The 95,884-nt window shown below is 46.8% G+C and carries 84 protein-coding genes; 49 read left to right on the top strand and 35 right to left on the bottom strand.

The annotated features are described in order from the left end of the window. Positions 1-114 precede the first annotated feature (114 nt). The 3 genes from METPAY_RS08535 to METPAY_RS08545 are packed head-to-tail and all read right to left on the bottom strand — an operon-like array spanning position 115 to position 3,403. On the bottom strand, positions 115-2,310 hold the full coding sequence (locus METPAY_RS08535; RefSeq protein ID WP_048151376.1) for an elongation factor EF-2: 2,196 nt from the start codon (positions 2,308-2,310) through the stop codon (positions 115-117). Between the two features lie 30 nt (positions 2,311-2,340). Continuing rightward, positions 2,341-2,970: a 30S ribosomal protein S7 gene (locus METPAY_RS08540; protein WP_084600740.1), complete on the bottom strand. Its 630-nt coding sequence runs from the start codon at positions 2,968-2,970 to the stop codon at positions 2,341-2,343. A 4-nt stretch (positions 2,971-2,974) separates the two neighbouring features. After that, positions 2,975-3,403 (bottom strand): 30S ribosomal protein S12, encoded by a 429-nt coding sequence (locus METPAY_RS08545; RefSeq protein WP_048151377.1) that lies wholly within the window; start codon positions 3,401-3,403, stop codon positions 2,975-2,977. A gap of 418 nt (positions 3,404-3,821) precedes the next feature. On the opposite strand from METPAY_RS08545, the gene METPAY_RS08550 reads away from it, so the two are divergent. Genes METPAY_RS08550 through METPAY_RS08595 form a run of 10 tightly spaced genes read left to right on the top strand, consistent with a single transcriptional unit; the run spans position 3,822 to position 13,550 of the window. Beyond that, a complete protein-coding gene (locus METPAY_RS08550; protein ID WP_048151379.1) occupies positions 3,822-4,226 on the top strand; it encodes a 6-carboxytetrahydropterin synthase in 405 nt (134 codons plus the stop codon). Positions 4,227-4,254: 28 nt separating this feature from the next. Then, positions 4,255-4,869: a 7-carboxy-7-deazaguanine synthase QueE gene (locus METPAY_RS08555; protein ID WP_048151384.1), complete on the top strand. Its 615-nt coding sequence runs from the start codon at positions 4,255-4,257 to the stop codon at positions 4,867-4,869. A gap of 25 nt (positions 4,870-4,894) precedes the next feature. Beyond that, positions 4,895-5,560: a 7-cyano-7-deazaguanine synthase QueC gene (gene queC, locus METPAY_RS08560; protein ID WP_048151386.1), complete on the top strand. Its 666-nt coding sequence runs from the start codon at positions 4,895-4,897 to the stop codon at positions 5,558-5,560. Between the two features lie 21 nt (positions 5,561-5,581). Next, positions 5,582-6,094 carry an NUDIX hydrolase gene (locus tag METPAY_RS08565; RefSeq protein ID WP_048151389.1) on the top strand — a complete coding sequence of 171 codons (513 nt, stop codon included), beginning with the start codon at positions 5,582-5,584 and terminating at the stop codon, positions 6,092-6,094. Between the two features lies 1 nt (position 6,095). Continuing rightward, the gene (locus tag METPAY_RS08570) at positions 6,096-7,019 is read left to right on the top strand and encodes an alpha/beta hydrolase family protein (protein ID WP_048151391.1); all 924 of its coding nucleotides are present in this window, start codon (positions 6,096-6,098) and stop codon (positions 7,017-7,019) included. A 53-nt stretch (positions 7,020-7,072) separates the two neighbouring features. Further along, positions 7,073-8,344 (top strand): peptide chain release factor aRF-1, encoded by a 1,272-nt coding sequence (gene prf1, locus METPAY_RS08575; protein ID WP_048151393.1) that lies wholly within the window; start codon positions 7,073-7,075, stop codon positions 8,342-8,344. 17 nt (positions 8,345-8,361) lie between these two features. Next, the gene (gene argS, locus METPAY_RS08580) at positions 8,362-10,026 is read left to right on the top strand and encodes an arginine--tRNA ligase (protein WP_048151394.1); all 1,665 of its coding nucleotides are present in this window, start codon (positions 8,362-8,364) and stop codon (positions 10,024-10,026) included. Further along, on the top strand, positions 10,007-10,906 hold the full coding sequence (gene twy1, locus METPAY_RS08585) for a 4-demethylwyosine synthase TYW1 (protein ID WP_048151397.1): 900 nt from the start codon (positions 10,007-10,009) through the stop codon (positions 10,904-10,906). The genes argS and twy1 overlap by 20 nt, the downstream gene beginning before the upstream one ends. Before the next feature lies 1 nt (position 10,907). Next, entirely contained in the window at positions 10,908-12,491 is a 1,584-nt protein-coding gene (sepS, locus tag METPAY_RS08590; RefSeq protein WP_048151398.1) for an O-phosphoserine--tRNA ligase, read from the top strand. A 39-nt stretch (positions 12,492-12,530) separates the two neighbouring features. Next, on the top strand, positions 12,531-13,550 hold the full coding sequence (locus tag METPAY_RS08595) for a DUF1848 domain-containing protein (RefSeq protein WP_048151401.1): 1,020 nt from the start codon (positions 12,531-12,533) through the stop codon (positions 13,548-13,550). Between the two features lie 436 nt (positions 13,551-13,986). Here METPAY_RS08595 and METPAY_RS08600 read toward each other — a convergent pair whose 3' ends face one another. From METPAY_RS08600 to METPAY_RS08620, 5 genes are read right to left on the bottom strand one after another with little or no spacing between them, the layout of a single operon-like run. Next, on the bottom strand, positions 13,987-14,958 hold the full coding sequence (locus METPAY_RS08600) for a hypothetical protein (RefSeq protein ID WP_048151403.1): 972 nt from the start codon (positions 14,956-14,958) through the stop codon (positions 13,987-13,989). Further along, positions 14,955-15,389, bottom strand: a complete 435-nt coding sequence (locus tag METPAY_RS08605; RefSeq protein WP_048151405.1) for a type IV pilin N-terminal domain-containing protein — start codon at positions 15,387-15,389, stop codon at positions 14,955-14,957. Before METPAY_RS08605 ends, METPAY_RS08600 begins: the two co-directional genes overlap by 4 nt. Positions 15,390-15,423: 34 nt before the next feature. Next, on the bottom strand, positions 15,424-17,235 hold the full coding sequence (locus tag METPAY_RS08610) for a type II secretion system F family protein (RefSeq protein ID WP_048151406.1): 1,812 nt from the start codon (positions 17,233-17,235) through the stop codon (positions 15,424-15,426). Beyond that, a complete protein-coding gene (locus METPAY_RS08615; RefSeq protein WP_245611585.1) occupies positions 17,219-19,339 on the bottom strand; it encodes a type II/IV secretion system ATPase subunit in 2,121 nt (706 codons plus the stop codon). Before METPAY_RS08615 ends, METPAY_RS08610 begins: the two co-directional genes overlap by 17 nt. Before the next feature lie 3 nt (positions 19,340-19,342). Continuing rightward, on the bottom strand, positions 19,343-20,191 hold the full coding sequence (locus tag METPAY_RS08620; RefSeq protein WP_157199047.1) for a hypothetical protein: 849 nt from the start codon (positions 20,189-20,191) through the stop codon (positions 19,343-19,345). 592 nt (positions 20,192-20,783) lie between these two features. On the opposite strand from METPAY_RS08620, the gene METPAY_RS08625 reads away from it, so the two are divergent. After that, positions 20,784-21,437, top strand: coding sequence for a type IV pilin (locus tag METPAY_RS08625; RefSeq protein WP_048151410.1), 654 nt, complete (start codon positions 20,784-20,786; stop codon positions 21,435-21,437). Positions 21,438-21,441: 4 nt separating this feature from the next. Here METPAY_RS08625 and METPAY_RS08630 read toward each other — a convergent pair whose 3' ends face one another. The 7 genes from METPAY_RS08630 to METPAY_RS08660 form a co-directional block, all read right to left on the bottom strand. Continuing rightward, positions 21,442-23,511, bottom strand: coding sequence for a putative cobaltochelatase (locus METPAY_RS08630; RefSeq protein ID WP_048151412.1), 2,070 nt, complete (start codon positions 23,509-23,511; stop codon positions 21,442-21,444). Positions 23,512-23,634: 123 nt separating this feature from the next. Continuing rightward, complete coding sequence (cobN, locus tag METPAY_RS08635; RefSeq protein WP_048151413.1) at positions 23,635-27,333, bottom strand: cobaltochelatase subunit CobN; 3,699 nt, start codon at positions 27,331-27,333, stop codon at positions 23,635-23,637. A gap of 13 nt (positions 27,334-27,346) precedes the next feature. Further along, entirely contained in the window at positions 27,347-28,120 is a 774-nt protein-coding gene (locus METPAY_RS08640; RefSeq protein WP_048151416.1) for an ABC transporter ATP-binding protein, read from the bottom strand. Next, complete coding sequence (locus METPAY_RS08645) at positions 28,114-29,205, bottom strand: FecCD family ABC transporter permease (protein ID WP_048151418.1); 1,092 nt, start codon at positions 29,203-29,205, stop codon at positions 28,114-28,116. Before METPAY_RS08645 ends, METPAY_RS08640 begins: the two co-directional genes overlap by 7 nt. A 21-nt stretch (positions 29,206-29,226) precedes the next feature. Further along, positions 29,227-30,492 (bottom strand): ABC transporter substrate-binding protein, encoded by a 1,266-nt coding sequence (locus METPAY_RS08650; RefSeq protein WP_048151420.1) that lies wholly within the window; start codon positions 30,490-30,492, stop codon positions 29,227-29,229. Between the two features lies 1 nt (position 30,493). Continuing rightward, positions 30,494-31,018, bottom strand: a complete 525-nt coding sequence (locus tag METPAY_RS08655; RefSeq protein ID WP_048151422.1) for a hypothetical protein — start codon at positions 31,016-31,018, stop codon at positions 30,494-30,496. Between the two features lie 274 nt (positions 31,019-31,292). After that, positions 31,293-32,042, bottom strand: a complete 750-nt coding sequence (locus METPAY_RS08660; RefSeq protein ID WP_048151424.1) for an ATP-binding protein — start codon at positions 32,040-32,042, stop codon at positions 31,293-31,295. Positions 32,043-32,354: 312 nt separating this feature from the next. On the opposite strand from METPAY_RS08660, the gene METPAY_RS08665 reads away from it, so the two are divergent. The 5 genes from METPAY_RS08665 to METPAY_RS08685 all read left to right on the top strand — a co-directional run bounded on the left by METPAY_RS08665 (position 32,355) and on the right by METPAY_RS08685 (position 36,335). Further along, positions 32,355-33,131, top strand: coding sequence for a type IV pilin (locus METPAY_RS08665; RefSeq protein ID WP_048151426.1), 777 nt, complete (start codon positions 32,355-32,357; stop codon positions 33,129-33,131). A gap of 2 nt (positions 33,132-33,133) precedes the next feature. Then, the gene (locus METPAY_RS15340) at positions 33,134-33,757 is read left to right on the top strand and encodes a type IV pilin N-terminal domain-containing protein (protein ID WP_084600773.1); all 624 of its coding nucleotides are present in this window, start codon (positions 33,134-33,136) and stop codon (positions 33,755-33,757) included. Between the two features lie 42 nt (positions 33,758-33,799). Then, positions 33,800-34,708 (top strand): type IV pilin N-terminal domain-containing protein, encoded by a 909-nt coding sequence (locus tag METPAY_RS14240; protein ID WP_084600775.1) that lies wholly within the window; start codon positions 33,800-33,802, stop codon positions 34,706-34,708. Next, positions 34,705-35,334, top strand: a complete 630-nt coding sequence (locus tag METPAY_RS15345; RefSeq protein ID WP_052418746.1) for a type IV pilin N-terminal domain-containing protein — start codon at positions 34,705-34,707, stop codon at positions 35,332-35,334. Before METPAY_RS14240 ends, METPAY_RS15345 begins: the two co-directional genes overlap by 4 nt. A gap of 95 nt (positions 35,335-35,429) precedes the next feature. Further along, the gene (locus METPAY_RS08685; RefSeq protein WP_048151427.1) at positions 35,430-36,335 is read left to right on the top strand and encodes a class I SAM-dependent methyltransferase; all 906 of its coding nucleotides are present in this window, start codon (positions 35,430-35,432) and stop codon (positions 36,333-36,335) included. Between the two features lie 491 nt (positions 36,336-36,826). Here the strand turns inward: METPAY_RS08685 and METPAY_RS08690 are convergent, their stop codons facing one another. Beyond that, on the bottom strand, positions 36,827-38,029 hold the full coding sequence (locus METPAY_RS08690; protein ID WP_048151429.1) for a cytochrome c biogenesis CcdA family protein: 1,203 nt from the start codon (positions 38,027-38,029) through the stop codon (positions 36,827-36,829). 388 nt (positions 38,030-38,417) lie between these two features. On the opposite strand from METPAY_RS08690, the gene METPAY_RS08695 reads away from it, so the two are divergent. The 18 genes from METPAY_RS08695 to METPAY_RS08780 all read left to right on the top strand — a co-directional run bounded on the left by METPAY_RS08695 (position 38,418) and on the right by METPAY_RS08780 (position 59,497). After that, positions 38,418-39,503 (top strand): FmdE family protein, encoded by a 1,086-nt coding sequence (locus METPAY_RS08695; RefSeq protein ID WP_048151430.1) that lies wholly within the window; start codon positions 38,418-38,420, stop codon positions 39,501-39,503. Between the two features lie 30 nt (positions 39,504-39,533). After that, complete coding sequence (locus METPAY_RS08700) at positions 39,534-40,430, top strand: class I SAM-dependent methyltransferase (RefSeq protein WP_048151432.1); 897 nt, start codon at positions 39,534-39,536, stop codon at positions 40,428-40,430. A 163-nt stretch (positions 40,431-40,593) separates the two neighbouring features. After that, positions 40,594-41,748, top strand: coding sequence for an ABC transporter substrate-binding protein (locus tag METPAY_RS08705; RefSeq protein WP_048151434.1), 1,155 nt, complete (start codon positions 40,594-40,596; stop codon positions 41,746-41,748). Positions 41,749-41,897: 149 nt separating this feature from the next. Then, positions 41,898-43,052, top strand: a complete 1,155-nt coding sequence (locus tag METPAY_RS08710) for an ABC transporter substrate-binding protein (protein ID WP_048151606.1) — start codon at positions 41,898-41,900, stop codon at positions 43,050-43,052. 315 nt (positions 43,053-43,367) lie between these two features. Then, positions 43,368-44,450: an FmdE family protein gene (locus METPAY_RS08715; protein WP_048151609.1), complete on the top strand. Its 1,083-nt coding sequence runs from the start codon at positions 43,368-43,370 to the stop codon at positions 44,448-44,450. Between the two features lie 292 nt (positions 44,451-44,742). Then, positions 44,743-46,392 (top strand): ABC transporter substrate-binding protein, encoded by a 1,650-nt coding sequence (locus METPAY_RS08720; protein WP_048151436.1) that lies wholly within the window; start codon positions 44,743-44,745, stop codon positions 46,390-46,392. Next, positions 46,376-47,251, top strand: a complete 876-nt coding sequence (locus METPAY_RS08725; protein ID WP_211251527.1) for a class I SAM-dependent methyltransferase — start codon at positions 46,376-46,378, stop codon at positions 47,249-47,251. Before METPAY_RS08720 ends, METPAY_RS08725 begins: the two co-directional genes overlap by 17 nt. Positions 47,252-47,255: 4 nt before the next feature. Further along, the gene (locus tag METPAY_RS08730) at positions 47,256-48,239 is read left to right on the top strand and encodes an ABC transporter permease (RefSeq protein ID WP_048151440.1); all 984 of its coding nucleotides are present in this window, start codon (positions 47,256-47,258) and stop codon (positions 48,237-48,239) included. Further along, a complete protein-coding gene (locus METPAY_RS08735) occupies positions 48,236-49,165 on the top strand; it encodes an ABC transporter permease (protein ID WP_084600742.1) in 930 nt (309 codons plus the stop codon). Before METPAY_RS08730 ends, METPAY_RS08735 begins: the two co-directional genes overlap by 4 nt. A 2-nt stretch (positions 49,166-49,167) precedes the next feature. After that, on the top strand, positions 49,168-50,997 hold the full coding sequence (locus METPAY_RS08740; RefSeq protein WP_084600743.1) for a dipeptide ABC transporter ATP-binding protein: 1,830 nt from the start codon (positions 49,168-49,170) through the stop codon (positions 50,995-50,997). Positions 50,998-51,083: 86 nt separating this feature from the next. After that, positions 51,084-52,079, top strand: coding sequence for an ATP-binding cassette domain-containing protein (locus tag METPAY_RS08745; protein WP_048151442.1), 996 nt, complete (start codon positions 51,084-51,086; stop codon positions 52,077-52,079). Beyond that, positions 52,076-52,840, top strand: a complete 765-nt coding sequence (locus tag METPAY_RS08750) for an ABC transporter permease (protein ID WP_048151444.1) — start codon at positions 52,076-52,078, stop codon at positions 52,838-52,840. Before METPAY_RS08745 ends, METPAY_RS08750 begins: the two co-directional genes overlap by 4 nt. A 392-nt stretch (positions 52,841-53,232) precedes the next feature. Beyond that, positions 53,233-53,991, top strand: a complete 759-nt coding sequence (locus METPAY_RS08755; RefSeq protein ID WP_048151446.1) for a slipin family protein — start codon at positions 53,233-53,235, stop codon at positions 53,989-53,991. 11 nt (positions 53,992-54,002) lie between these two features. Continuing rightward, the gene (locus METPAY_RS08760) at positions 54,003-55,115 is read left to right on the top strand and encodes a FecCD family ABC transporter permease (RefSeq protein ID WP_048151447.1); all 1,113 of its coding nucleotides are present in this window, start codon (positions 54,003-54,005) and stop codon (positions 55,113-55,115) included. Then, the gene (locus METPAY_RS08765; protein WP_048151449.1) at positions 55,112-55,903 is read left to right on the top strand and encodes an ABC transporter ATP-binding protein; all 792 of its coding nucleotides are present in this window, start codon (positions 55,112-55,114) and stop codon (positions 55,901-55,903) included. The genes METPAY_RS08760 and METPAY_RS08765 overlap by 4 nt, the downstream gene beginning before the upstream one ends. Before the next feature lie 95 nt (positions 55,904-55,998). Further along, positions 55,999-57,855 (top strand): ABC transporter ATP-binding protein, encoded by a 1,857-nt coding sequence (locus METPAY_RS08770; RefSeq protein WP_052418749.1) that lies wholly within the window; start codon positions 55,999-56,001, stop codon positions 57,853-57,855. A gap of 208 nt (positions 57,856-58,063) precedes the next feature. Further along, positions 58,064-58,945 (top strand): flavodoxin family protein, encoded by an 882-nt coding sequence (locus tag METPAY_RS08775; RefSeq protein ID WP_169743655.1) that lies wholly within the window; start codon positions 58,064-58,066, stop codon positions 58,943-58,945. Positions 58,946-59,062: 117 nt separating this feature from the next. After that, positions 59,063-59,497, top strand: a complete 435-nt coding sequence (locus METPAY_RS08780) for a hypothetical protein (RefSeq protein ID WP_048151451.1) — start codon at positions 59,063-59,065, stop codon at positions 59,495-59,497. Between the two features lie 32 nt (positions 59,498-59,529). Here the strand turns inward: METPAY_RS08780 and METPAY_RS08785 are convergent, their stop codons facing one another. The 6 genes from METPAY_RS08785 to METPAY_RS14250 all read right to left on the bottom strand — a co-directional run bounded on the left by METPAY_RS08785 (position 59,530) and on the right by METPAY_RS14250 (position 66,190). Next, positions 59,530-60,099: a DJ-1/PfpI family protein gene (locus METPAY_RS08785; protein ID WP_048151453.1), complete on the bottom strand. Its 570-nt coding sequence runs from the start codon at positions 60,097-60,099 to the stop codon at positions 59,530-59,532. A 118-nt stretch (positions 60,100-60,217) separates the two neighbouring features. Then, positions 60,218-61,612, bottom strand: a complete 1,395-nt coding sequence (locus tag METPAY_RS08790) for an NEW3 domain-containing protein (RefSeq protein WP_245611587.1) — start codon at positions 61,610-61,612, stop codon at positions 60,218-60,220. Positions 61,613-61,676: 64 nt separating this feature from the next. Continuing rightward, the gene (locus METPAY_RS08795) at positions 61,677-62,762 is read right to left on the bottom strand and encodes an ABC transporter permease (protein ID WP_048151457.1); all 1,086 of its coding nucleotides are present in this window, start codon (positions 62,760-62,762) and stop codon (positions 61,677-61,679) included. Beyond that, positions 62,759-63,685: an ABC transporter ATP-binding protein gene (locus tag METPAY_RS08800; protein WP_048151625.1), complete on the bottom strand. Its 927-nt coding sequence runs from the start codon at positions 63,683-63,685 to the stop codon at positions 62,759-62,761. Before METPAY_RS08800 ends, METPAY_RS08795 begins: the two co-directional genes overlap by 4 nt. A 308-nt stretch (positions 63,686-63,993) precedes the next feature. Next, on the bottom strand, positions 63,994-64,407 hold the full coding sequence (locus METPAY_RS08805; RefSeq protein WP_048151458.1) for a hypothetical protein: 414 nt from the start codon (positions 64,405-64,407) through the stop codon (positions 63,994-63,996). Between the two features lie 40 nt (positions 64,408-64,447). Further along, the gene (locus METPAY_RS14250) at positions 64,448-66,190 is read right to left on the bottom strand and encodes a PAS domain S-box protein (protein ID WP_052418751.1); all 1,743 of its coding nucleotides are present in this window, start codon (positions 66,188-66,190) and stop codon (positions 64,448-64,450) included. A gap of 225 nt (positions 66,191-66,415) precedes the next feature. Between METPAY_RS14250 and METPAY_RS08815 the strand changes: the two genes are divergently transcribed. The 5 genes from METPAY_RS08815 (at position 66,416) to METPAY_RS08835 (ending at position 70,823) form a co-directional block, all read left to right on the top strand. Continuing rightward, the gene (locus METPAY_RS08815) at positions 66,416-67,405 is read left to right on the top strand and encodes a phosphoribulokinase (RefSeq protein WP_048151459.1); all 990 of its coding nucleotides are present in this window, start codon (positions 66,416-66,418) and stop codon (positions 67,403-67,405) included. A gap of 310 nt (positions 67,406-67,715) precedes the next feature. Beyond that, positions 67,716-68,444, top strand: coding sequence for an ABC transporter ATP-binding protein (locus tag METPAY_RS08820; RefSeq protein ID WP_048151461.1), 729 nt, complete (start codon positions 67,716-67,718; stop codon positions 68,442-68,444). Continuing rightward, entirely contained in the window at positions 68,432-69,544 is a 1,113-nt protein-coding gene (locus METPAY_RS08825; RefSeq protein WP_048151463.1) for a SufD family Fe-S cluster assembly protein, read from the top strand. The genes METPAY_RS08820 and METPAY_RS08825 overlap by 13 nt, the downstream gene beginning before the upstream one ends. A 44-nt stretch (positions 69,545-69,588) precedes the next feature. Next, the gene (locus METPAY_RS08830; RefSeq protein WP_048151465.1) at positions 69,589-70,212 is read left to right on the top strand and encodes a cyclase family protein; all 624 of its coding nucleotides are present in this window, start codon (positions 69,589-69,591) and stop codon (positions 70,210-70,212) included. A 2-nt stretch (positions 70,213-70,214) separates the two neighbouring features. Further along, positions 70,215-70,823, top strand: a complete 609-nt coding sequence (locus tag METPAY_RS08835) for a hypothetical protein (protein ID WP_048151467.1) — start codon at positions 70,215-70,217, stop codon at positions 70,821-70,823. Between the two features lie 172 nt (positions 70,824-70,995). On the opposite strand, the gene METPAY_RS08840 is transcribed toward METPAY_RS08835, so the two are convergent. After that, positions 70,996-71,271: a hypothetical protein gene (locus METPAY_RS08840; protein ID WP_048151469.1), complete on the bottom strand. Its 276-nt coding sequence runs from the start codon at positions 71,269-71,271 to the stop codon at positions 70,996-70,998. Between the two features lie 228 nt (positions 71,272-71,499). Then, positions 71,500-72,141: a class I SAM-dependent methyltransferase gene (locus METPAY_RS08845; RefSeq protein WP_048151471.1), complete on the bottom strand. Its 642-nt coding sequence runs from the start codon at positions 72,139-72,141 to the stop codon at positions 71,500-71,502. A 211-nt stretch (positions 72,142-72,352) separates the two neighbouring features. On the opposite strand from METPAY_RS08845, the gene METPAY_RS08850 reads away from it, so the two are divergent. Next, positions 72,353-74,104 (top strand): radical SAM protein, encoded by a 1,752-nt coding sequence (locus tag METPAY_RS08850; RefSeq protein ID WP_052418752.1) that lies wholly within the window; start codon positions 72,353-72,355, stop codon positions 74,102-74,104. Between the two features lie 24 nt (positions 74,105-74,128). Here METPAY_RS08850 and METPAY_RS08855 read toward each other — a convergent pair whose 3' ends face one another. Further along, positions 74,129-74,866 (bottom strand): hypothetical protein, encoded by a 738-nt coding sequence (locus METPAY_RS08855; protein WP_157199048.1) that lies wholly within the window; start codon positions 74,864-74,866, stop codon positions 74,129-74,131. A gap of 160 nt (positions 74,867-75,026) precedes the next feature. Here METPAY_RS08855 and METPAY_RS08860 point away from each other — a divergent pair, with 160 nt between their 5' ends. Continuing rightward, on the top strand, positions 75,027-75,470 hold the full coding sequence (locus METPAY_RS08860) for a hypothetical protein (RefSeq protein WP_048151476.1): 444 nt from the start codon (positions 75,027-75,029) through the stop codon (positions 75,468-75,470). Between the two features lie 88 nt (positions 75,471-75,558). Beyond that, positions 75,559-76,128 carry a pentapeptide repeat-containing protein gene (locus tag METPAY_RS08865; RefSeq protein ID WP_048151477.1) on the top strand — a complete coding sequence of 190 codons (570 nt, stop codon included), beginning with the start codon at positions 75,559-75,561 and terminating at the stop codon, positions 76,126-76,128. 7 nt (positions 76,129-76,135) lie between these two features. Here METPAY_RS08865 and METPAY_RS08870 read toward each other — a convergent pair whose 3' ends face one another. The 5 genes from METPAY_RS08870 to METPAY_RS08890 all read right to left on the bottom strand — a co-directional run bounded on the left by METPAY_RS08870 (position 76,136) and on the right by METPAY_RS08890 (position 81,747). Then, entirely contained in the window at positions 76,136-77,209 is a 1,074-nt protein-coding gene (locus METPAY_RS08870; protein WP_048151479.1) for a GHMP family kinase ATP-binding protein, read from the bottom strand. A 42-nt stretch (positions 77,210-77,251) separates the two neighbouring features. Continuing rightward, positions 77,252-77,797: a ferredoxin domain-containing protein gene (locus METPAY_RS08875; protein WP_048151481.1), complete on the bottom strand. Its 546-nt coding sequence runs from the start codon at positions 77,795-77,797 to the stop codon at positions 77,252-77,254. A 370-nt stretch (positions 77,798-78,167) separates the two neighbouring features. Beyond that, a complete protein-coding gene (locus tag METPAY_RS08880) occupies positions 78,168-78,878 on the bottom strand; it encodes a glycosyltransferase (RefSeq protein WP_048151630.1) in 711 nt (236 codons plus the stop codon). A 40-nt stretch (positions 78,879-78,918) separates the two neighbouring features. Further along, on the bottom strand, positions 78,919-80,325 hold the full coding sequence (locus tag METPAY_RS08885) for an MFS transporter (RefSeq protein ID WP_048151482.1): 1,407 nt from the start codon (positions 80,323-80,325) through the stop codon (positions 78,919-78,921). Between the two features lie 60 nt (positions 80,326-80,385). Beyond that, the gene (locus METPAY_RS08890; RefSeq protein ID WP_048151484.1) at positions 80,386-81,747 is read right to left on the bottom strand and encodes a protoporphyrinogen/coproporphyrinogen oxidase; all 1,362 of its coding nucleotides are present in this window, start codon (positions 81,745-81,747) and stop codon (positions 80,386-80,388) included. Between the two features lie 81 nt (positions 81,748-81,828). On the opposite strand from METPAY_RS08890, the gene eno reads away from it, so the two are divergent. Then, the gene (eno, locus tag METPAY_RS08895; protein ID WP_048151486.1) at positions 81,829-83,115 is read left to right on the top strand and encodes a phosphopyruvate hydratase; all 1,287 of its coding nucleotides are present in this window, start codon (positions 81,829-81,831) and stop codon (positions 83,113-83,115) included. Positions 83,116-83,220: 105 nt separating this feature from the next. Here eno and METPAY_RS08900 read toward each other — a convergent pair whose 3' ends face one another. Further along, positions 83,221-84,186, bottom strand: coding sequence for an alpha/beta fold hydrolase (locus tag METPAY_RS08900; protein WP_052418753.1), 966 nt, complete (start codon positions 84,184-84,186; stop codon positions 83,221-83,223). 206 nt (positions 84,187-84,392) lie between these two features. Here METPAY_RS08900 and METPAY_RS08905 point away from each other — a divergent pair, with 206 nt between their 5' ends. Both METPAY_RS08905 and METPAY_RS08910 read left to right on the top strand, forming a co-directional pair. Then, positions 84,393-85,037 (top strand): protein-L-isoaspartate(D-aspartate) O-methyltransferase, encoded by a 645-nt coding sequence (locus tag METPAY_RS08905; RefSeq protein ID WP_084600765.1) that lies wholly within the window; start codon positions 84,393-84,395, stop codon positions 85,035-85,037. Between the two features lie 84 nt (positions 85,038-85,121). Beyond that, the gene (locus METPAY_RS08910) at positions 85,122-86,732 is read left to right on the top strand and encodes a DEAD/DEAH box helicase (protein ID WP_048151490.1); all 1,611 of its coding nucleotides are present in this window, start codon (positions 85,122-85,124) and stop codon (positions 86,730-86,732) included. 300 nt (positions 86,733-87,032) lie between these two features. Here METPAY_RS08910 and dinB read toward each other — a convergent pair whose 3' ends face one another. After that, a complete protein-coding gene (gene dinB, locus METPAY_RS08915; protein WP_048151491.1) occupies positions 87,033-88,118 on the bottom strand; it encodes a DNA polymerase IV in 1,086 nt (361 codons plus the stop codon). Between the two features lie 126 nt (positions 88,119-88,244). Between dinB and METPAY_RS08920 the strand changes: the two genes are divergently transcribed. Then, entirely contained in the window at positions 88,245-88,622 is a 378-nt protein-coding gene (locus METPAY_RS08920; protein ID WP_048151492.1) for a cupin domain-containing protein, read from the top strand. Positions 88,623-88,637: 15 nt separating this feature from the next. On the opposite strand, the gene METPAY_RS08925 is transcribed toward METPAY_RS08920, so the two are convergent. From METPAY_RS08925 to purH, 3 genes are all read right to left on the bottom strand, one after another. Next, complete coding sequence (locus METPAY_RS08925) at positions 88,638-90,158, bottom strand: sodium:solute symporter family protein (protein WP_048151493.1); 1,521 nt, start codon at positions 90,156-90,158, stop codon at positions 88,638-88,640. Positions 90,159-90,546: 388 nt separating this feature from the next. Continuing rightward, positions 90,547-90,828, bottom strand: a complete 282-nt coding sequence (locus METPAY_RS08935) for a hypothetical protein (RefSeq protein ID WP_048151496.1) — start codon at positions 90,826-90,828, stop codon at positions 90,547-90,549. A 50-nt stretch (positions 90,829-90,878) separates the two neighbouring features. Continuing rightward, entirely contained in the window at positions 90,879-92,366 is a 1,488-nt protein-coding gene (gene purH, locus METPAY_RS08940; RefSeq protein ID WP_048151498.1) for a bifunctional phosphoribosylaminoimidazolecarboxamide formyltransferase/IMP cyclohydrolase, read from the bottom strand. Between the two features lie 244 nt (positions 92,367-92,610). Here purH and METPAY_RS08945 point away from each other — a divergent pair, with 244 nt between their 5' ends. From METPAY_RS08945 to METPAY_RS08955, 3 genes are all read left to right on the top strand, one after another. After that, positions 92,611-93,186, top strand: coding sequence for a nucleotide exchange factor GrpE (locus METPAY_RS08945; RefSeq protein WP_048151635.1), 576 nt, complete (start codon positions 92,611-92,613; stop codon positions 93,184-93,186). 17 nt (positions 93,187-93,203) lie between these two features. After that, positions 93,204-95,051, top strand: a complete 1,848-nt coding sequence (gene dnaK, locus METPAY_RS08950; RefSeq protein ID WP_048151500.1) for a molecular chaperone DnaK — start codon at positions 93,204-93,206, stop codon at positions 95,049-95,051. Between the two features lie 22 nt (positions 95,052-95,073). Next, on the top strand, positions 95,074-95,884 hold an 811-nt coding region (locus METPAY_RS08955), incomplete at its 3' end, for a DnaJ domain-containing protein (RefSeq protein ID WP_048151653.1).

Consider the following 95,884-nt stretch of genomic DNA (forward strand, 5'->3'; position numbering starts at 1 on the left):
CGGGAGAAGAATGGAATGTGAATGTCTCCTCACATGATTTCAGTACATAGTCATAACTGCCCCGATAAAAAATCAACAAAAAAAGTATTTGTTCGGTATTGATTTGAAAAGAAATTATGCGAGATAGTCTGAAGGTTCGGGTATCTGCTCCTTCAGTCCTTTTCTCTTTCTTATTCCTGTTACGATCTCCTTGAGCATTCCGCCGGGAACGGGTGCGAATCCTGCAAACTCGGTGGACCACATTGCACGGCCTTCAGTTGCCGAGCGGACATCTCCTGCGAAACCAAAGAGTTCTGCTACAGGTGCCTTTCCGACAACGGTAATCGTGTCACCTTCGGACTGCATGTCATAGACCTGTCCGCGGCGTCCCTGGACCATTCCCGTTGCCGAACCCATGTGTTCCTGCGGAACGGTGATCTGGAGGATCTGCATCGGTTCAAGGAGTGTGTCGTTTGCCAGAAGAAGTCCCGCCTTTACAGCCGAACGGACTGCAGGTATGACCTGTGCGGGACCACGGTGGATTGCATCCTCGTGGAGCTTTACGTCGACAAGGCGGATCTTGACGTTCTGAACCTGCTCGTCTGCGAGAGGTCCGCCGGCAAGGGCTTCGCGCCATCCGTCAAGGACAAGTTCCATCGTTTCGTTGAGGTACTGGATACCCTTAGTCATGTCGATGAACATGTTCGTTCCTTCGATGGCTTTGATATTCTTTGCCTCGTCCTTGTCGAACCCTGCTTCCACGAGTACGTCACGGCGCTCGAGTGCAGGCAGATCCATGGAGATGTCGCCGTCCTTGAGCATCTTAACGACATTGTCGGGCAGAGGTTCGAGTTCGATATAGAACCTGTTGTGGCGGTTCGGCGATTTTCCTTCGACCGGTCCGGCGGTGCCCGTAATTGTTTCACGGTATACGACGATCGGCGGTGAGGTAACAATCTCCACACCTTTGTCTCTCTCGATACGGTGGGTGATGATCTCGAGGTGGAGCTCTCCCATACCCGAGATCAGGTGCTCTCCGGTCTCTTCGTTGATTGTAACGTTTACAGTCGGGTCTTCCTTTGCGACCTGGCGCAGAACTGTGACCAGCTTCGGAAGGTCTTTCATGTTCTTCGCCTCGACTGCAACGGTCATTACAGGTTCCGAGTAGTGCTTGAGCGACTCGAACGGAGTCATCTCCTGGAGTGTTGTGACGGTCGAACCTACGATTGCATCCTTTAATCCTGTGACAGCGGCGATATTTCCTGCAGGAAGGGCTTCGACTTCGATTCTCTCTGCACCCATGAAGATACCTACCTGTGTCAGGCGGTTGACCTTCTTGGCTGTTCCCATGACATAGCACTCGGTTCCGCGTTTCAGTGTTCCCGAGAAGAGACGGCCTGTTGCAACCTCTCCGGCATGCGGGTCGAACGAGATATCGGTTACCATCAGGCAGGCAGGACCGTTCGGGTCACAGGTGAGCATTGATTTGCCCTCCACTGTGCTCTTGTCTCCATGCTGCCAGATAATTGGTACACGGCGCTTCTGTGCATCGAGCGGATCCGGAAGGTGACGTACGACCATGTCGAGAACAACGGCGCAGAGAGGGCTGCTCTTTGCTAGCCATTTCATGTCATTTGTCTTACACTTCTCGTATACGTCCTTGAAGGATACACCGCTCTTCTTCATGAACGGAACGGATACGGCCCAGTTGTATAGTGCCGATCCGAATGCGACAGTTCCTTCTGCCGCATCAAGCTTCCAGCCGCCTTTGTAGGCCTCCTCGCTCATTCCTTTGATGAGCTTGTTGACCTTGTCGATTACCTTGCCGAGGCGGATCTGCATCTCTATCTCGTCGACCTTGAGCTCGTTGATTAATCGGTCAACCTTGTTGATGAAGAGAACGGGCTTTACACCCTCTTTCAGTGCCTGCCTGAGAACAGTCTCGGTCTGCGGCATCGTCCCCTCGACTGCGTCGACGAGGACAACCGCACCGTCTACGGCACGCATCGCCCTTGTAACGTCTCCTCCGAAGTCGACGTGGCCGGGAGTATCGATCATGTTGATGAGATACTCCTGATTGTCGTAGGTGTGCACCATCGAGACGTTCGAGGAGTCGATTGTGATTCCTCTTGCCTGCTCCTCCTCGTCGGAGTCCATCCAGCACGCCTTTCCGGCGATCTCTTCGCTGATCATTCCCGCACCTGCAAGCAGGTTGTCGGAGAGTGTTGTCTTACCGTGATCAATATGGGCAACGATACCGATGTTCCTGATCTGCTCGGGCTTGTCCATCAGTTCCGTTACCTGTTCTACCATCTTTTTTCGTCTGGTCATCCTGATTTCACCTTAAAAAAGAATATTGGATTAGCGTGCAGATTTCGCAACACGCTCGCGTTCTTCCTTCTTGGAGACTGCAAAACTGCGTGCATCCCCGTCGGCAGCGGCGATAAGTTCGTCTGCGAGGCATGCTGCAACAGTCTTCTTCTTCTTGTGGCTTGCCTGCTGGACACCGCGTGCGATGAACAGAAGTGCGGTGTCGATCCTGCGCTGTGGAGCGGTATCGACAGACTTCGGTACGTTGATACCACCGTACTTCAGACGGACTGTTTCTTCACGGGGGCCTGCGTTTGCAATGGCGTCGACCAGAACCTGAACAGGGTTCTTCTTTGTCTTCTTGTTGATAATGTCGAATGCATCCTCTACAATGCGGGTAGTAAGCTCTTTTTTGCCTGTATTTGTCTCCGTCTGCATCAGCCTGTTGATAAGGCGCTCGACGATGAACATCTCGGACTTGAGGAACTGCTGCCCCTGCATTCTTCCGCTGCAGTGCGGAACGATCGCCGAGTCGATGCTTACGTAGCGGACAAGGCCGGGATCGTTGATCTGTACTTCAGAGAGATCCCATTTGTTGAAGAGAAGATAATTCGGCCCCTCTTTCTTTTCGGGCTGGGCCTGTGCTTCAACATTTTCTTCAATCATTTCTTCTGCGCTCATGAGATCACCTGCGTGGCTTCTCCTTCTTTCCTATAACCATTTCACGGAGAGATACGTTGTTGACCTCGGTTACCTGATAGCGGACACCGGGGATATCTCCCTTCGAACGGCCGAGACGTCCGCCGATACCTTCGATTGTCACTTCATCGTGTTCATCGATGAAGTTGATGGCACCGTCGCCTACCGCGAAAGCGGTGACCTGACGTCCGTTTTTGATTAGCTGTACACGGACACATTTCCTGATAGCCGAGTTAGGCTGTTTTGCCTCAACACCGACCTTTTCAAGGACAATGCCGCGGCCCTGGGGTGCTCCCTCGAGAGGGTCCGATTTTATATCGAGACCGAGCTGCTTTCTCGAATAGTTTGTGTCACGCCATCTGTTGTTTTTTGAATCGCGTTTACACTTTCTTGCTGCGAATTTACCATTACCCAAATGTGTTCACCTCTGTGTGATCTATTTCACTAAGGCTGCCTCTAATTTTTGCGCCTGATAGCGCATGAAATTGATATGTTATGGCAATGGAGTAATTCCCCAGATTCCGTAAGAGCGAGGCATTTTCCTAAGCAATCTGCTGAAAAACGGATAGATACCGATCCGCTGTCCTCTCCGCCGCTGCCACCTGATATCAGATCTCTTTACATATTTCGTCCTGAACTCTATTAAAAGTATTATTCCCGGTACTGTTTTCAGTGCGCGGCAGGATGCGGTGACGAAAGTTATTTTCTGCCGGAGGCCGGTTTTTGCACTCCGTCCTCCGGATCATTCTATGCGTAGTTCTCTGACCCAATATCTACTTTTATTTCTAATATATACTACATTATTATAGTACATTATATCAGGAACAGCTTCAATGTCAGTGAAAATATACAAGGAGACCTATTTCGAGGCAAGCCACAGGCTGATGCATTACGAAGGCAAATGTTCGCGCCTTCACGGACACCAGTGGCGTGTGGAATTCTGGGTCGAAGGAGATGTCCCGGCCGATACACGCATTCTTGTCGATTATAATCTTATAAAAAAAGTCGTTGAGGCATACGATCACCAGGTGATCCTGAATGAAGACGACCCGATGGTGGAATGCATCTCGAAATTCCAGGATGTCATAACTACAAAGGGAGATCCTACGAGCGAACTCCTGGCTGAGATTATGGTCCTTGAACTGGAGAGGAAGTGCAGGGATGCCGGCCTCTCCGCAAGGGTAGTTAAATGCAGGGTATACGAGTCCGTGTCGTGCTTTGCGGAATGGACTCCCTGATTATCCCTGAAATCTGGTGAACCCGAATATGAAAGTTTTTGAGATCTTTCCGAGCATACAGGGCGAAGGGCCGTACCAGGGGATCCCATCGGCTTTCATCAGGCTATCGGGCTGCAACCTCCGCTGCCGCTGGTGCGACACCCCAAAAACACAGGACGGAAGTTCCGGTGAAGAGATGACCGTCGACGAAGTGTTCGGGCAGGTGAAAAAGCTGGGACTGTCTCATGTCTGCATAACCGGAGGAGAGCCCTTGATCCAACAGGACGAACTGCTTTCACTGCTGAGAGACCTGCATGAAGACGGGTATATTGTCGAGATTGAAACGAACGGGACTATCGATCCTGTGCCTGTAATGGAGTATTCGTCGGTCTGCATGGATGTCAAGTGCCCTTCGTCGGGTGAAAAGAGCTTTGCCCCGTTCGTGAAAAAGCTCCGTCCATCCGACTGTGTCAAATTCGTCGTGGAAGGGAAAGAGGATCTCGAATATATGGCCGGACTTCTTGATGATATCCCTTCCTATGTCGAGGTGTGCGTATCCCCTGTGTGGGGCAGCGACAGCAGGTTCATAGCGGATTATATAATGAAGCTGAAAAGGCCGGTAAGGTTCCAGCTCCAGCTTCACAAGATACTTAGTGTCAGCTAAAATGAGGACGATTGAGGATGATTGAATGAAAAAGGCAGTATGTTTGCTTTCAGGCGGAATGGATTCCACCACTCTTGCATATGTTGCTAAGGATATGGGTTACGAGATCCTTGCTCTTCATACGCGGTACGGACAGAGGACCGAGAAAAAAGAGGCGGAATGCGCAAGAAAGGTTGCATCGCTCCTGGGTGCGGTTGAGTTCACCGAGATCTCGCTTTCGCATCTCCTAGCGTTCGGCGGAAGTTCGTTAACTGACAAGGGGATGGAGGTGCACGATCACGAAGATCTGGGGGAGGGCATTCCAAATACATATGTTCCCTTCAGGAACTCGAACCTCCTTTCGATTGCCACGAGCTATGCGGAGGCAAAAGGGGCAGAGGCGATATTCATCGGAGTCCAGGCTTCAGATTATGCCGGCTATCCTGACTGCAGGCCTGAGTTTGTCGAGGCATTCCAGCATGTGATCGACCTCGGAACCTCGGACGATACGAATATCACGCTTATGACTCCTTTTGTAAACCTGAACAAGACCGAGATTGTCAGGAGGGGTATCGAGCTTGGTGTCCCTTATGAGCATACATGGTCCTGTTACAGGAGCAACGGGCCTGCATGCGGAAATTGCGACTCCTGTTATTACAGGCTGGAAGCGTTCAAAGCGAACGGAATTCCCGACCCTATAGAATATGAGTAAATATACCGGAGACGATCCTGAATGAAAAAAATAAGCAATATCTATGACGGAGGAAGGATGAAGGTCGAGCAGGTTGAGATCGATCTTCCCGGCGGAATAACACTTGAGAGAATTGTAGTCAAACCCGGCGGCGCTGTTGCCATGCTCCCGGTCGAGGACGACTACTGCTATCTTATCAGGCAGTACCGCTACCCGATTGAAAAATACATATATGAGGCTCCCGCCGGAACGATGGACGAAGGTGAAAAACCGCCTGAAACCGCTCACAGGGAGCTAATTGAAGAGACGGGCTTTAAGGCGGAAAAACTGATCGATAAGGGCTTCATATATACGACTCCGGGCTATACGAACGAGGTAATCTATCTCTACGAGGCGAGGGGCCTGTCACCTTCCAGCGAGTTCAGTCCGGACCTTGATGAACTGATCGAGGTTGTAAAGGTGAAGAAAGACGAAGTCCATGCCATGATTGCAGACGGCCGCATCGTGGATGCTAAGACGATATGCCTGGCGTACAAATGCCTGGGGACGGACTGAGATGAAACCTGCTGTTGTTTATTCCATACTGATTCTTGCACTACTCGCCGGTTTTGTCCTGTTCTCCGGATGCACATCAGATGGAACTCCGACAGAAGCGCCGGGAGGAACCTCTGCGGCAGTTTCGTATTCCCTTTCCGATAACGGAATACTGAGTGTCGAGAGCGTGGATTATTCGTATTCCCTGGGGAATGTCACGAACGAAGGTGAAAATGAATCGGTAAAAGTGTCGGAAGTTCGTATGATTGATGGGGAGACAGAGGTGTATACGCTTCTTGCAGAGCCGCAAAACCAGAATCCTCTGGCAGGAATCGTCTTTGCACCCGGCGCAGGAGTGAGTGCGGATTCACACCTTAATCGTTCGATCGATTACGCAGAATCCGGCATCGCATTCATGGTCGTCGATGTACGCGGCAACGGCGGGAAAACGCCCGGAGTTGCACTTAACTTCCAGAATGAGTATGCTACTGCGGCATCAGGGGAAACACCACAGTATTATTCGATCATCTTCGACCTGATCGCAGCAAAGAACTATCTTAAAGAGATATACGGTGAGAGTTTCCCTGTTTATGTCATGGGTTCGTCCAATGGCGGAAGGTACGCAGCAATTGCAGCGGCCATAGATCCCGGATTTGCAGGATACTTCGGTGTATCCACATCGGGTTATGAATATGAGGAGGGAGTAAACGGGGCGGATGTCGATCTCTTTATCAGGAGTATCAACCCCGATACATATATTGCAGATATCTCCCCCGCAGAAACTGTGATCTTCCACGCACCTGATGACGATATAATCGAGTACCAGTACGGACTTGATTTTTTCAACAAGGCATCCGAGCCGAAGGATTTTGTGGCGTTTAACGGTACACACGGGATTAACGATGAAGTGGATGCGTACATAGAGACTCTGCTGGCAGGAAGCTAAAACATTAATGCGGGAAAGAGCGAATTATATTAAGTTTTACTAACGGTGGCACAATGGCTGAAGAAGTTGAGATGGACAGTGCGAGGAAACGCTACGAATTTAAAAAGACTCTCGAGAAACTCGGAGAGAAAGAGGGGAGCGGAACAGAGCTTATTTCAATATACATCCCTCCGGACAAACAGATTTATGATGTAACAGCCCAGCTCAGGGATGAGTTCGGCCAGTGTGCCAACATCAAGAGCAAACAGACGAGAACGAATGTCCAGAGTGCCATCTCTTCGATACTTTCGAGACTTAAATACTATAACAGGCCGCCGGAGAGGGGAATGGCGATCTTCTGCGGAAATATCAAACTTGGCGGCGACAAGACCGATCTTGACTGCACGATAATCGAGCCGCCGGATGTCGTACCCCTGTATATGTACAGGTGCTCCTCGAAGTTCGAACTGGAGCCCCTGCAGCAGATGCTTGTCGAAAAGGAAGTCTACGGCCTTATAGTAATCGACAGGCGAGAGTCATATCTCGGCTTTTTACGCGGCAACAGGATAGAACCCATGTCGGGTGTTACGTCGACTGTCCCCGGGAAGCAGAGGAAGGGCGGTCAGTCTGCTATGCGTTTCCAGCGTCTTCGCCTGATTGCAATCAATGAATATTACAAGAAGGTTGGCGATCGTGCAACCGATATATTCCTTGCCGAACCGGATTTCTTCGAGCGGTTCAAGGGGGTTCTTATCGGGGGTCCTACTCCCACGAAGGAGGAGTTCTATGAGGGGGATTTCCTCCATCATGAACTGAAGAAGAGGGTCATCGGCCTCTTCGATGTCGCGTACACCAACGAGAGTGGTCTTACAGAGCTTGTCGACAATGCAAGCGATGCACTCCGCGGAGTCGAGGTTATGAAGGAGAAGGTCATAATGGACCGTTTCTTCAAGGAGCTCGTGAAGGATGACGGGCTTTCTTCCTACGGCGAGGAGAGCGTCAGGAAAAATCTCGAGATCGGAGCCGTGGATACCCTCCTCCTTTCCGGAAATCTGCGAAAATCAAGGCTCAGGCTGCGATGTCAGAGCTGCGATTATCAGAGGGAGGAGACCGTTTTGGTCAAGCCGGGCAAGAGGATGTCTGATCTCGACTTCGGCATATGCCCGAAATGCTCCGCTCCTGTCTATATGGAAGAAGAGATCGATATAGTCGACGAGCTGACAGAGCTTGCCGATTCAAGCTCGACACATGTCATGATAATTTCCGACGACTTTGAGGAGGGTGCGATGCTCTTCAATGCGTTCGGCGGTATCGCCGCTATCCTGAGGTACAGGACGGGATACTAATTTTTGGAGAATGAATAATGTTTTTTGAGACTTATGCCGTTGTGGAGGAGGCCCTCAGGAAGGCCACCGGCGAAGAGAATGTACTGATTACGGACGGGGGTGATCATGCCGACCTTGCATCGACGGTTGCCTTCAGTCTTGCGAAGTCGAGGAGGATGAATCCTGCCGCACTCGCATCCGAGATCGCATCACAAATAAAGGACGAACTCTCCGGGAAGGGAATCAGTGTCGAGGTAAAGGGGCCTTATATCAATTTCATATTCGGGAAGAAGTACCTTGAGGATGTCATTGCAGAGGCACTTAAGGAAGGCTACGGCTCGCTTTCCCAAAAACCAGGCAGGATCTGCCTGGAGCATACGAGTGCAAATCCCAACGGCCCTCTGCATGTTGGCCATATCCGCAACTCGGTTATAGGAGATACGCTTTCGAGAGTTCTCCGTAAGGCCGGGTACACGCTTGAGGTCGAGTACTATGTCAACGACATGGGCCGCCAGATTGCTATCGTTTCCTGGGGTTTCGACAACATAGGTCTTGCACAAAATGAAGGCGAGAAGGATGATCATTATGTCGCCCGCGTCTATGTAGCCGCAAACCGTGCGATCGAGGCAGATGAGTCGATAAAGGGGGAGATCGACCGGAGGATGGCACTAATCGAGAGCGGCGATCCGGAGATGGTGAGAAAGTTCAGGGAGGCTGTTCTCATGTGTGTCGGGGGAATCAAGGAGACTCTTCTCGATCTCAACGTGAAGCACAACAGGTTCATCTTCGAGAGCGACTTCGTCAGGAACGGTTTGATGATGAACGTTCTCCACAGGCTTGAGGCATTGCCCGAGGCGAAGCACGACGGCACTCTCTCGCTCGACCTGACCGAGTTCGGGTTCGAGAAGGAATACGTTCTCAGGAGATCCGACGGAACTTCTGTCTATGCCGCCCGCGATCTTGCATATCACGAATGGAAGAGCGACAACTTCGAGAGGATCATAAATGTCCTCGGTGCGGATCACAAACTGATCGGGCGCCAGCTCCAGGCGACTATGCAGCTTCTCGGTGACAAGGTCCCGGAGATTGTCTTCTTCGAGTTTGTCTCCCTCCCCGAGGGTTCGATGAGCACCCGGGCGGGCAAGTTCATCTCTACCGACGAGCTCCTCGAGCATGTCTTCGAGAAGGCCCTCGAAGAGGTCGAGACAAGGAGGCCCGAGCTTTCGGCTGATGAGAAGAGCTCTATTGCAAGGTCGGTTGCGACGGGTGCGATAAGGTTCGATATAGTCAGGGTCTCGCCGGACAAAGCGACGGTTTTCGATTGGAAGGAGGCACTGGACTTCGAAAAACAGAGCGCCCCGTATATCCAGTACGCACATGCGAGGGCCTGCTCGATCCTTGAGAAAGCCGGAGTGTTTGAAGAGTCATTCCGTGCGAAGAGCGAATACGAAGTCGCACTAGCAAAGCACATCGCACTCTTCCCTAAGGTAATAGCAGACGTCGCAGGAGATCTACGCCCGCATGTCCTTGCGATATATGCAAGGGAGCTTGCAGATCTCTTCAATACGTTCTACCGCTTCGACCCTGTGCTGAAGGCCGAAGGCGATCTCAGGAATTCAAGGCTTACACTGGTAAAGGCGGCGCAGAATACGCTGAAGGAAGCACTTGAAACGCTTGGTATAGATGCAGTCAGAAGCATGTAAGGCCCTGAGGAAACAGGGTTATCTCTTTTTTTCAAAGGAATCGTCGGCGGCCTTAAAACCGTGTATGTGGAACAAGCGTTCACTCCGCGGCGGGGATATGTGCTACAAGAACAAGTTCTACGGCATATCGAGCCACAGGTGCGTCCAGATGACGCCGACCTTAAAGTGCAACCAGAACTGCCTCTTTTGCTGGAGATCGATGGAGCACGAGGTCGTCGAAACGGTGGAGTGCCCGCCGGAGTTGATTGTTGAAAAGATCCCAGCTCTCCAGAAGAAGGCTCTTGCGGGATACAACCCATCAGCCGATACGAGCACGACCGATCCGGCGCTCTGGGAGGAGGCGCTTTCACCGAATATGATTGCGATTTCCCTTTCGGGCGAGCCTACACTGTACTCCCGGCTACCGGAATTGATCGACATGCTGAACGGTGCCGGCAACACGACATTCCTGGTATCGAACGGAACACGACCGGAGATGATCGGGAGGTGTCACCCGTACCAGACCTATGTCTCTCTTGATGCACCTGACAGGGAGACCTACCTTAAGGTGTGCAGGCCGGAAGAAGACTACTGGGACAATATCCAAAAGAGCCTCTCACTGCTCGGTGAGAGGCGGTCTGCAATACGGACGACGATTGTCAAAGGGCTGAATGATTTCTCGCCAGAGAACTATGCAGCGATGTACGAGAATTCAGGCGCCTCCTTTATTGAGGTTAAAGGCTATATGTACCTTGGATATAGCAGATTCCGGCTCGAAAGGGAGAATATGCCCGAACATTCCGAGGTCCGGGATTTCGCACTGCAAATATCAAAATACTGTAATTATAAAATAACTGATGAGAGCCCGATCTCAAGGGTAGTATGTATGGAGCGTCGTTGATATGAGATTTGATTCTGAAGAATTCGCTGAACTTGCAAAGAAGGATTTTGATGAGGCATGGCATGCCGGAGCCGGGATACAGGAAAAACCTGTCTTCTCCAGGAGATACCCGCGGAATATGCTCCGGCCGGCAAAGCCCCACCCTGTACCCGAGACTATACAGAAGCTGAGGGACGCCTACCTGCGGATGGGATTCGAAGAGGCACGTGTTCCTGTATTTATCGAGGAGCAGGATGTCTACAGGCAGTTCGGCCCGGAAGCCTCCGCGGTTCTTGACCGTGTATTTTACCTCGGCGGTCTCCCCCGCCCCAACGTCGGCATCGGGAAAAAGCAGATCGACGAGATAAATGCAATTCTTGGGAGAGTTATAGCTGCCGATGAGGAAGAAAACCTGAGAAAAACGCTTCATGCATACAAGAAATCTGAGATCGACGGCGACGAGCTCACTCATGAACTGGCTGTTGTCCTCAGTGCTGACGACGGGATGATCGTAAAGATCCTTGACGATGTTTTCCCAGAGTTCCGCGAACTATCTCCCGAGTCCTCAAGGACAACACTTCGTTCGCATATGACATCCGGCTGGTTCATCACCCTCGGCGAGATGTGGGACAGGCAGCCGCTGCCGATAAAGCAGTTCGCTGTTGACCGTTGTTTCAGACGCGAACAGGAAGAAGGACCGACGAGGCTCATGGCATATCATTCTGCGTCATGCATCATCGCAGGCGAGGATGTGACCGTTGAGGACGGAAAGGCGGTGGCAGCGGGACTTCTCTCCGCCTTCGGCTTCACGGACTTTGAGTTCAGGCCGGACGACAAGCGCTCCAAATATTATGTTCCGGGCACACAGACCGAGGTCTATGCGAAGCATCCTGTCCACGGATGGGTAGAGGTTGCGACCTTCGGAATGTACAGTCCCTACGCTCTTGCTGCCTACGGTGTCGAAATCCCCGTGATGAACCTTGGCATGGGCGTAGAGAGGCTTGCAATGATCGAGTACAAGGCCGAGGATATGAGGGCCATGACGTACCCGCAGATGTATCCGCCCCAGTTCTCGGATCTCGAACTTGCGACAGGAATCGCCCTGCGCGAGGAACCGAAGACGGCCAAGGGTGCAGAGATCGCAGCGGCTATTGTAGAGACTGCAAAGGCGAACGGCGATGCTGAAAGCCCATGTGAGTTCCTCGCATACGAGTCCGATGCGTATGGCGGCAGGAAGGTCAAAGTATACGTATTCGAAGCTGAAGAGAACTCAAAGCTTCTCGGGCCGGCTGCCCTTAACGATATATTCGTATCCGAAGGAAAGATCCTCGGAGTTCCCGATACAAGTAACTTCAGAAAGGTGAGGGACAAGGGAGTCAGTGCAGGCATCTCCTATCTTGATGCGGTTGCAAATCTTGCCGCCGCAAGGGTCGAGGAGGGATTCATGACAGGCGAAAACGGTGAGGTTCACTTCAAGATGGCTAAAGTTCCGTCCGATGTGAATATCGCAATCGAGCCGTGGGCTATGAGGTATGTCACTGACAACAACAGGAAACTCGACCTGAGGGGCCCGGTGTTTACGGCCGTCAGGTGGGAGATCGAGTGAGGCTCCCGCCCTGAAAATTATCTGATATTTCTTTTTTCGATGGCAGGAAATAGTGTCCAGTCAAAACTGTTTTCAGGCGAAAATAATGCCGCAATTGATGAAATTAAGACTGTAAGGCCGGTCATCATATCTACAAGCCGCGCGACGGATATTCCTGCATTTTATTCGGACTGGTTCTTTCACCGGCTTTCGGAAGGCTGGTGTGTCAAATTCAATCCATACTCCAACCGTCCTCTCCGTGTGGATTTCCGGGATGTCAGGTTCGTTGTATTCTGGACGAAGAATCCCTCGCCGATTATTGACAGGCTCGGAATCCTTGAAGAAAAGGGTATTGGGTACTATTTCCAGTACACTCTGAACGATTATGTTAAGGAGGGGCTTGAAAAGAACGTTGCATCTCTTGAAATAAGGATTGAGGCGTTCAAAAAATTGTCCTCTTTAGCAGGAAAGGAGAGAGTTATCTGGCGTTTTGATCCCCTTGTTCTTTCAGATTCTTTATGCATCGATACGCTTCTTTCCCGCATCGAGGCGATCGGCGAAGAGATCCACGAGTATACTGAAAAGTTCATTTTCAGTTTCATCGATCTCTACAAGAGCGTAAAGAAAAATCTAGAACGTGCCGGGTATTGCGGGATAAGAGAATTTACAGTCGATGAGATGGAGGAGTTTGCATCCGGCCTGCAGAGGATGGTGACCCGCTGGGGGATCTCCGCCGCCACATGTGCGGAGTCTGTCGATCTCTCCGCATATGGGATTTCGAAGAACAGGTGCATCGATCCTAATCTTATGGCAAGAATATCCGGGGATGATCCTGTGCTACTTCGTTATCTGGAAAAGAACCCTGGTAAGGATCCCGGCCAGCGGCCTCTCTGTGGTTGTATAAAGAGTACAGATATAGGACAGTATAATACATGTGCGCACCTGTGTTCGTACTGTTATGCCAACCGCTATCCGGCGCAGGCCATAAATAATTATATCAATCACCGGAATTGCAACCCCTCTGGGTTAACAATTTCCGGTGATAAAATCGGGGGTATTTGGGATTTGGAGGATGAGTAGTATTTAAGTAGGGTTTAACACATCCTTTGGTGACTATAATTCTAATGGTTTTAATTTTTTGGTGCTGGTTTGTTTTCTGGATTTGGTATCATCTTTTCCTTGTGCCGAAAAACAATTCGGGCAATCCGTAAGTTTTGGACAATTTCCGAATATTATTAGTCCTTTAAATCGTTGTAGAGCCGATAATCAATATTTTTTGGCAGCTTTCACCTCCTTTGATGTTTACACAATTTTAACTTTGTAGCACTTATTATTTAAAATGTTTTAATTTGTAATAATCACAATTGGTTAACAATTACTGACTTCTGTTGGAACGTCCTGAATTGGTTATGCTTGTATTTTTCGCCATTATATGGAAATATTTTAGCATATTGATATTGAGATGTCATTTTTTTGAAAGTCAGGGCTTAAATTTATAAAAAAAAGAATATTGAATCTATACTTTTGCCGAAACTGTCAGGTTTACCTGTCTTATAGTTACTTTGACAGGATCAATGAATAAAATATCCAGGTCTTTTCCTATGTCATCATCAGTTGCGTCTGGGTAGCATGAGACAATTTCTACGTTATCAAATTGCGAGCTATTGAAATCAACGAGCTTTTCGTTGATGCATTCCCATATTGTATTATTCACTCCCATTAAAACATCATTATTTACACTGAAATTTAACTGTGTTTCGTTAAAGAAAATTTCTTCAATGCCTGTTTCAAGAGAAAGCATTGCAACTCCGTTTCCGCTGACATAATATTTCTCCCCCTTTTCAAGGCTTGCTATTGTAAGGGTGACTTCTGTGCAGTTTAGAAATGTGTTTCCTGTATAGTTGCCTTTGTCGTCTTTTTCAAATACAAGATTATACATGTATTCAATGTCAAAGAGAGATTTGAATATTCCCGACTTATTTTCTACAGCCTGGACGGTTTCTTTCATGTCGGTGTACTGCAGGGGAGTTGTTTCGTTCTCACCATATCCTGTTGTAAGATTAACATAGCCGTACTGCCACGAATATCCCTGGTCCTGCCAGAAATTACTGACAGGCTCATATGAAAATTTCACAAGAGATGAGTTGTATGTTATCCCTGTGCTGTTTGTAATATTGAAAAGCCTCGCATCTTCTTCAACCTCAAGAATTCCTCCTGATTTGACGGACGACAGAAACACATCTCCTCCGCCAAGCACGAAACTCCTGCTGAGCCGTCCCTCTGACTTTTGCCAGACCGCGTTTTCAAGATCCGATGAAAACGACAGGAATTCTTTTTCTACACCTGATAAATGATCGATTTCAGCCTCTTCCTTTAATGAAGGAACATAAGTATTGAAATAAACGGACATAACCGTTACAATAACAGCCAGTATTAGAAGCATTGCAATAATCGGTGCAATACCTTCTTCTTTATTGTATTCAATCAACCTTGGACCCTCCCGAAGAATACTACCGATTTCGATACGACCATCTGGACATTGTAGCCGCTTACATTTACCCCTCCGGTATCTATTTCCATCCAATCACCTGGCATAAAATTGGCTTCTTTTGTATTGTTAATACTAATATTTTCAGCATATAGTGGAATTGTTCTGCTTTTATTCGAGAGTATGATCTTAATACTCTGGTTTGAAAGCGTGTCTCCCCCTTTGTGCCATAGAGTAAAATTATAATCGCTTATTGTTACATTAGGGGAGTAATCTTCCATCATCACGTTTAACGACGGTTCCCGATCTTCAGGAATATACTGCGATGCGGATACGGCAAACAGGGCGGCAAGGATCAGGACAAGGCTCAGCATAAGCATCTCACCGATAATTGGTGAAACTCCATTCTCATCTCTTTTACTAATTTTCATTCTGAAACATTCCTCTGAAATCTTTGAAAAATCCCTAAACCTGTATTATGAATATGAACAGCACCATGGATGCGATCATGAATATGATACTGTGTTTCAGTCCTGCAAGTACAGTGTTCGAACTTAGTTGTCCGGCCATAATTCCCGAGAATAGTCCCAATATAATTGAAATGTGAAACATTTCGGAAATATTTGATTCTAAGTTGAAACTTACGTCAAAATCCATGAAACTCTGGACAAATGAAACATTAAGTTCGTAGGCCGAATACAGGAAAATACCATACGATAGATAAATAATCGCAACATAGATGAAAGAAACACCGAAACGCTCGTTTTTCATCTTTAAATAGTGTTCAAGATCGCCAATTGCAATCGCAAGAATTTCTCTCAGGTGATCCGTGATCTCGCTTGCCTTAATTACGAGTGAGATGGCTCTCTTGACGGAAACAAGTCCTATTCTTTCTTCCATCTTGTATAAAGCTCCGGATACGCTTGTTCCCATCTTTATCTCTTCGGATGCAATTTTCACCTCGGACGTGAGGACACCGATCTTGCTTTGTGCAATAATATGGATTGCACTCTGGAGAGTCATTCCCATATCTTTCATATCCGATATTTCCCTTAAAAATCCGGGGAGTTGAGATTCGAATTTTTTAAGATACCAGCTTCTTGCCTCGTAAGCAAAGGCTACGGGAACCAGAAAAGCAATGATCGTAGTGCATATAAACGCTTCAAAAACATACCCGAGAAAAATCTCTGCAAGGTACCCGTTCATGTACAGGAAAGTGACGACTCCTGCCGCCGCCATTCCGAATACAAGACCATACTGGTAATCGGAGACATAATAGCGCAACGGGTTTCTTAAAATCGTCTTAATTTTAATAGCCTGCTTTTTAGACTGGAGGTTTTTCAGGAATTTATTATCCACAGACTGAATGGTATCGGCATCAATATTGGTATCGGCATACTCCGATTGCATGACCTCTTTCCTGCTTACCTGGAGACTGTCCGGCGGCATCATTATATAGAGCAGGAATATCATCGCCGACGCACCTATGGGAAGGCCGATATACATCAGAGGCTCCAGCATATCGACACTTGACTGGCCGGAGAGGTTCTGCGCGACTATCATTATCATTATTGCAATCGGGCCCGCAACAAATGCGGTTACGTAGATCTCCGCCATGATCTCCATGGTCTTAAGAGTGTTTTCAAGCTCTTGTTTTGCAGTTTCACGGTAATGAGCCGATTTTGAGGCGAAAAAGTCTGTCATACTGCCGCCTGTCCTGAAAACCATTGCCAGATCATTTAAGAGTTCGGAGAAAGTCGGTGAGGGGGTACATTCCTGAACATTTCTCATCGCTGTTAAGAGATCGTCTCCGAAATATTCGACATCACGGATGATCATTTTGCATTCGTTTGAAACTTCCCCGTAAAGATCGTCATTCTCAGCGACGCCTTTAAATATTGCGAACAGCGTCATTGTAGTCGACAATGCCTGCATATATGTAATTGCGTATGGGAGATCGAGCTCTATTCTGGTCTTCCTGCCTGCTGCTACGGTTTGCGGGTACATGTATGCAAACAAGAAGATCCCGCCGACAAGCACCAAAAACAAAACCAGTGCCGAAATTTCGATAGGCAGGAACGAGATGGGATTTATCTCTATCTCGAGAAGCAGGAGAAGATTGACGAGCAGAATATAAACCATCGCGGCAAGAATAGTCCCAAGGAGAAGGATCAGGATATACTCGCTTGATCCGATGGGAATATGCGAAGCCTTGAGTGAACGACGGAATTCCTCCGTGTTTAAAGAATTTATAATAATGTTATTCTTCAAATTCATAACTGCCGCTCTTTGCAAATTCTTCGAATACTGATGTTATCTCGTCTGAACTTCTGAAACTGTGATTTAAAAGTCCTTCGAGAATTTCTTTCCGAATCTCGATCTGGTTGAGGGTTTCATCAACAGTCCATCCGTGACTGTAGGCGATGTCGTTTATTATCTTTGACTCCTTGTAGACCTTCCTGAAAACATCTTTTACCGGGTTCCATTTGTAGAGGATATTGTATGAGATATCATTTTTTTCCGCTACGATCTCGTCGATTGTAATACATCTCCTGACCATCCTGCCGCCAATGTACTGTAACTGCTGGATTATCATTAAATCAAGTGCACCGAACATTGCGACGGGGACATTGATCGGATTTGTCGTCAGTCGGTTGATTGCCTGCTCAACACCTCCCGCATGTAGTGTTGAATAAGTCGTATGGCCGGTGTTCATCGCCTGGAAGAGAGTCTGCGCTTCTGAGCCTCTTACCTCTCCTACTATGATGTATTCCGGCCTCTGTCTAAGTGCAGTTTTCAAAAGGGAGAACATGTCGACATTTCCTTTGCCTGACTCAGACGAACTCTCCCTCGTCTTCATAGGAAGCCAGTTTTTATGCGGCATCTGGATCTCCCTTGTATCCTCAATCGACACAATCTTTGCCAGGTGGGGAATGAACAGGGAGAATGCATTCATCATAGAAGTTTTTCCACTTGCCGTTCCGCCGACTACTATGGCACTCTTCCTGTTTTCGACGCACAGCCAGATGAATGCAAGAATCTCTGCATCATACGTGCCGTAGTCTATTAAGTCGACAGGTGTCATCGGATCGGATTTGAATTTTCGTATCGTGAAGGAACTTCCTTTTGAAGATACGACATCGGTATAAGTAATCTGTGCACGTGCACCTTCGGGCAGTGCGGCATCAACTAGAGGAGCTGTCAATGAGAGCTGCTTGTCGGCTTTTTGTGCAATTTTTAAGACAAATCTGTTGAGTTCCCCTCCCTCAAAAATGATGTTTACCGGCAGATTGGAATACTTTCTATGGAAGATGAACACCGGAATGTCGGGTCCGTTGCATGTAATGTCCTCTATGTTTTCGTCATGCATCAGAGGGTCCAGTTTTCCGTACCCCTTGAAATTTCTGTAAAGATAATAGCGGATCACCTCTATTCTGTCATCTGCGATATTTTGATCGAGGTTTTTAACTATTTTGTAAACCAACTCGGAATCAAGGTTAAGTTGTTCGTTTTGCGGTTTTGAATCGTAAAGAACCACAGACCTCAGTTGTGCATCTGTTTCTTCAAGTATAATGTGTTCTTTTTCAGTGATCTTCGGTTCGAAGATCATATACTGCAAATTCTTTTCTTCATCCTTTACTATGACGGCATATGAATGCGGAGGGTAGAGCCAGTATGATTCAAGGATCTCTAGAGAGTCCGGCAGAAGTCCGGGTTTGATCTCAGGATTTTCAGGATAATCTGCATGAGTTATGACCACTTGTTCTAGTTCTGGATTATCAGACTGAAGCATGTTTTTCAGGATTGCCAGGTAATCCCTGAACTTTCCTGAAATATCTTCTTTACCTCCCGGCTGGCCGTCTTCTGCTTTTTTTTCTTCGTTTTTATCTTTTTTTGATTTTAGATTAAATTTCTGTGAGATCGAATTGACTTTTTTATCCTTGCCTTCCGTCCGGCTGTCTCCTACTTTTTTTTCTTCGTTTGAATCTTTTTTTGTTTTTAAACCGAGTTTCTGCGAGATCGAACTGATTTTTTCATTCTTGCCTTCGGGCCGTTTGTCTTCTGATTTTTTTGATTTTAAATTAAATTTCTGTGAGATCGAAATGATCTTTTTGTCATTTCTTCCTTTGGCCTGTTCCGTATTTCCTGAATTTATCTTTTGAAAATTATTTTTAATTGAGAGTGTTGCAGACCTGGAGGTGTTGATTTTTGAACTACCATCCGCATTTTTTGCGCTTTCCTCCTGAACGGATTCTATGGATTCGTCTTCTGTTGGTAGAGTTTCTTCCGGCGAAGGATTTGTCTCTGCAGAATCTTCGGATTCAGTGTATAATTTATGATGATCCGTTGGATCACGGGATTCTGGGGAGGTCTCCTGCATTTATTACCAGTCCTCCTCATAATACTCATCATTACTATCATCCTCATACAGTGCTGAACTCCCTGTTGTCATCTGCGAAAATACGTCGTTTGCATTGGTAATCACGCTGAAGGAGTTGGGATTTTCAGGAATGGTCCCGGAGAGAACATTGATCTCCGCATCAAGGCCTGTTCCATGTATATTTATCCTGAATTCCCCGGTTCTCGGTATTGTAATGTATTGTTCGTCATCTGAGGGATTTTTCCTGTTGTATCCTCCCGTTGCGACAATTTCGTTTGTCTTGTTATCTATGACGGTTACAGTAAGGAACGAATAATAAGGGTTTCCATCACCGTCACCGCTTCCGGATATAAGTCCTGAAACCGCATAACAGACAACCAATGGTCCCTTGCCTACAGAAACAACGATGCTCATTGAATCAAACTGGAATGTTTTGGATGTCCTGTATAATGTCTGGAAATATTCCTGTGAAACCGGATCTTCAGGTACTTCACTGGTCTTAAATTCAAAGGGTTTAAAGTAAGGATCATCCGGCGTAAAACTGTCAACAACATTAACGGAATCGCTTATTCCTGTATCACCTGGCAGATTGGCTGCTTGACCGGAATTCGTCTGGGTATCCTGATTATTATAAACAGGCGGAGCAGTTGTTTGTCCGTTGTTTGACGATGTAATCAGAGGATCATATTCATTGTAGGAAGGTGAAGACGAATCCGGAACCATATCATCCCCCGGTAACATCTTACTTACAAAAATAATTCCTACAGCAACGACCAAAATGAGGACGGCTACAATTGCTATCGTCAGAATCTTTGTTAATTGTCCTATGTCTGGCACCTGACTTCCTGTCATACCTGACCTCTTTGCACGGGCATCACTCTATTATTTTTTAGTATTCCCGTTGCGTTACGACTGCCTGTGATGAACAAATAATATACCATACCAATTGCCTTTCTTTATAAATATTGTTAATTATATTTCATTCATTTGCCCCCATCTGTTTACTTTATATTGTTTACTCTTCCATAATTATAACAATTCTCCTTTCAGTGAATAGTTGTCCGAGTGATTGCTTATCAATAAAACTTTACTTACATCATAATTAATTTATCCGGCTCTTTGAAATTTGACTGGATTTAATGATAAATTTAACTATTTTACGTTTCATTTGCAGGTATATAATAACAATTATTTGAAATTAAGTAATACTAAATGGGTAAAAATAAGAAAAGCAATCGCAAATATACTTCTTCAGTAACAGTGCCAAAAATCCTGTTGTCCGAAAAATCGGGTGATTTTAGCCTGAAAAGCATTGATCTAATGCCGGCGTCCGGTAACGAAAATGAGTATGCCCGCAACATGCAGGCACGATCGACAGAGTTCATTCAAAGGGCATGTTAAGGATTATCCCTTTAAAAGATCAAAAAGAAAATGAGAATTTGTTATGACTCCATTTAAAAAAAATCCCGATGCTGTATCTCCGGTGGTCGGGGTAATGCTCATGCTGACACTTGTTATTATTCTTGCCGCAGTAATTAGCGGGTTCGCCGGCGGGATTGCGGGTTCTTCTAATTCCGGTTCCCTTATCGAGATTACAGCACAGACAAAGATCATTAATTCGGGTAATAACGATACAAGCAGGTTCGAGATTGACATTATATCAGTGAATGATCCTGTAAGTACAAAGGATCTTAAGCTCAAGACGTCATGGAAGTCGTATGACGATGCCGGTAATTTAGTGTTGCATGAAAATTCTTCGATGCCAGGAACCAAGAATTTTAACTATATTAAATCGGGAGTGTCCCCAATCGGAGCAGGTCCGGGTCTCCCTCAATGGGACGGGACTTATGAAAATATCAGCACCAATATGAGCTTTGGAAATTATGCAATTATGGCCGGAACGAAAATGGTTGCATATCCTTCAACCTACTATTTGAATGGTGAATACACGGATAATCAATATACAGACTGTATGCAGGCTATACTCGGAGAAGGGTGGAATAACCTCAGCTCAGGAGATGTTGTCAACGTTATGTTGATCCATGTCCCTTCGGGCCGGATAATATATGATGAAGATGTCAATGTAAATTTAACGTAATTCTTCAATTCGGAGAATTACCATATAAACTAATTTCTTCTGCTGCAATGGCCGAAATGTTTTCCCCGCTCAGTTCATCAAGTGAATAATAGTTTCCGTGCGTGTTGTCCGCAATCATTTTGCAGTATCCAAGCTGCATCTTCAGGAAGTCGTTTTTACGATCTTCTGTATCGATCAGGACTGTGTGGATATTGTTTTTGCAGATCTCTTCCGATATTGCAAGAAGCTCCTGCTTTATATTCCCCGAGGCAGAATAATTTGATCTTCCGTCGGAGATACAGACGAGCAGGGGGATCATGTCTCCGTTTTTCTTTTTGTCCTGCATTAATGCCTCCATGCCTTTGAGAAGTCCGGCGGAGAGAGGGGTCCTTCCTCCTGTAGGAAGTTCATCGAGGCACTTTTTTGCAAGGTCTGCACTCGAGCATAACGGGAGAAGGACTTCCGCTTTATCGCCCCTGAATGCAACAAGCCCGATTCTGTCTCTCTTTTGATATGAGTCGTTCAGCATCGAAAGAACAGCCCCCTTTGTGCTCTCCATCCTTCTTTTCGCACCCATCGATCCGCTTGCATCCACTACAAACATGCAGGCCGCGGATACCTTTCCTTTTCTTATCTTCTTTCTTAAATCGGATTCCTTAAGCGATACTGCCAGATTGCCGCATTCTCTATGTTTCTGGAAAGGGGCCGCCGCTCTTAACGTTGCATCGAAGGCAAGATCCGATGCATCTTCTGATGCACAAAAGCTCCTATAATGGCCTTTCTTCTTATTCGATACCGATTCGATCCTGTTTCCGTTAACATTCGGTCTCTTCTTCCTGTCTTTTCTAATGGAATAATCAATATTTGATATGTCTACGGGCTTTCCTGTTGAAAAAATGGTTTCGGAATAATTTTCAGGTTGATCTTTACCTGAAGAACCTGTCCGGGGTTCTTTGTCCGGATCTTCTCCTGTTTCATCTTCTGTCTGTTGTATATCATTATTTCGGATGTCGTCCTTATCGATTTCCCCGGGGGTTTCATCGGTATTGGAATCCGTATCATCTTCGGCGGCTTCATCAAGGATATTATTTACAAGATCCTCGTCAAGCCTGGGCTCTTCGAAAGGTTTTCTCCGCATCCTGTGGGGGAGTGCGAGCCGGATTGCTTCTTTCAGGTCTTCGTTTTCAACGGATCTCCGGCCATTAAAAGCACAGATAGTCTTTGCAGTCCTCATTACCGTAATTTCGGCACGGTGAGTTGTTATTCCGGAACTTATACATACCTCTGCAATTTTCCTGATCTGATCGTCGGTGATTTCAACTTCGGAAAGGATCTCTGCTGCTTCGTCGATTCTTCTTCGAAGCTCTTCCTGCTCATCTTTGAACTCTTCAATAAATTCTTCAGGGTATTTTTCGAAACTTTCGGCGGTTCTTACAATTTTTATCCTCGAATCTATGTCTTCTATTCCCTCGACTGACACCGAGAGCCCGAACCTGTCGAGGAGTTGCGGGCGGATCTCACCCTCCTCCGGGTTCATCGTGCCGATAAGTATGAACGATGCCGGGTGTGACATTGATATTCCCTCCCTTTCAATGACATTCACCCCCATTGCAGCCGAATCAAGGAGAATGTCAGCGATATGATCATCAAGGAGGTTTATCTCGTCGACATAGAGTATTCCCCTGTTGACGTCCGCAAGTATTCCCGGTTCTATTACTTTTTTGCCTTCTTTTATCGCCTTTTCGATATCTATCGTTCCCGCGACCCTGTCCTCCGTGGCGCCGAGGGGGAGGTCGACGACCCTGACTTTTCTCCTGTATGATTCGGGTTTTTCAGGCTTCGAACGGCAGAAGTCGCACATCTCTTTAACATTATCAGGGTTGCAGTTGAAGGGGCAGTTCAAGGACACGGTGATTTCCGGCAGTACTTCTGCAAGGGCCCTGACTGCTGTCGATTTCGCTGTTCCTTTATCCCCTCTGATAAGAACTCCACCGATCTTTGGATTGACTGCGTTTAAAAGAAGAGCAGTTTTCATTTTTTCCTGTCCGACGATGGCTGTAAACGGGAGGATGTTTCGGCCTGGTGAAGATTCCATTAGTCTAATAGATGAGTCAGGTCTTGTAATAAATATTTAGATTATAATAATACGAAAAGTTATGATTTTGATTTTTGTGCTATTTTATGCGGTTTTTATTCATATTACGTAATCCGGGTACAGCTAAATACTCTTATGCCTGCTTCCTGAAATCTCCTTCAGCGTGAATACATCTATCGATCCGCCCTGGATGTCCCCCTGTGCCTCACCCCTCTTGTCTTCCATGTCTCCCTCGATATCAAGGTAGGCCTCTTTGAGCCTGTCTATCAGGTCGGGGTCTGCATCCCATAGATCTCTGGCATTCGCTTCCAGAAGCCGTCTTCCTATCTCTTCAAGCGCCCAGGGGTTCTTTTCTGAGAAGAATTTCCTGTTTTCCTCGTTAAGGACGAAGGTTTCCGCGATGCTGTCGAAGATCGAATCGTCGACCTCTCCTGTCGTTGCCTCCCACCCGTAGACATGGGTTATCCTCTTCGAGATGTCCTCCGCACCCTTGTAGCCGTGCTTTTTCATCCCGTCGATCCATTTCGGGTTGAGAAGCTTTGTCCTTACAACCCTTCTGATCTCGTCTGCAATGGTCCTGACCTCGACAGTGTCGCGGCTCCTTGTATCCCCGTAATATACGGGAATATTATGTTGGCTTACGGTTCGTGCCGCAATCGTGAGGCCTCCGTGAGCACCGAAATAGCAGCAGCATCCGAGGAGATCGTATTCGTCTGTCATTGCGACGTTGAAAGTGAGATTCACGGATTTCAGCTGGGCGGTCATGTTTTCTTTTGCCGGAGTCCCGAAGTTCTCTTTCCCGTAGGCGTAACTGTTCCATTCGAGGAATACGTCGGCGATATCACCTTCATCCTTCCACGCAGAGGCATAGATCGCAAGATTGACTCCGTTTCCGTATGTTCCGGGCCGGTTCCCGAATATTCTGTCGGACGAGTTGTTTTCAAGGGAATGCTTTCTCAGGTAGTTTGCTTCGGGAGGCTCGTCAAGTTCTGCAACTGCTTTTATCACCTCATCCAGGAATTCGATGCAGTTGAAGAAGTTGTCCCTCATTATGCCTCCGATTTTAACGGTAATATCGATCCTCGGCCTTTGGAGCTCTTCGAGTGGGATAATCCTGAAGGATTTCACCTTCCCGGCTTTCCATACCGGCTCTGCACCTATCAGTTTCAGCATCTGGGAGAAGACCTCGCCGTCTCCCCACATGATATCGGTCGATACCCAGTAAAATGCGATGTTCTCGGGATATTTGTCATTTTCACGGAGGTACTTGGCCAGGACTTCATCCGCAAGCCGATTCCCTATTCTCCATGCGGCCTTTGTCGGAACCTTGTTCGGGTCGAGCGAATAAAAGTTTCTGCCGGTGGGCATGATCTCGGGATTTCCGCGGGTGACAAGTCCTGAAGGACCGGGTTCGATGTATCTGCCGTCAAGTCCGTGCAGAAGGGCGCCTGTTTCGTCCGAGTCTTCTATTCTCCTGTTGATTTCCATGATCTGCGAGAATATTGCATCTGCGTTTTCGGCCTGCTCCTTTGGCAAATCCTTTTTCACCCGGGATTTTATTGTTTCCCAAGGATTGCCGCCGGAGATTACAGTGCTGATGATCTCTTTCGAAAAGATCTCTTCTTTCCTTAATTTTTCGATTTCCTGCTCACTGGAACCACTGCCTGATATCGTGGATACGAGGTCATTTAAGGCACCGTCGTACGAGAGGATCGAGTATATCATCTCAACCCGATCCTCCCCTTCCGGGTTCTTCCCGAATATGTGCATTCCCTTCGGGATTTTGGTCTCGTATGTCTCGGTTACAACCTTGTGTGCGGCCTCTATTATCTCGTCGAACCCTGCTTCGATGTACTTCAGGCCCTTGAGGTTTATCGAGTATGAAATCCCGGTCTCTTCAAGCAGGTCCTCTATGGTGTGCGTCAGTGCATGGGCCCGGGCTTTATCGGAGACGACTGCCCGTTTATATTCGGCGATCTGCTCCTCGAGCTCTTTTAAATTCCCGTATAGTTCGGATGTCGTCATAACGGTCTGCATATGATCGATTATTGTAGCATACGAACGCCTCTTTGCAGTCGTTCCTTCGGGAGGATTGTCCGAGTTGTATATGTACAGGTGCGGCATGTTCCCTATGGCGATGTCAGGGTAACAGGAGTCCGAAAGACCGACGCCTTTTCCGGGCAGGAACTCGAGGTTGCCGTGGGTTCCGACATGAACGATCGCGTCTGCTCCGAACGTTTCATCAAGATAATGATATGTCGCAAGGTACTGGTGCGTCGGCGGGGTGTTTGCGTCATGTAGTATTTTACAGGCCTTGCCGTCGCATCTCGGGCCCGAACATCCTCTCTTCGGCTGAACGCAGACGATGACGTTTCCGAAGGAGACTCCTGTCACGACAATATCTCCTTTGTAGAGCATTGCCGGGGGAACACCGTCGATCTCTTCTCCCGGCGGATTTCCCCAGCATTCGGAGACCTCCTTTTGGACCTTTTCAGGAAGAGTCGAGAACCACTCCCTGTAGTCGTTGGCTTTTACGATATGAAGAGCGCCGCCTTTTTGCACGATCTCTTCAACTGACGTCCACCGGAACTCGGAAACCGCCTTTCTGGACATGATCTCGTTTATGAGCGCCTCTCCCGATTCGGGTGGTTCGACATTATATCCCGCATTCTTCATTTCTTTCAGAATGCCGGAGAGACTCTCAAGGGTGTCGAGATTTGCACCCGAACCGACCGTTCCCTCGACGGATGCACAGGGTTTGTTGTGAAGTATGAATACAATCTTTTTTTCTGAATTATTCTTCTTCGAGAGCCTGATCCATCTTTCAATCCTTTTTGCGATCTTATCGATCCTCTCTTCGTTGGGGACGTGCAGGCTTGTCTCGACACCCGAAACGGATTCCTTTTCTGCAAAAGAGAACGGGATCATCTCTGTCAGGCCCTGGAATTCGGGGAGGGCGACGGTCCATCCTGTTTCAGATCCGGTCATCCCGAATTCCGATCTTCTCCATTCTTCAACGGAGTCATGGTACATTGTAAGAGGATGGAAGACGGGAATTCCAATCTTCTTAAGGTGTCCGATATATGATTCACGGTCTCTGCTCTGGACGAACGACCTGAGATCAACAAGTGCGTCGAGTTTTTCAGGCATGTACTTCCTGATGCATTCCTCGCTTGAAAGTGTCCCGAGTTCGTCGTCGCCGTTTGAGAAGCAGAAGACGCAGATTGCGTTTGCAAACTGCTCTATTCTCCGTATGAAACTGTTAATCGCTCTTAAATCTCCGCATATCCACTGTATCCTCGGAAACAGGATGCCTACGTTATATTCGGATATGACTCCCCTGTAGTCGAAGTATTGTCCGGCGCTGTCGAGGACGAAAGGGATGTCAGGGTGGTAGATCCCCTCCCACCTCGTAGGCATGGGTTCGGCATAATGATAATCGAGGTTGAGGATCTTCGATGCACAGAACGCAAGCATGTTGTAGATATTCTCAAGTCCGCCGTAGAGGAAATATGCACTGACAGCGGAGACGATCTCTAGGGGAACGGTGGATGCCGACCAGAACATATCCGAAAAACCGTATGATACAACCGGAAGCTCCTCGGGGAATCCTTCTATTATATCATCCCAGTATGAATCGTGCGACGGGTGGATAAGAACGAAATCGGAGTCCATAAATGAACTGATGCATTCCGAAACCAGTTCGCTGTTCTCTTTTAAATCGTAGACGTTCCAGTCGGATACTTCGAACCCGATCCTTTTTGCCGCATGCCTGATAACCGATATTTCGCTTCCCCATGAAACCACGGTAAATTTAACCATATTTTTATCTCCGTTATTTTTCCGCCGGCCGCAGCGGGATTATATATGGCCGCTCGTTTTCCCTGTTGACGGACGCTTCTACTTCGTAAACGCTTCTTATGGTATCCCCTGTCAGGATTTCTTCAGGGCGGCCGCGGCTGTGGATCTTTCCTTTTTTCAGCATGACCATCTGGTCGCAGTAACCGGCGGCAAGGTTCAGGTCGTGCAGTGAGACGATAACGGCAGTGTTCTTTTCTTTCGTAAGAAACCGCATATTCTCCATGACTTCCATCTGGTGCTTTATATCCAGGCTGCTTGTCGGCTCGTCCATGAGGACGACCGGAGTTTCCTGTACAATCGCACGGGCGATCATTACACGCTGCCTCTCTCCCCCGGAAAGCTCTTTCGTCTTCCTGAATGCAAAATCCTCGATTCCAAGGAGTTTCATCGCTGAATAGACTTTCTCCTCGTCCTCCGGCCTGATATTCCAGTTGAGGTACGGCCGCCTTCCCATCAGGATAGTCTCGTAGACATAGGACGAGAGTCCTTCCGGGACACTCTGTGGAACATATGCGATCTTTTTCGCAATATCTATCCTGTCGAGTGTCTTCGAATCTGTTCCGAAGATCTCGACGGTCCCTTCCGGGTTCAGTATGCCGTCGATGCATTTGATGAGGGTAGTCTTCCCGCACCCGTTCGGGCCGACGAGACCAAGGATTTTTCCTTCTTCCGCTTCGAAAGAGATCCCTGAAAAGACTTCCTTCTGCCCGTATGAGAAGGAGAGATCATCTACTTTTACTGCTACCATCCCGTATCATCCCTCCTAAGGAAAAGGTACAGGAAGAACGGAACCCCAAGGAATGCTGTCATTATTCCTACCGGAATTACGGCGGGATAGATTATCGCCCGGCTCAGGCAGTCCGCACCGAGCAGAATCGCAGCTCCCATCAGCCCCGATGCAGGGATCAGTATCCTGTTGTCGCTGCCGGTGACCATCCTCGCGATGTGGGGGGCGACGAGCCCTATGAACCCTATGGTCCCCGTGAACGATATGATGACCGCGGTTATGAGGGATGCCGTGAACATGAAGATCGTCATCTCGCGTTCGACAGGCACACCAACCGATTTTGCGATCTCAGATCCCTCGGAGAGGGCGTTTAAATCCCATGCTTTCACCAGCAGATATGGGACTATGATCAGTAGGACGAGACAAACGATTCCGAGTTTGAGCCATGTCGTATCGTCGAGCGATCCGAACATCCAGTAGACTACCGAGGCTGCCTGGTCGGACGATCCGAAGTACTGCAGTAGCGAGGTTATCGCTGAAAACAGGTACATCAGTGCGATTCCGGCGAGTATCATCGACGAAGAAGACAGCCCTTTGTGCCTGGCCATAAGGTAGATCCCGAATGCGGCGAGCATCGAGAATATAAAGGCGAGGAGCATTATCGTGATGCTTCCTGAAAGGAGTGCGAATCCTCCGAACAGTATTATGGCGACAGATGCACCGCATGATGCTGCCGACGATATTCCGAGAGTGAACGGGCTTGCAAGTGGATTTCTCAATATTCCCTGCATTATCGTTCCTGCAATTGCAAGCCCGAATCCTGCGGCGATTGCGAACAGGACCCTGTGAAGCCTTATGTCCCAGACTACTATCTCCGTCATGGACTGTGAACCGTGCCCAGCTCCAAGGAAGAACTGGCTTAGTCGTTCTGAGAGTCCGGAGAAGAGGGCCTGGTAGGATTGAACAATTGAGATCTCGGCGGTGCCGAGAGTTATTCCTATGCCTGTTAATAGTATCAAAAGAATGATAATGCCAATGAAGAAGGCCTGCTTCTTAGCCCTGATCTTTTGGCATTGTGCCCTGAATTCGTTAGAGTCGATTGCCATCCATAATCTACCGCAGATGATCTATTGATTTCCACTCCAGACGAATACTCCGTTATTATTTACGTCAAAGTCCAGGTGCTGGAACTCAGAGATATATTCCTGGTGGACGGCGGTTGGGTCCACGTCCTTCAGTTCCTCGGGGTACATCCATTTGGCGAGGTATAAAGTACCTATTACGTATTCAGGTCCTCCGAAGATGTCGTTGCTCAGGATATATACATGTTCGTCCTTTACTGCATTGAGGTTCTGCCATCCTGCACGGTTTGTTAACATCTCGTAGACTTCCTGTGCTTTTTCAGTGTTGTTATCCTCATATCCTCCGAATGCAAGCTCCCCCGAGCCGATGAGCTTGACGATTACATCAGGGTTTTTGACAAGTATCTCTTCGGGGTTTACAATCGGGTATTCGGGTGTGGCATCTTCGAAGATGCTGACTCCGCCCGCGAGGTTTATCTTCTCGTTGTATCCCGAGCCGTTTGCAGCACTCTTGTAGTCGTCCCAGCTTTCGAAGTAGACCCTTGTTCTTTCATCCTTCGGGATATTTTCATATGCAGAATCGATGGCATTCATCTGCTCATTGTAGAAACCGGTAAGTTTTTCAGCTTCATCTTCTTTGTCGATTACTGCGCCGAGAAGTTTTGTCTCATTGATGTATGTCGAAGGATAATACATGTCGAACCTGAACACCTTGATCGAAGGGTTCATTGACTGGATCTTTTCCTGTATTTCGTCGGCTGTCTCCTCCATGAAGTCGGCATAGAGGAAGACTGCATCGGGTGACAGCGAAATTATTTTTTCGTAGTCGGGCGACCAGACTGAGCCTATGTTCTCCTTGTCGGAGTATTCGGGGAAGAAGACCTCGTCTGCAAGCGTGTATTTCCCGACCCCGGATACCATATCTTCGTCGAGTCCTAGAGACCTCATAGTCTCAAGGGTTTCGCTGTTCATTACGGCGATATTTCTTAAGGGCCTGTAAAGGGTGATCTCCTGGCCTTTTGTATCGGTAACGGTCTTCGGTTTCCCGTCCCAGTTTGCATAGATATATGCGGCGTCCGCGAGATCCTGGTCGTAAGCGGCGTTGTCGTTTCCGTTGATGTACTTCTCCGTAAGGTAAGAAAGGATCTCCGGCACAAGTTCGTCTTCCGTGATCTCCATATCGCCATTCTTATCCAGCGGAAGACCCTCGGAATTTTCCTGCGTAGCTGCATATACGGGAATTGTAAACAGGAATGCAGCCGAAAGCATCAGAATAAGGACAAATGCCGCTTTCTTTTGTGTAGACTTCATTTTAGTTCTCCTCCCCGGATGTTTTTTTGCCGGAAGTTTTCACGACAAGTCCTGCTATGCCCGCAGAGAGTAGTGCGAATATGCCCGAACACCCGAAAGGTGCTTCTTTTGCAGAAGTTGAGGAAGGAATTTGCTCTTCTTCCGATTCTTTAACCGAGAGCTCCTCTCCACCGTGCGTGCCGGTCGAGATATCATCCCAGGATGAAAGGATCTCGCCTGTTGCAAGGTTGGGGCAGATAACATCGATGTAGATCCCGGTCTCACCCGTGAGGGTTGCGATGAACGTTTCATCATCGCTCCCGTAGTTTTCAGCAGGGATGTTCGTATCTACGATCTCGAAGGTTCCGGGAAACTCTATGCTCAGGCCTCCTGCGGTAATGTTTGAGATCGAAATCGATATTCTGTATTCGTCGGGATCTCCTGTAGGAGTAATAGTATAAGTCGCCCCCTGGAGATTATCTGCGGCTGCCGCGTGAGCGGATAACGCCGCCAGAAGCATTATGGCAATCAGGAACTTGTATTTCATGGATATCCAATCCCTTAGTTGTTAGGATCTAATTATCTTTATTAATTTTATTTAGTATTATTTTGTTCATTTTGGTAATTCTATCGTATGAAAAAAATTTATTTTTTTATTACTCAATTACTAATTCATCTGGGAGGTCATAAAGACCTGAGAAATTAAGGGCGGTGCAATTTTATTTCGATAAGATCTATCTGTCTGATTACTACAAAATCCCGGGCGTTTATTTAAGTAATATTATTTGATTGAAAAAGGTTTTTTATTTTTCAGGTTTTGGTCAATTCCCGCCGATCTTCTCTGTTATTTCAAAAATTCCAGGATAATCACCGGGAAGCTCTTTTCCTTCCAGCCCCGATACCAGGAGTGAGGGATCATTGGAAAATTCTGCTATTATCGCTTCTTTGTTGTCTATACTGTTCCTTAGATATGACGATGTCTCCTGATCGATCTTGTTCAATATATAATATACCGGAACGTCGATCTTTTCAGCCATTCTTGCGACCTCTTTTGAAAGATGCAGGGATTCGTAGGACGGATCTATGATCATCAGGATTGCGTCGCACATCTGGTCGATGCCCCTGCCGAAATGCTCTATCCCCGCTTCGGTGTCGACAATAACGATATCTTTGTCCGAAAGCTTAAGTTCGGAGATAAAACGCTTCGACAGTATCCCCATCGGGCATGCGCATCCTTCTCCGGCTTCGTGAATCTTTCCGATTGCAACGAGTCCGATCGAATCTTTTTGGGAGATATAGTCTTTGGGAATATCATCAAACGTCCAGTTCAATTTAGGTGGCTCTCCACCTTCTCTCGCCTTTCTGAATCCCTCCATCATGCCCTTTTTTCCGCCGAAGTATCCCATCAGATCTTTGGGGGATTCCATCCCGAGTATTCTGTTGAGGCTGGCATTCGATTCGTCGGTGTCCACCACAAGTACCCTGTGGCCGTTTTCACTGTAATACCTGGCAAGAAGGGTGGTGATTGTACTCTTGCCTGAGCCTCCTTTTCCGCATATTATTGCTTTCATGGTAATTCCTTTTAGTATTACTTAGTTTGAAATTCGTAATATTTAATTTGCGCGTTTTGATCCTATATTTCTAACTGCCATAAAATGCATCGTCCTGTAAATAAATGAAAATTATAACCAAAATGAATAAAAGTAATCATTTAACCTCTACTTTTATTTAATTATGACAATTTCAAATAATAATGTTTATACTGTGTAACAATTAATAAAAAATTATAATTATGTCTTACTCGAAGGGGGGTAAGTTGTACTTTATGTACCGGCTGGTCTGGCATTTTTATTCACAAATTTAATTGAGGTGAGAATTTGGCAATGCGATTTAAATTGAGAAACGAGGATGGTGTATCTCCGGTCGTCGGCGTCATGCTGATGCTGGTCGTTACTATCATCATCGCTGCTGTCGTGAGCGGTTTTGCAGGGGGAATCATGGGTTCGAACAACCAGAAAACACCCATGCTCTCGATGGATGCAGAGATCACAAACACCGGCTATGCTGCCGGCAGTGGATTTAAAGCGACCGTTACTTCGGTCAGCGAACCGATTGCAACAAACAATCTGAAGATTACTACATCATGGTCAACTACGAACAAAACCGAAGAGTCGTATGGCGATCCTGTGATGGGAGGGGCCACAGTTATTGGTCAGGAAATTAATTACTATCAATACTCAAAATCAACGGGTATAACAACCACTAAAATTTTGCTTCCACCTTATGGATTTGGTGCAGGTGTCGAAAATTCAACACTTTTTGAGCCGTATAATGACGAGCAGTCATTTGGGGTTTTTACCTTCCAACAGGGAACAGGACTTATAGCGAACCCTAGTGGTTCAGATGATTCTCTTGGCTATGGTTATGGTATCAACAACTTAAGGTATAGTTATACCAAAGGTTCCGATGGTGAAACGGGTACGACTGGTATAACACCCACTATTGGAGAGGCAGGGATGACAGGGAAATTAGATCCTATGCAGGCGATGCTTGGCGAAGGCTGGGAGTACCTGCGTGCAGGGGATGTCGTTCAGATAAGTGTCGTTTATGTCCCGACCGGCAAAGTAATCCTTTCAAAGAATATTGCGGTGGGTGAGTGAAAATGATTAAAGAATTTTATGAAGAAGCCGTATCCCCTGTAGTCGGCGTCATGCTGATGCTGGTCGTAACCATAATCATCGCGGCTGTAGTCAGCGGTTTTGCGGGCGGAATGATAGACTCGCAGGGTGTCGCTCCGCAGGCGACCATAAAAGGAAGTTTCAGTTTAACTGACGGTCTGGCAATTCGCCATACCGGTGGAGATCCCCTTCCTATGCATGACCTGAACATTATTATGTGGGACGGTCCTACATTCGGAGAGGACGTGGAGATCATCTCTAAGCAGGTCGTGAACATGTCTCTGTTTAGAAATGCGGAAGATGAGCAGATCTATTATGAAAATAATGGAACATATACCGTGAATTCATTCAAGGCAGGAGAATCGATATACATCAAAGTTGATAACTGTACTCCTGAACTACTCCAGCCTGACATTATGCCGTCAGATTATGAGCATGATGATGGTAAGTTTTATACTACCGTTGATAGTCCGGATCCTGATGAGGATGCACTTCGCTGGAGTATGTGTCTTTTCAACAACGATAACATTGGGAACGTGTTCTATATTTCACTTAGCGATGATTCGGGAAATTCAATCGCCCAGACATCGGTTGTGGTTACGGCATGAGGAGAGAAGTGAGGAATAATTACGAGTATTGTGGTGAATGAAATGATAAGGAAATCAAATGAAAATGCGGTCTCCCCGGTCGTCGGGGTCATGCTGCTACTCATAGTGACCATAATTATTGCTGCTGTTGTCAGTGGTTTTTCCGGCGGCCTTATCGACAGTACAGGTAAAGCCCCTGAACTGACGATGGACGTTCATATAAAGAACAATGGCTACTGGTCCGGAAGTGAGTTCTCAGCGAGAGTAACCGGTGTAGACAAGGGAATTCCTACTTCCGACCTCAAAATTGTAACCTCGTGGAATCACGAGGATTCTGACGGCAGGTTCTCCGGCGGGGCAACAATCATGCCAAAAGTGCCGAATGTGTATCTTATAATGTCAACCTCTGTTGGTGACAGTAATATGGATGCCCACTTTTACAATGCACCTTATGGATATGGTATAGGTGTCGGCGATGCAGAAGGATCTGCAGGTACAGGAAGTGTTCAGGGGGGTTCTCCAGATAAACATTACGGGAACTATTCTCTGACTGTCGGAACTGTCATGTGGGCGGAGCCCTTCGGTGCCAGCGCAAATCCTGTGGCTGGTGCCTATACTGGAAAATCATATGACAATGTTGGATACGGTATCACGGACAGTGACGGCAATGGCGGTCGCTGGGAATATCTGTATAGTAACGAAACTGGCATTTCTGGTAGTAAAGAGAGTGAGGGTGAATACCTGACTGGTGAAGTAGAACTCGTATTTAATCCCCCGGGAGACGGGTTTAAAGGTGAAATAGAAACGGTCACTCCTGGTACTTATCATGATCTTTCCAATTACGATGCAATGCAAGCCGTCCTTGGCAAGGACTGGGAGCAGCTTCGTGCCGGAGATATCGTTACGGTAAGCGTCGTTCATATCCCGACAGGCAAGACCATCTGGGAAGATGACGTTGTGGTGGAGGGATGAAAAAGATGTTAATTTTACGAAATGATGAAAACGGAGTTTCGCCTGTTATCGGCGTCATGCTGATGCTGGTCGTTACGATCATCATCGCGGCTGTCGTAAGCGGTTTTGCGGGCGGAATGATGCAGACAAAGGAGCCTGCTCCGCAGGCATCGATATCCGCATCGTACAGCCAGTATTATGGCCTGACTATGACCCATTCTGCAGGTGATTCTATTGAAACAAGGGATGTTCGTCTATACATACGTCCTTCTGATGAATTCGGGCGCGGCCAGGACCTTTACGGCGAACTTTTGATCAACCAGGCATGTATTACCGATGCATATGGCAACCGTTGGTTAAATGCAAATGATGGTACATACGAGGTAATGTCCTGGCGCCCCGGAGAGACCATGTATATCGTTGGTGGTGAGGATCTTCAAAATAGTGGAATATTAGATAAACCGCAAGACTGGCCTCCATGCTATTATTCGGGTCTGCAGGGAGGTGCAGCCGGAGGTAATGTTGACAATTATTGTTATTTAGATAGCATAAACAACCAGATCAACATCGGGAAAACAATTACACTTGAAGTCGTGCAGAGCGACGGTCAGGTTATTGCGTCTGCCGATATGTCGGTAGAACCATAAACTAAAATTTAATTTCTCCGGAAAGGAGAATCAGAGGCAGGATGGTATCTGCCATCTTCCTTTCCTTTTTTTAATCAATTATGAGGACTGATAAAATGAGCCAAAATGATGACAATATAAAATACTGGAGCGATTGCTGGAAGGCGACGACTTCGGCAGTGCAGACGGAACAGGATGAGGACAAAGTAGCTGAAAGGTGGAACCAGAGATGGGAGAAACGCCCGAAGAGGCCGGAAGGCAGCGGCCCCGGCGAAGAGATGATGAGGAGATCCTCCCTTGAAACGATCGGCTTTCTTGAAGAGAACGGCTTTAAAATTAAAGGTTCGAAGATCCTCGATATCGGGTGCGGCCCCGGTGTTCTTTCGATTCCTCTCGCAAGACTCGGTGCCGAAGTTACATCGCTCGACATCTCGTCGACATCGCTTGAAAGAGTGGCGGAAGCGGCGGAGAAAGAATCCCTGGACGTTGAAACTATGGTGTGCTCCTGGTGGTCGGCGGATATAGACAAACTCGGCCTTAGGAACAAATACGATCTCGTAATCGCATCGAGGACTCCGTCAATTAACGATGCTGAGACCCTTGAGAGGATGATGGCATGCTCGAAGAACCTCTGCTATTATTCCAGTTTCCTCAACGTAGGTGAGAACAGGGAGCATATGGAGATCATGAAACTTCTTTCCGGCGAAGAGAAAGAACCAGAAGGAATGATGCGCAATCGCCATCACCAGGCGTATACCATGTTCTTCCCGTTTATGTACCTTTATTTCGCAGGCTATCGGCCCGTTGTAAAGATCAATCAAAAAGAGCGGGAAAAAGAAGTAAAATGGGAAGATGCCGCCGAAAAGGCGATGCGTTTCTTCGGACACGGCCATGATCTCGACGATGAAACAAAAGATAAGGTCAGGAATTACTACCGGGATGCATCTAAAGAAGGGATGTACCGCAAAAGCCCCTCAGGTTGTCACGGTATGATGATATGGGATGTAAACGGGAGATTATAACAGTTACCTTTTTTTTTATAATCAAAATCCGAATTCTTCAAAGATTTTTATCAATGATTTTTTGTAAAGTTCCGAATTTGATTATCCTGCGATTATACTCCTTTTTGAGTAGTGGTTGAAGCCTGAAAACCAGTAATCTGAGCTTATTCCAGCTGCTTTTGCAGGATTTTAGGGATCAATGTTTCAAAATCGCCCTGGAAACAGATTTTTTAGGGATTAAAACCCAAACTGCGTCGATATAACGGTACGTCATCGCCCTTTTTGTACGATTTTTATATCGATGGAAGAGGAGATCGTGGAATACGTGGCTTCTGTGTTGATTATCTAAACTTCAATTTGTGCGTATTTTTTTGTTATTCATGTTTTAATTTACAATTTAGTAATCCCCGAAAAAGTCGTACTCCTAAATTCTTTCACTGATAATTAGTTTTTGCGTGAAAATTTCATTGCCAAAAATGAAAAAGGGGGATTATTTTATTTGCTTATTATCCTCATACGAATGTCAAAAAAATTACATAAAATCCTATGAATGCCAGAATTATACCGAGAATTACCTTCATCTCCCTCCTGTGTTTTTCGCGGAATTCGTCTACGGCAGCCGGTGACAGTCCGGAATATACAAGTGCGACAATAACAACAAGCGGAAGAACGAACATCAGGTTATACAGTACGAGATAGGGCATACCCTCCCGGAATGTCATCTCCGAGGACAGGAGACTCAGAACTGCAAGGTAGATCCCTCCCGTGCATGGAAGTTCGAAGACCCCTACAAGGACACCGAGTAAAAACGCAGCCGGAACAGATGCTTTTTTGATGATATTTCCGATAAATTCCTTTGATGATACGGGAATACGGAGTTTCACAGGAGTATCTTCGGCAATGCCTTCATTAATGCTGAGAATACCTGCAGTTACGGCAACAACACCGGCAATGATTGAAAAGACAAGTGAGGACCCTGTGAAGGAAACGATGCTCATGATTCCCAAACCGGCTAAGATATAGAATATGAATACTGCCGATATATATGAAAATCCGATTGCGAGGATCTTTTTCTTCGAACCTGCAGCCATGAGGGAGACCAGCAGGAACACAAGTACGGCAAAAGCGCACGGATTGATGCCGTCCAGGAGGCCGGCAGTCAGGACAAGGTACGGATTTAATTTTAATTCCGGATGTTCGGAATATGATCCCGGATGACTGTGTTCGACAGGTTCGGTGTACCATCTCTTTTCATATTCCGCATCGGGTATGGAGCGGTTTTCAACGCTCTTAAAAATATCTTCGATATTTGAATTGATCGCATCAAAACCCTCGATTACAATGGTGTCTCCCGTATATATTGCAGGGTATGAAGGAAAGGTGATATTATGATGCTCGGCAAAATCGTATAAAGCTGTCAGGTTTTCGTCCGAAAGTTCAATATTATAATATGATACGCTGATGTTTGGGTGGTTTCCGGCAGTCTCTTCAATAACGGGCAGCGCCTTCAGGCATCCGCTGCAGTGAGTGCTGTAAAAAATGTAAACCGTCGTATTTGAATATGAAAAGTCGTGAGCAGTATTTTCTGCGGAAAAATTTACGGCACTGTTCCCGTTTGTAGAGCCGTAACCTGCATATGCCGGGCAGACGAGAATAAGCAGAAGAAATATGCTGCAGAAAACTACTGTCTGTTTGCTGTTTAATGTACCTTTCATCCGGATCAGGATTCACAAATTGTTTAATGTAATATTTGGTACACAAATAGAAAAAAGTAATACTCCTGCTCTCAGGTGAGATCTTTCCCTTTTCATAATAATGCCCGACTAATGTCTAATCTCCTGGTTTAATATGACCTTAATCGGGCCTTATCTGAATGAATTTCGATTTTCTGTATTTATTATACAGTTATATTTGGTTATATAATTCGATAAAAAAGATCTGCAGATCAATTTAGTAATACTTTTAATGCTGCGTGTAATAATTATTATTTTGTTTTGTTGTTGCGAATATGACTGTTCTGCAAAATCTTTATGCAAGAAGGCGGATTCTGAATTCTCGTTTTTTTGCTGCAACTGCATGTTCCGATGATTAAACGGAGGAAATATGAGGACTGGTATTTTGAAATTAGTTTCAGGCATATTGCTGTTGTGCCTGCTGATTGTTCCGGCGATGGCCGATACTGCGGATGATTTCATGTTCAAAGAGCTTGGAGAGCGTGCTGCACTCCTTGCCATGGATGAGCTTGGATTCGGATACGGCGACCCTGATGTCTTGGTCTTGACAAACGCCGGCCGTGCTGTTGTGGATGGTCAGCCGACGAATAAGGTACTATCGGGGATCACAAATATATCCGGCCTTTCAAACGGAGATGGAAACCTCTATACAATAAACCGGGCCGACTGGAAAGCGCTCTGGATCTATTTCTATGACCGGGATACCGGAATGGGGCTCTATCTGGTTCCTGCAGACAGGTATTATACCATGACAAAGGGTGAGATCATCAGTCTTCCGCTTGAGAATACCTTCTCGACCGCAGATCTCATAACAGGTGATATTTATATGATGCTTGAAGACACCGATGCGGGCAATGCAACGCAGGAGGCACTTGGCGGGAATGCATTCTCGCTTCTTTCCATTTCGAATTCGTGGGCATACGGTGCACCGTATGATCTCATGACCGTCGCGTCGCTTCATAACCATTTGTGCCCCGGAGTTCTCGGCGGATATATCCCTGCGAAATATGTCGAGGAAAAACTTCCTGCTGAAGAATCTGATTCATATACGGCAGTATTCACATCAGCCTCATGCAAACTCGATGCATTCCCGATAATGTGGGACATGACGCCGGGAAAGCAGAACCTGGCAATTGTGTCCGATGGTTTTACTGAGGATTCACAGGCCGCATTCACTGAAAAATATAATGCAACGCCGGCAGGTGTATTCGTCAGGTGGAACAGCGGAGAAAAATCGGGTGATGGAATCGTAATTGCTTCTCTTCCGTCGACTTCACCTGCATATGAAGGCCCTTCGTGGGGTACAAAGGTCTATGGATCCGTTGAGAAGGTAAAATGTCTTGGCGATCTCGACAGCATCTATACCACGATCTACGAGTTCAAGGTTGACAGTGATGAGCTTTCCGAACTTAAAAATCCTGAAAACAACCCCTATGAAGTCATAGGGATGATTTAAACAACTACATTTATTTTTAAAGGTGTTAATATGGACAAAAACGATAATTTGGATAATTGGATCAAATGCTGGAAAGAATCGGCACGCAATGCCCAGATTCCTTTTGATGAAAGCAGAACGGCTGAAATGTGGAATAAGAGGTCCGATACATTCGGTATGGATCGCAAAAGCGGCCGTATGCACAAGAGAACGGAAAATATCTTTGCCATGTTGAAAGAAGCCGGATTTAATCCCGAGGGGGCAAAAGTCCTTGACATCGGGTGCGGACCCGGAACACTTGCAATTCCCCTTGCAAAGGCTGGAGCGGAAGTGACGGCGATTGACATTGCATCTGGTATGCTTGACAGGCTCAGGGCAACGGCAAAAGAGGAGAACCTTAACATTGATGCAAGGGAGCTTTCCTGGTGGACTGCGGATATTGATGACCTGGGATTCAGAAAACAGTTTGATCTCGTACTTGCGTCGATGACGCCAAGTATCAACGGTGTCGAAAGTTTTGAGAAGATGATATCCTGTTCGAAGGGTCTTTGCTATTACAGTAACTTTGTCCGGAGAGGACAGAATCCTGCACATGAGGAGATCAGAAAACTCCTTGAACCGAAGGACGGAGCAAAAAGAGCAGAGGACCGTCCCGATCATCCCCCGCACGGTCATTCGCATGGACCGGGGAACGGATTATTCTTCCCTTTCATGTACCTCTATCTTAACGGGTACTGCCCTGATGTTAAAATCGTCAATTCAGAGCATATGATGGAGAAAGGTCCTGAAGATGCAGCTGAAAGAACCATTGATATGATGAGCCGCGACAGAACCCTTGATGAAGAAACACAGGCAATTATCCGGAACTACTACAAAACTGCCTCTGAAAACGGAACCTACAGCCCAAGTTCATCTACATACACCGGTATGATGGTCTGGAAAATTTAGGCGGGCTATCAACCCTCTTTTTTAATTTTGCTCATGTAAGGAATGTCCGAGGGAATATAATTTGGTCTCTTTTATGTGTAATCATTTCATATGTCTGTACACTTTGTTATCTGTAAGTCAAATGATCACACTTTTTATTTAAACTATTTAATATTGTAAGACTATGTTCTTGAAAGGAATTTTACCTGTGATGATAATTCTGCTCTTTACAGCCGCAATTCTCGTATCAGGCTGTTCTGAAAGTACTGCATATGTTTATAGCGGCGATGAAGAATCATCCGTAACGATAACCGACAGCTACGGCCGTGAAGTTACGATACCGTCCGATATCGACAGCATCGTATGCTCATCGGGAGGTACATGCACCCGGTATATCACATATATGGAATCGTCTGATCTTTTTATTGGTATTGAAAGCGGCGAAGAGGAGAACGAAACAAACAGGCCGTATGTACTTGTGAATCCTCAGTTTGCGGATCTTCCTGTCGCCAGCACCAAGAGTGACGGGGCGAACCTCGAACAGATAATGGTCCTGGACCCGGACGTGATATTCACGGCCGGAACTACAGTGACAAATGAGTCTGGTGAAACGGCCTCGCCTGCTGATATAATGCAGTCGAAGACAGGTATTCCCGTAGTTGCATTCTCGTCGGGATCATTCAGCGATGATGAAAGCCTGGAAAAGATGTTTGCCGGATTCCGGATTATCGGCGAGGCTCTCGGAAAGGAGGAACGTGCTGAAGAACTGATCCGATATATCGAAGATTCAAAAGCCGACCTGATAGAGCGGACCGCAGATATTCCCGAATCCGAAATAAAAACTGCATTTATCGGAGGCCTTTCACACAGCGGAGCTCATGGTCTGATGTCCACAAGTTCACAGTATGTTCCCTTTGAATGGTGCAACGTTGCGAATATCGCTGCTACAGATTCCGACATATCCAGTTCCGACTTTTCGAAAGAGTCGTTGATATACGCAGACCCGGATTACATCTTCATTGACGCCGGAACATTGAATGTAGAGGATGAGATCGGGGGATTTGAAGATATAAAAAGTACGGTCTTCTCTGATCTAAAGGCAGTGAAAAGCGGGGATGTATATGCAACTCTTCCATATAACAGTCGGGCAACAAATTATGCCACCGTCCTTGCTGATGCATATTATATCGGAAAGACCGTCTATCCTGAGAAATTCGGGGACATAGATGCAGAAGAGAAGGCCGATGAGATCTATACGATGTTTGTCGGAGAGCCTGTTTTCGACAGGCTAAATGAAATCTGTAATAATCAGGGCTTTAAAAAAGTGAACCTTGAATAAATATTTTCATCTTTTCTCTTTTAGAAGGAAAATTCGGAATGCTTTTGAATTCTCTTCCTCCGTTGTAAGTTTAATAGTTTACATGGGGATTATTATTTCTGATCAAAATGATCACACTTTTTATTGAAAGTATCGAATATTATCATATTATGATCTGGAAAGGAGTATTCCAGGGGGCAATTATTCTGCTTTTTGCAGCTGCAATTCTCGTATCCGGTTGTTCGGAGAGTACTGCATATGTTTATAGTGGCGATGAAGAATCATCCGTAGTGATAACCGACAACTACGGGCGTGAAGTTACTGTCCCTTCTGAAATCGGCAGCATAGTATGCTCATCAGGAGGAACCTGTACAAGATACATTACATATTTGGAGTCTTCAAACCTGCTTGCCGGTATTGAAAGCGGCGAAGAGGAAACTGAAACCAGCAGGCCTTATACCCTTGTGAATCCGCAGTTTGCAGATCTTCCGATCGTCAGCACCAGGGGCGACGGGGCGAACCTTGAACAGGTTATGCTCGTAAATCCACAGGTCGTTTTCATGGCAGGAACAACGGTAACCAACGAGTCCGGCGAAACTGCTTCTCCTGCGGACGTCATGCAGACTAAGACGGGTATTCCCGTAATTGCATTCTCATCGGGATCATTCAACGATGATGAAAGCCTGGAAGAGATGTTTGCGGGATTCAGGCTTTTGGGAGAGGCTCTAGGGAAAGAAGAACGTGCTGAGGAACTAATTGCATATATTGAAGATTCGAAAGCCGACCTGATGCAACGGACTGCAGACATTCCCGACTCAGAACAAAAGACTGCATATATCGGGGGTTTATCAGCAGGAGGAGCACACGGTCTGATGTCAACAAGTTCACGGTATGTTCCGTTCTCATGGTGTAATATTGTGAATGTCGCGGCCAATGATGCGGATATCTACAGTACTGATTTCTCGAAAGAATCATTGATCTATGCAGATCCCGATTATATCTTCATAGATGCGGGAACACTTCGCGTAGAGGATGAGATCGGTGGATTCGATGACATAAAAAGCCAGATTTTCTCCGAACTAAAGGCTGTGAAAAACGGGGATGTTTACTCGACTCTGACCTATAACTACCGTGCCACAAATTATGCCACAGTCCTTGCCGATGCTTATTATGTGGGAAAAACGGTTTATCCTGAAAGGTTTGAGGATATAGATCCAAAAGAGAAAGCCGACGAGATCTATACGATGTTTGTCGGTGAGGCGGTCTTTGACAGGCTTAATACGATATCCAACAACCAGGGGTTCGAAAAGATTCCTCTTGAGTAGACCCTTTTGCTTATCCTGAAAACAGGGTATTCAACCTAATTTTCTATTTATTCCGATTGAATGAAAATGAACTGGAATTAGTTCATGCCATGATGCTGGTTATTTTTCCGTCTTGAGTAGTATGATATTTATCAACTGTTTATAATTATTAAATCAAGTTGTAAATTGGAAAAGCATTTAGTAATACTTTTATTAACTAATGTATTATTATTGAAAGGGCTTATTGGATATTTTCATCAGCTCCGCACATGCGATTCAGTTCTGTGAATGCCCGCTGGCATCCGGTTCGAATCGGTTTTAAATGAGATGATTGTTATGAAAGAGGATTGGTTTAAAGCAATATTCTGTCTGGTTGTAGCAGTTGTGCTATGTACACAGATAGTGGCAGCATCGCCTGATGCAGATCAAATGGAGGCTCTGGGGGAATATGCAGCCACAATTGCAATGGATGAACTTGGATTTGATTACGGCAGCCCGGACGTTGTTGTCCTGACGGATGCCGGCCGTGTTCTGGTGGACGGTCAGACCACAGAAAAGATCATATCCGGGATTACCAAAGTATCGGGACTGCAAAACAGTGACAACACGCTGTTCCAGATTAACCGTGCAGAATGGAATGACCTCTGGTTCTATTTTTACGATAAAGACACAGGAAAAGGTCTCTATCTTGTGCCGAAAGAGAGCTTCTTCAATATGAGCGCAGCAGCGGTCGAATCACTGTCTCCTGAGGATGCATTCTCGACCGTTTCTCTGGTCACAGGCGATATCTACCAGATGCTTGAAGATACCGATGCAGGCAATGCAACACAGAAGGCTCTTGGAGGCAATGCATTCTCGCTGGTTTCACTATCAAACGGCTGGGCATATGGTGCTCCGTATGATCTTATGTACGCGGCATCGCTTCACAATCACTTCTGCCCCGGAGTATCGAGTGGATACATTCTCGTAAAATACGTCGAGGAAAACCTGCCGCTGACCGATGGAACATCGTATACGGTAATCTCAAATCCCACCTGGTGTAAAGAGGATTTATACCCGACCCTCTGGGATATGACACCCGGAAAGGGCGGAGTGGCTTCTTCGGTTGTATTTACGGATGAGGATGAGGAGTATCTCACCAATGAGTATGGTATCCGCCCTGCAGGTATCTTCGTCCTCTGGGACAGGAAGGCTAACAACGGTACAGGCCTCGCACTTGGATTCCAGTTCGACGAATCGGAATGGACCGGCCCTTCCTGGGGTCAGAAGGTTTATCAAACCGCGGATATGGTGCAGAATCTCGATCATCCCGAAGATTATGTTAAAGTCATGAAGGAATTCACGGTGGATTCCGGGATGCTCTCCGAGCTGAAAGATCCGCTGAATAATCCCTATGAAGTAATCGGAATGATGCAGTAACGGTTACCATATTCTTTAAATTACTCTTTTTTAGATTAAACTCTGGAGGCATGCCCTGATAGTAAAAGTAAGGCAAATTTAGATATTTTTTATTTCAATCTTAAATTATTTCCATATCTTTATGGCAATTGTGTTAATAAACAATCCATTTAGTAATACTTTTATTGTACAAAATATCAATATTTCAAAGAATCATTGATCTCACTTTTACTACTTTGATAGAGAAGAGTGTATTATGGTCTGAATTCTTAAATGCTGATTAAAAAAGGGGTTATTGCTAAAAGGTGTTATCATGAAAAATCTTCATAAAGATCTGTTAATTTTGTCCATGCTGTTTGTCATAATCGCAGTAGCGATATCGGGCTGTACCGGGCAGGGGCAGCAGGCAGGAAAAGAAAACGCTGGTGTTTCGTCAACCCAGGCGGATTTGATCTATCTGGCCGCCAGCGACTGCGGGTATCCCCAGCCCTTTACCTGCTATACCCGGGGGCCGTCCTCCGCAAAGGTCAGGATGATCTTCGACAGCCTTGTAGAGAGGGACGAAAAGGGAATTATCCCATGGCTTGCCGAAAGCTGGGATATAAGCGATGACGGTCTGGAGTATACTTTCTACCTTCGCGATGATGTATATTGGCAGGATGGCGAGCCTTTTACGGCCGACGACGTCAAATTCACATTCGACTATGAACTGAAAAATGTTCCCGTAACAGGCAGTATCGAATCAGGAATTGTTAAGAGTGTGGAAGTAGTCGATTCCGGCACCGTCAAATTCATTCTTGAGAATCCTGCCTCAACCTTCCTGTATAAACTAACGGGATTCTACATAATCCCCGAACATATCTATGCGAATGTTTCGGATCCGACAAGTTATCTCGAACCCGATGGGGTGACAGGAACAGGACCGTATCTTCTTGACGAATACAACAAAGAGCATGGTACATACAGGTTTGTCACGAATGAGAACTTCTGGGGTCCCGATACTGCTATCAAAACCGTTGAATTCGTTCCTGTAAGTGACGAACTGATCGCTTTTGAGCAGGGGGATATAGATTTCACAGGTATCACCCCCGATGTCCTGGGGAGATTTGAATCAGATCCCGATGTAAGAATTGTTCAGCAGCCGGCATTCTGGGCGTACCAGTTCTATTTCAATATGAATAAATGCCCTGAATTAGGCGATAAAAAGGTAAGGCAGGCCTTTGCATATGCAATCGATCGCGATGAACTGATCGAAAAAATCGCACGTGGTGCAGGCAAACCCGGAAATATGGGCATTCTGCCTGAAGATCACATATGGTATAACTCCGATCAGCCTGCATATTCCTATGATCCTGAAAAGGCGAAGGAGCTGCTTGATGAAGCAGGCTGGACCGATACCGACGGTGACGGATTCAGGGATAAGAACGGGGAGAAGATGTCGTATTCCTTAACCACAGGTGAAGACACCCAGGTTCGTATCGCGGAAATCATCAAGGAAAGGCTTGGCGAGGTAGGAATAGACGTTCAGGTCCAGGCACTTGAGAGCAGGTCCCGTGATGCAAACCTCGTAAGCGGGGATTTCGAACTCTTAATCAACGGCTACGGAGGCTGGGGACAGGACCCCGACTTCCTGAGGTCCAGGTACTGCGTTTATGAAAACGGTTCCGGAGGAAATGCGGTATCGTCCGGTGCTGCATCATGGGGCTACAATAACGCGGATCTAAATGAACTAGGTCTCCTCCAGCTCCAGGAACTCGATGAAGACGCGAGGAAAGACCTGATCTACCAGATGCAGGAGATCCTGGCAGATGACGTTCCGGCGATACCCCTGTATTACACCACCAGCTATGATGCTTGGAGAATTTCCGACTACGACGGGTGGATGAACATGTACGACCATCACGCCAGAACACACAGCAAGCTTTCATATCTTATGAGGGATGGAGTTGCAGCACAACGATAACCTGAAAAACCTGGTCGACTGCTGGAAAGCGGAGACCTCAAACATCCCTCACCATTCGGATGAAAAACGGATGATCGAGTTCTGGCAGAAGTGCTCGGCAAGGTTTGCGAAAAATGTCGATGAAGAAAAAGGTAAGCAGAGGATTGCCGGAATCCTGGAATTTCTTGAAGATTCCGGTTTTAACCCCGCCGGGTCAAAAGTTCTCGATATCGGCTGCGGCCCGGGCACCCTGTCCCTTCCACTCGCCCGCCTGGGCGCCGAAGTGACGGCTCTCGATATATCGTGCGGGATGATTGATAGGCTGAGAGAAACTGCAGAAAGCGAAAATTTGTCTGTAAAACCGATGGAATGCTCATGGTGGAGTGCGGATATAGATTCACTCGGGTTAAGGGGAAAATACGATCTCGTCCTTGCCTCGATGACTCCCGGAGTAAACGATATAAAAAGTTTTGAGAAAATGATGGCATGCTCCCGGGGCTTCTGCTACTACAGTAATTTCGTACACAGAAACGAGGACCAGTCCCATAATGTGCTCCGCAGTATGATATTTGACGAGCAGGAAGCCGACGGGAAAACTTTGAATGCCCATGGAAGCGGGATGTTTTTCCCGTTCATGTACCTGTATATTTCAGGATTCCGTCCGCTGATAAAGGTCAGCCATCTCGAAGGAAAGGAGGAATCCCCCTGGGAAGAGGCTGCCGAACGGGCGAGTGCCTTTCTGGCACACGGCAAGGACCTCGACGACGATAAAATTCAGATGATTCGTGATTACTTCAGGGCCAAATCGCCGGACGGCATCTACAGAACGGAATCGGACGTATATACCGGGATGATGATCTGGACTGTAAACGGCAGATGATGTGATGGATAAAGACAGGAATTCTTTTATTTTCAGGTTTTTACTGACATTATTCGTAATTCTTGCCATAAATTTCTTTTTGCCCCGCATGATGCCCGGGGATCCCTTCGCCCTTAATTCCGCCGATGAGGCCGGCGAAGAGATAATAGTAATGACCGAGGAGCAGCGGCAGTATTACCTGAACTATTACGGACTCGACAAACCTGTCCCAGAGCAGTTCGTAGCCTACCTGAAGAACCTTGCGACCGGTGATCTGGGGAGAAGCATATATTATAAAATGCCGGTTATCGACGTGATAAAGCTGCATTTGCCCTGGACTATACTTATAGTCATATGTGCCACTGCCCTGAGTACCATTTTAGGTGTTATTCTCGGGACGATCTCCGCCAAAAACAGGAAGAAAGGATCCGACAGGCTGATGATGACCGGACTTATCGCGTTTGCCGAGATCCCTTCATTTCTGCTCGGCCTTATCCTCCTGCTTGCCTTCGGGGTATACTTCAGGGTATTTCCCCTTGCCGGGGCCGTCACGCCTTTTGCAGATTACGGAAGTGTTCTGGATCAGGCGGGTGATATAATGTATCATGCCTTCCTCCCGATCGTCACTCTTTCGCTTGCGCAGCTGACCGGTGTGTATCTCCTCACGAGAAACACCCTGATAACGGTTATGACAAAGGATTACATACGTACGGCAAAGGCAAAAGGGGTCGGCGAGAAGAAGGTATGGAACAGCCATGCTTTAAGAAATGCACTCCTTCCGGTCGTGACGAGAACGGGCTTTATGATAGGCATTATGATGGGGGGAGCTATCCTCGTCGAGAGCGTTTTCAGCTATCCCGGCATAGGAATGACCCTCAGAAGTGCGGTTGTCGGCCGTGATTACCCTTTGATCCAGGGAATTCTCCTTGTGCTTGCCATTTCCATCCTTGTCTGCAATCTGGCTGTCGATCAGATCTACAAAAAGCTTGATCCGAGGGTTGAGGTATGAGTGGAGAGGAATTCGTGCAGACCGGCCACGGTGTTGTATTAGTGACCCTTACGAATCTCCTGTATAAGATAACCGGAAAAATCTCAGCAACTTTCTCCAGATTCAGTATCGAGGGAAAGATAGGGATCATCGGTCTCCTGATAGTGGTGTCCATGGCAATATTCGCACCACTGATTACCATTTATCAACCTGACAAAATTACAGGTGATTCACTGGAATCTCCAAACGCCGATCATATTCTCGGGACCGACGAACTTGGTATGGATATCTGGTCACAGATCTGCTACGGTGCGAGGATGAGCCTCACCATCGGTCTTGCGGTGGCTCTTCTGGCAGGGATCGGAGGAGGTGCACTCGGTATACTCGCGGGATATAAAGGCGGAACTGCCGATCAGGCATTAATGAGGGTGATAGATGTTACGATGGCCCTGCCTTCTTTCCCTTTGCTTGTTGTCATCTCTGCATTTCTGGGTCCGAGCATCCTGAATGTCGTTCTTATACTCGTTCTTTTCAGCTGGGCTAAACCAGCCAGGATCGCACGCTCACAGACACTCTCGATTAAAAACAATAATTACATAACAGCAGCCCGTAATTACGGTGCAGGATCATTTTACCTGCTCCGGAAGCATATCCTTCCCGAGGTAATGCCGATACTTCTTGTCCTGATCATCGGTATAACATCATACGCGATCATCGCCGAAACAGGACTTGCCTTCCTTGGGCTTGGCGATCCTACCTCAAAAAGCTGGGGCATGATGCTTAATTATGCCACAGGCTTTCGTTCGATCTATTTTACTCCCTACTGGCAGTGGTGGCTCCTGCCCCCGCTGTTTATGCTGATCTTTTTGCTTCTCTCCCTTGCTTTTATCAGCAGGGACCTTGAGAGGGTGCTTGATCCCAAATTACGATACAAGAGAGGTTCCTGAATATGAGTATTCTAAGGATTGATAACCTGAAGTGCGAATACCTGTCCGATTCCCATGCGGTAAAAGCTGTTGACGGGGTGTCCTTTGAGATAGGCGGAGGAGAGGTCCTTGGCATAGTCGGTGAATCGGGGAGTGGCAAGACAACAATTGCATTAGGTATAATGGGGCTCCTTCCGGAAAATGCGGATGTTTCAGGGGATATCTTTTTCAGGGGGACTGAAATATCCTCCCTGCCCGACCCTGAGATGGATTGCTACAGGTGGAAGGACATCGCGATTGTTTTCCAGAACGGCCTTGAGGTTTTAAATCCGGTAATTAAGGCAGGCGACCAGGTCATGGAGCCGATGATTACCCATCTTGGATTCAGCCGGGATGAAGCGGAGAAAAGATGCGGGGAACTGTTCTCGATGGTTGGCCTCGATCCCGAATGGATGAAGACATACCCGCATCAGCTTTCCGGCGGTATGCGCCAGAGGGTTCTTCTTGCAATGGCTTTATCCTGCAATCCCCCTTTGCTGATACTTGATGAAGTTACATCTGCACTTGATGCATTTACAAGAAAGGAGATCAGGGAGCTACTCGTCAGCCTTAAAGAGAAATTCGGCTATTCAATGCTTATAATCTCACATGACATCACCTTCGTCTCTTCGCTGGCCACAAGAATCGTGGTATTATATGCCGGGAAAGTGGTGGAGGCAGGTCCTGTAAGGGACGTTATCACCGGGCCACGTCATCCGTATACCCGCGGACTGGTCCATTCTACGCCTGACATCTTCATATACAAAGATCTCTGGGGTATTCGGGGCGATGCACCTTCAGGTGAGGAGTTCTGCGGATGCCCGTTTAGTAAACGATGCACCCAAAAGACCGAAATCTGCTCGAAGGCCGCTCCTGAACTGCAGCCCCTGGGAGACGGGCGCGAGATTGCATGCCACAGGGGAGGGATAATGACTCTTCTCGAGGCAAAAGATCTGAAGTTCAGGTATTCCCTTCCAGGTAAGAAATATATCCTGGCTGTCGATGATGTAAGTCTCGATGTTATGGAAGGAGAAGTTCTTGCTGTCGTGGGCCAGACCGGTTCGGGCAAATCAACTCTTGCACACATTCTGGCAAACGTACTCCTGCCTGAATGCGGAAAGGTGGAGTTTATGGGTTCTGATGTTAGTGAAGGCTGCCTTGGCAGCAGCTTCGACGGGGTTCAGATAGTCTTCCAGGACCCGTTCAGTTCTACGAGCAACCGGTTTTCAGTACTTGATGCAATAAAGGAGCCTCTCGATATCAACGGCATTGGCAGCCCTGAAGAAAGGGTTCGAATGGCCCGTGAGGTTCTTGAGCTTGTCCACCTTCCTTCAACTGATCAATTTATCGGCAAATACTGCAGCGAGCTTTCCGGCGGACAGAGGCAGAGAGTCGCCCTGGCAAGGGCTATGGTAATGAGACCCAAACTGCTGATTGCAGATGAGATAACTTCGGCACTGGATGTATCAACTTCAGCAAATGTTTTGAGGCTCCTGAAAGGCCTGCAGAACAGGAGGGGATTTGCCATGATATATATCTCTCATGACCTGACACTGACACTGAAGATCGCAGACCGGGTGGCGGTAATGAATTCCGGTAAAATTGTGGAGATAGGCAATGCCCATGATGTCATGCTTTCTCCTTCTGACGATTACACACGAAGACTTATTGGATCGAGAATAGGGCTTTGCTGCCACGGGCATGAAGGGAATATTTCCGGGGAATCTCATGCCATGTACCACTCTGGTGATTCTCCGGCGGGCATGATAACCGGTGAAGAAAAGGAACTTTCGGATGCGAAATCCGAATTCTAGAGGATCTGGAGTTTCCACCAGGTTTCCGCTATTGATCCGTTTGTTTTGCAGGATTTGTACTTTAGATAAATATATGGAGTTTTGATATGGGTGTTATTGAAATAAGGGGTCTGACTAAAAAATTCGATGAACTTGTTGCAGTTGATGATGTATCTCTTTCCGTTGAAAGAGGGGAATTATTCGGACTTCTGGGCCCGAACGGTGCAGGAAAGACGACTATAATAAATATGCTCACCACACTTCTCAAACCGACGTCAGGAACTGCGGAGATTGCAGGTTATGATATTGGAAAAGATCCCGCAAGTGTGCGCAGAAATATCGGCATAGTCTTCCAGGACACTTCACTGGACTTGGGCCTTACGGGTATGGAAAATCTTGAATTTCATGCAATGATGTATGATATTAAGTCCGAAGAACGTAGAAAAAGAATTGATGAACTGCTGGCTGTTGTAGGTTTAACCGATAAGGCCGGCACACTTGTCGAATATTATTCCGGCGGGATGAAACGGAGGCTCGAGATTGCCCGCGGTCTGATACATCGTCCTGAAGTATTATTTCTTGACGAACCTACACTCGGGCTCGATGCACAGACGCGTAGGAAGATCTGGGATTATATCAAAAGGCTCAACGATGATTTTTCAACGACGATTATCCTGACTACACATTACATGGAAGAAGCCGATTATCTCTGCGACAGGATTGCAGTCATCGATAACGGAAATATAATAGCCCTCGACACCCCGGTAAACCTCAAAAACCGCCTGGAGGGCGAGAAGGTTTTACTGGATGTCGACATGCAAGCGGCCGGAACCATCGTTTCCGTTCTTAAGGATAAGTCCTGGGTCAGGGGTCTTGAATGCGAGGATGGCTCAATCTCGCTGACAATTATCGACGGCAGTGTGAATATCCCTGAAATATTCAGGCTTGCCTATTCGGCAGGCGTCGGTATCAATTCGGTAAGCCTGCATAAACCAAGCCTGGAGGACGTGTTCATTCAGCTTACCGGCTCTTCTATCAGGGAGGAATCGGGTGACAGGAAGTCTGCTATGAGGGAGAGAAGGAGAAGGAGGATGATGAGATGATCCAGTTTTCCGCTGTATATGTCCTCTGGACGAGAGAAATGATCAAATATCTCCGGGCAAAATCACGTGTTGTCGGTGCCATTGCTATGCCTGCATTTATGCTTATATTTCTGGGTCTCGGATTTCGCAGGGTTGAAGTACCGGGTCTTCCGGGATCAATCGGCTACTTCCAGTACCTTGTCCCGGGAATTATCGGCATGACTCTCCTGTTCACATCCTCCTATTCAGGCATGAGCGTTATCATGGACCGCCAGTTCGGATTTTTAAAGGAGGTTATGGTAACTCCGGCAAGCAGGGAATCCATCGTTCTCGGAATGATTGTGGGAGGCGCAACTACTTCGATAATTCAGTCCCTCCTTATGATGATTCTGTCTGTATTCATCGGATTCGAAATTCCTGCCATGCACCTGATTGCAGCATCGATACTTGTAATGTTCCTGATTACAGTGATATTCATAAGCGTGGGCCTTATCCTTTCTTCATTCATGAAGGATTTTCACGGTTTCAATACGATAATCAACTTCATCGTATTCCCGCTGTTCCTGCTTTCAGGGGCCCTCTTCCCTGTTGCAAATCTTCCGGCAGTCATCCAGGTATTCTCATACCTTGACCCGCTGACTTACGGGGTGGACGCCCTGAGAGGAATACTTATCGGGTATTCCCAGTTCTCAGTCGTCTTCGATCTTCTGATTCTCATACCTGTTTCAATAGCGATGGTTATTGTCAGCAGCTATAGCTTCCGGAGAAGTGAGGCAGTATAAGAAAACGGGATGCGGAATAGCAGGATCATTCTGAGAAATCTTTATTTTAAGAGCAGGAGAGCAATATTTATCTTTCACCAGCTGGTTCAAAATCGCTTTGACATCGATCGTACATCCGAAATATGTGCGCGTATCCGGCAGAACGACTTTGGTTAATATTCAGTAACTATGGATTGTGTATCCTGTTCCCACAAATAAAATTTGCATAAATGCCTGTTTCCTGAAAAATGCCGTTTATTGCTATCTTAATAAATCTGATTTATCTCATTTATTAGCGGCTGCAAATAATAAAACTTAATTTTCGTAATGTTTCATCATATTAATAATGAATTTTTTCATACCTAATGCTATCAGAAATTGGTATGTGTTTACATTTGAGGAGGATATTTATAATGGGTATTATTGAATTAATTCTGTTGTTTATTGTTGTGATTGTTATTCTGTGTCTCTCTTTTAAGATAACCCGGCAATATGAGAGAGCAGTCATATTCCGCCTTGGAAAACTTGCCGGTCAGAGGGGGCCCGGTATGTTTCCGATATTATTTCCTATCGACAGGATTGTACGTGTAGACCTTCGTGTCAGGCAGCTCGACGTTCCCAAACAGACGATCATCACGAAAGACAATATCAGTGTAGATGTCGACGCGATCATCTATTATCATGTGACGGATGCATGCCAGGCGATCAATGAGGTTGAAGATTACGAGGCAGCAACGTCACTCATTGCCCAGACTACACTTAGGGATGTCCTCGGCCAGAATGAGCTGGACACAATCCTTTCCGATCGCGAATCCCTGAACCAGGAGATCCACGGTGAGATTGAGAATGTGACATCCCCGTGGGGAGTAAATGTGAATCTCGTCACGATCAGGGATGTTACGGTCCCTGAGAATATGCTCCGTGCAATTGCCCGTCAGGCAGAGGCTGAAAGGGAGAAGAGAGCACGTATTATACTTGCCGATGGAGAACAGCAGGCCTCAGAAAGGATGTGTGAGGCGGCAAAACTCTATGAGAAGACTCCTGCCGCCCTGAAACTCCGCGAATTCCAGACCCTGACCGAGATTGCGAAGGAGAGAAACCTCATCGTTGTTACAAACGGTGCGGATAATCTTGGTACGACAGCAGGATACGTTAAGGCACTGGATCGCTGAGAGGCAGGTTAATGAGAGGATCTGTCGCGAGGAAGGCGCCCTCTACCAAGAGAACCAGGGCCGGTAAGATCAGCAAAATCGAGGAGGAACAGTCACTTTCTGTCCTGAAAAAAATCCTCTTCATCCTGCTCCTTGCGGTAATACTCGTTGTAGCTTCGGGGATTATAATAACAATCGGGCCCATGCCCATCACGGTTCCCGAAGTCTACTCGATTCTTATTAACAGGATTGTCCCCGGTATATTTTCCATTGAGAAATCTCTGGATAACGTCGTATGGGAGATCCGTTTCCCACGCATAGCCGGGGATATAATCGTGGGCCTGGGCCTTGGAATCTGTGGATGCGTAATGCAGGCGGTTCTGAAGAACCCTCTCGCAAGTCCGTTTACTCTCGGGATATCGGCTGGCGCACAGTTTGGGGTGTCTGTTGCAGCCATTTTCGGGATAACCATACTTGGCGGTCCTTATTTCCTTGTAGGTAATGCATTTATATTTGCCCTGCTTTGCTCTGCGGTCATCATAGCACTCTCCGGGATGAAGGGGGCAACCTCGGAGATGCTGATTCTTGCCGGTATTGCGGTAAACTATCTCTTCCAGGCGATGAATCAGATCTTCAGCTTTGTTGCAAACGAGGATCAGCGGCTCCTGATGACGATGTGGGGAATGGGAGGACTTTCGGATTTAAACTGGAATAGTATCCTTTTCCTGGGCGTTATCACGATGATCTGTGTTCCGCTTCTCTACATGAAGGCGTGGGATCTTAATCTTATGACCGTAGGAGATGAGAGTGCAAAGAGTATGGGTGTTGATGCAGGACATACCCGGATATATATCATGGTGGTATCGAGTTTCTATGTCGCAGTAATGGTGGCATTTATAGGAATGATTGGGTTCATCGGGCTGGTAGCCCCGCATATGGGCCGCATGATTCTCGGAAGCGATCACAGGTACCTGATTCCTGCATCAGGAGGGCTTGGTGCAATAATACTTCTGGTAGCCGATGCCGTCTCTCTTAATCTGTTGTCTCCGATAGTAATCCCGACGAGTGTGACTATGTCGATAATAGGCGTTCCTTTCTTCCTCTATCTCATACTCAGGGGCAGAAAGAAGGAGTACTGGACATGATCATCAAACTGGCCGTAAATAATCTGCATTTCAGCTATGACAGTGTCGAAATACTGGACGGGCTCTCCCTGAATATTGGTGACGGAAAGATAGTGAGCATACTCGGTCCGAACGGTTCCGGGAAATCGACATTGATCAAGTGCATTGATCACATCCTTATCCCGCAGCAGGGAAAGATTCTCATAGACAGGAAAGATATATCCAAAATGGGCCGAATGGAGCTTGCAAAGAACGTGGCATACGTTCCGCAGAGCACGATCCGGACTTTTCCCAATACGGTGTTTGATGTCGTTCTTATGGGAAGGCGTCCGTACCTCGGGTGGCGCGAGGATGAACGGGATAAGGACGAGGTCTGGGAAGTGCTGAGGCTGCTTGGAATGGAGAATCTTGCTATGAACCTGTTTACCGAATTGTCCGGCGGGCAGCAGCAGAAGGTTCTCATCGCCCGTGCCCTTGTGCAGGATACGGGCCTTATTCTGCTTGATGAGCCGACCAGCAATCTGGATATCTGGCACCAGATGGACGTAATGGAAGTGCTGAGAAAGCTTGTCAAAAAGCTTGGAATGACGGCGATAATCGCCATACATGATCTAAATGTAGCATCAAGATATTCGGATGTCATTGTGATGATGAAGAGAGGAAAGATTGTTGCCGCAGGTGAGCCCGAGGTGGTCATAAACAGTGACAATCTTGAAAAAGTTTATAATATCAATGCAAATGTCCGCGTCTCGGATGGTATCCCGTATATAATCCCGCTTTCCAGGCTTCCTTTGAAACAGGTGAAGTAACTTTCAAAATAAATTCAACACGAAATTATGGTGGTTTAGTCAGTGAGCATAATGAAAATCCTTAGTGAAAGGAACAGTATGGTTCTGATATATTAATGACGGCAGAAAGTATGACGGCCGATCCGACGGTCGGCCTGAAATCCAGAATCACCGGCAGGATAAACGCCAGCAGGGAGAGTTTCAAAAGATTTATCGAGATTGCCGATTTCTATAGCCACGGTTATAAGCTGTATCTCCTTGCCATGCTTATCCTGAGCGTTCTTCTCGGTCTGATGGAGACATTCCAGATAGTGCTGCTCTACCCGATAATGAATGCCACAATCGATTTTCAGGGGCAGGAGATCGCGATATTCGAACCGCTCTACAACTTTGTAAGAGGCATCTCCAACCTTCCGGATATTGTCCTTTTCTCTCTCCTTTTCATCCTACTCGTAGTCCTCACCTTCATCGTATCCATGGTATACAGGTACATGTCCCTTTATGTGACCAGAAAGGTGATAACGAGGACAAAGAGAACCGTCTTTGAAAAACTCGTCAAAAACGACTACCAGTATTACGTCGAGAACAAACGCGGAGAGATTATTTACAGTGTAGTTACCGCCCCTTCCCAGGTCCGTCGTTTTCTCGAGACGATCACTTCAATGGTCTCAGACGGCATCATAGTATTTACCATCCTGGGAACGCTCTTCTTTATATCCACGACTGCGGTTGCAATATTACTCGCAGGAGCGTTTATTTTCATAAGTGTCGTCAGGGTAGTGGGCAGAAAATTCTCCTTCCGCCTCGGTCATCTCCAGATGAGATCCATGCAGGGCGAAAACGAAGTAATAAGCGGATACATCCAGGGTCTCAGGCAGATCAGGTCGGTCTCGGGCGATGCTTACTGGCAGAAGCAGTACAACGAAGCCCTCGATAAATTATGGGACAGGTACATAAAACTCAGTTTCTTCAGGATGCTCCCCGGAACCACCCTGCAGTTCATGTTCTTCATCGGGCTCGCAATTCTTGTAATCGTTCTTTATTATCTCTACCAGGAGGATTTCCTCTATATCATACCGCTGATGGGAACGTTTGTCTTCTCCGCGATGAAGGTCATACCCCGTCTTGCATCGCTGAGCAACCGATATATGGATGTCATGGACAACTGGCCCAACCTCGAGACGATCTTCGACTTCCTCAACGATACGAAGTATCACAATATAGTGGACGGATCGAGGAATTTCGATCTCCTTAAATCCGATGTAGTTCTTGAAAACGTCTTCTTCTCTTATTATAAAGGCCAGGAACTCATCAAAGGGGTTAACCTCACCATAAAGAGAAAGAAGATAACCGCACTCGTAGGTCATTCCGGCTCGGGCAAGTCGACTGTAGTCTCTCTTCTCCTGAGATATTACGACGTGGATGAAGGCAGGATTCTGTTAAACGGCTGTGACCTTCGTGATTACCGGAAAGAATCTTTCCTGAAAAGGGTAGGGTACGTTAGCCAGGACACCTTCATATACAACGCCTCAGTGCGTGAAAATATATCTTTTGGAGTCGACTATACCGACGAAGAGATTATCGAAGCGGCGAAAAAAGCGAATATCCATAATTTCATTGCAGGACTTCCCGAAGGCTACAATAGCATAGTCGGGGATCAGGGGATTAAGCTTTCGGGTGGCGAGAAGCAGAGAGTTGCAATCGCAAGGGCTCTCGTGCGCAATCCCGAGCTTCTTGTTCTTGACGAGGCTACGAGCAACCTCGACAACGAATCTGAGGCCATTGTCCAGGACTCTATCAACCATATATCCGAAAACATCACGACGTTCATCATCGCCCACAGGCTCTCGACGATAAGAAAGGCAGACACAATCTATGTGATGAGCCTGGGAAGAATAGTCGAGAGCGGCACCCATGATGAGTTAATAGCGGCAAAAGGGCTCTATTATGATCTCTATGAGTCGGAAGGATAGATGGAAATCTTCTTTTATGCAATCAGGATGAATACACATAATATTCAGATATTATTTTCAGGGAATCCTCTCAGAAAATAACAGTCTTTTGCTCTTGATTTTTTGGAGGATTTCTACAAGGCCGGTTTTAATTATTTTTACTATGAGGGTGCCTGAAAAACCCTTAGTTCTCCAAAACTTTAACCGGATCAAAGGTGAAACAATCCCTGTGCCTTTCCCGTCCGAAATAATCAGGGAACACCGTATAGACGGTACATATTCACTGGTCCTGAAAAAAGAGGATCTGGAGTCCCTTTATCCCCGGATGTTCAGGTATAAACTTGCTCTTCTTGAAAACTACAGAATAGTCGCCCAGTTCAGGACAAATACCTATGAATATACCCCGGTCATTCCCATAAAAGCCGAATCAGTTGCTTATGAACACTTTGAATACTGGACGGAAAGAATAACCGCTGGACATGAAAAGTTCGTAGAATATCTCAAAAGGCAGGAGAGACTCCGGAAACACGTCTATAAAAATGTCCCTTCTCCGGGAAACGATGCCGTTATCATCCAGGGAAGCTCACGTCCCGACGGGAACTGTGCCGTTATGGCATCATGGATCATGGAAAAACTGCTCTTAATGGGAATGAAGCCTGCTGTTTTTTATCCGTCCGATATGTACATCCTCCCCTGTACCGGTTGCTACCAGTGCTTTAATTACGGCCGCTGTGTTTTTATCGATGACATGGCAGGGCTTTACGGTGCAGTTAAAGGCGCTTCATTTGTGGCTGTCTGTTCTCCGGTATACACTAACACTGTTCCTGCACCTCTCAAGGCTGTATTCGATCGTTTTCAGGCCTATCATGCGATGACTTCTCTGGGTAATATCAGGCATTCTGTATCGGGATTATTTCTTTCGACTGCCGGGAGGAAGGGATTGGATAATTTCAGCCATATCGTCCCGGTGGCAGATGCTTTCATGGAGATATCGGGGATCAAAAAGAAAGGCCAGGTTCTTGTAGACAACTTGGATCAAGTATATGATGTAAGATCGATTCCCGGGCTGAGGGAAAGAGTTGAAAAAAAAGTGGATGAATGCCTGAAATGAATTAGCGTTTGAATTTTATTTTAAGGAAAGTGATGCGTAAATCTTTTTCGCTTAACATTCAGCGAAAGAACAGCAATATCAGAAAATTAAAAAGATTCGCGTCTTAATATTATCTATATGGCAAATCCACAAGGCACTGTATTTTTCTGGTGTAAGATCCCCTTATGGCTGAGGATGTGTATTGTGACATACCTCGTGCTCGAAACAATTTTCATATTCATTTTGATCTCAATGAAAGATTGTCAAACGAAATTCGGTGGTCTTGCGGAGTCAGTTGTGGGTTTTTCATTTGTCAGCGTATTATGCGTACTCAGCCTTGCATATTATACAAAATCGGCTATGGTTATGTGGGATGCAGGGAAGTCGGGTACCCGGGCTTTTCTGGCAGCGTTTCAGGGGATTGAACTTTTGGGCTATTCCATTCTGAAATTCATAGTGACACTGCCATGCAGGGGTGTAAATCTAAAAAATGAATGTCCTGAAAAGAAAAAAAGAGCTCCTAAAAAAGATGGAGAACTCGATTTTGATGAAGAATGGATTTGGGATGACTGAAGAAGGAAAGAACCTGAGGTTTTATTTCCTCCTCAGTCAGTGTATATGACTTCCCCCAAAAAAGCCTCGGCCATTCGTTTCCCGAATTCTGCTGCAGCCGCCGGACCGTTTGCTGTTATAAAGCGGCCGTCGCTGACCACGGGTTTATCATCATATACTGCTTTATGTTTCTCCATCTCGCGTACAGCCTCTTTGTCAGGCCACACCGTAGCATGCCTTCCGGGGATAACTCCCGCCCTTGCAAGAACTACGGGCGAAAGGCATATCGCACCAATAGGCATTTTTGCTTCGTCGAATTGCCTGACTATCTCGTATAAATTTTTGTTCCCCCAGAGGTAATCTTTTGATCCGGAACCGCCCACTATCATAAGCCCCCCGTAGTGCTTCATACCCTTTCCTCCTTCAAGTAACTGGAGAATGCCGGAGATCGTTTCTGTTGCAGTTGCGTATCCCCCGAGCATTCCCCTGAACCTTCCCTTGTCTGTGGATATGACCTCGTATTCTATTCCGCTCTCTTCCAGAATTCCAAGTGGTTCAAAAAGCTCTTCGTCCCTGAAGTTTTCAGGGGCGATCACGATCAGCATCTTTTTAGAATATTCCATTTTAACAGGCTCCTTATCCGGTAAGCGTGTTATTGGTTTTCCGGGTGAAAAGACTTTTGGACAGATCCGGTAATCCTGAAAATTTTCGTTAAAATAAAAAATAGGGATTATCTATGTTTTATCTTCTGGCGTGCTTCCTGAAGAAGTAGATGACCCCTCCTATCACTGCCACGAGGAGAAGAATGCCTAGAATTCCCACGTAGGAATTCTCCTTTATTATTATCCTGATATCATCGCTTTCTTCCTCTTCGTCAGACACGACATTAAGCGAGATCTTATACTCTGATGCTGCAATATTGGCAGGAGGGACTACAGTAAGAACCACAGTCTCCTTATCTCCCGCTTCTATGGAAGCGATCTCTTCAGGCGATACCTGGACACTCCATCCGTCCGGGGTGGTGACCTCGGTCTGAACATTGGTCAGTGCTTCGCCGTTGCCGTTGTTTGTGATCTGTACGGGGATCTCTACGGTGTCTCCTTTTGTAATTTCATACTTGTACTTCTCAGAAAATACGACCATATTGCTGGTTCCTGAGATCCCTGCGGTAAGTCCTTCCTCGTATAGGTAATCGGAAGACTCGAATGTTGCATTGAATGAATATTCGCCTGTTTCTACAGAATTGGGAGGAATCGCCTCGACATATATTGTCTTTTGGTCTCCTGAATCCAGGTATATGCTGGAGATGCTTTCTGAAGAATCGGCGTTTTCCTTGAATTTAAAGTACCATTTGTCCGGTGCCCCCTCAGTACCGAGTTTTATCACATCGTCGCTTTTGCCGATATTTGTAATCACTGCCTCAAAAGTCGGGTTATCGTCAGATGTCGTTGTAACTATAGGGGACTTAAAATCTATCAGAAGACCGTATGTTTTTTTCTCGAGCATTACAGTGCCTATATCTTCGGTATAGCCGCAATTGATCGAGACATCCTTCACTTCCCTGCTCCGGTAGCCCTCTCTTTCCACTAAAAGATCGTAATCGCCCTGGTCGATTTCAGTCCTTATCTGGCCGTCTGATGTGGTATAGACTGAGGTTATGAACTTGTCCGTGTTGTGTTTATAGACATTTATACAGGCCTCGTCGATTGGCTCTCCCTGGTCGTCTACAACCTCTGCCACCAGCACCCCCATCTCATCCTTATGGGTCTCATCGACTATTACATACAGCCAGATACTTGCATCGTCAATCGCCACTCTTACAGGATAAGTATCCACTGCCGTATCTCCGGTAGTCTCGATTTCAAGAGTTACCGAAACTTCCTGGCCTTTCTTCATCGCAAGCCTGTCGATCTCATAATCGCCGGCATATATATGGAACTTCCAGTCCTCTTCGCCTTTAAAAGTGTCCAAACGGATCTTCTTGGGGTCAGTACCCTGGTTATTGGTAATATCGAGATTGAATGTGATGGTTTCCCCGGCTTCTATGATCTTTCCGGGATATGTACATGAAATCTCAACATTGCTCGTCGAACTGTCATCCGAACTGTCTGCCGAGACAGCAGCTGGCAAAATCATTGTCACTATCAGAAAAAGTGCCAGTATGTATTTCAGGGATTTAAAATATAGAATTTTCATTTGTTTACCTCACGTCAAGTCTCATAAATTTCACATATGAAGCGCCGAAGAAAATCGCCGGTATAACTATAAGGGCAATTATATTCTTCAGGAGATCGCCAAGTATGCCTAAGGGATCTTCAGTCTCCTCACTCGTATCCGCATAACTGAAAGAGCCATGACTAAAGCTTGCCACATTTCCTCCGATGCCGGAAAGAGAGTTGATTATATATTCGAAGTTGCTGGTAGGGGAAAGGAGGGTAATAAAATCAGACAAAGACTGTCGTTTGTTCCAGTAATCCTGCATTTCCGTCCTGTATTGTACCCATCGTTCATTGCTCTCCAGCGCGGAGCGATCAGATCCCGGTCCGCCGCTTCTTGCAAAACTGTGAAGTTCGGAAATGAGTTCTTCCGGGTATTCCGGGGGATCTCCGACGATAATATCTATCGTAGTATCGGCAACAAAAACAGGAAGGAGAATTGACAGGAATATAAACACAATCAGGGTATAAATGAGTGAATTGCCGCTGTCTTCAGAGATCGTGGACATGAACAGGGCAATGGCGAAGTATGAGAAGATCATCAGGAATGCAACAATTCCAAAAAGAAGAATAGGGAAGATCTCTTCATCAGTCGGAATTATCCCGAATATGAGCAGTATTGCCAGTGCTATGAGTCCTGTTATGATTATCGCAAGCGATAATGCAATAATTCCTCCGATCGCCTTCCCGTTAATCACTTCATCACGGTATATCGGATGTGAAAGGAGGATCTTCAGCGATTTGCTCTCCTTTTCACGTGTGATCAGATCAAAACCCATTGCAATCCCGAGAATCGCGCCCAGGCTTACAAGAAGTTCTCCAACATCGGCAAAAATTGTCATTATCGACGGTTTGAAGCCCATATATCCTGAAAATACTATTGTGTCTCCTGCTGCCACAGCCTGATTTTCATTATATTCCTCTATCTCTTCGTTATATTCTGCCGAACCCGTAATCATCCCGATAATCGAAACAATCAGGATTATCGAGAGAACAAGGAGGAATTTACGACTGCATAAATGATCCATGAACTCCTTTTCCGAGATGACGATAAGTCCCTCTGATTTCATGGCAGTGCCTCTTCTGAATTATAGAAAGACAGAATTGCATCCTCTACGGTTGTGGAATCCAGTGAAATCTCTCTTGGAATAATTTTCAATGAAAACAATTCTTCGGCAATTTCCGCTCTGATATCGGATGAGGAGATGATTTTGACTTTTTTACGATCAGAAGAATAATCGGCTTCAATAATGCCTGGGACCGTCAGTTCCCCCATCGGCGTTGTCGTCTCCACATTGATTCTTAACTCCGGCAGGTTCAGGCTGTTTATGGAGTCCGCAAAATTATCCCAGCTTCCCTCGTGTACAATCTTTCCCCTGCACATAATTCCGATCTTTGTACAGACTTTGCTGACCTCTGAAAGAATGTGCGAGGATACAAGGACTGTTTTTCCCGATTCCGATATTTGCCTGATTATTCTCCTGTAGTCCGCGACACCCTGCGGGTCGAGGTTTGCAGTCGGTTCGTCGAGAATAATTACATCCGGGTCGTTTATAAGGGTCTTTGCAATCCCAAGCCTTTGCCTCATCCCTTTTGAAAATCCTCCGACTTTCTTTTCAACACCGCCAAGTCCGACGAGTTCAAGAAGAGAGTCGATCCTGGCCCCTCTTTCATCTGCAGGAATCCCGAAGAGCCTGGCGAAAAAATCAAGATTCTGTGCTGCACTCATGTTCTGGTAAAAACCCACATCCTCGGGCATATAGCCGATATTCTTCTTTACTTCTATCGGGTTTTTCGACACTTCAACCCCGTTAATCAGGCATTCACCGGAATCAGGTTGTATAAGGCCGCAAAGCATTAGTATAGTGGTGCTTTTTCCCGCCCCGTTGGGTCCCAGAAGTCCGTATATTTCACCGTCATTTATTGTTAACGAGAGTCCGTCAACAGCATTTACACCATTGTATGTCTTGACAAGATCCCTGAATTCAATCAGTGTGATTTCCTCCTTTTTTCTCTTAAATGTCCTTTTGGACACGCCAGTGTTATAATCTTCAGTTTGATCATAATAGCTGATATACCTTACATAATGTAGATTATGTATTACACATTATTACAAATATTCAATAAATTCCCTGCTATGACCGGCAAAGATCCTAATCATATGGTAGTGATCAGCAGACCTGATTAAGTGGTATAAAAAAAACGATTAATGGGATTATCTTTATATTCTATCTCTAAAACAGATTTGATGATATCATCCGGATGTTAGTAACCGTATGAATATCTGTATATTTTATTTTTTCAGATTATTCCGAATGTGGATACATCAAATCTGAATTTACTGCGATCTATCTTTTCGATCTCTGCTTTAACAGCTTCATCTTCAGGGTCGCATTCCATAATGAATGCGAGCAGGTCTGCAAGAGAACTGGTGCATGTATCGCAATCGCAGAAGGAAAGCTCCATTTCGCCGCTCAGAAGGAGGCCGTATGCAAATATTTTCTTGCAGAAGTCTTCATTTTCGAGTTCACAGGGCTTTATTGTCTCGATCTCTTCTTCAATATATTCGCTCTCTGTCTCGTTTATGAACACATCTACAGTTTCGACATCTTCAAAACCGGGATATGGGGTGCCGCAGTTCCAGCATCTCTTCATATATGGAGTACCTCTCTTTCTGCATTTCATACAGATCTGGTACTCGGGCATTTCTTCCATAATTATATGTCGGCATTACAGGGTTTTAATCAACCGATCTTTATCCGCCTGATTCATGCCGTTCAAAACGGAGATCTTCTTTCGGGAACATAATCTCAAACCTTGCTCCTTTATTCTCGATCCCAGTCTCTCTTATCGAGGCTCCCGTAATCGAGAGGATTTCGGATACCAGATAAAGGCCGAAACCGTGATTTCTCCCGTATCCTGCTTTGAATATGATGTGTTTTTCTTTCTCCGGGATTCCTTTCCCGTCATCCTCGAATATCAGGTTGTAAGAATCGTACTCCTCCTCCGTGGAGAATGAAATCCTGCTGATCTCTCCTCCGTGCATTATGGAATTTCCTATAAGGTTGCAGATAACTTTTTCAAACATGGGGTCCGCGAAGATCTCGATGTTCTGGATTTTTTTCTGAACGAGAATCCCCGGAGGAAGGTTCTGCGATTTTATGCATGAGTCGATGACATCGTCCAGTTTGTGCCATTTGGGAGGATTTCCACCCATATCCTGGTAGTCCCTGCTGAATTCGATCTGGTGCTGTATCGTATCCATCGCTAGTACTGATTTTTCAAGGAAACTCTTAATGGATTCATCTTTTGTATCTTCTATCGCAAATACGAGGTTGGCTTTGGCGACCATGATATGATTCAGGATATCGTGCCGTGTAATTGAAGAAAGCAGGTTAAGTTTCTTCATCGCAATTCCCAGGGCCTTCTCATTCTTTTTTCTGATTGTTATATCCCGGGTTATGCTTTGGATAACCTTTGTCTTTTTATCGACCATGACGGAGATCAGGTCGAGATCGATCCGTTCTCCTGTCTTCGACTTTATCCATGGCTCCATTTTGAAGGTTTTACCTTCTTCAAGATCGTTCCTGACCGCATATTTATAGGCATTGTGAAATTCCCGCGGGATTATGGATTTCAGGTTGGTATTTTTTAGTTCCCGGAGATCCATTCCTGCAATTCTCAGGGCCTCGGGATTTGCATTAAAGATCCTGCCATCTGAATTATGTATGAAAATCCCTTCTGTTGACTCCTGAAATAATTTTTTATATCTCTCCTTTTGGGCACCGATCATCTTTTCGATATTTTTCTTTTCGGTTACGTCCACGAGAGATATCAGGGTAATGCCAAGCTCACTGACGTGCCTGATAGTCGCCAGTACATTGTATTCTTTTCCCTGTCTTGATCTTACAATCAGATCCTGGTTGGATTTATCCTGATGCTCTCTCTTTATCGAGCTCCTGTAGAGTATAAGTGCTGTGCTCCTGCACTCATCCTCAAATACCGAGACCCAGTTCATCCGTTTTAATTCTTTCAGTGTTCTGCCTGTAATATTTTCAAAGGCCGAATTTGCATGGACGATCTTTCCTTTATCATTAAGAACAGCGGATGCGGCACCCGAACTGTCTATCAGGTTTCTGTATTTTAAATTTTCTTCTCTCAAATGGAACGAGGCCTTCGATACGATATATGCAAGGGCTACGAATACTATAATACGAATGAAATTTTCGGCAAGTAAAACCGAATCTGCCTCAGTTACAACAAATGTTATGAACAGAAAGAGGATGCCCAGCAGAATTGCAAATGCAGTTCCTTTTTTTGGATAGAATATTGCGGTCAGGATGATTGGGATATAATAAAGATGAGGGTAAATATTATTGATACCTGCAAGAAGACAGTAGATTGTCAGAAAAATGCAGATTATAGCAGTTGCTACAATCAGGAAAGGGGCGATTTTTTTTATGGGATTATTGTCCGGTATATATCCCTCATCGATCATTCATTTTATCCTTCGCATGGGTATAAATATGATTATTGAAATATCCAAACAGTTTTCTAATTTGTTTAACTTAATTATTCCCAAGTTCACAATTTTCACGGTATTGGGGGAAACTGTTCAACAATACCAGATTTAAGGTTTATTGAGAGTTTTTAGCGTGTATGATGCTTTCCGTCCCCGCCGTCATGTAAATGGTATATTATCCTTCAGTTACAACCAGAAGTAATGGATTATAGCCGGGAGACTAATTTAAAAAATTTCAGGCATGCGGTCGACTCTTCTGATAGCACTTTTATAATCGGCGTTGCAGGAGATTCGGGTTCGGGAAAGACCACCTTTACAAGAGCAATCCGATCGATATTTGGGGATGATATGGTAACCACGATATCGCTTGACGATTATCATGTTCTTGACCGGGATGAAAGAAAAAGGACGGGCATAACCCCGCTTTCTCCTGAGGCCAACAATTTTTCACTTCTTGAAGAGCATGTAGCCCTGCTGAAAGAAGGAAAATCCATCGACAAGCCCGTGTATAATCATGATTCGGGAAAGATCGAAGGTCCTGTCCGGCTGTCTCCGTCGAGGATAATAATCATAGAAGGTCTTCACCCTCTTTTTACCGAGAAACTTCGTGAACTTATCGATTTCTCCATATATGTAAGCCCGGACACCGATGTAAAGTATTACTGGAAGATAAAACGGGATGTAAACCTGAGAGGGTACAGGGAAGAGGAAGTCCTTGCCGAACTTGAGAGCCGGAGGGCCGATTATGAAAACTATGTCCATCCCCAGATAAAATTTGCCGACGCCGTTATCGGGATTTCAAAGAGCCGCTATGCGGATATAATGAACGAAAGAGGGGTTTACAGGGTTGTCCTTTATCAAAAGAAGCAGGATCGGACTATCAGGAATATCAACCTGAACTTCGATCTGTTTGCAATAAATTCCCTGGCTGAAAGAGGTTTTTCATTCGATTTCAGCATTATAGAAAAATATAAGAAAAAAATGGGAGCATTAAGCCTGGACGGAGAATTCAGGCATGAGGTAGTGAATCTCCTTGAAAAGGGCATTGAGATGCAGACCGGTATCGGGCCTGTGTCTGTATATTCTGACAGGAGTTATGTTACTGCGACGGAGATGGTGGAGCTTATCCTTTCCTGGAGAATAATCAACAGGCGTATGGACATGAAGTACGGGAGCGGCGTCTCATCCTGACGGATATTATCTGCAGATTATAATTCCCTGATTCTCCTTCGGTGATCTCTCTTTTTGTGATGGGTCATCCCGCAGCCAGGTTCTTTTTGAGAACTGGTTCCTGCGAATTATAGTCTTGTGCATCGAGGCTCTTCCGGCAAGGTAAGCAAACGTTTCTGTCATATAAATGGACTTGAAGAAAGCACTATTTAACCGGAGACCGTGCATGGTGTGAAAGTAAATGAAAAGATATTCAGGTATATGATCATTCGACATCACTATATCTGCCGAAGATCATAATTTAAAGAATTCATTACATCAGGTGTGAGATATGTTAAAGATCGAAGACCTTCATGTCAGTGTGGAGGGCAAAGAGGTTCTGCACGATATCAATCTGCATATCCGGGAAGGCGAAACCCATGTACTTATGGGTCCCAACGGCTCGGGAAAGACCACGCTCTTAAGATCTATCATGGGTTTTTCAGGGTATGAGATTACATCGGGAAAGATCTTCTTCAAAGGAAGAGACGTCACCGATCTGCCGCTAAATGAAAGAGCGAGATTTGGAATGGGGATGATGTTCCAGCGTCCCCCCACGATTTCCGGTCTGAAACTGGGTAAACTTCTGTCAGCCACGTCCGGGGGCAATGTCGGCAGTATCGGGAGATATTCGTCTCAGATGAATATGGCGTCATTTCTTGACAGGGACGTCAACGCAGGCTTTTCAGGAGGAGAGATCAAAAGAAGCGAGGTTCTCCAGCTTCTTATCCAGCAGCCGGATTTCGTTATGCTCGACGAACCTGAAAGCGGGGTAGATCTTGAAAATATCGCACTAATCGGGCACTCGATCGCAAGGCTCGTCGATAAGGATCGCCATATAATTGACAGGTACAAATCAGGGCTCATCATAACGCACACGGGATATATTCTCGACTATCTTGACGCCGATGCCGGTCATATGCTCTGTGACGGCGAGATAAAATGCCACGGAAACCCGAGAGAGATACTGAAGGTCATACAGGAGAAAGGCTACCAGGAGTGTATCAGATGCCAGAAATAATCGATGAAATACCTGAAGAAGACAGAAAACGTATGGAGCTTTCAGGGTTCGAGTTCGACGCCCAGAAAAGATCGGGTAGTTTTATCCAGAGAGATCAGCATATTCATCTCTCTTCATCGAAGGTTGAAGGAATCGAGATGCTCCCGATCGAGATCGCCCTTAAAAAATATGACTGGCTTAAGGACTATTACTGGAATCTTGTCGACCGGGATAAAGACGAGTACACGAAGTTTGTAGCGGAAAAGGAAGAAAAAGAGGGTCCCCGCGGTTTCGTAGTTCTCGCGAGAAAGGGCAGCAAAAATATCTTTCCCCTCCAGTCCTGTCTCTTCATGAAGTCGGCGGAGATCCAGACAGTCCACAATATAATTATCGCAGAGGAAGGTGCCGAGCTTCACCTGATTACCGGCTGTACCAGCAGTATCGGCAGGGAGAAGGGGACACATTACGGCATAACCGAGATATATGTCGGGAAGGATGCCCAGGTCAGCAATACAATGATCCACACCTGGGGAGAAAACATAAACGTATTCCCCCGGAGTGCGACAAAAGTTGAAGAAAACGGAACATTCCTCTCGAATTACATCAGCCTGAAACCTGTCGGGAAGGTCCAGATGTATCCTGTCGCCGATCTTGCCGGTAAAAATTCGGTTGCCCGTTTCAACTCCGTTGTTCTGGCACCGAAAGGATCTCATCTCGACCTGGGCCAGCGTGCACTACTTAACGGCGAGGGTTCGAGCGCCGAACTTATTTCAAGGGTAATCACCTCGGGAGGCGTCGTATTTGCAAGATCTCATATTGCAGGAATTTCGGAGAACACCAAGGGCCATATAGAGTGCAAGGGTCTCATCCTTGAAGACGGTGTAATACATTCGATTCCTGAAGTGGAGGGGCGGCTTAAGAACACCGAACTTACGCATGAGGCGGCGGTCGGAAAGATCGCACGCGATGAGATCGAATATCTTATGGCGAGGGGTCTCGATGAGGAGGAGGCCACTGCAACAATTATCAGGGGATTCCTTGATGTCAGGATCAAAGGACTGCCCGATTCACTTCAGAAAGAGATCGATGCCGCAATTGATGCGGCCGAATCCGGATTCTGAACCTCATCTTTTTTATTACATCATCTCACATTTCATTCATACAGATGGATTATATCGATATCACGATCCCGCTTTCGGAAAAGACTCCGGTCTTCCCGGGCGACCCGGAGGTCAGGTTTAAGCCCCTGGTCAGGGACGGCTTCAGGCTGACATCAATAGAGTTGTCGTCACACAGCGGAACCCATGTCGATGCACCCTTACATTATATCGAAGGAGGCCAGAGTGTTGACCGGATTTCTCTCGGGAATATCAACGGTGAATCGATAGTCGTCGATCTGAGAGATTCCTGGCACTCATCGGGCTTTATCATGAGAGGAGATATCCCGGAAAAAACCGATGGAGTGAATATATTGATCCTGAACACAGGCTTTTCACCGGAATCTTCGGGCATGGATCATTATATGTCTGTAAGCACCGAATGTGCCGAATACCTGGCGGACTGCGGGTATACATGTGTCGTAACCGATGCACCCTCGATAGAAGCTTTCGACGGCGACGGAACGGTTCACCGCATCCTCCTTGGGAGAGATGTTTATATTATCGAGATGGCGGACCTGTCACATGTAAGTCCGGGAAGATACCATCTGTATGCAATGCCCCTGAAGCTTGAGGGCTGTGACGGATCACCTGTGCGTGCCGTACTTGTACCGTGTTCTAAGGAGGTTTGAGAATGAGTATTATATCTGATGCTGTTGATGAGATGGAGAAGAAACTTGCAGGAAGCGGCTGCGATCACGGTGTGGTGGCACTTTCAAAAAGTTCGGAAAACGAGATCTGCCCTTTTCTGGAGGGTGTATGTCTTGAAGCTTCATATGGCGGGAAAAGAGTCTTTATTGCCACTTCCTATCCCCTTGATGTGAAGACCAAGGTGTCGTTTATGTACGGGCAGGAACTGAATTCACCGGTCCAGAGAACAGCAGCATGTGCAATATTAAACAGCCTGTCCAGTTTCATCTGTTTTCCGAGGATCTCGGGAGCATGCCCGGAAGGCTGTGGCGAGAAGTGCCTTGAAGAGCTGATAGATGAGACTGCGGGCAGGAAGGTATATCTCAACGGAACGATGCCCTCCCTCAGGAAGAGACTTGAAGATCGTATCGTATCAGACCCGGAGTCTGCCGATATCATCATCGTATCAGGGGACGGATTGTTCTCCGACGAAGGGCTGGAGATCTGCGATCGATATAAGGACAAAAAAGAGATGCTCTTTTATGCTCCTGCCACGTCGGCCCTTGCAAATATGCTGAATCTGCGTCACTGGTGTCCTTATGGGCGGAAATAGTTAAAGTGCCGCGATGAGACTGTGGATGAACCGGGGAATCTCGCGAAGAGTGTCACTGTAGTCTGAACATCCCCAACAATACTTATTATATCGATAACGGCCGGGACTGGCCGGAGTAAAACCGGTTAATATTCCCCAACGCATATGACCGGATTTTCGTTTGCACTAATTTTCAGGCACACAGTAGTTGATCTCTGTATTTGTTTTGATATTTTCCTGTGTGTTTTTTTAAATTTAGTGCAAACAAAATTTTTAAATTCCTATCCGGGCCTGATATTCTGAGAAAAGGGTTTATGTCGGATATTTGGTTTGCACTTTCAAAGTGCAACTTAGTGCAAAGTAGTGCAAAAGTGCAAAGATGATCTTTTTCAAAGAGGTCTTCTGAGGTTGCGGGCATTCCGGTACCTGTTAAAGAGATACCCTGTTCGACTTCGGTTTCCTCTGCCATTTTCTTATCATCCCGCTCATTTTCTTCCCGCCGGATTTACGGGAAGACGATTAATTGGGATTTGATCCTGGATTATTTATATCGATGTCCGTTTTAAGGCATTTATTTTGTTTGTTTTACGGAATCAGTCCGGTGAGTTTTTGTTTCTCTTCTTTCTATTTTGAGCTTCGCCGTCTGTTGAACACTAGTGAAAATTGCCTTTTATACACACAGTTAGCGAAGACTCCTTTATTTCTCCAGAACGATCCAGAAACCCGAATCGTCGCTGATGCACCTGTATGATATTTCTTCCTCTTCGAGTGCCATTAGAATTCGTATCCGGTTCTCAACCGTTTTTTTCTTTCCTTCTTCGTCGTCTTTTTCCCATTCGGGATCTTCCTTAGCCATCTCGCCGCAGATGTAATCCCTTGTTTCGGCATCTCCGAATCCTCCGCCGATGAATGTTTTCCCTCCGGGTTTTAAGACCCTCAGGATCTCCGTAAATGCGGACTTCAGGTCATCCCAGAAGAAGATAGATCCCCGGCTTATTATCAGGTTGGCATATTCGTTATCGAAGGGCATATCCGTAATATCACCCTGGACGAACCTGCACCTGTTTTCGAGTTTTTCCCGGATGATATTCTCCTCGGCGTATTTCCTGTTTTCAGGCAGCAAGTCCATAAGTACGACTTCAAGATCTGTGATCTTTGCAAGAGATATGCCGAGCATTCCCGAACCGGCACCTGCATCTATGCAGATCCCTTCGGTTGTTCCGCAGACTTCTTTTATCCGCCCGGCAATTGCCGGATATGCAGGTGCAAAAAGCCCCCGCGACACCCTGGCCATCGACTCGGCTTTCTCCGCAGCAGACCTGTGTTCTCCCTGAGGCATTACGCCCTCCTCCTGGAGTCTGCCGGAAAAATTTGCAGAATGTTTTGTTTCATGTAAATTAGGTTCAATTTACATTTAGTTAATAGTTTAGAGGAATTAAACATTATATCTAAGATCTCATTCCTTTTGTATTAAATGTGCATGAAAGGAGCCTTTCAGCGTTCCGGGGAGATCACCGGCGAGCGGTTAGTTAAAGAGGATGATGTTTAGAATGAAGAACTCTCAGATTTTCGAAACAGCAAAGACAGAGGGGATAGAAAATCCGCCGGAGGGAAATCCGGTAAGATGTAATATCTGCGAGAAGAGGTGCACGATAGCCGGGGGTTCGACCGGCATATGCAGGATGTATACGGCATCGGACGGAGTCCTGAAGGAAAAATACCCCGGAATGCTCTTCGCTACATATCCTGTTTCGATAGAAAATATCCCCATTCTCCACTTCATGCCCAACGGAAAACTGATGCTCGTATCCACAATCGGGTGCAACTTTTCGTGTCCGGGCTGTGTATCCGAGATGATAATTAAAAACACGGATTCGGTCGCAAGGATGATGAAAAAAACCCTTCCCTGGGAAGTTGTGGAGGCGGCGAAATCAGAGGAATGTTCAGGGATCGTCTTCTGCCTGAACGAGCCCTCGGTATCCTATTACACTTTTCTCGATCTCATCAGGACCGCAAAGGAGAACGGCTTGGCAGCAGGGTGCTCGACGAACGGTTACATGACGGAAGAAGCCGTTCTTGGGGCTGCAAAACACCTCGACTTCGTAAACATCGGCCTTAAGGGATCAAGTCCCGAGAGGTATCGTGAATGCGGGGCGGGTTCCCCCGATCCAATATTCAGGAACATAAGGCTCCTGCACGAAAACGATGTTCATGTCGAGGTCTCGATAATGCATCTCCTCGGGAGGGAGGACGAGGTGCTGAGAGCGGCAAAGATGATCGGCGATGTTTCAAGGGAGATCCCGCTCCAGATAATGCCCTTCATGCCGCATGACGAGTCCCAGAGGGATTGGAGGCCGTCAGTTGCCGAATCCGAAGAACTCTGTGCCTCGCTTGGAAAATATCTCGACTATGTGTATATCTTCAATACTCCCGAGACAGAACGCCTGAATACCTACTGTCCCTCCTGCGGAAAGGTTGTCATAAAGAGGAAGTTCAACGGCCCGATGGGAGCAAAGGTGATCAGCTACAGGGATGGAGGAATATGCGAATGCGGGAGGAGTGCAGGAATTAAAGGAGAGATCAGGGCCGAGGGATTTGTTGAACCGAGGCACATGGGAGGATACAGGTCGATAAAAGCCCTCGATGCAATAGAAACCCACCTCGCCGTACTCGGTGTCACCGACAGTTCGAAGGTAATCGACGTCTGGATCGACACGGTAGAGAGCGGTTATCTCAGGGGTCTTCACAAGAAAAAATCCACTGCGGAAGGATTTTTCGACGACCTTCACCATTTCGCCTCTCTCGCCGGGGCCGAAGATAGTTACATGGCTATGTACGAAAAATATCACCCGGTTGTCGAGAATATATCGGAAAGAGCAGAAGGTGCGGAAAAACCTCCTGTATACTCGATAATGGCAAAACCGGTTCTTCCGCTCTTTGTGGATAAGATGGACATCGATCTGATACGTATCGCAGGAGGCCACCCTATAAACCTCGATCTCGGGCTGGACGATAAATCGAAGGAGATGGAGATCGATCCCGCGGTTGTTAACTCGTTCAGGCCTGAGTTCGTGTTTGTCAGCGGTAAAAGGGGAGATGACGAAGGTTTCTCGACCGAAGAGTGGAGGAAAGCCGGATTTGATATCCCCGCGGTTGAGAAAGGCAATGTATTCAGGTTCATATACCCTGACTCGGACAGCACCTTCAGCTGGTTGATTACTCTTATGGACATCGCAAACAGGCTTCACCCGGAGATCTTCTCGTTCGATCTTGATTATGAGAAGGAACGGCTCGGGATCTAAGTCCCGGCGCCGACTGTCCTCACTTTAAAAGTTTGGGCCGGTTTCGTTCATGAGCATGACCTCTGCACCTTCAAGCCTGTTATCTGAAAATACAACCGACGTTTCCGAAGACGAGCAGGATACGTTACCGTAGTAATCCGAGCATTTCATATCTGAAATATAAACCGCAAATGCCGGGAAGTCTCCCTGGAGGATTATGCTCTTAAGCGGGAGAAGCTGTTCTCCCTCCTGGAGGTAAATACCGTCATCTGCCCTGTACGTATATTCAAGATTCCCGTACATATTGTCCGAATAAACCGACAGGATACTGTCTTCGTAGCCCAGAAACGTCAGGTTGATCATGTCCACACCCCTGAGAAATTCTTCAGGATCTAAAGGATATCTGGTCGCGTAATCCGGGACTTCAGGTTTCGTCCGGTAAACTGTGACCGAAAACTTTCCGCCGGGCTTATCTTTGTTCTCATGGTATGATGTCGAATAAGTATCCCATCTGTCTTCCTTTTGTATGAAGTAGTCCAGACTGAATGACTTGATCTCTCCGTCCGCTGCCCTGTGCAGCCGGAAGTTGAAGAGTACTGCAGGATAGCCGGTTGTATCCGTTTTGTTCCGGATCATGTGCCAGCAATCTTCGAGATCGTTATCAGTTCCTGTCAGGTAAAAACTATTTTCAGTTTCAAATGAATTGCCGGAAAAAAGGAAATTCCATGAATATATCCACACTATGCTTACCCCTGCGGTAATGATTATGATCAGGACTAGCACTAAGATCAGTTTTGAGTTGTCTGAAAGATTAATTAGAGTTCCCCCGTTTATCTATGGTTATTCTGTAAAATTTTGTCTGCTTAAAACCCGAAAAGACTTTTCCCCGTTGATGTAAAAGAATCTTAACATTTAATCGTGATGAAGGATATAATGATCAAATATGAAATCATCTGACAGTCTTGTAGCCACAGGAGTTGTTATTGCGATAGTATTAGTGGTGATTTTTTCAATATTCCTCTTCTCAGGGCAGGTTTTCAGTACACAGAAACTTATTGAAGAGAAGACAGGCAGCGGGACTGATGCGGAAGTTATCGAAGGAAACACACCTGCAGCATTTTATGAAGGCGCTTATGTCGACCAGGAAAGTGTGGTCCTGAGCATTATTCCCACCAGCGATACGATCAGTGATTATACCGTGTCTTACGATATTGAAAAGCAGTACGGGGGAAATTATTCCCGGGAGGAAGATGTTGAGGGTGTTTCTCCTGAAAATCCGATTGTGATCAGCGTGTCGAGAATGGGGGATGAATGGGTGGATATATTTGTAAAGGTATATGGTGAAGACGGAACCCTGGTCTGGGAGAGCAACAGCGGTTATGCCTGAGATTGCCCCAGGGCATTATTCCTGAGATTTTGCGGACGGACAGTTATTTGCACAGGAGAAGGAAATCTTTCTGAAAGCAGTGGTTTCAATGGCCGATACAGAATATACCGACACGATATTTGAAAAAGAATGCTCCGTGGAACTGATAAAAGGAAGCTCGTTTGATTCATGCACTTTCAGGGACTGTAATCTTCCGGAATGTGATCTTTCGGGCAGGGATTTTACTGAATGTATATTTGAAAACTGTAATCTTGGCAATGTTAAGCTTAATGATACCGGGTTGAAGCAGGTCGAATTTAAGAACTGTAAAATAACAGGAACGGATTTCGGCAGCTGCAGGGACATTATTTTTGAAGTTTCGTTTGAGGACTGTGTAATGGATTTCTGCAATTTTTACAGGAACAATCTCAGGAAGACTTTGTTCTCAGGGTGCAGGTTGACTGAGGCGGATTTTCTGGAGTGCGATCTGAGAGAAGCTTCGTTTAAGAACTGCGATCTTCTGCGGACCGGTTTTATCCAATGTGATCTCTCAGATTCGGATTTCAGGACAGCCCTGAATTATGTAATCGATCCGGAGAAAAACAGGATTGCAGGAGCTAAATTTTCATATCCTGGTGTCCTTGGTCTCCTGGAAAAATATGATATAATCGTCGAATAAAAAATGGTTAATTTTTGGTTATCCTGAGACCTTCATTGTCGATCTTTGTGGCAATCGAGATCTCAAGTCCAAGTTTTTCTGCTATCTTCCGCATCTCTGTTTTCGGTTTTTCCGTTATTACGGCAATCGAAGGACCGACAGAGCTCATGCCTACGAATTCAAGTCCGGACCCTCTCAGTTTGCTCATATAGTGATAGATCTCAAAGGAGTTGTGCTCCACTTCGGCACGTTTCGACCCCCTGAAATCGATCTCGCTTATGACTTCGCCGAGAGTCTTAAGATCGTCCCTGATCAGTGCAGGGATGAGATCCATCAGCACCAGGTATGCTTTGAGTTCCCTGTCGCGGTAATCAAGCTCCCTCGCCCTGTTCATGAGCACGTTGAATTCGTCCTCTCCGTGTGCCTTCGCTTCGGTGGGAGGAATGATGATATAGACATTCTTGTCTGCCGCAAATGAATGGTGGCATACAAGATTCAGTTCGTCCCCGAGGACAGCCATGCCGCCGTAGGTTGCAGCTGCCGGCCCTACTCCCGTCTCAAAGCCATGGATAATATGCCCGTCGCATGTCTCTTCAACGTAGTTGTTCCCTATAAGAAGGCGAATCTGGTCCGAATCAAGTGGTGATCCGACAGCTGAATTCATTGCATGTCCTACTGCCAGAAGAACGCTTCCGGTTGAACCGAGGCCGACGTGCTTCTTTTCGTGGTCCGTGATCTTTATTGCAAATCCCCCGGTGTAACCGGTGACTTTTTTGAAAACCTCTACAAAATGCCTGATTACAGGCACCCTGTCGTATTCGATGGACACTTCCCCGTCTGTGCATGAGACGGTTGCATTAGTATAGAGCTTAATTGCAAACCCGATCCCGCCTCCTCCCGGCCTGTTGGGAGCAAACCGGTTCATGTCAAGGACGGATAAGTGTATCCTTGCAGGAGCGGTTACGATAAATGTGCCTTTTTCAGGAAACGGTTCTTTTTCAGGTTTTATTCCGAGTGTCTCTATGTTTTCACCGATATCGAATGGCGAAAACTCGTACTCTACAAGATCCAGGTCTCCGCCACGGATCGTTAATTTTGCCATGAATAATCTCCGTGTGGGTGAGCAGTCTAATATCTCTCATAATTACTTACGGTCGAAAAAGATGCTCTTACCTGAGGCCGACAGCGGAATGCCGTATGCGACATTGCAATCTCCGAGCCAACCGAGTTTCAGTGCTCCAACGCCTGCCGAAAACATAACCCTGTTGTCGACATTGTTCAGGGATGCGGTCTTAACCGCCGATCCGACTGCTATACCGAGGTCAGCCTGTCTCACCACGCAGTTCGGTCCGGAGAACGCAGAATCGATTCTGTTTTTCTCCTGTGCCTTGCGCATTTCACCGCACGTGGGATAGCCGCATCCTCCGCAGTTGAGCCCGAGGGACGAATCCCCCTTCTCACCTATAATCACGCAGCAGTCAGAGTCCCTTATGTTGCCTGCGTCACGTATAAAAAAGCCGAAGCCGTGCTTTTCTCCGAATTCTACCATTGATTCGGCAAGCGCGTTCAGTTCGTCATCCGATGCTATCCTGACCACCAGGGTGTCTGAACCCTTCGCTTTTGGGGCGGTCCGGGCTGAGACTGCCATCAGTTTTGCGACGATCATCACACCCTCTTTTTCGATAGACATCATGCAGAGATTGGGATTTATATCTTATAAAATCATTGATGCGGTTGGGTATTGAATTCGTTTGAGTAATTGATTTGGGCATAAGCCCCTATCGGGGCAGCCCAAGCGCAAATTTCTGCGAAACTTGCTTAATCGTGATAACCCGGCCTGGGCGCTACACTATAGTAATGTTCAATGATGAGATTTCATGAAAGGAAGTGGTGACCGAAGGCCGGGTTATCGCCGGCGCAAAGCCCTGAGGTCAGGGCGTGTTCGCGAAGCGAACTTGCGCAAGGGTTGCCTCTTTGGAAATTTTGTTCTTTTTAAAAATTGTTGTAAAAATCTTAGATAAAAATAAATTTAAAAATTAAACCAGAGGTAAAGAAAAAAATTATTTGTATTCTCTCTGGGCATAGGAATATTTGTCCGAATCTCCGCCTTTAAAGACGATATAGAGCCAGACATATAACGACTTCAACGTTCCGAACTGGACGTACCTTCTCATGGAGAATTTCACCCACAATTTTGAATTGAGCTTCACCTTCCCGATCTTCCTCATTCTCTGCGCAATCTCTAGGTCATCGCCTGCATCTATGCACTTGTACCCGCCGGTCTGCATATAGGCGCTGCGGGTGAACGCTGTATTGCACCCGAGCGTATAATACAAGGTATGCGTGTAATAGCCGATTCTTGAAAAGATGTTTGCAAGAGCGAGGTAGAATCTGAACTTGATCCCAGGCTCGAGAGGGAGCACCGTTCCGTACAGCTGGACAATCCTTCCATCCTTTTCAAACGATCTGATGATCTTTTCCAGCCAGTCTTCAGGGAGAACACAGTCTGCGTCGGTCGTCGCGATGATATCCGCCGATGAAACCGCCGCACCGTCGTTCCTTGCTCCTCCTACTTTTTTGCTTGTCTGGATCATCACTATATCGGCAAGAGGTTCGGCGAATTCCCGTGTTCTGTCCTTGGAATTCCCGTCGACAACTATAATTTCATAGCTGTCTCTTGGAATAGTCTGCTTTTGAAGAGATTCAAGGCAATTTACGATATTCTGCTCCTCGTTGAATGTCGGGACGACAACGGAGATCTTCGGCGTCATTTGTTCAAAAATGTATGTGATATAAGGCAATATAGGTTTGTCAGTGGGGTTGTTTCCTGTCTTTTACCATAATTGAAAGGACAAGAACAATGATGCAGCAGACGATTCCAAAGTACATGGCCGAATCGAATCCCTCCAGAAATGCTGATGGCTGTATATTTTCACCTTCTCCTGTTCCGGAGAAGAAGGTGAAGATCGCGGTGAATAATGCGGTACCAAGGGCACTCCCAAAATAGATTGCAGTACTCATGACTCCCGATGCGATCTCCCTGTCTTCGTCTTCGGCATGTTCGAGGATCCGGCTGCTGCCGGAGCTCATGAACGGCCCTCCCCCTATGCCCATGATGATGAGCGAGATTAGGATATATGGAAACGTCGTTTCAATGCCGAAGAGCGATATCATCACCATCGAAAGCAGGAATATTGCAGACGATGCCGAACAGATCTTCATGGCGCCGTGTTTATCTGCGAAATAACCGCCTGCAGGGCTGGTTATGGTTATTACAACCGAGGGCACAAGAAGAAGCATGCCGGCACCTGCCGCTGAAAGTTTAAGCACTCCTTCAAAGTAGAATGGCAGGAGAAGGAGAAGACCGCCGTATGCGGCCATGAAAAGGGTATATGCCGTCGTTGCGTAAGAAAAATTCCTGTCTGAAAACATGCGCATTTTTAATAGAGGATCTTTGACCCTGTTTTCTATGAACACAAACACTGCGAAGAGAATTATCGAGACGGCCAGAAATGCTCCAACGGACGACCAGTTCATAGTCTTATCCCCTGCAAAGCTCAGCGGTATCACAAGGAATGCCATTGCTGCAAAGAAGACCGCGGCTCCTGCATAATCGAAACCGCTCTTCCTGCGTGCATTAGGGATGTCTCCCGGGAGAATCCTTGCCGCAGTGATTATTGTGATGACCCCTATCGGGAGGTTGATGAGGAATATCCAGTGCCAGCTGAAGAATTCTGTCAGTAATCCCCCGAGCACCGGACCTATTGCAAATGCCAATGCCGAGGCGGCTGCGATAATTCCAAGTGATTTTGCTCTCTCCGATTCGGGCATATGCACTGCAACGGTCGCAACCGCCGAAGGAGCGATCATCGCAGCTCCCGTTCCCTGTATGAGCCGGAAAATGATGAGTGATGTAATGTCCCATGAAGCGGCGCAGAGAAGTGATGCAACGGTAAATATGGCAATTCCGGCGATGTATACTTTTTTTATTCCGGCGATTGAGAGGACTTTGCTGAATATTATCATAAGTCCGCTGAGTGCAACCAGGTAAACCGTGACGACAAGTGATGCAACACCCATCTCTGCATGGAAGTTGCCGGCAATATACGGAAGAGCTACATTGACGATAGCACCGTCAAGACCGTCCATAAAGGCCCCGAGGCCGACGACTGCAAGAATAAGAATATGAGGGAGGTATTTCCTCTCTGAAGTATTCATCAGGAGTTGTACTCAATCTCAGTATTAAAAGTATTTTGAAGATTTTTCATTCGTATTTATTCATGCGTACTTATTTTTGATATAGTCGAAGACGTGCCTGATGCAGCCGTCCATATTGATATATTCGAATTCGGAGAAACGGCCTACAAGGTCTATTCCCGATCCGGAGAAGTAATCGGTGACGATCTTGATATTCCTGAGGTAATCAAGATCGTAGACCACGTAGGCATATTCGAATCTTTCGACAGTTGTGTAGATCACTTTATCTCTTGAGGATATTATGCCCATATTGATAAGTCCGTCAACGCAGTGTTCGGCAATCTCGTCGTCTGTCATCTTCGAGACCTCGTCACCCTCGTTGAATGTAACTTCGGCAAGAACGGACGAACAGCCCGCAGGTGCGACCTCGGTCGAGTAGTTCGACGGGAAGGAGATCCTGTTGAACCGCCCGATCTCTTTCTGCGGAATATACAGCCACGAGATGTCGTTCATCTCTCCTTCAACACCGATGCCCACGCAGGCGATGGAGTTGTATTTAAGAGATTCAACAGCTTTTGTGACTTCCGCAGGTATATTCTCCAGGCACCTGACAAGACCCTGAACTGGTATCGTGGAGATGACGGATTCGCATACAATATCTTCCGTGCCGTTGCTTATTATGAACCCCTTATCGGTCTTTTTTATGGATTTCACTTCAAAACAGGTTCTTATATCCTCTTTTACCGGCTTTGCTATCGCATGGACCATGGCCTCGATGCCGCCCGTCACAGGATATGAAAATACAGCCTGGTGCGTGTAGCCCTCTGTCTCGATCCCAATCGCAGATTTGATAATGTCCTCGACAGGTGGCCTGGGGATTCTTCCGTCCACCCAGTGCATCGACATCTCCTCTGCCGGGTAGTTCCAGATCTTCTCGTTGTAGGGCACCATGTAAGACTCGGCGATTCCCTTTCCTAATGTATAGTAGATCCAGTCCCTGAAATTTCCAGGTTCTTCGATCTCGCCTTTTTCAACTGCGATAAGGTTCCTTACGAATTCATTTATACAGAAGAAGCAGTCTTCCGGGGGAAGCTGGTAAAGGCCGTTTTCGAACGGGTATTTGACATATCTGCCCTTGAAAAATATCTTGGTATTGCGGTTCCGCTCGTCTTTGTTCTCTTCCAGGACATCCCTCATAAATTCGAGGACTTCATTATCCCTGCTGAAGATAATGTGAGATCCGCCTATATCGAAAGTGAAGCCGTCTTCGGTCTTCGACCTGCACAGGCCGCCGATCTGCCTGTCTCTCTCGAGGATTATAATATCCTCCCCTCTTTCCTTTAGCAGGCGGCCAAGGGTAACTCCGGTCAGTCCTCCGCCCAGAATAGCGATTGTCACAAATATAATTTCGGCCTGTACGACTAATAATGTTGCCAGATGCATATTCTGCTACAGAACAGGATATGTATTTTTTTTGTAGTCGCAGAGCCTAATTATTGACAGATAATTCCTGAGGTTTGATAAATGGATACGAAAATTGAATCGGTAAAAGGCAGGGAAATTCTCGATTCGCGTGGGAATCCGACTGTCGAGGCAGAGGTGTTTTTGAAATGCGGTGCGATGGGAAGAGCGGCATGCCCGTCCGGTGCATCGACAGGAGTGCACGAAGCTGTCGAACTCCGCGACGGGGACAAGAACCGTTTCGGGGGCAAAGGAGTGCTTAAAGCAGTCTCGGCGGTAAACGGCCCTATCGCCGGAAAGGTCGCCGGACTTGATGCGAAGGACCAGTGTGCAGTGGACAACGCCATGATCGGACTTGATGGAACCCCAAACAAGGGAAAGCTCGGGGCAAACGCCATACTCACCGTTTCGATGGCAAATGCAAGGGCTGCTGCTGCCGCCGAAGGAATATCTTTGTGGAGATACCTTGGCAGGGACGACTGCGAACCGCTGCTCCCTGTGCCGTGCATGAATATCATGAACGGAGGTGCACATGCAAACTGGCAGGGTGCCGACCTCCAGGAGTTCATGATTGCTCCTTATGGGGCGCCGTCGTTCAGGGAGGCGCTTCGCTGGGGGGCCGAGGTCTACCAGGCGTTGAAATCCATCCTCAAGGAAAAAGGCCACAGCACTGCTGTCGGTGATGAAGGAGGATTTGCACCGAAGGTCCCGTCGAACGAGGAGCCGCTCCGACTTATTATGGCCGCGATTAAAAAGGCCGGATACAGGCCCGGCGAAGATATTGGAATTGTCCTCGACCCCGCATCGAGCGAGATCTTTAAAGACGGAATGTATGAACTTAAATCCGAGAAGAGGAGACTGACTCCCGCCGAGATGGTCGCCTATTACAAGAATCTCTGCTCGAAATACCCGATCGTTTCAATCGAGGACGGACTCGCGGAAGACGACTGGGACGGCTGGAAGATCCTGACCGACGAGATCGGGGATTCGGTTCAGCTCGTGGGAGACGATCTTTTCGTTACGAATGTGGACAGGATCAAAACGGGTATCGAAAAGGGTGTCGCAAACGCAGTACTTATCAAACTTAACCAGATCGGATCTGTATCGGAAACTATCGATGCCGTCATGCTTGCAAGAAGGAACGGCTGGGCTGCCATGGTCTCCCACAGGAGCGGCGAGACAGTCGATTCGTTCATTGCGGATCTTTCGGTCGCTCTCGGTACAGGCCAGATCAAGACCGGGGCTCCTGCAAGGGGAGAGAGGGTCGAGAAGTATAACCAGCTCTTAAGAATTGAAGAGGAGATGGGCGATTCGGCAAAATATGCCGGACGTTCAGCGTTTATCAGGTAATATACCAATTTTTTCATTTTTTGTGTGAATCTTCAGATCTCTATAAGATCCAATAGAGCCTCCTGAATGGTCCGGTCCGGGAATCTTATTAATAAAAAATATTGTTTACCTGTGTTCCTGAAGGTAAGAGACAACCTTTTCCCTCAGTTCATCCGCATGCGGAGTGAACCACAGGCAGAGAAGGTGGGATGCTTCCCTGACCCAGTAAGCCTCCGAATCCTGAATGTTTTCGTGTGCATAGACGCCGTGATAGAAGAGAACGTCGCTGTCATGGGTGCCGTGAACGATCAGGGCCGGACAGGTAATCTTTTCGACAGGCAGATCGGAAAGGAGAGATAACTGCTCCAGGTCGTTTTCAAGACCGGCCTTTCTGTGGTTATAATCCATAAGTGTCCGGACCATCCGGAAGAACGATCGCATCTGGTTGGGGTCCTTACGAGCTTCCTTTACCTGTGCTTTAATCTGCTCCGGGCGGCAGAGGGTGGAATGGGTGAGGACATCCTCCATGCTCTTTTCCGGAAAGTGCAGGGACATCTTCTCCATAAGTGTGACCCCGGGATTCGACATAACGAGCTTTTCCATAACCTTTCCGATATTTACTGAAAGGAGATATTGCGAAGACACTGCATCCATGGCAACAAGGCACTTTACCCGATCGGGATGACGGATTGCAAATTCATAACCCGGACCCCCGCCGGCAGAACCAAACAATAACGATACCTGGTCTATGTTCAGGGCATCCAGGAGTGCGGCAATTGCATCAGCCTGTTCGGCCGGAGTCTTCCCTGCGGAAAGAGGTGTTCCCAGGTAGCCGGGGCGGCTGACGGAGAGAAGCGAAAAACCTTTGGCGGTGATCCAGTCGAAGAGGAATAGTGTCTGGTCGTAACCTCCGGGTGCACCATGAAGTCCCAGGATGACCGGGCCTTCCCCAATGAGAGAATATTCCATCGTCCCGCAGGATGTCTCAATAGTGCGTTTTGTTGTAAGGAGTTCATCCTGTTTTTTAATCTCATCCTTCAGCCAGCGGTGATAATCCGACGAAAAGAGATCGTCTGACGGTTCCTGTGCCATGAATATTTGTTGAGACAGCATGGTAAAATCAATTTTTATATCCCTGTTCCGAAGTTCCGAAAAAAAGATCAATATATGGATCGCGGAAAGATGATGACATTAATTTCTCTGTTTTTAGTATATCATCGTGAGATTACAACATAGCATTTCTTTCAAAAATTATATATTATACTGATTCTATTCTACAGTTTGAGAGGGGTGCTGTTCTGAAGGATTATGAAAGCCTTAGATCTGCAATGGTTCGATATCAGATCGAAGGAAGGGGCATTTCAGATGAGAATGTCCTGAGAGTCATGGGTGAGATCCCCCGCCACCTGTTTGTCCCGGAAAATATGGCGGGATCTGCATATGAAGACTGTCCACTTCCAATCGGGTACGGCCAGACCATCTCCCAGCCTTACATTGTAGCGGTCATGACCGAACTCCTCGAGCTGAAAAGTACCGATCTGGTTCTCGAACTGGGTACAGGGTCAGGTTATCAGGCAGCCGTAATTGCAGGGATAGCGAAGTTCGTAAGGTCTTACGAACGCGTCCCCGAACTTGCCGAATATGCGAGAAACAACCTCGAAAAAGCCGGAGTATCGAATGTTGAAGTCATATGCAGTGACGGTACTGACCCGGAACCTTACGGGGACGGTTATGATGCCGCCGTCGTTACCGCTGCATCCCCGGATATTCCCGAATATCTTTTCCCCCTGATGAAAGAGGGAGGAAGGATCGTGGCTCCTGTAGGAGGTTATTATATGCAGGATCTGGCAAAAGTCCGGATCACAGGCGGAAAACCTGTCGTGACATATCACGGGGGATGCCGGTTTGTTCCTCTCCTGGGAGCGAGGGGCTGGAAGGAATAAAACCTGTTTTTTTATCCTGGTATTCCATATTAAAAATTGCCGCTCTGCCAAGAATGATATACTCAGCCGTCCTATTATACTGGAATGGTTTCTTTTTTGAAATTCAACGAATTAAATATTTCACCCGAGATCCTTCGGGCAATAGAAGACATGGGTTTTGAAGAACCCACTCCAATACAACAGCGCTCAATTCCTATTATTCTTTCAGGCCGCGATGTTACTGGACAGGCACAGACAGGCACGGGCAAGACCGCCGCGTTTGCAATTCCGCTAATCGAGAATACCGAGCCCGAAAAATGTTCGGTTCAGTCGATTGTTCTGTCGCCTACCAGAGAGCTTACAATACAGATATCAGAGGAATTCAACAGGCTTCTTAAATACCGCAAGGATATACGCGTTCTTCCCGTTTATGGCGGACAGGCTATCGAAAGGCAGCTTCATGAACTGAAGAAAGGTGTTCATATCATTATCGGCACTCCCGGGAGGGTTATGGATCACATGAAGAGGGGAACACTCTCTTTATCCGGTATAAAGACTGTAGTCCTTGATGAAGCGGACCAGATGCTCGAGATGGGATTCCGCGAGGACATGGAGGAGATCCTTTCACAGGCTCCGGGGGAGAGGCAGACTATTCTCTTCTCGGCCACAATGCCCAAGCCTATCCTGAAGATCTCGAAATCGTTCCAGAAAAAGCCGGAGTTTGTCACGATAAACCCTGGACAGCTCACTGTTCCCCTGATAGAACAGAAATATCTCGAAGTTCGTGAAAAAGATAAACTCGAGGTGCTCTGCAGGCTGATAGATATCAATTCCTCCGATTTATCGATGATCTTCTGCAATACGAAAAAGGCAGTCGATGAACTGTCCGAGATGCTCCGCTCAAGGGGGTATTTCGCCGAGGGCCTGCACGGGGATATGAAGCAGCAGCAGAGGGATCGCGTAATGGGCCGTTTCAGGAGCGGTTCGATCGATATCCTCATCGCTACCGACGTTGCGGCAAGGGGTATCGACATCGATGATATCGATGTGGTCTACAACTACGATGTCCCGCAGGATGTTGAATATTATATTCACAGGATTGGAAGAACCGGCAGGGCCGGGAAGAGCGGGATGTCGTATACATTCGTCAGCCCGAAGGAGATCTACAAGCTCCGGATGATAAAGAAGATAGCAAAAGTGAATATCGTCCGGATTGCGATACCTAACGCAGCCGATGTGGAGAATTCTAGGATCGAGAAGGTTCTTGACAGGGTGAAATCGATTATCGCCGAGGAGGATATCGGTCTTTACATACCTGCTGTCGAGAGGCTTATGGAGGAGGATTACACTCTCTCGGAGATCTCTGCGGCACTTTTAAAGATCCAGCTTGAAGGCAGCAGCGGAAAGGTGCAGCCGGGGGAGGAATTCGAACCCGGAGATACCGGTGCAGAACCGGGAATGGTGCGCTTCTTCGTCAATATCGGTAAAAACAAGGGTGTCCGTCCTTCGGATTTCGTAGGAGCAATCGCAGGCGAAGCCGAAATTCCGGGAAACGAGATCGGTGCGATTAATATTATGAAGGACTTTTCCTTCGTTGAGATTCCGGAGCAGTATGCAAAGACTGTCTTTGAAGTGATGAACAGGGGCACGATTCGCGGGAACGAGGTTTCCTTTGAACCTGCAAGAAGAGAACGGAAGCAGAGATCAAGATACTGATTTTAGAATTTAGTTCAGGGAGGAGGAGGCCCCCTCCCTGTGACCCTCCCCCCTATCGCGATATGTCGCAGGAGGGATGGACGAGCATCCCTCCTACTCCTGTTTTTTTGCCGGAGATCATCTATCACAAAAGCACAAAGCCCTGAGTTCAGGGTGTATTCACGGAGTGAACCGAAGGGCTGTCTGTTGCCCCTTCGAGACCTATGGCGACCATCTTTCACATTGCACGATAGTGTAAATGAGGGAACTTGCGAAAGGGGTACCCTAAAGGGGCTTTATTCTTTAGAATTATCTTTGTTTTTAAAAATCATCAAGTCTTGACTGTCTGCTTTTTGCCGAATCAAAACCGGAGAGCGAAACTCCCAGCGATCTTACAGGTCTTTCGTCATATAGATCTGTAAAGATTTCCTTCGCTTTTTCGTATATGACGGTCAGATCGACGGTTGGGTGAAGGAAGGTATCCGCCTTTGACCTGTCGATAAACCCCGCGTACCTGATCTTAACCGTAACCGTCCTGCATGAATATCCCCTGAGTTCAAGTCTTGACTGAACATTTTCACAAAGATTTGAGAGATCCGACAGGAGGACGGATGTATCCGAGACATCCTCCGGGTAGGTTATCTGCTTCCCGATGGACTTCTGGCCCTCCTTCTCCCTGACCTCGCTGTCGTCGATTCCACGGGCAAGCCTGTGCATCATGATCCCGTGTTTTCCGAAGGCATCTTTCAGTTCCTGGATATCACAGCCTAAAAGATCCTTAATAGTGACAATTCCGTGCTTTTCAAGTCTTACTTTTGTCTTTTTACCGATCCCTGGTATTGCATCCACAGGAAGCGGGTCGAGGAAGTCCCTGATCGCATCTGGTCTTACAATGGTCATTCCTGCTGGCTTGTTCATGCCTGATGCAATCTTTGCGATAACCTTGCCTGGTCCGATCCCGACAGAGCAGGTTAGCCCTTCGGCCTGGAAAATCCGCTCTTTGATCTCCCTCCCGACAGATTTGGCATCATCGTATGAACCGATGCAGGATATGTCGAGATATGCCTCGTCAATGCTGACCTGCTGGAATTTGTCAGAATATTCTCTCATGATGTTCATGACATTTGAGGATGTTTTTTTGTAGAGCTGCATGTTTACAGGCAGGAATATGCAGTCCGGGCAGAGCCTGTATGCCGTACTCACAGGCATTGCCGATCTTACTCCGTATTCTCTGGCTTCGTATGAGCAGGTGCTCACGACTCCCCTGCCTTTTCCTCCTTTCGGATCGGCCCCCACAACAACAGGTTTTCCTTTGAGCGACGGGTTCTCCCTGACCTCCACTGAAGCGAAGAAGCTGTCCATGTCTATATGCATAATTATTCTTTGGGCAGGGCGGTTTTCCGTCATCGAATTATGACCATATTCGGATTTATTCCATTATAAAAACTTGTGGCGGAGGAAAAATGTGAAGAAATGCGTTTCGTTCCCGGATCACGTTTTATTTATCTCTCATTAAACCCTAAATGCCATCGTATGATACTAAAGAAGTTTGTCGATTCAGTGGATTATCATGTAAATAAGGACGATATTGAAGGCCTTTTAGTCCGCTTTTACATCACGGCCGATGATCCGGGATCGCCAAACTCAATGTGGGTGATGGAGTTTGAACCCTCAGGTTTTGCTAAGATGCATTCACATAAAGAAGAGCATTACCTGTATGTCCTTGAAGGCATCTGCGAATTAAGGAGCAAGGATGGCAGAATATCTACGGCAGAAGCAGGAGACTCCATATTCGTTCCGGCGTGTGAGGAGCATGAGATTGTCAACTCCGGCGATTCAGTCCTCAAAATGCTCTCACTGATGCCTATTTTAAAAGGTGCAACAGGAAGATCGACGACCCCCTGTGATTAAAAAGAATATTTGAGATTAGTCTCTTGGTTTGATAAACGGCCCGGTCATCGTGATATCGAGCACTTCTTCCGAATTCTTCGGTGTGAGAAGACTTACCACGATCATTGCAATGGCCGCACACGAGAGTGAATAGATGGAGTAGTGCATAGGAAGTTTTGCAACGTACTGGTTCCAGTATGCAAAAATCCCCGAACCGATAAGCCCCACGATCATTGCTACGAGTGCTCCATGTGTCGTTGCACGCCTCCAGTACAGGCCGGCGATGAAAGGAACGGCAAATGTTGAGAGCATCACCCCTATTCCCATCCAGATCAGGAATGCCAGCATCTCGGGCGGATTAATCGCCAGGACCAGTGATATTGCAGCAGCGATGAAGACGCATACCTGGCTTAATCTCAGCACCTGCCTGTCTGATGCATCGGGTTTTAGCAGGTTTTTATAGATATCCCATGAGAACATGGTTCCGATTGTCAACATAAGCCTGTCTGTTGTAGACATCACTGCAGAGAGGACAATCACTGCAAAAAGCGCCCATATAAGCATGTTTGGAGACGCAAATTCGACGCCATACATAAAAGCGAAATCCTGGGCGTTTACGGTTGCGGGCAGGACCAGCTTCCCTTCTTCTACCAGAACCCGGACAGCAAAGCCGGAGATCTTCACCAGGGATATTACGACAAGATATAGAACGAATGCAACCAGCGGAGACCATTTGAAGAACTTTTCTTCCTTTGCCGCAAGAACATTGTTTACGACATGCGGTGCACAGGCAAGTCCGATCGTCAGCATGATTACAAAGCCTACAAGGTACTCGGGTGTGCAGTACGCGTATGATGCATAAGCGCTCGGGAAGTATGGCTGGATCAGGTTGGGATCGATGGAAGAAAGTACTGTATTGATATGCTCAAGCCCTCCTGCTGAAATGATGACCAGCGGTGCCATAATCAGGACGCCGATGATAAGGATCCCACCCTGTATCAGTGTTGTCCATGATACTGCGTACATTCCTCCGATGACCGTATATGCCGTAATGATGATGGCGGCAATTAGAAGGGCAACGACATGATCGATTCCGAATAGCCAGACCAGCACTATGCTTATTGCAGTATACTGGCCGACGAGGTATATCAGCGAGACTATAATCCCTGCAACTGCCGATACTCCCCTGACCGCCTTGGGACTTTCGAATCTCTGGGCAAAGTAATCCTCTACGGTCATATATCCTGACCTTTTGCCGATATAGTGCAGTTTCACACCGAAGACAATTATCGCAAAGGCTGCTGCAAGCGGAACGGCGAGCTCTTCCCAGAATCCGGGCCACCCTGAAGCAAAACCGAATCCGCTGACGCCTACAAGAGTCATTCCTGAGCATACTGATGCGACCATCAGGATTGTAAATACCCAGAATCCCAGGGAACGCCCTGCAAGTATGTAGTCCTCGCTGGAATGCACTTTTTTAGATGCCCAGCTCCCTATTGCGAGCAGGCCTATAGCATAAAGCACTATTACGCCGATTGTTAACCAGTCCCCGCTCATTCTTCTTCCTCCTTAAATGTAAGGCCCCAGTAAAGGAGAACGAGAATTATCAGCGCCGTAGCAAATCCTGTGGCAAATATTGTTGAAAATGGAAGACCAAACATAAACTCCATGCTAATGTGTGCCACGCTAACATATAACACGATCGATATTTCTTTGGAGCTTGTATTTACAGAGATATGATGTTCGAGAGATATTTCCAGAATTTTAAACTGATTTTTTGTATTTTTTTGATCCAATGAAAATTATAAATATTTATGGTTTATTAAAACCCGGGGATACAGGATAGATCAGGCCAAACCTTTCGGTAACAGAGGGTCTTCGTTTTTTTCATCTGGTGCTCAGAAAAAGATATGACTCTGGAAAATATTTGTTCGATACCCGAATCCTAGTTCTTTACAGATTGCGGTTCGAGCATTTGTCTTACAATTTCCTTTACTTCATCTGACCATTCTGAATCACTGGTGCCTTTCGCTGGTTTCCCGTCCGGCTGCATATTATCAGGAACAAATTCCCTTCCCCCGAGTTTTTCCGCCACCTTTTTTCTAACACATTTTCTAAGGTAACTGCCTTTGCAATAATTGTTGATCAGGTGGTTGACTCTGGCTCCGCCGTTTGCCGAGTATCTTCCAATCCATTTGCATGTACCGAAGAATGGACAATTTGCCATTATAAATCAAAAAGGGGAATTCTAATATAAAAAGGTATTGTATGTTGCAGTTAATGCCTGAAATGGCGTACTCCGGTGAATACCATTGCAACATTAAGCCTGTTTGCGGCTTCGATTACTTCTTTATCACGTATGGAGCCTCCCGGCTGAAGGAGGGCGGTGGCACCGGCTTTTGCTGCTACTTCCAGGGTGTCGGGGAAGGGAAGGAATGCGTCAGATGCGACAGCTGAATCCTTTAATGAGAATTGTGCCTTCGAGACCGCGATTTCTGCAGAATTTACCCTGTTCATCTGGCCTGCACCGATACCAAGTGCTGATTTTTTGTCTGCAAAGATAATTGCATTGCTCTTTGTATGTTTGCAGATCTTCATTGCAAGCTTCATTGCTTCCATCTCATCTGCTGTCGGTTCGCGCTCTGTTACGACCTCCCAGTTTTCAGTGATGTCTTTCGGGGTTTTCTGGACGAGTGCGCCGCCGTCTATAGTCCGGAGTTCCTGTGTCTCCTCATCGGGCGGAAGAACAAGAACACGCATGTTCTCTTTCCTTTTCATTATTTCGAGCGCTTCTTTGGTATAGGATGGTGCAATTACGACCTCGATGAATGTTGATGCGATCTCCTCTGCCATGTCCGGCCCTACTTCCCTGTTTAATGCCACTATTCCGCCGTATGCAGACACCGGGTCGACGTCTCTTGCTCTTATGTATGCCTCATGAAGCGTGTTGCCGATTGCAACACCGCAGGGATTGTTGTGCTTAACGATAACCGCGGCTGTCTCATCGAATTCACGCAGGAGCCTGACTGCGGAGTCTGTGTCCAGGTAGTTGTTATAGGACATGGCCTTGCCCTGGAGGGATTCCTGGCCCGCGATTCCGCTTTCTCCGTATACCGCTGCTTTCTGGTGAGGATTTTCACCGTACCTGAGCTCTCTTCCGTTCCTGAACTGAACTGAAAGAACTTCGGGAAACTCAGATTCGATGGAATATAGGTAATTGCTTATTGCACCGTCATAGGCGGCCATTCTTGCAAAGACCTTTCTTGCAAGATAGAGCCTTTCGGCTTCTGTCAGGCCGTTCTCCTTAACAGCGGCCTTTATGAAGTCATAGTCCTTCGGGTCGGTTACCACTGCGACGTCCCTGAAATTCTTGGCCGCAGCTCTTATCATTGCAGGTCCGCCGATGTCAATATATTCAACGAGTTCGTTTAAAGGCAGCCCTTTGCCTGACATATCTTCGAACGGGTAGAGATTTACGACAAGGAGGTCTATCTTTTCGATACCGCGCTCTGCCATAACCGCGTCATCGATTCCTCTCCTTCCCAGGAGGCCTCCATGTATCTTCGGGTGGAGCGTCTTAACCCTGCCGTCCATCATTTCGGGGGCTCCGGTATATTCCGAGACTTCGGTGATCTCAATTCCCGCATTTGAGAGCTCTTTTGCAGTGCCGCCGGAACTCAAAAGCTTGAAATCATTTTCAACCAGAGTTCTCGCAAGATCTACAATTCCGGTTTTATCCCATACCGATAGAAGTGCATACTTCATGTCTATTAATATGGATTTGAAAAAGAAATAATGTATACCTCCGGTTTCATCCGGATCTGAACTTATATCAAAATAAGAAAATCAGGCTTATCTGATTTGTCGGCCTTTCTATCTGATTCGATCTTACATATTTGGAGAACTATTATATAGAACTGTTTGCAGATAGATAATTAATATTATATAGAACTACTAACCATTTAGTATGGTATAAAGGTTAAAAATCGACTATATGGAGTATTGGACGATGAATGATGAGGATCCAGAAAATAGAACAATCACTGATTCGGACCAGGACTCCCTTTCAATGGAAGACTATGCCGTTGTTGGGGATTATGAAGGGGACGAAACAGGGGAGTGTAACGATTCCGGGGCGGCAAAGATAGCTGAACTTCAGGCCACGATTGATGAGCTGAACGACAGGTACCTGCGCTTTGCCGCGGATTTCGAAAATTTCAGGAAAAGAAGCTCCCGTGAAACGAATGAAAAGGTGAACCGGGCAATCGAACAGTTTGCATCAGGAATACTGGAAGTTGCAGACAATCTTGAAAGAGCCGCCGGTTCTGACGATTCGTCCCTTCGCGAAGGGCTGGAACAGATTCAGAAGATCCTCAGAAAAGTTCTCGAACAACATTCAATACGTCCCATTGAGTCGGTAAACAAAAAATTCGATCCTGAAAAACACGAAGCCATCGCCTATGTCCCTTCGGACTCCGAAGAGGGTACTGTAATCGATGAAGTCTCATGCGGGTACTGCATGGGGGATCGTGTAATCAGGACTGCAAAAGTCGCAGTATCTAAAGGAAAAACTGAAAAAAATTAAAATGAGGAGAAATAATAATGGCATCAAATAAAGTTCTCGGAATTGATCTTGGAACGACCAACTCATGTATGTCGATTATGGAAGGCGGAAAGCCTGTAGTCATTCCAAATGCAGAGGGCGCAAGAACGACACCTTCGGTAGTAGCCTTTTCAAAAGACGGCGAACGCCTGATCGGAAGCGTTGCAAAACGCCAGGCTGTAACAAACCCCGACAGGACAATAATCTCGATAAAGAGGGATATGGGAACCGACCGGAAGATCAAGATCGACGATAAGGTCTTTACACCCCAGGAAATCTCTGCGATGATCCTCCAGAAGCTCAAGGTCGATGCAGAGGCATACCTTGGCGAGGAGATCAAGAAGGCAGTGATCACGGTTCCTGCCTATTTCAACGATGCACAGAGGAATGCTACGAAAGACGCCGGAAAGATTGCAGGCCTCGAAGTCATGAGGATTATAAACGAGCCGACGGCCAGTGCACTTGCATACGGCATCGAGAAAGAAGGGGATGCAACCGTCCTGGTCTTTGATCTCGGTGGCGGAACTTTCGATGTATCAATACTTACACTTGGAGACGGTGTCTTCGAGGTTCAGGCAACTGCCGGAGACAACCATCTCGGAGGAGACGACTTCGATCACCTGGTTGTTAAGTATCTTGTCGATGAGTTCAAGAAGCAGGAGGGCATCGATCTCAGCTCGGACAAGATGGCGATGCAGAGGCTCCGCGACGCAGCAGAGAATGCAAAGAAAGAGCTTTCGACAGTCCAGAAAACGAATATCAACCTGCCTTACATTACAACAGATTCAAGCGGCCCGAAGTTCCTCGATATCGACCTTACAAGAGCAAAGTTCGAGCAGCTTATCGGCGACCTTGTCGACAGGACGATCGGCCCGGTCAAGCAGGCGTTAAGCGATGCAAAACTTACGGCAAAAGACATCGATCATGTCCTCCTTGTAGGCGGTTCGACGCGTGTCCCTCTTGTGCAGGAGAGGATAAAGGCGCTTCTCGCAAAGGAGCCGGACAAGGGAATAAACCCTGATGAGTGCGTGGCAGTCGGTGCATCGATCCAGGGAGGAGTCCTTACAGGCGAGGCAAAGGATGTTGTTCTTCTTGATGTCACACCACTGACGCTCTCGATCGAGACCCTCGGCGGAATCGCGACAAAACTCATCGAGAGAAATACGACAATTCCGACAAAGAAGAGCCAGATCTTCACAACCGCGGCCGACAACCAGACAAGTGTCGAGATCCACGTAGTTCAGGGAGAGCGTGCGATGGCATCCGACAACTTCACGCTCGGAAAGTTCCAGTTGACCGGAATTCCGCCTGCACCCCGCGGTATTCCCCAGATCGAGGTGACATTCGATATCGATGCAAACGGAATCATAAATGTCTCCGCAAAGGATCTCGGAACAGGAAACCAGCAGGCGATCACGATCTCGGGCGACAAGAGACTCTCCAAGGATGAGATCGATGAGATGGTAAACAAGGCGAAGGACTTCGAAGATGCCGACAAGAAGAAGCGCGAAGAGATCGAGATAAAGAACAGCGCCGACAACTCGGTCTTCGCAGCGGAAAAACTCCTTAAAGAGAGTGAGGATAAGATCGAGGCGGAAGACAAAGGAAAGATCGAGTCTGCCCTTGAAAAGGTCAAGAAGACCATGGAAGGAGAGGACATCGAGGCCCTGAAGAAGGATGTCGAAGAGCTCCAGGAGGCTGTTTTCGCCGCGACAACGAAGATCTACCAGAAGGCGCAGGCAGAGGCCGAAGCGGCCAAGGCCGGAGAAGGCGCTGATGCTGCAGGCGAGGATGAAACTGTTGTCGATGCCGATTACGAAGTAAAAGACGACGAGAAGAAGGAATAAGTCTTGGGTTCGGGATGTAACGATGGGTGCCAAAAACTACTATGACGTCTTGAATGTTTCGAAGGACGCAAACGAACAGGAGATAAAAAAGGCATACCGCACCCTGACGAAGAAATACCACCCGGATGTCTGCAAGGAAGAGGGCGCCGAGGAGAAATTCAAGGAGATAAACGAAGCCTACAGCGTCCTCTCCGATTCCCAGAAGCGGGCCCAGTATGATCATATGGGTCACGAGACCTTTACAAATGCCTCCAAAGGCCAGTATACAGGGGGAGGCTTTGGCGGTGCGGGTTTCAACGCCGATTTCGGCGGATTCGGGGATATATTCGATGCATTCTTCGGCGGCGGTGCGGGCCAGCGGAGAGGGCCACGCGGCCCCCAGCCGGGAGCCGATCTCCTGATGCGGGTTCAGGTCACCCTGAAAGATGCGGTCCTGGGAACATCCAAGGATATCGATGTGATGCACACCGAGGCCTGTGAGGAATGCGAAGGCACCGGAAGTTCTACTAAGAAGACCCGGGTATGCCCCCGCTGCGGGGGTTCGGGCCAGGAGAGGCGTGAGAACAGGACTCCGTTCGGTAGTTTCGTGAGCATGACCACATGTTCGCAGTGCAGGGGCCGCGGGAAGATTCCTGAGCAGACCTGTTCAAAGTGCGGTGGATCAGGGCATAAAAAGGTTAAAAGGACGATCACCGTCAATATACCTGCCGGCATCGAGTCGGGCATGCGGCTCCGCATGGAAGGGTACGGCGAGGCGGGAGATCCGGGTGCGTCAAACGGCGATCTCTTCATAGAGGTTGATGTACTGGCGGACTCCAAATTCAAACGCCTGG

The organism is Methanolacinia paynteri (assembly GCF_000784355.1).
Taxonomy (GTDB): domain Archaea; phylum Halobacteriota; class Methanomicrobia; order Methanomicrobiales; family Methanomicrobiaceae; genus Methanolacinia; species Methanolacinia paynteri.

Bases quoted from the DNA above. Each gene is read 5' to 3' on its own strand.
- METPAY_RS08535 (WP_048151376.1), bottom strand. From the start codon at position 2,310: ATGACCAGACGAAAAAAGATGGTAGAACAGGTAACGGAACTGATGGAC.
- METPAY_RS08540 (WP_084600740.1), bottom strand. From the start codon at position 2,970: ATGAGCGCAGAAGAAATGATTGAAGAAAATGTTGAAGCACAGGCCCAG.
- METPAY_RS08550 (WP_048151379.1), top strand. From the start codon at position 3,822: ATGTCAGTGAAAATATACAAGGAGACCTATTTCGAGGCAAGCCACAGG.
- METPAY_RS08555 (WP_048151384.1), top strand. From the start codon at position 4,255: ATGAAAGTTTTTGAGATCTTTCCGAGCATACAGGGCGAAGGGCCGTAC.
- queC (WP_048151386.1), top strand. From the start codon at position 4,895: ATGAAAAAGGCAGTATGTTTGCTTTCAGGCGGAATGGATTCCACCACT.
- METPAY_RS08565 (WP_048151389.1), top strand. From the start codon at position 5,582: ATGAAAAAAATAAGCAATATCTATGACGGAGGAAGGATGAAGGTCGAG.
- METPAY_RS08570 (WP_048151391.1), top strand. From the start codon at position 6,096: ATGAAACCTGCTGTTGTTTATTCCATACTGATTCTTGCACTACTCGCC.
- prf1 (WP_048151393.1), top strand. From the start codon at position 7,073: ATGGCTGAAGAAGTTGAGATGGACAGTGCGAGGAAACGCTACGAATTT.
- argS (WP_048151394.1), top strand. From the start codon at position 8,362: ATGTTTTTTGAGACTTATGCCGTTGTGGAGGAGGCCCTCAGGAAGGCC.
- twy1 (WP_048151397.1), top strand. From the start codon at position 10,007: ATGCAGTCAGAAGCATGTAAGGCCCTGAGGAAACAGGGTTATCTCTTT.
- sepS (WP_048151398.1), top strand. From the start codon at position 10,908: ATGAGATTTGATTCTGAAGAATTCGCTGAACTTGCAAAGAAGGATTTT.
- METPAY_RS08595 (WP_048151401.1), top strand. From the start codon at position 12,531: ATGGCAGGAAATAGTGTCCAGTCAAAACTGTTTTCAGGCGAAAATAAT.
- METPAY_RS08605 (WP_048151405.1), bottom strand. From the start codon at position 15,389: ATGAAAATTAGTAAAAGAGATGAGAATGGAGTTTCACCAATTATCGGT.
- METPAY_RS08610 (WP_048151406.1), bottom strand. From the start codon at position 17,235: ATGAATTTGAAGAATAACATTATTATAAATTCTTTAAACACGGAGGAA.
- METPAY_RS08615 (WP_245611585.1), bottom strand. From the start codon at position 19,339: ATGCAGGAGACCTCCCCAGAATCCCGTGATCCAACGGATCATCATAAA.
- METPAY_RS08620 (WP_157199047.1), bottom strand. From the start codon at position 20,191: ATGACAGGAAGTCAGGTGCCAGACATAGGACAATTAACAAAGATTCTG.
- METPAY_RS08625 (WP_048151410.1), top strand. From the start codon at position 20,784: ATGACTCCATTTAAAAAAAATCCCGATGCTGTATCTCCGGTGGTCGGG.
- METPAY_RS08630 (WP_048151412.1), bottom strand. From the start codon at position 23,511: ATGGAATCTTCACCAGGCCGAAACATCCTCCCGTTTACAGCCATCGTC.
- cobN (WP_048151413.1), bottom strand. From the start codon at position 27,333: ATGGTTAAATTTACCGTGGTTTCATGGGGAAGCGAAATATCGGTTATC.
- METPAY_RS08640 (WP_048151416.1), bottom strand. From the start codon at position 28,120: ATGGTAGCAGTAAAAGTAGATGATCTCTCCTTCTCATACGGGCAGAAG.
- METPAY_RS08645 (WP_048151418.1), bottom strand. From the start codon at position 29,205: ATGGCAATCGACTCTAACGAATTCAGGGCACAATGCCAAAAGATCAGG.
- METPAY_RS08650 (WP_048151420.1), bottom strand. From the start codon at position 30,492: ATGAAGTCTACACAAAAGAAAGCGGCATTTGTCCTTATTCTGATGCTT.
- METPAY_RS08655 (WP_048151422.1), bottom strand. From the start codon at position 31,018: ATGAAATACAAGTTCCTGATTGCCATAATGCTTCTGGCGGCGTTATCC.
- METPAY_RS08660 (WP_048151424.1), bottom strand. From the start codon at position 32,042: ATGAAAGCAATAATATGCGGAAAAGGAGGCTCAGGCAAGAGTACAATC.
- METPAY_RS08665 (WP_048151426.1), top strand. From the start codon at position 32,355: ATGCGATTTAAATTGAGAAACGAGGATGGTGTATCTCCGGTCGTCGGC.
- METPAY_RS15340 (WP_084600773.1), top strand. From the start codon at position 33,134: ATGATTAAAGAATTTTATGAAGAAGCCGTATCCCCTGTAGTCGGCGTC.
- METPAY_RS14240 (WP_084600775.1), top strand. From the start codon at position 33,800: ATGATAAGGAAATCAAATGAAAATGCGGTCTCCCCGGTCGTCGGGGTC.
- METPAY_RS15345 (WP_052418746.1), top strand. From the start codon at position 34,705: ATGAAAAAGATGTTAATTTTACGAAATGATGAAAACGGAGTTTCGCCT.
- METPAY_RS08685 (WP_048151427.1), top strand. From the start codon at position 35,430: ATGAGCCAAAATGATGACAATATAAAATACTGGAGCGATTGCTGGAAG.
- METPAY_RS08690 (WP_048151429.1), bottom strand. From the start codon at position 38,029: ATGAAAGGTACATTAAACAGCAAACAGACAGTAGTTTTCTGCAGCATA.
- METPAY_RS08695 (WP_048151430.1), top strand. From the start codon at position 38,418: ATGAGGACTGGTATTTTGAAATTAGTTTCAGGCATATTGCTGTTGTGC.
- METPAY_RS08700 (WP_048151432.1), top strand. From the start codon at position 39,534: ATGGACAAAAACGATAATTTGGATAATTGGATCAAATGCTGGAAAGAA.
- METPAY_RS08705 (WP_048151434.1), top strand. From the start codon at position 40,594: ATGTTCTTGAAAGGAATTTTACCTGTGATGATAATTCTGCTCTTTACA.
- METPAY_RS08710 (WP_048151606.1), top strand. From the start codon at position 41,898: ATGATCTGGAAAGGAGTATTCCAGGGGGCAATTATTCTGCTTTTTGCA.
- METPAY_RS08715 (WP_048151609.1), top strand. From the start codon at position 43,368: ATGAAAGAGGATTGGTTTAAAGCAATATTCTGTCTGGTTGTAGCAGTT.
- METPAY_RS08720 (WP_048151436.1), top strand. From the start codon at position 44,743: ATGAAAAATCTTCATAAAGATCTGTTAATTTTGTCCATGCTGTTTGTC.
- METPAY_RS08730 (WP_048151440.1), top strand. From the start codon at position 47,256: ATGGATAAAGACAGGAATTCTTTTATTTTCAGGTTTTTACTGACATTA.
- METPAY_RS08735 (WP_084600742.1), top strand. From the start codon at position 48,236: ATGAGTGGAGAGGAATTCGTGCAGACCGGCCACGGTGTTGTATTAGTG.
- METPAY_RS08740 (WP_084600743.1), top strand. From the start codon at position 49,168: ATGAGTATTCTAAGGATTGATAACCTGAAGTGCGAATACCTGTCCGAT.
- METPAY_RS08745 (WP_048151442.1), top strand. From the start codon at position 51,084: ATGGGTGTTATTGAAATAAGGGGTCTGACTAAAAAATTCGATGAACTT.
- METPAY_RS08750 (WP_048151444.1), top strand. From the start codon at position 52,076: ATGATCCAGTTTTCCGCTGTATATGTCCTCTGGACGAGAGAAATGATC.
- METPAY_RS08755 (WP_048151446.1), top strand. From the start codon at position 53,233: ATGGGTATTATTGAATTAATTCTGTTGTTTATTGTTGTGATTGTTATT.
- METPAY_RS08760 (WP_048151447.1), top strand. From the start codon at position 54,003: ATGAGAGGATCTGTCGCGAGGAAGGCGCCCTCTACCAAGAGAACCAGG.
- METPAY_RS08765 (WP_048151449.1), top strand. From the start codon at position 55,112: ATGATCATCAAACTGGCCGTAAATAATCTGCATTTCAGCTATGACAGT.
- METPAY_RS08770 (WP_052418749.1), top strand. From the start codon at position 55,999: ATGACGGCAGAAAGTATGACGGCCGATCCGACGGTCGGCCTGAAATCC.
- METPAY_RS08780 (WP_048151451.1), top strand. From the start codon at position 59,063: ATGGCAAATCCACAAGGCACTGTATTTTTCTGGTGTAAGATCCCCTTA.
- METPAY_RS08785 (WP_048151453.1), bottom strand. From the start codon at position 60,099: ATGGAATATTCTAAAAAGATGCTGATCGTGATCGCCCCTGAAAACTTC.
- METPAY_RS08790 (WP_245611587.1), bottom strand. From the start codon at position 61,612: ATGATTTTGCCAGCTGCTGTCTCGGCAGACAGTTCGGATGACAGTTCG.
- METPAY_RS08795 (WP_048151457.1), bottom strand. From the start codon at position 62,762: ATGAAATCAGAGGGACTTATCGTCATCTCGGAAAAGGAGTTCATGGAT.
- METPAY_RS08805 (WP_048151458.1), bottom strand. From the start codon at position 64,407: ATGGAAGAAATGCCCGAGTACCAGATCTGTATGAAATGCAGAAAGAGA.
- METPAY_RS14250 (WP_052418751.1), bottom strand. From the start codon at position 66,190: ATGATCGATGAGGGATATATACCGGACAATAATCCCATAAAAAAAATC.
- METPAY_RS08815 (WP_048151459.1), top strand. From the start codon at position 66,416: ATGGATTATAGCCGGGAGACTAATTTAAAAAATTTCAGGCATGCGGTC.
- METPAY_RS08820 (WP_048151461.1), top strand. From the start codon at position 67,716: ATGTTAAAGATCGAAGACCTTCATGTCAGTGTGGAGGGCAAAGAGGTT.
- METPAY_RS08825 (WP_048151463.1), top strand. From the start codon at position 68,432: ATGCCAGAAATAATCGATGAAATACCTGAAGAAGACAGAAAACGTATG.
- METPAY_RS08830 (WP_048151465.1), top strand. From the start codon at position 69,589: ATGGATTATATCGATATCACGATCCCGCTTTCGGAAAAGACTCCGGTC.
- METPAY_RS08835 (WP_048151467.1), top strand. From the start codon at position 70,215: ATGAGTATTATATCTGATGCTGTTGATGAGATGGAGAAGAAACTTGCA.
- METPAY_RS08840 (WP_048151469.1), bottom strand. From the start codon at position 71,271: ATGGCAGAGGAAACCGAAGTCGAACAGGGTATCTCTTTAACAGGTACC.
- METPAY_RS08845 (WP_048151471.1), bottom strand. From the start codon at position 72,141: ATGCCTCAGGGAGAACACAGGTCTGCTGCGGAGAAAGCCGAGTCGATG.
- METPAY_RS08850 (WP_052418752.1), top strand. From the start codon at position 72,353: ATGAAGAACTCTCAGATTTTCGAAACAGCAAAGACAGAGGGGATAGAA.
- METPAY_RS08860 (WP_048151476.1), top strand. From the start codon at position 75,027: ATGAAATCATCTGACAGTCTTGTAGCCACAGGAGTTGTTATTGCGATA.
- METPAY_RS08865 (WP_048151477.1), top strand. From the start codon at position 75,559: ATGGCCGATACAGAATATACCGACACGATATTTGAAAAAGAATGCTCC.
- METPAY_RS08870 (WP_048151479.1), bottom strand. From the start codon at position 77,209: ATGGCAAAATTAACGATCCGTGGCGGAGACCTGGATCTTGTAGAGTAC.
- METPAY_RS08875 (WP_048151481.1), bottom strand. From the start codon at position 77,797: ATGTCTATCGAAAAAGAGGGTGTGATGATCGTCGCAAAACTGATGGCA.
- METPAY_RS08880 (WP_048151630.1), bottom strand. From the start codon at position 78,878: ATGACGCCGAAGATCTCCGTTGTCGTCCCGACATTCAACGAGGAGCAG.
- METPAY_RS08885 (WP_048151482.1), bottom strand. From the start codon at position 80,325: ATGAATACTTCAGAGAGGAAATACCTCCCTCATATTCTTATTCTTGCA.
- METPAY_RS08890 (WP_048151484.1), bottom strand. From the start codon at position 81,747: ATGCATCTGGCAACATTATTAGTCGTACAGGCCGAAATTATATTTGTG.
- eno (WP_048151486.1), top strand. From the start codon at position 81,829: ATGGATACGAAAATTGAATCGGTAAAAGGCAGGGAAATTCTCGATTCG.
- METPAY_RS08900 (WP_052418753.1), bottom strand. From the start codon at position 84,186: ATGGCACAGGAACCGTCAGACGATCTCTTTTCGTCGGATTATCACCGC.
- METPAY_RS08910 (WP_048151490.1), top strand. From the start codon at position 85,122: ATGGTTTCTTTTTTGAAATTCAACGAATTAAATATTTCACCCGAGATC.
- dinB (WP_048151491.1), bottom strand. From the start codon at position 88,118: ATGACGGAAAACCGCCCTGCCCAAAGAATAATTATGCATATAGACATG.
- METPAY_RS08920 (WP_048151492.1), top strand. From the start codon at position 88,245: ATGATACTAAAGAAGTTTGTCGATTCAGTGGATTATCATGTAAATAAG.
- METPAY_RS08925 (WP_048151493.1), bottom strand. From the start codon at position 90,158: ATGAGCGGGGACTGGTTAACAATCGGCGTAATAGTGCTTTATGCTATA.
- METPAY_RS08935 (WP_048151496.1), bottom strand. From the start codon at position 90,828: ATGGCAAATTGTCCATTCTTCGGTACATGCAAATGGATTGGAAGATAC.
- purH (WP_048151498.1), bottom strand. From the start codon at position 92,366: ATGAAGTATGCACTTCTATCGGTATGGGATAAAACCGGAATTGTAGAT.
- METPAY_RS08945 (WP_048151635.1), top strand. From the start codon at position 92,611: ATGAATGATGAGGATCCAGAAAATAGAACAATCACTGATTCGGACCAG.
- dnaK (WP_048151500.1), top strand. From the start codon at position 93,204: ATGGCATCAAATAAAGTTCTCGGAATTGATCTTGGAACGACCAACTCA.